The organism is Streptomyces sp. 1222.5, from assembly GCF_900105245.1.
GTDB lineage: Bacteria > Actinomycetota > Actinomycetes > Streptomycetales > Streptomycetaceae > Streptomyces > Streptomyces albidocamelliae.
Map to the genome: position 1 here is coordinate 8,569,072 of NZ_FNSZ01000001.1, position 93,092 is coordinate 8,662,163.

At 70.2% G+C, this 93,092-nt stretch carries 86 protein-coding genes and 12 pseudogenes (1 of these 98 running past the window's edge); 41 read left to right on the forward strand and 57 right to left on the reverse strand.

Annotated features, from left to right (window positions below):
• A protein-coding gene (locus BLW57_RS39035; RefSeq protein ID WP_093480349.1) for an ATP-grasp domain-containing protein crosses the window boundary here: on the forward strand, positions 1 to 1,076 show its 3' portion. 136 nt of this gene lie to the left of the window's left edge; only the last 1,076 of its 1,212 coding nucleotides appear in the window; its start codon lies off the left edge, out of view; the stop codon is at positions 1,074 to 1,076.
• 172 nt (positions 1,077 to 1,248) lie between these two features.
• On the opposite strand, the pseudogene BLW57_RS39040 reads toward BLW57_RS39035, so the two are convergent.
• From BLW57_RS39040 to BLW57_RS39050, 3 genes and pseudogenes are all read right to left on the reverse strand, one after another.
• Positions 1,249 to 1,972: pseudogene (locus BLW57_RS39040) on the reverse strand (GvpL/GvpF family gas vesicle protein).
• Positions 1,973 to 1,975: 3 nt separating this feature from the next.
• A complete protein-coding gene (locus tag BLW57_RS39045; protein WP_093480350.1) occupies positions 1,976 to 2,374 on the reverse strand; it encodes a gas vesicle structural protein GvpA in 399 nt (132 codons plus the stop codon).
• A gap of 323 nt (positions 2,375 to 2,697) precedes the next feature.
• Positions 2,698 to 4,134, reverse strand: coding sequence for an FG-GAP repeat protein (locus BLW57_RS39050; RefSeq protein WP_093480351.1), 1,437 nt, complete (start codon positions 4,132 to 4,134; stop codon positions 2,698 to 2,700).
• A gap of 340 nt (positions 4,135 to 4,474) precedes the next feature.
• Between BLW57_RS39050 and BLW57_RS39055 the strand changes: the two genes are divergently transcribed.
• The 4 genes and pseudogenes from BLW57_RS39055 to BLW57_RS39070 form a co-directional block, all read left to right on the forward strand.
• Positions 4,475 to 5,341, forward strand: coding sequence for a hypothetical protein (locus BLW57_RS39055; RefSeq protein ID WP_093480352.1), 867 nt, complete (start codon positions 4,475 to 4,477; stop codon positions 5,339 to 5,341).
• Between the two features lie 167 nt (positions 5,342 to 5,508).
• Positions 5,509 to 5,727: a hypothetical protein gene (locus BLW57_RS39060; RefSeq protein ID WP_256339763.1), complete on the forward strand. Its 219-nt coding sequence runs from the start codon at positions 5,509 to 5,511 to the stop codon at positions 5,725 to 5,727.
• A gap of 85 nt (positions 5,728 to 5,812) precedes the next feature.
• Complete coding sequence (locus BLW57_RS39065; protein WP_093480353.1) at positions 5,813 to 6,475, forward strand: hypothetical protein; 663 nt, start codon at positions 5,813 to 5,815, stop codon at positions 6,473 to 6,475.
• 354 nt (positions 6,476 to 6,829) lie between these two features.
• A pseudogene (locus BLW57_RS39070) lies at positions 6,830 to 7,482 on the forward strand (IS5 family transposase); the annotation flags it as partial.
• Positions 7,483 to 7,548: 66 nt separating this feature from the next.
• Here BLW57_RS39070 and BLW57_RS39075 read toward each other — a convergent pair.
• Positions 7,549 to 8,694 (reverse strand): FAD-dependent oxidoreductase, encoded by a 1,146-nt coding sequence (locus BLW57_RS39075; RefSeq protein WP_093480354.1) that lies wholly within the window; start codon positions 8,692 to 8,694, stop codon positions 7,549 to 7,551.
• 258 nt (positions 8,695 to 8,952) lie between these two features.
• On the opposite strand from BLW57_RS39075, the gene BLW57_RS39080 reads away from it, so the two are divergent.
• Both BLW57_RS39080 and BLW57_RS39085 read left to right on the forward strand, forming a co-directional pair.
• Positions 8,953 to 9,546 carry a TetR/AcrR family transcriptional regulator gene (locus tag BLW57_RS39080; protein WP_093480355.1) on the forward strand — a complete coding sequence of 198 codons (594 nt, stop codon included), beginning with the start codon at positions 8,953 to 8,955 and terminating at the stop codon, positions 9,544 to 9,546.
• A gap of 449 nt (positions 9,547 to 9,995) precedes the next feature.
• Positions 9,996 to 10,229: a hypothetical protein gene (locus BLW57_RS39085; protein WP_256339764.1), complete on the forward strand. Its 234-nt coding sequence runs from the start codon at positions 9,996 to 9,998 to the stop codon at positions 10,227 to 10,229.
• Here the strand turns inward: BLW57_RS39085 and BLW57_RS39090 are convergent.
• Entirely contained in the window at positions 10,157 to 10,462 is a 306-nt protein-coding gene (locus BLW57_RS39090; RefSeq protein ID WP_256339765.1) for a DUF4232 domain-containing protein, read from the reverse strand. The two genes, BLW57_RS39085 and BLW57_RS39090, sit on opposite strands and share 73 nt — an antisense overlap.
• Between BLW57_RS39090 and BLW57_RS42790 the strand changes: the two genes are divergently transcribed.
• The 5 genes from BLW57_RS42790 (at position 10,442) to BLW57_RS39115 (ending at position 15,973) form a co-directional block, all read left to right on the forward strand.
• Positions 10,442 to 10,675 carry a hypothetical protein gene (locus tag BLW57_RS42790; protein WP_256339766.1) on the forward strand — a complete coding sequence of 78 codons (234 nt, stop codon included), beginning with the start codon at positions 10,442 to 10,444 and terminating at the stop codon, positions 10,673 to 10,675. The two genes, BLW57_RS39090 and BLW57_RS42790, sit on opposite strands and share 21 nt — an antisense overlap.
• Positions 10,676 to 11,256: 581 nt before the next feature.
• Complete coding sequence (locus BLW57_RS39095) at positions 11,257 to 12,234, forward strand: GlxA family transcriptional regulator (RefSeq protein ID WP_093480356.1); 978 nt, start codon at positions 11,257 to 11,259, stop codon at positions 12,232 to 12,234.
• Positions 12,235 to 12,342: 108 nt separating this feature from the next.
• Positions 12,343 to 13,089, forward strand: a complete 747-nt coding sequence (locus BLW57_RS39100) for an MBL fold metallo-hydrolase (protein WP_093480357.1) — start codon at positions 12,343 to 12,345, stop codon at positions 13,087 to 13,089.
• A 271-nt stretch (positions 13,090 to 13,360) separates the two neighbouring features.
• Positions 13,361 to 14,422 (forward strand): LAETG motif-containing sortase-dependent surface protein, encoded by a 1,062-nt coding sequence (locus BLW57_RS39105; protein WP_093480358.1) that lies wholly within the window; start codon positions 13,361 to 13,363, stop codon positions 14,420 to 14,422.
• 1,080 nt (positions 14,423 to 15,502) lie between these two features.
• Positions 15,503 to 15,973 (forward strand): hypothetical protein, encoded by a 471-nt coding sequence (locus BLW57_RS39115; RefSeq protein ID WP_143051657.1) that lies wholly within the window; start codon positions 15,503 to 15,505, stop codon positions 15,971 to 15,973.
• Between the two features lie 211 nt (positions 15,974 to 16,184).
• Here BLW57_RS39115 and BLW57_RS41715 read toward each other — a convergent pair whose 3' ends face one another.
• Positions 16,185 to 16,361 (reverse strand): hypothetical protein, encoded by a 177-nt coding sequence (locus tag BLW57_RS41715; protein WP_176985886.1) that lies wholly within the window; start codon positions 16,359 to 16,361, stop codon positions 16,185 to 16,187.
• Between the two features lie 47 nt (positions 16,362 to 16,408).
• On the reverse strand, positions 16,409 to 16,693 hold the full coding sequence (locus tag BLW57_RS39120; protein ID WP_093480361.1) for a hypothetical protein: 285 nt from the start codon (positions 16,691 to 16,693) through the stop codon (positions 16,409 to 16,411).
• A 327-nt stretch (positions 16,694 to 17,020) separates the two neighbouring features.
• On the opposite strand from BLW57_RS39120, the gene BLW57_RS39125 reads away from it, so the two are divergent.
• Both BLW57_RS39125 and BLW57_RS43220 read left to right on the forward strand, forming a co-directional pair.
• A complete protein-coding gene (locus BLW57_RS39125; protein ID WP_059247750.1) occupies positions 17,021 to 17,191 on the forward strand; it encodes a DUF5670 family protein in 171 nt (56 codons plus the stop codon).
• Positions 17,192 to 17,332: 141 nt separating this feature from the next.
• A pseudogene (locus BLW57_RS43220) lies at positions 17,333 to 17,434 on the forward strand (IS5/IS1182 family transposase); the annotation flags it as partial.
• Between the two features lie 167 nt (positions 17,435 to 17,601).
• Here BLW57_RS43220 and BLW57_RS39130 read toward each other — a convergent pair.
• Positions 17,602 to 18,090: a GNAT family N-acetyltransferase gene (locus BLW57_RS39130; RefSeq protein WP_093480362.1), complete on the reverse strand. Its 489-nt coding sequence runs from the start codon at positions 18,088 to 18,090 to the stop codon at positions 17,602 to 17,604.
• A 244-nt stretch (positions 18,091 to 18,334) separates the two neighbouring features.
• Between BLW57_RS39130 and BLW57_RS39135 the strand changes: the two genes are divergently transcribed.
• Positions 18,335 to 18,553 carry a hypothetical protein gene (locus tag BLW57_RS39135; RefSeq protein ID WP_093480363.1) on the forward strand — a complete coding sequence of 73 codons (219 nt, stop codon included), beginning with the start codon at positions 18,335 to 18,337 and terminating at the stop codon, positions 18,551 to 18,553.
• A 121-nt stretch (positions 18,554 to 18,674) separates the two neighbouring features.
• Here the strand turns inward: BLW57_RS39135 and BLW57_RS39145 are convergent, their stop codons facing one another.
• The 5 genes from BLW57_RS39145 to BLW57_RS42795 form a co-directional block, all read right to left on the reverse strand.
• On the reverse strand, positions 18,675 to 20,084 hold the full coding sequence (locus tag BLW57_RS39145) for a sensor histidine kinase (RefSeq protein ID WP_093480364.1): 1,410 nt from the start codon (positions 20,082 to 20,084) through the stop codon (positions 18,675 to 18,677).
• Entirely contained in the window at positions 20,081 to 20,806 is a 726-nt protein-coding gene (locus tag BLW57_RS39150) for a response regulator transcription factor (protein ID WP_093480365.1), read from the reverse strand. Before BLW57_RS39150 ends, BLW57_RS39145 begins: the two co-directional genes overlap by 4 nt.
• A gap of 170 nt (positions 20,807 to 20,976) precedes the next feature.
• The gene (locus tag BLW57_RS39155) at positions 20,977 to 21,471 is read right to left on the reverse strand and encodes a hypothetical protein (protein WP_143051658.1); all 495 of its coding nucleotides are present in this window, start codon (positions 21,469 to 21,471) and stop codon (positions 20,977 to 20,979) included.
• Between the two features lie 142 nt (positions 21,472 to 21,613).
• On the reverse strand, positions 21,614 to 22,036 hold the full coding sequence (locus BLW57_RS39160) for a hypothetical protein (RefSeq protein ID WP_093480367.1): 423 nt from the start codon (positions 22,034 to 22,036) through the stop codon (positions 21,614 to 21,616).
• Positions 22,037 to 22,288: 252 nt separating this feature from the next.
• The gene (locus BLW57_RS42795) at positions 22,289 to 22,504 is read right to left on the reverse strand and encodes an ATP-binding protein (protein WP_306822910.1); all 216 of its coding nucleotides are present in this window, start codon (positions 22,502 to 22,504) and stop codon (positions 22,289 to 22,291) included.
• A gap of 432 nt (positions 22,505 to 22,936) precedes the next feature.
• On the opposite strand from BLW57_RS42795, the gene BLW57_RS39170 reads away from it, so the two are divergent.
• The 3 genes from BLW57_RS39170 to BLW57_RS43230 all read left to right on the forward strand — a co-directional run bounded on the left by BLW57_RS39170 (position 22,937) and on the right by BLW57_RS43230 (position 25,590).
• The gene (locus BLW57_RS39170; protein WP_093480368.1) at positions 22,937 to 23,782 is read left to right on the forward strand and encodes an RNA polymerase sigma factor SigF; all 846 of its coding nucleotides are present in this window, start codon (positions 22,937 to 22,939) and stop codon (positions 23,780 to 23,782) included.
• Positions 23,783 to 24,565: 783 nt separating this feature from the next.
• Entirely contained in the window at positions 24,566 to 24,862 is a 297-nt protein-coding gene (locus BLW57_RS43225; RefSeq protein WP_371127837.1) for a hypothetical protein, read from the forward strand.
• A 17-nt stretch (positions 24,863 to 24,879) separates the two neighbouring features.
• A complete protein-coding gene (locus tag BLW57_RS43230; protein WP_371127838.1) occupies positions 24,880 to 25,590 on the forward strand; it encodes a cytochrome P450 in 711 nt (236 codons plus the stop codon).
• Positions 25,591 to 25,630: 40 nt separating this feature from the next.
• Here the strand turns inward: BLW57_RS43230 and BLW57_RS39185 are convergent, their stop codons facing one another.
• Positions 25,631 to 25,990: an STAS domain-containing protein gene (locus BLW57_RS39185; protein ID WP_256339767.1), complete on the reverse strand. Its 360-nt coding sequence runs from the start codon at positions 25,988 to 25,990 to the stop codon at positions 25,631 to 25,633.
• A gap of 210 nt (positions 25,991 to 26,200) precedes the next feature.
• Here BLW57_RS39185 and BLW57_RS39190 point away from each other — a divergent pair, with 210 nt between their 5' ends.
• The gene (locus BLW57_RS39190) at positions 26,201 to 26,644 is read left to right on the forward strand and encodes an ATP-binding protein (protein WP_093480370.1); all 444 of its coding nucleotides are present in this window, start codon (positions 26,201 to 26,203) and stop codon (positions 26,642 to 26,644) included.
• Between the two features lie 2 nt (positions 26,645 to 26,646).
• Positions 26,647 to 26,769 (forward strand): annotated as a pseudogene (locus tag BLW57_RS41040) (transposase); the annotation flags it as partial.
• Between the two features lie 17 nt (positions 26,770 to 26,786).
• Here BLW57_RS41040 and BLW57_RS39195 read toward each other — a convergent pair.
• The 3 genes and pseudogenes from BLW57_RS39195 to BLW57_RS43235 form a co-directional block, all read right to left on the reverse strand.
• Positions 26,787 to 27,007 (reverse strand): annotated as a pseudogene (locus BLW57_RS39195) (pentapeptide repeat-containing protein); the annotation flags it as partial.
• 103 nt (positions 27,008 to 27,110) lie between these two features.
• Positions 27,111 to 29,516: a tetratricopeptide repeat protein gene (locus BLW57_RS39200; RefSeq protein ID WP_093480371.1), complete on the reverse strand. Its 2,406-nt coding sequence runs from the start codon at positions 29,514 to 29,516 to the stop codon at positions 27,111 to 27,113.
• Positions 29,513 to 30,013, reverse strand: a complete 501-nt coding sequence (locus BLW57_RS43235) for a helix-turn-helix domain-containing protein (RefSeq protein ID WP_371127879.1) — start codon at positions 30,011 to 30,013, stop codon at positions 29,513 to 29,515. The genes BLW57_RS39200 and BLW57_RS43235 overlap by 4 nt, the downstream gene beginning before the upstream one ends.
• 101 nt (positions 30,014 to 30,114) lie before the next feature.
• Here BLW57_RS43235 and BLW57_RS39210 point away from each other — a divergent pair, with 101 nt between their 5' ends.
• Positions 30,115 to 30,315 carry a hypothetical protein gene (locus BLW57_RS39210; RefSeq protein ID WP_093480373.1) on the forward strand — a complete coding sequence of 67 codons (201 nt, stop codon included), beginning with the start codon at positions 30,115 to 30,117 and terminating at the stop codon, positions 30,313 to 30,315.
• Positions 30,316 to 30,994: 679 nt separating this feature from the next.
• Here BLW57_RS39210 and BLW57_RS39215 read toward each other — a convergent pair.
• Positions 30,995 to 31,492: a cupin domain-containing protein gene (locus BLW57_RS39215; protein ID WP_093480374.1), complete on the reverse strand. Its 498-nt coding sequence runs from the start codon at positions 31,490 to 31,492 to the stop codon at positions 30,995 to 30,997.
• Between the two features lie 162 nt (positions 31,493 to 31,654).
• Positions 31,655 to 32,740, reverse strand: a complete 1,086-nt coding sequence (locus BLW57_RS39220) for an alpha/beta fold hydrolase (protein ID WP_093480375.1) — start codon at positions 32,738 to 32,740, stop codon at positions 31,655 to 31,657.
• A gap of 100 nt (positions 32,741 to 32,840) precedes the next feature.
• Here BLW57_RS39220 and BLW57_RS39225 point away from each other — a divergent pair, with 100 nt between their 5' ends.
• Both BLW57_RS39225 and BLW57_RS39230 read left to right on the forward strand, forming a co-directional pair.
• Entirely contained in the window at positions 32,841 to 33,575 is a 735-nt protein-coding gene (locus BLW57_RS39225; protein ID WP_093480376.1) for a TetR/AcrR family transcriptional regulator, read from the forward strand.
• 81 nt (positions 33,576 to 33,656) lie between these two features.
• A complete protein-coding gene (locus tag BLW57_RS39230) occupies positions 33,657 to 34,247 on the forward strand; it encodes a hypothetical protein (protein ID WP_093480377.1) in 591 nt (196 codons plus the stop codon).
• A 245-nt stretch (positions 34,248 to 34,492) separates the two neighbouring features.
• Here the strand turns inward: BLW57_RS39230 and BLW57_RS39235 are convergent, their stop codons facing one another.
• Genes BLW57_RS39235 through BLW57_RS39245 form a run of 3 tightly spaced genes read right to left on the reverse strand, consistent with a single transcriptional unit; the run spans position 34,493 to position 37,625 of the window.
• A complete protein-coding gene (locus BLW57_RS39235) occupies positions 34,493 to 34,888 on the reverse strand; it encodes an STAS domain-containing protein (RefSeq protein ID WP_093480378.1) in 396 nt (131 codons plus the stop codon).
• Positions 34,885 to 35,961 carry a cobalamin B12-binding domain-containing protein gene (locus tag BLW57_RS39240; protein WP_093480379.1) on the reverse strand — a complete coding sequence of 359 codons (1,077 nt, stop codon included), beginning with the start codon at positions 35,959 to 35,961 and terminating at the stop codon, positions 34,885 to 34,887. Before BLW57_RS39240 ends, BLW57_RS39235 begins: the two co-directional genes overlap by 4 nt.
• Positions 35,958 to 37,625, reverse strand: coding sequence for a PP2C family protein-serine/threonine phosphatase (locus BLW57_RS39245; RefSeq protein ID WP_371127839.1), 1,668 nt, complete (start codon positions 37,623 to 37,625; stop codon positions 35,958 to 35,960). The genes BLW57_RS39240 and BLW57_RS39245 overlap by 4 nt, the downstream gene beginning before the upstream one ends.
• Positions 37,626 to 37,885: 260 nt before the next feature.
• Here BLW57_RS39245 and BLW57_RS39250 point away from each other — a divergent pair, with 260 nt between their 5' ends.
• The 4 genes and pseudogenes from BLW57_RS39250 (at position 37,886) to BLW57_RS39265 (ending at position 39,986) form a co-directional block, all read left to right on the forward strand.
• A complete protein-coding gene (locus tag BLW57_RS39250; protein ID WP_101376904.1) occupies positions 37,886 to 38,176 on the forward strand; it encodes an STAS domain-containing protein in 291 nt (96 codons plus the stop codon).
• 105 nt (positions 38,177 to 38,281) lie between these two features.
• Positions 38,282 to 38,483 (forward strand): annotated as a pseudogene (locus tag BLW57_RS39255) (sigma factor); the annotation flags it as partial.
• Positions 38,484 to 38,758: 275 nt separating this feature from the next.
• Positions 38,759 to 39,139 carry a hypothetical protein gene (locus BLW57_RS39260; protein ID WP_093480382.1) on the forward strand — a complete coding sequence of 127 codons (381 nt, stop codon included), beginning with the start codon at positions 38,759 to 38,761 and terminating at the stop codon, positions 39,137 to 39,139.
• A gap of 307 nt (positions 39,140 to 39,446) precedes the next feature.
• Complete coding sequence (locus tag BLW57_RS39265) at positions 39,447 to 39,986, forward strand: manganese efflux pump MntP (protein WP_093480383.1); 540 nt, start codon at positions 39,447 to 39,449, stop codon at positions 39,984 to 39,986.
• A 72-nt stretch (positions 39,987 to 40,058) separates the two neighbouring features.
• On the opposite strand, the gene pqqE is transcribed toward BLW57_RS39265, so the two are convergent.
• From pqqE to BLW57_RS39335, 14 genes and pseudogenes are all read right to left on the reverse strand, one after another.
• The gene (gene pqqE / locus BLW57_RS39270) at positions 40,059 to 41,192 is read right to left on the reverse strand and encodes a pyrroloquinoline quinone biosynthesis protein PqqE (RefSeq protein ID WP_093480384.1); all 1,134 of its coding nucleotides are present in this window, start codon (positions 41,190 to 41,192) and stop codon (positions 40,059 to 40,061) included.
• Complete coding sequence (pqqD, locus tag BLW57_RS39275; protein WP_256339768.1) at positions 41,185 to 41,430, reverse strand: pyrroloquinoline quinone biosynthesis peptide chaperone PqqD; 246 nt, start codon at positions 41,428 to 41,430, stop codon at positions 41,185 to 41,187. The genes pqqE and pqqD overlap by 8 nt, the downstream gene beginning before the upstream one ends.
• 86 nt (positions 41,431 to 41,516) lie before the next feature.
• Positions 41,517 to 42,215, reverse strand: a complete 699-nt coding sequence (pqqC, locus tag BLW57_RS39280; RefSeq protein ID WP_093480386.1) for a pyrroloquinoline-quinone synthase PqqC — start codon at positions 42,213 to 42,215, stop codon at positions 41,517 to 41,519.
• A 4-nt stretch (positions 42,216 to 42,219) separates the two neighbouring features.
• A complete protein-coding gene (gene pqqB / locus BLW57_RS39285) occupies positions 42,220 to 43,107 on the reverse strand; it encodes a pyrroloquinoline quinone biosynthesis protein PqqB (RefSeq protein WP_093480387.1) in 888 nt (295 codons plus the stop codon).
• Positions 43,108 to 43,216: 109 nt separating this feature from the next.
• Positions 43,217 to 43,348, reverse strand: coding sequence for a pyrroloquinoline quinone precursor peptide PqqA (gene pqqA / locus BLW57_RS39290; protein WP_093480388.1), 132 nt, complete (start codon positions 43,346 to 43,348; stop codon positions 43,217 to 43,219).
• Positions 43,349 to 43,395: 47 nt separating this feature from the next.
• On the reverse strand, positions 43,396 to 45,105 hold the full coding sequence (locus tag BLW57_RS39295; protein ID WP_093480389.1) for a PQQ-dependent dehydrogenase, methanol/ethanol family: 1,710 nt from the start codon (positions 45,103 to 45,105) through the stop codon (positions 43,396 to 43,398).
• 22 nt (positions 45,106 to 45,127) lie between these two features.
• Complete coding sequence (locus BLW57_RS39300; protein WP_093480390.1) at positions 45,128 to 45,589, reverse strand: MSMEG_3727 family PQQ-associated protein; 462 nt, start codon at positions 45,587 to 45,589, stop codon at positions 45,128 to 45,130.
• Positions 45,590 to 45,993: 404 nt separating this feature from the next.
• Entirely contained in the window at positions 45,994 to 48,138 is a 2,145-nt protein-coding gene (gene katG / locus BLW57_RS39305) for a catalase/peroxidase HPI (protein WP_256339877.1), read from the reverse strand.
• A gap of 137 nt (positions 48,139 to 48,275) precedes the next feature.
• Positions 48,276 to 49,670 carry a DNA-binding protein gene (locus tag BLW57_RS39310; RefSeq protein WP_093480391.1) on the reverse strand — a complete coding sequence of 465 codons (1,395 nt, stop codon included), beginning with the start codon at positions 49,668 to 49,670 and terminating at the stop codon, positions 48,276 to 48,278.
• Positions 49,671 to 50,068: 398 nt separating this feature from the next.
• A pseudogene (locus BLW57_RS39315) lies at positions 50,069 to 51,150 on the reverse strand (replicative DNA helicase); the annotation flags it as partial.
• A gap of 118 nt (positions 51,151 to 51,268) precedes the next feature.
• The gene (locus BLW57_RS39320; protein ID WP_093480392.1) at positions 51,269 to 51,775 is read right to left on the reverse strand and encodes a trypco2 family protein; all 507 of its coding nucleotides are present in this window, start codon (positions 51,773 to 51,775) and stop codon (positions 51,269 to 51,271) included.
• Between the two features lie 2 nt (positions 51,776 to 51,777).
• Positions 51,778 to 54,504, reverse strand: a complete 2,727-nt coding sequence (locus tag BLW57_RS39325) for a CHAT domain-containing protein (RefSeq protein WP_093480393.1) — start codon at positions 54,502 to 54,504, stop codon at positions 51,778 to 51,780.
• Positions 54,505 to 54,940: 436 nt separating this feature from the next.
• Positions 54,941 to 55,264, reverse strand: coding sequence for a hypothetical protein (locus tag BLW57_RS39330; RefSeq protein WP_093480394.1), 324 nt, complete (start codon positions 55,262 to 55,264; stop codon positions 54,941 to 54,943).
• A 631-nt stretch (positions 55,265 to 55,895) separates the two neighbouring features.
• Positions 55,896 to 56,927: a medium chain dehydrogenase/reductase family protein gene (locus BLW57_RS39335; protein WP_093480395.1), complete on the reverse strand. Its 1,032-nt coding sequence runs from the start codon at positions 56,925 to 56,927 to the stop codon at positions 55,896 to 55,898.
• Between the two features lie 155 nt (positions 56,928 to 57,082).
• On the opposite strand from BLW57_RS39335, the gene BLW57_RS39340 reads away from it, so the two are divergent.
• Both BLW57_RS39340 and BLW57_RS42800 read left to right on the forward strand, forming a co-directional pair.
• Entirely contained in the window at positions 57,083 to 57,739 is a 657-nt protein-coding gene (locus BLW57_RS39340; RefSeq protein WP_093480396.1) for a TetR/AcrR family transcriptional regulator, read from the forward strand.
• A 39-nt stretch (positions 57,740 to 57,778) separates the two neighbouring features.
• Positions 57,779 to 58,153: pseudogene (locus tag BLW57_RS42800) on the forward strand (class I SAM-dependent methyltransferase); the annotation flags it as partial.
• Between the two features lie 366 nt (positions 58,154 to 58,519).
• Here BLW57_RS42800 and BLW57_RS39350 read toward each other — a convergent pair.
• Positions 58,520 to 58,987: a hypothetical protein gene (locus BLW57_RS39350; RefSeq protein WP_143051660.1), complete on the reverse strand. Its 468-nt coding sequence runs from the start codon at positions 58,985 to 58,987 to the stop codon at positions 58,520 to 58,522.
• Positions 58,988 to 59,604: 617 nt separating this feature from the next.
• Between BLW57_RS39350 and BLW57_RS39355 the strand changes: the two genes are divergently transcribed.
• The gene (locus BLW57_RS39355; protein ID WP_093480398.1) at positions 59,605 to 60,330 is read left to right on the forward strand and encodes a peptidylprolyl isomerase; all 726 of its coding nucleotides are present in this window, start codon (positions 59,605 to 59,607) and stop codon (positions 60,328 to 60,330) included.
• Positions 60,331 to 61,186: 856 nt separating this feature from the next.
• On the opposite strand, the gene BLW57_RS41720 is transcribed toward BLW57_RS39355, so the two are convergent.
• On the reverse strand, positions 61,187 to 61,333 hold the full coding sequence (locus BLW57_RS41720; RefSeq protein ID WP_176985887.1) for a hypothetical protein: 147 nt from the start codon (positions 61,331 to 61,333) through the stop codon (positions 61,187 to 61,189).
• 180 nt (positions 61,334 to 61,513) lie between these two features.
• Between BLW57_RS41720 and BLW57_RS42805 the strand changes: the two genes are divergently transcribed.
• Complete coding sequence (locus tag BLW57_RS42805) at positions 61,514 to 62,854, forward strand: GntR family transcriptional regulator (RefSeq protein WP_093480399.1); 1,341 nt, start codon at positions 61,514 to 61,516, stop codon at positions 62,852 to 62,854.
• Positions 62,855 to 63,496: 642 nt separating this feature from the next.
• Here the strand turns inward: BLW57_RS42805 and BLW57_RS39365 are convergent.
• From BLW57_RS39365 to BLW57_RS39415, 10 genes are all read right to left on the reverse strand, one after another.
• Complete coding sequence (locus BLW57_RS39365; protein WP_143051661.1) at positions 63,497 to 64,273, reverse strand: hypothetical protein; 777 nt, start codon at positions 64,271 to 64,273, stop codon at positions 63,497 to 63,499.
• Between the two features lie 252 nt (positions 64,274 to 64,525).
• Positions 64,526 to 65,368 carry a hypothetical protein gene (locus tag BLW57_RS39370; RefSeq protein WP_256339771.1) on the reverse strand — a complete coding sequence of 281 codons (843 nt, stop codon included), beginning with the start codon at positions 65,366 to 65,368 and terminating at the stop codon, positions 64,526 to 64,528.
• Positions 65,369 to 67,173: 1,805 nt separating this feature from the next.
• Positions 67,174 to 67,620: a MerR family transcriptional regulator gene (locus tag BLW57_RS39380; RefSeq protein WP_093480402.1), complete on the reverse strand. Its 447-nt coding sequence runs from the start codon at positions 67,618 to 67,620 to the stop codon at positions 67,174 to 67,176.
• On the reverse strand, positions 67,617 to 67,949 hold the full coding sequence (locus BLW57_RS39385; protein WP_093480403.1) for a hypothetical protein: 333 nt from the start codon (positions 67,947 to 67,949) through the stop codon (positions 67,617 to 67,619). The genes BLW57_RS39380 and BLW57_RS39385 overlap by 4 nt, the downstream gene beginning before the upstream one ends.
• Positions 67,950 to 68,145: 196 nt before the next feature.
• Positions 68,146 to 68,631: a DUF427 domain-containing protein gene (locus BLW57_RS39390; RefSeq protein WP_093480404.1), complete on the reverse strand. Its 486-nt coding sequence runs from the start codon at positions 68,629 to 68,631 to the stop codon at positions 68,146 to 68,148.
• A 206-nt stretch (positions 68,632 to 68,837) separates the two neighbouring features.
• Complete coding sequence (locus BLW57_RS39395; protein WP_093480405.1) at positions 68,838 to 69,755, reverse strand: GlxA family transcriptional regulator; 918 nt, start codon at positions 69,753 to 69,755, stop codon at positions 68,838 to 68,840.
• 10 nt (positions 69,756 to 69,765) lie between these two features.
• Positions 69,766 to 70,365 carry an isochorismatase family protein gene (locus tag BLW57_RS39400; RefSeq protein WP_093480406.1) on the reverse strand — a complete coding sequence of 200 codons (600 nt, stop codon included), beginning with the start codon at positions 70,363 to 70,365 and terminating at the stop codon, positions 69,766 to 69,768.
• Between the two features lie 586 nt (positions 70,366 to 70,951).
• Positions 70,952 to 71,725, reverse strand: coding sequence for a TIGR03084 family metal-binding protein (locus BLW57_RS39405; RefSeq protein WP_176985888.1), 774 nt, complete (start codon positions 71,723 to 71,725; stop codon positions 70,952 to 70,954).
• A gap of 251 nt (positions 71,726 to 71,976) precedes the next feature.
• Positions 71,977 to 72,336 carry a DoxX family protein gene (locus BLW57_RS39410; RefSeq protein ID WP_093480408.1) on the reverse strand — a complete coding sequence of 120 codons (360 nt, stop codon included), beginning with the start codon at positions 72,334 to 72,336 and terminating at the stop codon, positions 71,977 to 71,979.
• Positions 72,337 to 72,457: 121 nt separating this feature from the next.
• On the reverse strand, positions 72,458 to 72,952 hold the full coding sequence (locus BLW57_RS39415; protein ID WP_176985889.1) for a cupin domain-containing protein: 495 nt from the start codon (positions 72,950 to 72,952) through the stop codon (positions 72,458 to 72,460).
• An 81-nt stretch (positions 72,953 to 73,033) separates the two neighbouring features.
• Between BLW57_RS39415 and BLW57_RS39420 the strand changes: the two genes are divergently transcribed.
• The 3 genes from BLW57_RS39420 to BLW57_RS41725 all read left to right on the forward strand — a co-directional run bounded on the left by BLW57_RS39420 (position 73,034) and on the right by BLW57_RS41725 (position 76,138).
• Positions 73,034 to 73,885, forward strand: coding sequence for a LysR family transcriptional regulator (locus tag BLW57_RS39420; protein WP_256339772.1), 852 nt, complete (start codon positions 73,034 to 73,036; stop codon positions 73,883 to 73,885).
• 466 nt (positions 73,886 to 74,351) lie between these two features.
• On the forward strand, positions 74,352 to 74,729 hold the full coding sequence (locus BLW57_RS39425) for a hypothetical protein (protein WP_093480411.1): 378 nt from the start codon (positions 74,352 to 74,354) through the stop codon (positions 74,727 to 74,729).
• 224 nt (positions 74,730 to 74,953) lie between these two features.
• Complete coding sequence (locus tag BLW57_RS41725) at positions 74,954 to 76,138, forward strand: hypothetical protein (protein WP_176985890.1); 1,185 nt, start codon at positions 74,954 to 74,956, stop codon at positions 76,136 to 76,138.
• A 222-nt stretch (positions 76,139 to 76,360) separates the two neighbouring features.
• Here BLW57_RS41725 and BLW57_RS39435 read toward each other — a convergent pair whose 3' ends face one another.
• The gene (locus BLW57_RS39435; protein WP_256339878.1) at positions 76,361 to 76,729 is read right to left on the reverse strand and encodes a hypothetical protein; all 369 of its coding nucleotides are present in this window, start codon (positions 76,727 to 76,729) and stop codon (positions 76,361 to 76,363) included.
• Positions 76,730 to 77,631: 902 nt separating this feature from the next.
• Here BLW57_RS39435 and BLW57_RS42810 point away from each other — a divergent pair.
• Positions 77,632 to 77,757, forward strand: coding sequence for a hypothetical protein (locus BLW57_RS42810; RefSeq protein WP_256339773.1), 126 nt, complete (start codon positions 77,632 to 77,634; stop codon positions 77,755 to 77,757).
• A gap of 4 nt (positions 77,758 to 77,761) precedes the next feature.
• Here the strand turns inward: BLW57_RS42810 and BLW57_RS39445 are convergent, their stop codons facing one another.
• Entirely contained in the window at positions 77,762 to 78,523 is a 762-nt protein-coding gene (locus BLW57_RS39445; protein ID WP_093480415.1) for a maleylpyruvate isomerase family mycothiol-dependent enzyme, read from the reverse strand.
• Positions 78,524 to 78,643: 120 nt separating this feature from the next.
• Between BLW57_RS39445 and BLW57_RS42815 the strand changes: the two are divergent.
• A pseudogene (locus BLW57_RS42815) lies at positions 78,644 to 78,898 on the forward strand (IS5/IS1182 family transposase); the annotation flags it as partial.
• On the opposite strand, the gene BLW57_RS39450 reads toward BLW57_RS42815, so the two are convergent.
• The gene (locus BLW57_RS39450) at positions 78,882 to 79,907 is read right to left on the reverse strand and encodes a LysR family transcriptional regulator (RefSeq protein ID WP_176985891.1); all 1,026 of its coding nucleotides are present in this window, start codon (positions 79,905 to 79,907) and stop codon (positions 78,882 to 78,884) included. The pseudogene BLW57_RS42815 and the gene BLW57_RS39450 sit on opposite strands and share 17 nt — an antisense overlap.
• Before the next feature lie 95 nt (positions 79,908 to 80,002).
• Here BLW57_RS39450 and BLW57_RS39455 point away from each other — a divergent pair, with 95 nt between their 5' ends.
• Positions 80,003 to 80,923: a DMT family transporter gene (locus BLW57_RS39455; protein WP_256339774.1), complete on the forward strand. Its 921-nt coding sequence runs from the start codon at positions 80,003 to 80,005 to the stop codon at positions 80,921 to 80,923.
• A 445-nt stretch (positions 80,924 to 81,368) separates the two neighbouring features.
• Here BLW57_RS39455 and BLW57_RS39460 read toward each other — a convergent pair whose 3' ends face one another.
• On the reverse strand, positions 81,369 to 81,887 hold the full coding sequence (locus tag BLW57_RS39460; protein WP_143051557.1) for a hypothetical protein: 519 nt from the start codon (positions 81,885 to 81,887) through the stop codon (positions 81,369 to 81,371).
• A gap of 1,871 nt (positions 81,888 to 83,758) precedes the next feature.
• Between BLW57_RS39460 and BLW57_RS39465 the strand changes: the two genes are divergently transcribed.
• Both BLW57_RS39465 and BLW57_RS39470 read left to right on the forward strand, forming a co-directional pair.
• Positions 83,759 to 84,250, forward strand: a complete 492-nt coding sequence (locus BLW57_RS39465) for a DUF2975 domain-containing protein (RefSeq protein ID WP_093471427.1) — start codon at positions 83,759 to 83,761, stop codon at positions 84,248 to 84,250.
• Positions 84,250 to 84,468: pseudogene (locus BLW57_RS39470) on the forward strand (helix-turn-helix domain-containing protein); the annotation flags it as partial. The gene BLW57_RS39465 and the pseudogene BLW57_RS39470, both read left to right, overlap by 1 nt.
• A gap of 411 nt (positions 84,469 to 84,879) precedes the next feature.
• Here BLW57_RS39470 and BLW57_RS43240 read toward each other — a convergent pair.
• The 3 genes from BLW57_RS43240 to BLW57_RS41050 form a co-directional block, all read right to left on the reverse strand.
• Positions 84,880 to 85,161: an aminoglycoside phosphotransferase family protein gene (locus tag BLW57_RS43240; RefSeq protein ID WP_371127765.1), complete on the reverse strand. Its 282-nt coding sequence runs from the start codon at positions 85,159 to 85,161 to the stop codon at positions 84,880 to 84,882.
• A 154-nt stretch (positions 85,162 to 85,315) separates the two neighbouring features.
• A complete protein-coding gene (locus tag BLW57_RS43245) occupies positions 85,316 to 85,702 on the reverse strand; it encodes a hypothetical protein (protein WP_371127764.1) in 387 nt (128 codons plus the stop codon).
• A 1,180-nt stretch (positions 85,703 to 86,882) separates the two neighbouring features.
• Entirely contained in the window at positions 86,883 to 87,593 is a 711-nt protein-coding gene (locus BLW57_RS41050) for a hypothetical protein (RefSeq protein WP_093694806.1), read from the reverse strand.
• 841 nt (positions 87,594 to 88,434) lie between these two features.
• Between BLW57_RS41050 and BLW57_RS39490 the strand changes: the two are divergent.
• Positions 88,435 to 88,807, forward strand: a pseudogene (locus BLW57_RS39490) (VOC family protein).
• A 1,109-nt stretch (positions 88,808 to 89,916) separates the two neighbouring features.
• Here BLW57_RS39490 and cpt read toward each other — a convergent pair.
• Both cpt and BLW57_RS43250 read right to left on the reverse strand, forming a co-directional pair.
• On the reverse strand, positions 89,917 to 90,450 hold the full coding sequence (gene cpt, locus BLW57_RS39500) for a chloramphenicol phosphotransferase CPT (RefSeq protein WP_143051556.1): 534 nt from the start codon (positions 90,448 to 90,450) through the stop codon (positions 89,917 to 89,919).
• 265 nt (positions 90,451 to 90,715) lie between these two features.
• A pseudogene (locus BLW57_RS43250) lies at positions 90,716 to 91,365 on the reverse strand (class I SAM-dependent methyltransferase).
• 1,506 nt (positions 91,366 to 92,871) lie between these two features.
• Here BLW57_RS43250 and BLW57_RS39510 point away from each other — a divergent pair.
• Positions 92,872 to 93,054: a hypothetical protein gene (locus BLW57_RS39510; RefSeq protein ID WP_093480418.1), complete on the forward strand. Its 183-nt coding sequence runs from the start codon at positions 92,872 to 92,874 to the stop codon at positions 93,052 to 93,054.
• The last annotated feature ends 38 nt before the right edge of the window (positions 93,055 to 93,092 follow it).

Genomic DNA, 93,092 nt, shown 5'->3' on the forward strand with positions numbered 1-93,092 from the left:
CGGTGGTGGACACCACGGACGTCGCGGCGATGCGGGAAGCGGCCCGCGCGCTTCCCTGCGAAGGTGTGCTGACCTGGGACGACACCCGGGTCGTGCAGACCGCCCGGCTGGCCGCCGCCCTCGGCCTGCCGGGCACCCCGCCCGCGGCGGCCCTGCGCTGCCGCGACAAACGGGCCACCCGCGAGGCCCTGGACCGTGCCGGGGTGCCGCAGGCCGAGTCGATCCTGGTGACGTCGCTGCCGCAGGCGCGCGCCGCCGCGGCCCGGGTCGGCTATCCGCTGGTGCTCAAACCCCGTGCGCTGAACGCCAGTACCGGCGTGGTGAAGGTCGGGTCGGCCGACGCGCTGGCCCGCTCCTTCCGCCTCGCACGAGCGGCCACCGCGCCCGGGGCGGTGGAGGTGACCCCCGGAGACGTCCTGGTGGAGGAATACCTGGACGGACCCGAGATCAGCGTGGACGCGGCCTGGCAAGAGGGCCGTATGACACCGGCGTTCGTCGCCCGCAAGGAATGCGGATTCGCGCCCTACTTCGAGGAGACCGGCCACCTGGTCGACGGCTGGGACCCATTGCTGTCGGACCCCCGCCTGCTGGAGGTGGTCCAGGCGGCGCACACCGCCGTGGGCTTCACCACGGGCTGGACCCACACCGAGCTGCGGCTCACCTCGCGCGGCCCCAGGATCGTCGAGATCAACGCCCGCATCGGCGGCGACCGCATCCCCGACATCGGCCGGCTCGCACTCGGCGTCGACGCCGCACGGACCGCCGCCCAGGTGGCCTGCGGGCGGCTACCGGAGCTGACGGCGCGAGACCGCCGGGTCGCTGCCGTGCGGTTCCTGTACCCGGAGGCGGACTGTATCGCGCGCGAAGTGCGGGTCGAGCCGGGCGCGCTGCCCGGCTCGGTGGACTCGGCGGAGGCGATCGCTCTGCCGGGCCAGGAGCTCAGACTGCCCCCGAACGGGCATGTGTCCGGCCGCTACGCGCTGATCACCGTGGCGGGGGAGAGCGCACAGCAGTGCCGTGCCGATCTCGACAAGGCGGCCGAAGCCGTCGCCCTGGAGGTACTGCGGACGTTGTGAGGTCCGGAGCGGGGCGCAGCGAGGTGGTCTGAACCGGCTGGTCGGCGACGGGTCCGGGCACAGGGCCCGACCCCGGGGCCCATGGCCGGCGGGGCTCACCGAGGCAGGCCGCAGCAGGACCGAAGACGGCGTCGGGCCCGCCACATGTGTGTCCCGGAAGCTCTGCCCGGCATCATCCGTTCGGCTGGGCGGTGGTCCAAAATGCCTGTGCGGTGCGGCCTTCGGTCTGCTCGGAGGTGGGGCTGTCGACGAAGCTGTACGGCGGCAGCGGGCCGTTGACCCGCAGGTCGAGGTGCGGATGCCGTTGGCGGAATTCCTGGATGCCGGCCAGGAACCGTTCCGCTGACCGGCGGTCCACCAGGAAGGAGAGATCGGCCGGCCGGCCGGTGCTCTGCGCTCCGGCGCTGACGTGCCCGGCCAGTGGTGCGGGCGCCTGGTGCAGCGGCTCCGCGTCGGTCACTTCGCGTTCTTGCACGGCGGCGGCGATCATCTGCCCGAGCCGCATCTTCTGCTCCTGCGTGCCGCCGCCGGCCTTCGTCATGGTTGGCCCTGACGTTGTACTCCGCCGTGCCGTCCAGCGCCCGCAGACGCTCGAGGAAGTGTCCGCCCGTTCGCCTGTTCGGCGAGGACCGCAGTCACTGTGTCGTCGTCCACGGAGACGCTGCCGAACCGCATCGGCAGTGCCGTGCCCTGCGCTGCGGCTTCGTCCAGCACACGCAGGTGGGCGAGCAGATCCCGGCGCTTGGGCCGCAGCTCCTCGGGTGCGTCACTGACGATCGCGGCGAGCTCGCCCTGACGCATGATGCGTACCGGCCGCGGGGGCCCCGATGCCTTCAAGATCTTGGCGGACGGGGGGAGTGGGAAGCGCGGATGTCCCCGTAGACATAGGTGCCCATGTCTCATTCCCCTCTCCTGCGCGCGGCCCGCTCGCCCTGGCGCTCCCGGCCCTCGTCACGTGCCTGATTGAAGGCATCGGAGATCGTATCGGCGGCGCCGGAGAGTGCTCCCTTGGTCTTGCCGCCGGCGCCGGACTCGGTGAGTTTTCCGGTGAGCTCGGTGAGGCCGGCCGGTTTGCGGGGCCCTGCTTCGAGGTCGAGACGGTTGCACGCCTCGGCGAAGCGGAGGTAGGTGTCGACACTGGCGACCACGACCCTGACGTCGATCTTGAGTATCTCGATGCCGACGAGGGACACCCGGACGAACGCGTCGATCACCAGGCCGCGGTCGAGAACGAGCTCCAGCACGTCATAGAGGCCGCTGGAGCCGCCCCCGCCGCCCTGCTGCGTCACCATGGTCATCGCGACCAACCCCTTGTCATCTGCCTCTGCGGGGTCCCGCCGACGGGCACCGTCGGCAGCAGCGCGTCGATCTCGCTGTCCCTCGCTGTGACGACGCTTACGGAGGCGAGTAGCCCCACCACCCATGATCAAACGCCGGTGCGAGATGGCCGAAGGCGGTCAGGCACAACGCGTGACAGGCCGCCTCGGGCCACGGTCCTTCCGGCGATCGATCACAGAGCGTGATCCCTCCGTCTCGCACCAGATCTGCCCGCTCGGGTCAGGGGGGAGACCGCATGCAGCACGTTGCGCCGCCGGCCCTGGCGGCACGCTCGAATCGGCGTCTAAAGCCCCAGCACCTCGCCGTACTTGATGGCCCCGTGGGGCAGCGCGAAGCCGAACGGGGTCAGCGACTTGCCCAGCGGGTACGTCTCGTCGGTGCTGCTCGGCACGAACCAGACGCCACCCGACCTGGGCTCACCGGCGTTCTCCCCGGGCGCGCTCACCGCGGTGTCCCACAGACCGTCGCGGTTGTAATCGCCGACGGCCACCTGGGCGCCGAAGCGGTCGCCGGCCTCCGCAGTGCCGGGCATGTTCGGGGTGCTCTGGCTGCGTGCCAGACCGCCGTAGAGGCCGTGCTCCGTGCCGTTCACGGTGACGTACCCGCCCGCGTCCTTGACGGTGCCCACGTCCTCGCCGGGCACGCCGACCACCAGTTCCGGACGGCCATCGCCGTTCAGGTCACCCGCGGCCAGCGCGGCGCCGAAGTCGTCGCCCTCCTCGGCGGCGCCGCCGACCTCAGGGTTCGACTGCGTGATGCATTCGCCACCAGTGCCGAAGCCTGCGGTCTTCGAGCCCTTGAGCAGGAGCACAGCACCACCGAGTCGGTCCTCGCAATGCGTAGTGTCCGCCTCGGGGTTGGGCTGTACGAGGCCGACCACGAGGTCGTCCGTGCCGTCCCGGTCGAAGTCGGCGGCGGCGAGCGAGCTTCCCCGGTCGGCGTCGGCGAACCACTGAGCCGGCTTGGCCTGGTGGTCCCACCGCGTGATGAAGGTGCCGGAGTCCTCCATGCCCTGCCAGGTGGCGGCGAGGTCGTCCCGACCGTCGCCGTCGAAGTCGCCGGTGACCAGGTCGCGAGTGGCGCCGCCCATGCTGTAGCGGCGCAGGGTGGTGGCGGTCACGCGGGCCGCGGTGAGCGGGCCCGGGCGGAACCGGAGCGAACCGCTCTCCTCGCCGTTCTCGCCGTACGCCAGGTCGGTGTCGCCATCGCCGTCGTAGTCGCCCGTGGCGACGGTGCGGCCGATGCTGCTGAACGCGCCCGCGCCCCTGGCCACGACGGTGCCCTTGACGTCCCACCCCGAGCCGTCCAGGACGGTGATGGTGCCCTCGTCCTTGCCCTGGTCGGAGGTGAGTGACTCCCCGCTCGCCCCGACGACGAGTTCGAAGACGCCGTCGCCGTCCACGTCGACGGGTGCCACGGAGGACCCGAAGCGGTCGCCCGCCTCGGGCGTGCCGGGTACGCCGGCCTCAGCCTGGCTGATGACGCCGGTGGACTGGCTCGGGCTCTGCGGGCCGCCATAGATCACGCTGATGTAGCCGGCCTTGGCCTTGCCGTCCACCGTGGCGTCGGGCATGCCGACGGCGATGTCCGTGTATCCGTCGCCGTTGAAGTCGAACCGCGGAGTCGCCGCGGCCGCGGCGCTCCCGGCGAGCGGCAGGGTCAGACCGGCAGCGGTGAGGGCCGCTGCGGCGGCGGTGGCGGCCAGGGTGCGTGCACGCACGGGGGAACTCCTGTAGTCGAAGGGGGCAATGAGGGCGAGGGTTCGCGGAGATGTGACTCCCGAGGTGTACGAAGGGTTGTGTGAAGGTGGTCGTACGTCCGCAGGATGGCCACCGGCTTCGATGGCTGCCGTGCCCAAGGGATCCCGTGGAGGGAAGCGGTGGCGACGACACGTGGCCGGAAACCTGAGCGCGTCCGCGGAACTGCGCTGGGGTATCGGGCACGACTGCCTCGCTGAAACACGCCCGAGCCACTCCTAGCGGCCTGGACCGGCGCTTGCCCCATCTGACAGTGCAAAGCCGAAGCGCCTGCTGGTCCGGACAGGGAGTGCTGTCGCGGCCATGACGCTTGCGCTCATGGCCGCGCCACTGGCGGAGACCGCGCACGCCTACAGCGCGACGTGGGGAACGCTGAGCTTCAACGGCGAGCCAGGTGAGCCCATTTCGGGAGGCCGGTCGTACGAGTACACATCCGGAGCGGTCCAGATGTTCGACGTCCAGGGCAGCACGGACGAGAACAGCCTCACCGTCGCCATGGACGCGGGGCAACGCACGCTCTGGCGTCTCAACATCGCCGCGCCCGATGGCGAGCAGCTGACGGAGGGCACCACCTACACCGGGACGAGACAATGGCCCGACGCCCAACCGGCGGATCCGGAGCTCACGTTCAGCGGGACCGATGGCGGAACCGAGAAATGGTGCAATACCAGCTCCGGCTCGTTCACCATCGAACACATCGCGTTCGGCCCCTACGGCTACGTCCACGAGCTTGACGCCACCTTCGAGCAGTACTGCAACGGATCAACGGTGCCTCTGCGCGGTGCGGTTCACGCGGTCATGCCCGAGCCTCCGGTCGTACTCGCCATGGGGATGAACGTCGGCACCGAAGGCCCGGTGGCCGTCCCGGAGGGCCGAATCACCGTCGGTGGCACCGTGAACTGCAACAAGCCCGCGTCCGTCTCTGTCGTCGGCCAGGTCTTTCAGATCCAGAAGAAGGGCACACCGAGCGCAACATACGAGACAACCGTGGCCTGCACCCCGGGCTCGCCCATCCCATGGTCTGTCAGCCTCACCGGCCAGGAGCCAGGCATCTCCTTCCAACCCGGCCCCGCGACCGTGCGCAGCAGGGCCCGGGCAAACGACGGGGACTGTCCGGTGAGCGCCGACACCGGACAGCAGGACTCGGCGGTCAGACTCTCCAAGTCCTGATTCCAGCGGCATCAGCTGACTGCACTGATACGAATCCCACCCCTTGACCCGCCCGCCGTGACACGCGTCCGGCGGGCGCGTCCTTCAAGACCGCCGGTCGGGTCTTCACCGACCGCTACATCGACGGCGAGCTGGAATACCCTCCGGCCGGGAAGACCGCAGCCTTGGTGGCCACGCTTCTTGAACGGTGGTGTGACATCACCGAGGACGAGGGCGACTCCTCTCCCTGGGCGACCGGCCCGTTGATCGACGAGGCCAGTGATCCCCTCATCTACCTCGCGATGCGCTGGAGCAGGGCCGAGGAAGCATCCGACTATGCGACAGCCGTGGCGGAGTCGATGGGCCTGGTCTGCTTCGACGTGCAGCAGGACGGGCTCAGGCCCTGAGCACACCCGCCAGGCACTCCACCGAGGCCGCGAAAGGTACGGCAGAATCTCGGTCAACTGCACGGGCAACGGCGGGGGTGGGAACATGGGACTCTTTGGCTCGCGAAACCGACATAAAGGCATACCGAATGAGCCGGCACTACTTGCTGCGGCTGCCGAGAATCCCGGAGGCAGTGTCGCCGAGATCGACCCGACGTACATCGACGACCCGAACGGCTACGTACCACCCGAAGCAATCCGCGGCGCATGGCTGGTGGACGACAGCGGCAAACTGACAGGTGAGTACCAGGAGAACCCTCGTCACGGAGTGCCCCAGGACGACTTCAGCAGGCTCACCGATCCCGACCACTGGCTCGGCTGGCTCGGCGATGACCCCGCGACCGCGGTCCGGAAGGGCATCGAAGAATCCTTGCGCGCACAAGTGGCAGACGCAGTGGTCGAGTGGGTCAAGATCCTCGAAACACCCCGGTATCTCACGGGCGGACGTCGACATCGTGAGGACGAATCTCTCATGCTGGTCACCCGCGCGGCACTCGCCGCACCGTTTGCGTTGTCCGTGCGCACAACGCAGCACGGGCGTTCCGTCCTCCTGGGAGTGTTCTCCTGGGCAGCGGTGAACCTCTCGGCGCCCGAAGCCCGAAAGGATCGGCACTGGTTCGACCTGGGCGTCGGGCTGGACTGGGCCGGCGAACGGCTTCAAGGGCGCATCTACGAGATCGACGGTGAGGACGGTGCTCCCGGTCGGTAGAACGGCAATGCCTCTGCGCTGAGGGCATTGCGGCCAGCACACACGCCGCAGCATGGGGTACGGGCGGGCATTGAAGGCCGCGGCCGCCATCCCCCCATGACGGACGCCTGCGCACCTGCGGGCGTACGCGCGGGGTGTCGACTCACCTTTCCCGTGCACGCATGCGGAGCGGGCATGGCGTCGCAGGACCGGCGGACGATCGACGGCATCCACCACGCGCTGCCGCCCAGCGCACTCAGGACTAGGATCAGAATGAGGCGCTCGCCACTCGGGGATGACGGGGTGTCAGTTGACGTTGTCACCCGCCAGACAGGGGTGGGTGCGGCCGAGACGCGTGGTGGGAGCAAGCCGTGGCTGGTCGAGGGCGGTCCGTGGGAGCGGATCGAACCGCTGCTGCCGGTGGTCGAGCGGCGCTTCCGGTAGCCGGGGCGTGGGCGGATCGATGAACGCCGGGTGCTGTGCGGGATCTTGTTCGTGCTGTACTCCGGCATCCCGTGGCGGCATCTGCCACAAGAGCTCGGCTTCGGCTCGGGGATGACCTGCTGGCGGCGGCTGCGGGACTGGAACGAGGCCGGGGTCTGGCAGCGTTTGTATGAGCTGCTGCTCGCCGAACTGCGGGCGGCCGGGATGCTGGACTTCTCCCGGGCCGCCGGCGACTCCTCGCATGTGCGCGCGATGAAGGGCGGGCTGGCCACCGGACGTTCCCCAGTGGACCGCCTGGCGAGATCGGCAGCAAGCACCACGTGATTGTCGAGGCGCACGGCATCCCTCTGGCGGTGACTCTGACCGGGGGAAACCGCAATGACGTCACCGGGCTGATCCCGCTGATCCAGGCCGTTCCGTCGATCCGTGGCAGGAGCGGCCAACCGCTGTGCCGCCCGAAGCGCGTCCACGCCGACCGCGGCTACGACCACGACGTTTACGGTGACCGGGTCCGCAGGTTCGAGATCACGCCGGTCATCGCCCGGCGCGGCACCGAACACGGCTCCGGTCTCGGGGTCTACCGCCTTCGTCACCTTGGGCTGCGCCGTCATCTGCTGGCCCCGGCTGAAGACCTCGTTCTGATCCCAGTCCTAGGGCTGGGTGTCGTTGTCGCCGCCGAAGTCGGGTGCGTCGGCGGACAGCAGGTGTTCGGCGGCGTGTTCGAGGGCCTTGGCCGTCTCAGTGGAGCGGGGGAGCATGGTCTTCTCGTAGGTGCGGATGGCGTCGTCGACGGTGGCGGCGTTCGTGAGGGCGAGGGCGAGTTCGCAGGCGTCGAGCATGGCGAGGTTGACGCCGACGCCGAGCGGGGGCATGAGGTGGGCGGCGTCGCCGAGCAGGGTCACCGTCGCGTTGTGGTCCCAGCTGTGCGGGACAGGGAGAGCGAGGATCGGGCGGTGGATGTAGGGGCCGTCGTTTTCGGTGATCATCTGGCGCATGCGGGGCGACCAGTGGGCGTACTCGTCGCGTAGCACGGCGCGGATGCCGTCGGTGTCCTCGGCGGTCAGCCCCTTGATGCCGATCCAGTCGGCCGGGACGCGTTGAATGATGTAGACGCGGATGTGGTTTCCGCTGTTGCGCTGGGCGAACAGGCCGCGTTCGCCGTCGGCTGCGTGGGCGCTGCCCGAACCGACCAGCTCGGCAATCTCGGGGTGTCGGTTCTCGACGTCGGAGAACCGTGCTTCCAGGAAGCTGACCCCGGTGTACTCGGGGACGGCGGGGGACACGGCAGGGCGTACCCGGGAGAAAGCGCCGTCGGCGCCGATGACCAGATCGGTCTCGATGCTAGTGCCGTCGGCGAAGTGCAATTGCCGCGGCCCGTCGGCGGGTCCGCTGATCGTGTCGAGGGCGCGGCCCCAGTGCACGGTTCCCGGCTGCACGGAGTCGAGCAGGAGGTTGCGCAGTTGGCCGCGGTCGATTTCCGGTTTGAAGAGCTCGTCGGGCGCCGGGACTTGATGGGACGTGATCGCGCCGGTCGGGTCCAGCTGGCGCATTTCCTGCCCTTCGGGACGGGCGAGGGCGAAGAACTCGTCGAGCAGGCCGGCTTCGCGCAGGGCGACCTGGCCGTTGTCGGCGTGCAGGTCCAGGGTGCCGCCCTGGTTGCGGGCGTCGGGGCCCGGGTCGCGATCGTAGACGGTGACCGCGATGCCGCGCTGCTGGAGGATGCGAGCGCAGGTCAGTCCGCCGGGTCCGGCACCGATGATGCTGATGCTGGCGTCGGCGGGCTCTGGGGAGTTCATGGTTGTTCCTTCCGGTCGGCGAACAGGAGTCATCGGGCGAACAGAGCGGGGCAGGGCATTCCGGCGTCGCCCTCGGTCATGGACGTGCCTCGAGCGCCCCCTGATGGACGGGACGGCGACGGGCAGGGCGGTGCAGACGATGACCATGCCGGTCAGGACGTGCCGCTCAGCTGCCAACAACCCCATAAAAACAGAACAAGCATAAAAGTGCAACGACTCTACTTAGTGAGGGGTTCGACTATCGGATACGCTCCAGTCATGACCGTGCCCCCCGTCAGCCGCCGCGACCGCAAGAAAGCGGCCACCCGGCAGGCGATCGCCGACGCCGCACTGCAGCTCTTTCTGGAACGTGGCTACGATCAAGTAGGCATCCGTGACATCGCCGACGCCGCCGACGTATCGACCGCCACGGTGTTCAAGCACTTCAGCGGCAAGGAAGCGCTGGTGTTCGACCAGGACCAGGACCGGGAGTCAGAGCTGATCGCCGCGGTGCGGGAGCGACCCTCCGGTCAGAGCATCCTCGACGCCCTCCGACAGCACGTCCTCGACACCTGGCCCTCGATCGAGGCACATCCTCAGGCGGCCGAGTTCACCCACCTGGTGGACTCCACGCCGGTGCTGCGCGCGTACGCCGAACGCATGTGGACGAGGTACACCGACAGCCTCAGCGCAGCCATCGCCGACGAGGTCGGTGTGGACCACGACGACCTCGCATGTGTGGCTCTTGCTCGATTCGTACTCGACATCCCGGCCCTCGCTCGCGGTCGGCAGGACCGCCGAGCCGCCGTCGAGGCAATCTTCGACATCCTCACACACGGCTGGGAACCGCCCGGCAAGCCGTCTGCGCCGTAGCCCCCACCACGCGTTGCGGCCAGCAGCCACCCCTCGGCCCGGCAATGAGAACTGACATCCCCTCATTCCCGAGCAGGGAGCACCTCATTGGTCGTGACGGGGACCAGAAGCGGCTGGACGACCGCAGGATTCTGAGCGGGATCGTGTGCACGTTCCGTACGGGACGGCCCGGCCGGAGGTGCCTCTGTGTTACGGGTCGTGAGCCGCGCCGCCCACGCGTTTCCGCACGTGGGCGGCGGACGGTACGGGGCGAAAGCGGAGGGTGACATCGAGTGGCTGGTGCCGGTCGGCTCCACCGTCGATGGCGCCATGGGGTCGCGTACGCGGCGGGACCGCCGGCGACCCGTTCTGCGGGAGGGTGGGAGCGCCCCGTCGCGTTCCCTGTTCCGCAGCAGCTGGAGGCCCTGGGGGAGGTGTCGCCTCCTGGCAGACCATGGGGGAGCTTCATCATGAACGCGCATCGTGCCCGTCGTACCGCCCGTTCCGCCGCTCTGGCCGCCGCCACCGCCGCGCTCGCGCTGGGCCTGACCGCCTGCGGCGGCGCCGACCACGGCTCGAAGGCGGCGGGCGGCGACGACGCCGCTGGTACCGCGCAGAGCCGGTCCGCGCTTCACGGAGGCGGCACGGGCAGCGCGGAGCAGGCCGGCAGCCGCGGCGCCACCAAGCAGGGGGCGCGCGCGTAGTCGAAGAGGTTCACCGCGCTGTACACCTTGCCTCCGGGCAGGAGCGTGATGCGCTTGTCGCCGCCCGGGTTGTCCTTCTTCGAGTGCGGCAGTGCGGGGCCGTCGACGTCGTCGCCGAGCTTCATGGCCGGGTACGAGGTGACCCACCAGGGCTTGGTGCCCTCGTTCGACGCGGTGACCAGCAGGTGGTCGCCCGGCTGTCCGGCGAACCGGTGCACCGCGGTGACCAGCATCTCGTCTCCTCGGCACTGCTGGGCGCCGACCGTCGTGCTCTTGCTCACGATCCGAACCACCACACGGCGCAGTCGTTCGCCGTCGCGCTGCGTGGCTCGGACGGCCGCACCGGCCCCTTCTGCTCCGTCGACACCAAGGGTCAGAAGCCGCAGTTCAGCTGGAATGAGCCCGACGTGCTGAACTGGAACACCGAGAAGCCGTACGACTTCTGACGGCTGGTCGGCCGGTGATGCGACACCCTCTCCAGCACATCGACTGACTGCGCATAAACGGAGACACAGCACTGCCCGCATGGCTTCCGTACCGATGGATGGGCAGTGCTGTGACTCGCATGGTCCGGCCCGTGGTCGAGGGTCCAGCAGCGGCGATGGTCGGCGCACCGGTGCCGCCGCCTGGCGCGACTCAGCTCGACGGGCTGTCGGAGCAGGAGCACCTGTCACGTTTCTGGGGGATCCTCGGCGCCGCTGTGGCGTACGGACGATCGGACTCGCCGTCCGTTCGTGTAGCGCCGCAGCGGCGCCGGGCGGGCCGTGGGTCGAGACCGCAACGAAGATCACGGGACGAAGGACCGACGCCCGCGACTTGAATTCCCGTGACACCCTCCGCGCCCCCGACGGCACCGGCGTGCGGATCGACAAGGTCACGCACTGGAAGGCACCTCAGGAGTCGCCGGACCGGGTCTCACCGGTGGGGAGACGCGGCGCTGGTGGGGCGGGGCGTCCTCTCGTCCATGGCCTGATGTGACAGATCCTGGTCATTGCGGCCATGTCCAGCCGGGCGGAATGATCAGGTCATGCCCCCACCGCACCGCGTTGTGATCGTCGCCTTCCCCGGGACCGAGCTACTGGATGTCACCGGCCCGGCCGAGGTGTTCTCCGTCGCCTCCCGGGTCGCTGAAGCCGACGGGGCCGCCTACCTCGTGCAGATCGCGACGGCCGACGGCGGCCCGGTGGTCACGTCCAGCGGCGTCCGGTTGATGGCTGATCTGACCCTCGACGACGTGGCCGGTCCGGTGGACACCCTGCTGGTGGCGGGGGCGATCGAGTTGGCCGACGACGGCGGTGTGGAGCCGGTGACAGACCGCGCGGTCACGCACTGGCTTCGCCACGGGGCTTTCCGGGCCCGGCGGATCGGATCGATCTGCGCGGGAGCGCACCTGCTGGCCGCCGCCGGGCTGCTGGAGGGCCGGCCGGCCACGACGCACTGGCTCACCGCGGCGAGACTGGCCGCCGAGCACCCCGGTGTGCGGGTCGACCCCGATCCGATCTTCATCCGGGACGGGCAGGTGTGGACATGCGCCGGCGTCACCTCCGGAATGGACATGGCGCTGGCCATGGTCGCCGAGGACCACGGCCAGGACCTAGCGCTCGCGACCGCCCGAATGATGGTGATGTACGTCAAACGCTCCGGCGGCCAGAGCCAGTTCAGCGTGCCACTGTCCGTCCAGAACTCAGAGGACGACCGGATCGACGAACTGCGGATGTGGATCGCCGAACACCTCACCGACGACCTCTCCCTCGAAGCGCTGGCGGCGCGCACGCATCTGAGCGTGCGCCACTTCAGCCGGCTGTTCCAGCAGCGGACCTCGACGACACCGGCCGCATACGTGGAAGCGGTCAGGTTGGAGGCCGCCCGCCGACTGCTGGAGGACAGCGACCGGAGCCTGCCGGAGGTCGCCGCCGCCAGCGGCCTCGGCTCCGTGGAGACGCTGCACCGCGTCTTCCGACGGCGGCTGGGCACCACCCCAGCCGAGTACCGCCGCCGCTTCTGATCCACCCCCACACCACCCACCTGCCGGCCGGGGCCTCGTCAGCGCACCGGCCGAGCTTCACCATGCCCGTACGGCAGGGCATCGACCAGCCCACTTCGGAGGAAAGCCATGTCCCGCACGAAGGTCGTCCCCATCCCGGTCATGGGCCGCCACAACATCAACGCCTACCTGCTGCTCGGCCGCAGGCCCGTCATCGTCGACGCCGGCACCCCCGGCAGCGGTCGGAAGATCCTGGACCAGATCACCGCTCACGGCGTCGATCCCGCCGACGTCACGCTGATCGTCATCACCCACGGCCACATCGACCACTTCGGCTCCGCGGCCGAACTGCACCGGCTCACCGGCGCACCCGTCGCCGGACATGTCGCCGACCTCGGGCCGTACCGCTCCGGCCGGGCCCGCGAACCGTACCTGCCCACCGGCCCGATGGGCCGCCTCATGGCACGCAACCGGAAGCTCCACGTTCGGGCCGAGCCCGTCGACCCCGCCGTGCTCATCCGCGGCGAGACGGATCTGGAGGACTTCGGGCTCGCAGCGCGCATCATGCCCACCCCCGGCCACACCGCCGGATCGGTCTCCGTCCTCACCGACGACGGAGACCTCGTCGCCGGTGACCTGATCGCAGGCTCCTTCATGGGCCTCATCCCCGGCAGGCCCGCCAACCCGCCCTTCCACGACGACCCCCGGCAGAACCTCGCCAGCCTCCACGAGATGCTCGCCCTCAACCCCATCAGCCTGCACGTCGGCCACGGCACCCCGCTCGACCCCGGCCGGGTCCGGCGGTGGGCCGAGAAAGAACTCGGCCGCCTCGCACGACTCGACGCCGCAGAACGCCTCCCTACCCGCGGCGAGTAACGCCCCCATGGCGTCCCCGCACTCGAACGGGCCCCCGGCGGCCGACAGCCGCGCGAGCCGCCTGTGGCGCGCCCACACAGAGAGGGGAGAGGCGGAGGTCGTGCCGGTCGTCAGCCTCGGGCGTGAGGGTCCATGTCCGGGCTCCGTCGCCCTGGCATCAGTCGATGTGATGCACACCACATATTTGTGGTGTGCATTTCAGACAACCATCTCCGGCCATGGCTGGTCGTCAATGCGTACTCTTTCAGCCACTCACGTTCATGAGGTTCGCATGAAGCTTCGCCGGTCTCTGGCTCTCGCCGCCGCGACAGCCGCTCTGGCTCCGGCTGTCCTGTTGACGGCCTCGGCCGCCTATGCCGCGGACGACGACACCGCTTCCCCGGCCGTCAGTGAGACGGCTCCCACGGAAGAGCAGTCCACGCCCGCCGCCGAGGACACCACCCCGGCTGCCGAGGACACCACTGCGGCCGGCGAGGAGACGACTCCCGCCTCCGAGGACACCCCGCCGACGGCCGACGAGAACCTTCCCGCTGCCGCGCAGTCCTCGTCCAGCGCACCCGCATCCGCATCCGCGTCCGCTTCCGTGTCCGCCACTCCCTCGGCGTCCGCGTCGGGTGGCCCGTTCGAGTGCAACGAGGGCGAGGACAAGGTCCAGATCGACAAGGATCTGCACACCGGTCTCTCCGGCCTGCCGTCGAAGATCGTCGCGGGCAGCGGCTTCCACGCATTCCAGCTGAACGTGAACAACACCGGTGGTCGGGCCTACCAGCGCGTCGACCTGGGCGTGTTCGCCGCCCAGATGAACGAGAAGGACTACTTCATCGACACCAGCCACCTCACGCTGCAGTACAAGGACCCGTCCTCGGGCCACTGGGTCGGCATCTCCCTGGACGAGAACGACGAGGGCGCCGGCTACCTCGGCTACACCGACGTGAAGGCTCACGAGTCCTTCTCCATCGACATGCGCCTGGCCGTCGACGTCAAAGCGCCGGCCGGCCTGGGCTACGCCATCAGCATCGGTATGTACGCCGATGACGAGGGCAACTGCGTCTTCTCCGGTGACGACAGCTTCTACGAGTTCGACATCCTCAAGGCCGGCGCGACGCCCGGTGACCCCGGTGACGCCAAGCCGCAGGGCGGCAAGAAGCCACTGCCCAAGCACCAGCCTTCCGGCAACACCAAGATCGAGCCCCAGGGACACCTCGCCCAGACCGGCTCCAGCTCTGTACTGCCCGTGATCGCTCTGGCCGGAGGCGCCGCCGTCGTCCTCGGAGGGGGTGCGGTGTTCGCGGTGCGCCGACGCAAGTCCGCAGACCAGGGCGCCGTAGCCTGACATGGAGTGGCTCACCGGCTGAACGCGTAGGCTGTGTTCGCCGCCAACAGGCCGCGCGGACTCGGCGCTGTGCTGTGTCTGCGTGGAGGCTTGTTACTCACCGTTGGGTGAACACCTCCGCGGTGGTGGGATGGCGGGTCCTGGCGGCTGGTTGCCCCAGGCCCGTGATCCCGCGGCGGTCGAGCCTGATGGATCGTCAACTGCGCGCACTGGCCGCATAGATGGTCGTCGCAAGTGTGTGTCATGGAGATCGCCGGGCGTTTCACGTCCACGTCCACACCGGCATCGGCTGGGGCCCGCACTGGTGTGTTCCAGAATCGGCGTGTGGCGCCGGCCGGTGAGCCGCCTTCCACTGGGCCTTGGCGCGCACTCGCGCCGACGTCCGGCTTCCCGCGCTGCATGGGGTGAACGGCTTCCGCCCGGACGAGTGTCGCCTATCGACGCGCTGGTCAGGAGTGCCTGCTGGTTGCGGGGTGCTGAACCCATCAGTCGGTGGGACGCCGCCGAGCCGGCCGCGGTGGGGGAGGGGCTGGCAGGGCGATGGTGGCGAGACGCGGGTGACCGCTCAGGACAGCTGCCCGCTCTCGAACGCCTGCCGGAAGGCCAGGTCCAGTCCTAAGTGCTCACCGATGGTCTGGAGCGTCTTGCGCTGGACCTCGAACGGCGACAGTGCCTGGTCGTCGCAGAGCAGGTCATTGGGAGCCGCAAGGGCCCCTCGCCTCTCTACTGGCGCTGGGCCGGCTCGAGACACCATCTGGCCGACGGGCACGTGGAGTTGACCGAGGTCAAGCGACTCGACTTCGGCCCTGTAGCCACAGGCAGGTGATTTCGTCCGGTCGACCCTGTGTGCCTGAGCGGCACAGTTGACCGTGGCGCGTTGCGTTTCGCCGTGATGTTCCCCAACGCGCTCTGCTTCGCCCCCAAGGGGCGGCCACCCCGCGCACTCACCGTGGTCAGAGCCTCAGCGCCATACGCCCAGGTGGTTTGACCGGTGCACCCCCCGATCGACCTCATGCCCGCCGTATCTTCGGAGCGTAGTCGGATGACTACTTTGAGTGAGAGGAGACAGGGATGCGTCCGATGTCCATTGGTCGACCGGTGGCCCTCGCCTCGACCGCCCTGCTGCTGGCCAGTGTGGTGAGTGCCGGATCGGCTCAGGCCCAGTCCGCTGCTCAGGCACAGTATCCCGGGGGGCTCGTCACCTACTCGATCGAGTTCTCCAATCCCCAGGAGAAGGACGACAACGATCTTCCCGAGCCTTACGGCAAGGTCTACGTGACCGATGACGGCCTCCGGCAGACCACCCTGTGGGAGCACCCGGACCTGGACATCAACACCCCCACCGTCCCGCGCTACCCCGAGGCCGGCTTCACGCACCGCTACGCCGATCACCTCATCACCGAGGTATGCGCCTTCGTGGGCGAGGACGACACCGGCATCAACGCCGACGACGTCCTGGCCCAGGGCTGCGAGCCCTTCCACGGCCCCGGCGCGTACAACATCCCCGGTCCGGACGGTGACGTGACCATCACCATCTACCACATCGGCTGACCCCCTCGCCGTATGGTGCCCTGCCGCCTCGTGGGGCAGGGCACCATGCAGTGGCAGCCTGCAACACGTGGTGCGCAGTGGACAGCGGGGGCGGCAATCGTGCCCATGGCCGGCGGGGCCGCTTGCCATGGGCATCCCTCCGGTATGAGGCCGGCCGGCCTCGCAGGGCGTTCTCAGAGAGCGTCGGCCTTTTTGCAGATGCCGCAGGCGTTCACGCGGCCCTGTGAGCGGTAAGGAGGGCATCAGTTCGGGGCTGGTACTCGGTGATCGCGGCCTCGATGTCATCGGGCTGCGCGGCGAGATCCTGGCCGAGTTCGGCGCCGTCGGGGACTTCGGCGATGGTGCGCGGGCTGACGTCCAGGCGCTGGGCGGGTGCGGGGCGGGCCATTCGGCGCGTGCCAAGTCGGCCGGCACGGGAGGCTTCGGTGACCTCGGTCAGGCCGGGTGCGCCGGTACGCGGCGGGTGGGGAGGAGGATGCCGAGGACGGCGTCGACGGTGGTGTGGGCGATGCCCCGGGCCGTCTGGCCTTGTGGCGGGGTGCGGAGCAGGCGGCTGACCGGGGTTACGGACAAGCCGGCTCGGTCGGCGATGTCCTTCCCGGACATGACCTGTTCGCGCAGACGGACGGCCCACCGGGCGGCGGGATAGGGCGGAAGGCGTGCGGTAGGACCGCGCAGACGGTCCAGGTTGCGCTGGCGGCGGCCCCGGACGGCTGCCATGCGGCACTCGGCGCGGGTGCAGCTGTGGTCGGCGAATCGATGTCTGGGCGTGACGGAGGGCCAACTGCCGCAGCTGACGCTGCCGCGCCGTCGGCACGGCGATGGAAGCGGGCTGCTCTGCGATGAGTGGCAGGGCGATTCCTGCTGCGAGTTCGACTGGCCCACGCTACGCGCCCCCATGGACACAGCAATCCTGCTGCTCACCGCGATTGGTGTGCATGGCGCGCGGCGCCCGCGCATATGCCCCGTTCCCCGCGGAAGTAACTCGCATCTTGTGGGCTTGTCAGTCAGAGGTAGGGGCATCTGGTGGCCAGGAGGTTGATAACGATGGTTCCCCTGCTTCTGGTTCTTCTGCTGGCTCTGATCCTGTTCGGTGCGGGTTTCGCATTGAAGGCGCTGTGGTGGATCGCGGTGATCGTGCTCGTCGTGTGGCTGCTGGGCTTCGTCGTCCGTTCCGCGGACAGTGGCGGCCGTAAGGGCCGCTGGTACCGCTGGTAGGCGACGGACACATCCGGCGCGAGGAACGCGTCACGCGCGAGCAGTGATTGGGGCCCGGCCGGACACGGCCGGGCCCCCGCTCGCGTAACAGGACTCTCTGGGGTATGTGTGTGATGCACCGGCCGCCTCACCCGTGGCGGCCGCATCCGCAGAGACGATGAACGGCTCATCCAGCACTCCGAGACACTGATCACCTGGGCCGCGATCACCCGCATGACCCGCCGCCTCACTACCACCGCCCCTGGCAGGTCCTGAACAGGAAAAACATCTCCGGCGCCACCTGAGCCAGAGCGACAATCTCTCGAGGCCTCATCGGGCCCTGGTCCCGCAGGCGCCACGTCGCGGCGCCGCCTGGACCTGGCCGGCGGCGCCGGCGGCCATCCGGTACCAGCGCTGGCCACGCCGCCGGCCTACGCGAGGTCCTTCCGCATCAATGTGCACATGGTCTCGTAGCGGCGCAATGTTCCACCGGGGGCCTGCTCGTGCCATGAGTCCGGCTGACGGTCGTACGCGACATATCCCAGTCGTTCGTACAGGGCACGTGCCCGGGGGTTGCTCTCCTCTACGGCCAGCTCGGCATGCCGCAGACCTCGCTTCCTGATCCTTAGTTCTGCGGCTTCGACAAGGAAGGTGCCGATTCCGCACGATTGCAGCGCGGGGTGGACTGCCAGCTGCCACAACGTGCCGACACCCTCCTTGACTTGGTAGTCGACGCCGCCCTTCGCCAGAGGGATGTCGGTTGCAGCGCAGACCGCGAGGTAGTCGACCTCACCGATCAGGGCGCGTTCCAACTGCTCGGCGACGTTGGCCAGGTGGTGGTACGAACCTGCCCACCCGCACGAGGCCAGGTCCGCATGCACGAAGTCACGGGCTGACAGCTTCAACACAACGTTGATCACCTTCGGCACCTCCGGCGAGCCAGCATGCACGCCGATCGCATGAGTGACAAAACTGTTTCTCCAGCCCGCGCTCCGGGCCGCCGAGGCCGCCGCCCTCAGCTCGGATCGGCCGGTACGAGACGATGGTGCGAACCACAAGGATGTTTCGCGTGAGGAGAGTTGGCATGGCGGGCGAGTTGTGGGTGTCGGCCCTCTCGCTCGGGGGTGTGGTGCTCGGCGGTGTGCTGCCGACGAGGACGGCTGGATGACTAGGACACAGGCCGTCATGACCAAGCTCCGGACGGCAGATCGTGGTGCCGCCCTCCTCTGTGACGCGGCCCTCGAGGCCCCTGCCCGCGCCTACGGACGTGCTCTCGACCAAGCGGTCTGGCGAGGGATCGGTGACCTGGCAGTCAACGAGCACCTGGAAGAGCACAAGAACGCCTTCATGATCGCCGCCCGGGCGAGCCTCGCCCGCACGTGACGTGCACCGTGTGGCGGCCTTCCGGCGGGCCGGGATCGAGACCGTGCGGGCTCACTGGCCCGGCACCGAGGACGGGTTCACCGCCCTCGCCCGTCTGGCCGGACTCCAGCGGGCCGCCGGGTCACGGCACTGGTGCAGCCGCCTGTGCCGATTTGGACGATCCGATTCCCGCGCCCCCTGACCGCCCGCCGGTCACCGGGCGCAGGCGTACGGCGGCGTCCAGGCCGGTGCCGGGGGCCGGGTGCAGGGTGATGTCGCCGCCGGAGGCGTGGACGAGGTGGCGGACGATGGGCAGGCCGAGGCCGGTTCCGTCGTGATGGGAGTCGGAGGAGCGCCAGAAGCGGTCGAAGGCGCGGGCGCGGTCTGCTTCGGGCATGCCCGGGCCTTGGTCGATGACGTGGAGTTCGGTGCCCGGGGCGCGGTGGAGGGCGATGGTGGTGCGGGGTGGGGAGACGCGTAGGGCATTGGCGACCAGGTTGTCGATGATCTGCTCCAGGGCGCCCGGGATCGCCCATACCCTGCCGGCCGTGCGGCCGGTGATGGCGAGAGCGACGTACTGCTCGGCGGCGAGCGGCTCCCACATGGCGGCCCGGTCGGCGATGACGGTGTCGAGGTCGACCGGTTCGGGCGTGGTGGCGCTGTTCTCCAGGCGGGCCAGGGCGAGCAGTCCCTGCACCATCCGGCTGAGGCGTTCCACCTCGCCGACGGCTTCTTCCAGGCTGCCGTGGGCGCGGGGGTCGAGGTGGGGCTCGAAATTCTCCAAGCGCAGACGGAGGGCGGTGAGCGGTGTCTTCAGCTGGTGGGAGGCTTCGGAGGCGAACGCCTGCTGAGCGTTGAGGAGTTGTTGCAGGCGGGTGGCCGTGTGGGTGAAGGAGACGGCGAGGCTGCGCAGTTCGGGCGGGCCGGTGGCGGTGTCCGGCGGGTTGGTGAGCCGGCCGTCGGCCAGCTGGGCGGTGGCGGCTTCCAGGGTGCGCAGGGGCCGGGTGATCCAGCGGGCGAGGGTGAAGGCGGCCAGCGCAACTGCGGCCAGGATGCAGGCGCCGGCCAGGGCGAGGGCGCCCCAGATGCGGTGGACGCGGGTGTGGACCTCGGCCATCGGGTGGGTCAGGCGCAGGGCACCGCGGACGGTGGTGCCGGAGGAGCCGGGCATCGTGGCCGACAGCACCTCGTCCCCGGTGACGACCGTCGGCTCGTTGCGCAGGGCGCGGGCGATGTCCGGCTGGGTGCTGATGCCGATGCCCGTCCGGCCCGAGGGGTCGGAGTCGGCCAGGACGATGCCCTGCCGGTCGGTGACGACGACGCGGCCGCCCGTGCGGGTGGCGTAGTCGCCCACGACGTCGGGCAGGGCGTCGAGGTTGCCCTCTTCGATGTTCTCCTCGGTGACCTCGGCGAGCATCGAGGCGTCGCGTTCGACGCTCTGGGAGGCGCGGGAGACTTCGGCGCGGGCGTAGATCCAGCCGAGGGGGATCTCCAGTCCGGCCAGGACGAGGATCGCCAGGCCGAGGTAGCTGAGCAGCAGGCGTCGGGTCATTCTGCCGTCTCGCCTTGCGCGTTGTCGCCGGGGACGGTGAGGCGGAAGCCGACACCGCGAGCCGTGGTGATCCATACCGGGTCGCCGAGTTTGCGGCGCAGGGCGGCGACATGGGCGTCGAGGGTTTTGGTGGGGCCGAAGAAGTGGGGGTCCCAGACCGTGTCCATGATCTGCTGCCGCGAGTGGACCGTGCCGGGGTCCTCGGCGAGGAAGGCGAGGAGGTCGAATTCGCGGGGGGTGAGAGGTATCTCCCGGCCGCCGAGGCGAACTTGCCGGGTGCGGCGGTTGATGTCCAGGGCGCCGAGCGGTTGTGGTCCGGGAGTCTCGGGGGCCGCCGGATGGGCCGGTGCGGGGTAGGTCAGCGCGCCGCTGGTGCGCCGGGTGACCGCGCGGATGCGGGCCACGAGCTCCCGTACGCCGAAGGGCTTGGCGAGGTAGTCGTCGGCGCCGAGTTCCAGGCCGACGATGCGGTCGGCTTCCTCTCCCCTCGCGGTGATCATGATGATGGGTACGGCGGAGCGGGCGCGCAGGCTGCGGCAGACGTCCAGGCCGTCCATGTCGGGCAGGCCGAGGTCGAGCAGGACCAGGTCCGGGGCGCCCTCGGTGCCGGCCAGTCCGGCGGCACCGGTGCGGGCGTGGTTCACGGTGAATCCGTAGCGCCCGAGCCCTTCGGTGAGGGGGCCGGCGATTCGGTCGTCGTCTTCGATGAGCAGGAGCCGCATGGCGCAAGGTTCGCACAGCTGTGCCAGGGGAGTTGTGGTGTTCACGGGAAGCCGCCTGGGGCCTGGGAGATGTAGGGGCGGGGAAGGGGTCCACCCGGCCGATCGGCGCCGCGGGAGTGTGATCGGCCGGGCGGCGGGAGCGGGACAGTGACGACGTCGGCTCTGGGGAGTCAGTCGTCGGCGTGGTCCGCGTCCTCGCGTCCCCGTTCCTTCTCTCCCTGGTCGTCGTCAGCGCGGTCGTCGGTGACGGGCGGTACGACCGTCTGCGTCGGTGGGGTCACCGCGTTCGCTCCACCACCGGGCGGTTCGGCGGGGAGCGTCGCGTTCGGCGGGAGGGTTTGTGTGCCTGGCGACTTGGGAGTCGAGACCGGGGCGTTGCCGCCCGGGTCCTGGGCGGAGGTGACAGTGTCGCTGATGGTGGACAGGGCGATGCCGAAGCCACCGAGAAGGACGAGCGCGGCGACGGCCCCGAGGTCCGACCGGTGCCGGGTGGCCATGTGCTGCCGCCCGCTGTGGTTCCTCGCCCGGGTGGGCAGACGCGCGCCGGTCTCGGTCCTCAGCTGCGACTCGGCAGCCGCTGTCGTGCCGGGGCCGGCCGCGCTGTCGTCCGAGGACCAGGCGTGGGCGGGGGAAGGCGATGGGTAGTCGAAGGCTTCCTCCGCCAAGCGGTCCCCTTGGCCTCCCCGTGGGGAGTCAGGGATCGCAGGCCCCAGGACCGCTGTCACCTCGGAGTCCGACAGTGACAGGGTGGTCTTCTCGTGCTTGCTCGGCACCTGCTGCCCCCTTCCGGCCGGCCGGCCCCTGGTTTCAGCCGTCCTTCTCGGTCTCCTCGGTGCCTTCCTGCTTGGTGTCGGTGACCTTGAAGGACTTGTCCAGGTACACCTCGACCGAGGTGCCGTCCTCCTTCTTCACCTCCACCGCGTACATGCCGGGCTTCTCCGCGTCCTCCTCGGACTTAAGCACTGTGCCCGGGTAGGCGGCGAGTGCGGCGGCCTCGGCCTTCTGCTTGATGTCGCCCGTGAGCGGCGGCTCCTTCTTGTCGTCGGTGTCCCCGGCGGCCTCGCCCGCCGCATCGGCACCGCCCGTGCTCTGTGCGGCCTGCTGGGTGTCCGACTTGGAACTGCCGGAGTCGGAGCCGGAGTCGGAAGAACCGCCACCGCAGGCGGCGAGGGAGAACATCAGCACGGCTGCGGGAGCGGCGAGGAGGGCACGGCGAGGCAGGGAACGCATGAACGGTCTCCAGGTGTCAGGGACTCGGTGATCCGGGAGCCGGACCACCGGGGGACGGCAACGACGCTAGGAAGACGCTGTAAAGAGCCGGCCCAGCAAACGACGAGCACGAGCCCAGCAGATCTCCAAAGTTTCGCCACCAATGCCAGGAGAGGGATCTGCCGTGGCCCATGCCGGTGGCTGAGCGCGCCGCCGTTCAGTGCGCGCCGGGCAGTCTGACCTCGAAGACCGCTCCGCCGCCGGCGGCGTCCTTCATGTCCGGCGTTTCATGTCCAGCGTTTCACCATGGAGCCGGACGACATCGCGGGCGATGGCCGGACCGAGGCCGGTCCCGCCGTCGTCGCGGCTGCGCGCCTCGTCCAGGCGGACGGATCGTTCGAAGATCCGCTCGCGATCTTGTGGGGCGACGCCGTGGCCGTCGTCTGCGACGCCAAGGATCACCGCGTCCGCGGTTCCGCGTACGTTCACGGTGATGCCGGTGGCGGCGGGCCAGCTGCCCGAACACCAGCAGAGTGCTGCGGACGAGGCACTCGCGCAGCGGACCAGGTAAAGAGCAGAGTCGAGCCGGAAGCGTAAGGGTGCGTGCTTACCCGGTAAGCACTCCTGCGACGCTCGCTCCCAAAAGCCCGGACGGCGGGCTCGCCTCCGTTGCCGGCGGGCACGAGCACGCCGGCGAGGGCCGCACGTCGGTTGCGGCGCCTGCGGCGACTCCATACAGCCGATTCTCCACCGGTACACGGAAGGCCGTGGGGAATGATGGTGGTCCTGTCGACCCTTCGCGGCGGTCGCCCGGACGGCACGGCCGGTAGACCGGCATAGCTCAAGGTTGCGAGGGTACTCCGCGTGTCGTCGGCTCATATCGGGCTGGCGACGCACGGGGGATGATGGGGAGGAAGCTTCATGGCGACAATGACTGCTGCCGGTACCGACACGCGGATGGGGAGTCTGCCGGAGGTTGCCGATCCTTCCCGGGTGGCCCCGAAGGATGCTCGTGGGTTGTCGCGGCTGTTCTTCGACCGGCTGGCGGTTCTGGAGGAGGGTACGCCCGAGTACAGCGATGCCCGCAACACACTGATCGAGATGAACATGTCCCTGGTCCGCTACGCGGCCGGCCGGTTCCGCAGTCGGGGCGCGGAGGAGATGGAGGACATCGTCCAGGTCGGCATGGTCGGTCTGATCAAGGCGATCGACCGGTTCGAGCTGACCCGGGAAGTGGAGTTCACCTCGTTCGCCATCCCCTACATCGTGGGTGAGATCAAGCGGTTCTTCCGCGACACGACCTGGGCGGTGCACGTGCCGCGCCGACTGCAGGAGGCCCGCGTCCAGCTCGCCCGCGCCGGTGAAGAGCTGCGCAGCCGGCTCGGAAGGACGCCGACGGACAAGGAGCTGGCGGAGCTGATGAGCCTGTCCGAGGACGAGGTGCGCGAAGCCCGCCTCGCCTCCAACGGCTACAACTCCACCTCCCTCGACGCCGCATTGAGCAGCAGCGAGGACGGTGAGACGGCGCTCGCGGACTTCATCGGCACCGACGACCCCGCCCTGGAACTCGTCGAGGACTTCCATGCCCTGGCCCCGATGATCGCCGCGCTCGACGAACGCGATCGGAGGATCATCCACATGCGGTTCGTCGACGAGCTCACCCAGGCCCAGATCGGCGAGCATCTCGGCGTCTCCCAGATGCACGTCTCCCGTCTCCTGTCCCGCTGCCTGGCACGCCTGCGCGAGGGCATGCTGACCACTCGCTGACATGTCCGCGGGCGCCCGCATGCCGTCGGGAAGGGCGGCAGCAGCCCCTCACAAACGGCTGCCGGCAGGCGGCCCGGGTAGAGCCCGATACCCCCGGGCGTGCGCGTGGCCGTCTGCCGGCGGAGGCCCGCTACCGTTGCAGCGAGGGTGCCCGTGGTGAAGGAGCGCGAGGAATGCCCGTGAGATTCCCGGGCGGGGTGCGCGAGGACGGCCTGTCGGCAGCGCTGTCGGATCCTGTGCGTCTGGCGGCGGTGGCCGCGACCGGACTGCTCGATACGGGACCGGAGCCGGAGTTCCACAGCCTGGCACAGGTGGCGGCGAACGTGACGGGCTGGCGGGTACCGGCGCGCGTCAGAACCGATCTCGGAGAGCTTCTGCTACTTCCTCGTCGGCCTGGCGGGTGAGCGCTTCACGGTCCAGGACGCGGCCGTCGACCAGCGCACCCGGATCACCCGTCGGTCGGCCCGATGAAGATCGGCGCGTGGGCGGCTGTCCGGTCCTCGGCCCGGACGGCGAGGTGCTGGACAGCATGTGCGTGATCGGCGAGAACCCGCGCACCTGGCAGGCGGACGAACTTGCCGTGCTGGAGACGATGGCCCGCTCGGCCGGCAACGAAATCAATCTGCGCACCTCGCCGGCCGCTTCACAAGAGGCTCTGGCGGCATCCATGGAGCTCGCCCGCAGTCTGCAGGACAGCCTGCTGCCGCCCGTCCTACGGCCGATCCCCGGTCTGGACAGCGGCAGCCTCCTACCTTCCCGCAGCCGGCGGCACGGAGGTCGTCGGTGCTTCTCTACGACCTCTTCCAATCGAAGGGGCCGTGGTGGTGCACCGTGATGGGCGACGTGTGCGGCAAGGGCACCGAAGCGGCGGCGAAGGTCACCGCGCCGGCCCGCTACACCCTGCGCATGCGGGCCAGTCGTGCCCGCAGCCGTCAGAAAGCGCGGATCGCCGAGCTCATCGAGGCAACCCGCCGCGGAACGCATACGGCCCCCGACGGATCGGTGCTGCAGACGGTGGCGGCCCACCGCGACACCTCTGGCCACCCCTCGATCCCCATACAGCAGCAGTCGAGGTTCTGAACGTCATCCGCCCGACCGTGACGGTCACCTGGTTCCTGACCTTCGCAGCGCACGCCCTCCACCGGCGGCCCGAACACCGCAAACAGCTCGCCGACGGTGACGCCTCCTACGCTCGCGCCTACGGCCACGAGGTCCGCCGGTCCTACCCGTTCGCGCCGTTCGTCGGCGGCCTCGCCGCAACTGATCTGCACTGGGACGGTCAGGACATCCCCGCGGGCAGCATGGTCCTGCTCGACCTGTACGGACAAAACCACGACCCGCGTCTATGGCCCGACCCGTACGCCTTCGACCCCAGCCGCTTCCTGGACCGGGAGCCCGACCGCGACACCCTGGTGCCGCAAGGAGGGGGCGACCCCGCGGCCCACCACCGCTGCCCCGGCGAGGACGTCACCCTGACCGTCCTCGAAACCCTCGCCTCCCCGCCTGGCCACACTGCGCGGCGGCCGCCGGCCGTTTGGGGTCACCTGGTCGGCGGGGGACAGGTGGCCGGTGGTTCTGCCGCCCAGGTGATGACGGCTTCGGCGACGGTGTGCAGTTTGGTGGTGGAGAGCCGGGAGGCCGTGCGCAGCACGGTGAATCCGGTGTCGGGGGTGAGCTGGTGGAGGCAGATCAGGACGCGTCGCGGGGGTTCTCAGGCGGTGGACCGAAGTTCGGCGGCTACTTCCTGCCTGCCCCTGGGGACACCGAACACCCGTGCCACGCCCCGTAGTTGCTGCAAGCGGCTCTGACCCGGCGTTCGCTGACGCGGCACCGCGCCCGCCGGTTGTGTCAGGCGGCGAGGGCGTCGGTGAGGCTGGGGTAGCAAGGGATGACGCTGTCGACGCCGACGAGCTCCAGGGTGCGCATGACGGAGTTCTGCGCGCCGGCCAGGCGCAGCCAGCCTGCGGGGGTGAGGTCGCGGTGAGCGGTGAGCAGGACGTTGATGCCGCTGGAGTCCATGAAGGTCACGTCTCGCATGTCGATGACCACGCGGGGCGGCGAGCCGAGTTCGCCGAGGTCCAAGGCCTGGATCAGGGGGCCGGCGCTGTTGTGGTCGATCTCGCCGGACACGGCCACGACGGTGGTGCCGTCGGTGGTGGTGGAGGTGACCGTCAGCGGTTCCGGCTGGTACACGTTCTCGGTCTCCACGACAAAGTCCTCAGCATTCTCGACAACACTACGACCTGGCATTTTGCCCGAAGCGATGCCCGGCATCGTACGAGAGGATGCTGCTGTGTGGCATACGCAACAGTACGTTCACAGCTGGATTGCCCGAGCCGATCACGGGTATCCGTGTGTGAATATATGCGGCAGTGGAGGCGGCAACGGATGGAACGAGTCTTGTTGGGCGAGGAGAGCATGACGCCCCACTCACATGAGGCCCCTCTGGGCGCCGCGGTGGCTCTGGACGGGCAGGGCGCCTGCATCGCCGAGGCTCGCCACCTGGCCGCCGGCTTCCTGACCCGTATGCGCGTCGAGCACGAGATCGCCGTTTCCGAGCGCGCGGTGGAGGTGACGCAGCTGGTGGTGAGCGAGCTGGTCACCAACGCGCAGAAGTACGCCGCCGGCCCGATCCTGCTGGACCTGCGGATCGCCGGGGACCTGGTGGAGGTCCAGGTCTGGGACTCCGACCCGGTCCTGCCGGTAGCGCGCGCCGCCGACGCGGGGCGGGTGGGTCAGCACGGCCTGGAGATCGTCATGGCTCTCTGCCAGAGTTTCGAAGCCATGCGGGAGCCGGTCGGCAAACGCCTCACCGCCCGCCTGGCCCTGACAGACGACCCGTTCCGCGACGGCACCCGGTAGGTGTCCGCATCGCCCGCAAGGGCGTCGAGTCATCGCAACGGCTCGGACGGCGCCGGTGGGTGATCGAGAGGACGATGTCCTGGCTGACCGCCTACCGCCGACTCAGCCACCGCTACGAACGCCGTCCCGGCTTCGGGGATGTAGGGCAGCGGAGGTAGGCGCACAGGACGTCGATGCAGGTCTGTCGTAGTTCGCGGGTGGGGCGTCGTCGGCGAGTTCGGCCAGTGCGTGTACGCCGCCGAGGCGGATGGCCGCGGATTCCTCACAGAGCTGGGAGACGGCGGTGGTGAAGCGCTCGGTGTGCCGGCGGGTGGCGTCGCGCAGGGCGCAGTCCTCGTCGACGCGGTGGCTGCGGTAGGCCACGCAGGTGCGCGAACCTCCACCCTCTGACGGACGCCTCACCGGGCCGGGGCGCCACAAGCCCCCCGGCCTCCGCGGCTGCGACCCGCCGGCCCGCGTCGTATGGTCAGGCCTGGTCGCGGTCAATCCCCGCCACCTGCTGGCGCACCTCCTCGGCCTCCCGCGTGCGGTGGAGCAACTCCAGCACACGCGCCCACTGTTCGAGCACCTGTCGTAGCGAGGGGGTGAACGCCTCGGGGTGCGCCTCGGCGAGCCGGGTGAACAGCGCGGCCGCTTCGATCGCCGCCGACAGGCTCCCGGGCAGGTCCTGCTGCTCCTCCTCGCGCAGCCGTGCCAGCAGCATGAGGGAGTGGGCCAGGACATGCGTGTACACGACAGATCCGTCCGCGACCACGCGCCGGTTGTGCTCCAGCGCCGTGTCCGCCGCCGACAGTGCCTCCCCGGTTCTGCCCGCCCGTAGCAGTGCATCCGCGCGGTTGGTCAGCGCCCAGCCCCTGGCAGGGGCGTCATCGGCGCGTTCGAAGGCCGTGGCGGCCCGCGCGTAGTCGGCGGCGGCCTCGTCCGGGAGGTCCGCCGCTTCCAGGGCGGCAGCCGAACTCAGCAGGGACATGCCTTCATGGCTGTGGTCGCCCGACGCGCGGCAGAGCACGGCCGCCCGGGAGAAGGCGGTGACAGCCTCCTCGGCCCTGTCGAGCGCCACCAGTACCTCCCCGAGGGCCTGGGACGCCTGAGCCTCATAGCCGTCGGCCCGGAAACCCTGGAAGATCCGGGCGGCTCGGGTGAGGATGCCGACGGCCTCAGCGCTGCGGTCCGTCTGCCGCAGCGCATTGCCGAGGTTGATCAGGGCAGAGGCTTCGCCGTACCGGTCGCCGACTGTCGGGAACAGCTCGGCGGCCCGGGTAAGGGCGTAGACGGCCTCCTTCGTCCTCCCCGTCAAGTGCAAGGTGGCGCCCAGGTTGTTCAGAGCCCCGGCTTCGCGCTGCGGGTCGTCGAGGCGCGCGTGGATCTTGACGGCGCGGCTGTGGACCGCGATGGCCTCGTCGTATTTGCCCACGTGCTGGAGGGCTCCCCCGAGGCTGCTCAAGGCCGCCCCCTCCTCGCTCCGGTCGCGGATCCGGCGAAAGGTCTTGGCGGCCCGGGTATGGGCCTTGATGGCCTCGTCGTCCCGGCCCGCTTCCCCCAGCGCCGCGCCGAGGTTGCCCTCGACCGAGGCCGTCAGGTGCAGCTTTTCGGGGATGAGGGCGAGCAACCTCTTGGCCTCCATGTAGGTGGTGACGGCCTCTTCCGCCCGTCCCGCCCCGCTCAGCGCGATACCGACGTGGTTCAGCGCGAGCGCCTCCTGACCCCGGTCCTTCAGTTGCCGGAAGATCGCGGCGGCCTCGGTGTGCGCGGCGACGGCCTCCTCGAACCGACGCAGGTGGCGCAGGCCGAGCCCGAGGTTGTCGACCATGGTGCCTTCGACCGCGCGATCGCCGTCTTCGCGGCTGATGTCGCGGGCAGCGGTGCTCAGGGTGATCAAGTCGTCGAAGTGGCGGCGGTGTTCGAGGTAGCGGGCAAGAGAGCAGGCCAGCGCCTTCGCCACGCCGGGATGGCCGAGCCGCGGGGCGGCTGTAGCAGCGGCCACCAAGTTCGTCTGTTCGGCGTCCAGCCATTCCAGGGCCTGGCGACGCCCGTCGAAGCGGGGCGACTTGTAGCCCGCGATGGCAATCAAGTGGGTGTCCGCCGCAACGGAGTTCGTCAGGTAGTGCTCAAGCAGCCGGGTGAGGGCGGCATCCCGCTGGTCGCCGTCCGAGTGCGCCTCGCCCTGCTCCTCGGCGTACAGGCGGATGAGATCGTGCATCGACCAGCGGCCGCGCGATTCTGTCACCAGGTGGGCGCGGGACAGGTCGGCCAGCAGCCGCTGGGTGCCGGGCTCGCCGAGCAGGGCCTCGGCTGCGGCGGTCGAGACGTTCGGCCCCGGAGCGACGGACAGCAGGCGGAACGCGAGTGCCTGAGACTGCGTCAGGTGACGGTAGGACAGATCGAAAGAGGCCCGCACCGCCATGGGACGGCTCTCCGCGTCGGTCTCCTCGATCGCGATCAGGCTCAGCCGGTTCCTCGCGTCAGTCAACTCCTGTACCTGGCTTGCCAGGCTCCGGTCCGGTTCACTGCGTAGCAGGGCGGCGACGATCTCCAGCGCCAGGGGAAGGTACCCGCACAGTTTTGCCAGGCGCTCTGCTGCCTCGGGCTCGGCGGAGACCCGCTCGTCGCGGGTGCCGTCGGCGCACAGAACCTGCTGGACGAGGTCCACGGCCTCGCGGGGGGTGAGGGGCGCCAGATCCACACGGTGGCCCCGCAACGCGGCCAGGGACTGCCGCGAGGTCACCAAGCCGCGGTGCGGAGGCTGCGGAAGGAGCGCGGAGACCTGTCCCACGCTGCGCACATTGTCCAGGACCACGAGCAAGGGGCGGCCTTCGGCCGTCAGACGGTCGAGAGCGATCCGCCATGTGTCCAGCTTGCCCTGGGTGGTCACTGGGATGTCCGCTCTTCTGACGCCCAGGGCGCCCAGGAACTGGTCCGCGACCTCGCCCGGTGTCCGCTCCTGCTGGGGGCTGTAGCCGTACAGGTCGGCGAAGAGGACGCCGCCGGTGAACCAGCCGCGTGCCCGGTGGGCGGCCTGCAGGGCGAGGGCGGTCTTGCCGACGGCCTCGACGATCGGGGCTCGTCCGGCGCGCCCTGTTCAGCGGCGGCCTGGCGGCGCAGTTCCAGTAAATCGTCCCGGTCAAGACCCAGATTGCTGGCGATGGCGGCGACGGTCCGCGCTGACGGAACCTTCGGCTGGTTGAGGGCATTGCTCACCGTCGTGCGCCCCACCTTGATCCGTCTGGCCAACTGTGTCGTGCTCAGTCCGGACTTCGCGAGACCATCCGCGAGGCGTGCCTGGAGTGTGGCCAGCGCCGTCCGTGGCTCACCCGTTTCACCCCGGTCTTCCGACTTGTCACCCAATTCGTCCCCCCGGTCTGCGTGCACGCCGCTGTTCAGCAATGTTCATCTTCGTCGCGCTGAACCATGCCAAACACCGAATCCGGGACCTTCGAGGAGTCCAATTCCGACGCCCTTGGGAGCGTGAAGTGTCCGATCTCGCCGCTGTGTTGTTCACCATCGCCTTCGTACTGATCGCCGCGTTCCTTGCTGCGGCGGTCGCTGGCAAGATCGCCCGTCTCGACGGCGCGACCTACCCCGCCGCCCTGCTACGCGCGGCGACCGCCTTCGCCGCCGTGCTCACCCTCGCCACCGCCGTCACCACGGCCCTTGCCGACATCCTCGGGTGACCGGCGAGGAGCGGACCGTGCCCGGAGAATGGCGTAACCCGACTCCACCACGCCGCTCCCCGGCCCCCGCTCCTCCTGCTCACCGGCGCCGGAACCAGCACTGGTACCGGCGATGATGCGCCCGTCTGCGTCCCGCCGGACGTGTACCTTCCGCGCCCGCGGGGCAGGGCCCGGCCGGGAGCTGCTCGGTGAATTGCTCGGAGTGGGAGCGCAGGCCCGGGAGGACGGCGATGAGGCCCGCGCAGGTGCTCTGCCTTGCGGCTGAGCATGGTGCAGGCCGGGGACTGAAGCGAACGACGGTCGTCGCGGCGGGCGGCGCGCCGCCGGGGCGTCGCGGAGCGGGCGGTGCGTCGGCGGACGGCGGCCAGAGCGGCTGCCACGTACAGCCCTTCGCGGGCGGCGATGGCTTCCGCGGTGTCGGCCGGTGCGCCGGTGTCGGCAGCGGCCAGGCAGTCGTAGGCGGCCCGCAGCGCGGGGTCGGTTAACCGAGGACGGGCCATGGGGGAGCTCCTCAAGGGGTGTGGGCATGCCGAAGGCCCCGGTACCGAGGGGCACCAGGGCCTTCGGGGAATGCCGCTGCAGCGGTGAGGTGGACAGTTCGTGCGCGCTGCTTTCAGCGGAGCAAGCAGGAGGTGAGCGGACGGTCGGCGGCGTCGGGGTCTTGGTCGCGGAGCCGGGTCTACTCGGCCGCCGCCTCCAGGGTGGCGCGCCAGAGCGGGCTGTCGACGTAGTGGTTGTCGTACAGCTCGGAGGAGTCCTTGATCTCCTGGGGGCTCGCCTCGCCGCGCATGACGCGGCCGAGCAGGCGCAGGTAGTCGAAGCGCGGCATGCCGGGCGTGAAGGTGAACAGCACGTCGGCCGTGGAGCCGGGGGCCGCGGCGAAGGCGTGCGGGGTGTGCGGCGGGACAAGCAGGAAGTCGCCCTCGTTCAGCGTCGTCACCTCGTCGTCCACCAAGACCTGGAGCGCGCCGCCTATCACGAAGAACAGCTCCGAGGCCCGCGTGTGGAAGTGCGCCGGGGCCCCGACCGCGCCCTTCGCGAACGTCGAACGGTAGCTGGTGATCGGGCTGCCGTCGGTGCCGCAGTCGGCCAGCAGCGTCATCGTGCTGCTCGGGTCACTGGTCGTCTCCGCCTCGCCGGCACGGGTCAGGACGGGCTTCAGCGTGTTGGTGCTCATGGTGGTATCTCCCCTGGTCAGCGGCCGTTCCGGTGTTCCCTCCCGGCCTTGTGTTCACAACTCTATGACGGGAAAAGACCCATGAACTGGTTCATTTCTGATGAGTAATCATGGGTCAATTGGCCGATGCCGGAGGGGCCCTGGCCGTCGGAATGGGCTCCCTCACGTGGCCGCGACCTGCTCCTGGTTCGCAACCAGGGGACGGACCTTGGTCAGCATGAGGCGCAGGAACTGCTCGGGGTGGCGGAAGGACGCGAAGTGGCTCGCGTCCTCGATCAGCGCGAACTCCTTGTGCGGGGCCTGCACGTCGTCGAAGAACCGCTTGGCCCGCTCGGTGGGGGTGAGGACGTCCCGGTCGCCCTGGAAGATGAAGAACGGCATGTCGAAGGCAGTGCCGTCGGCCCAGTCGTCGAAGCCGGCAGTGGCGGGGAGGACCTGCTCGGAGAGTCTCATGCCCTTGCCGAGGGCGCCGAGCTCGGCGAGCGAGTGCAACGGGGAGAACCAGAGCGACTTCATGACCACGGACTTGATGGTGGAGAAGGTCAGTGGGTCGCTGGTGGCCGCGATCTTGGCGTAGGCGCCGAACTGCTCGGCGGTCCAGGTCCGCGTGTCGGCGCCCGCCTCCTCGAGGGCGGCGAGTTCCTTGCGCTTGCCGGCGGTGTGCAGCCGGCCGAGCAGCGCGCGGTGGGCGGTGTCGTCGCGGCCGGCGTCGTGGATGTTCTGGTCGGTGCCGACGTAGGCGGAGTACAGGTCGGGGTATTGGCGGGCCAGGCGCAGTCCGAAGGTGCTGCCGAAGGAGTTGGCCACCAGGACGACCCGGTCGACGCCCAGCCTGGCGCGCACGTGGTGGGTGACCTCGACGGCGTCCTCGTACATCCGGGCGAAGCTCAGCTCGCCCTGGCGGTCGGCTCCGGAGCGGCGAAGGGTCTTTCCGGTGCCGCGCATGTCCCAGCGGACGATGGTGAAGTGCTTCTCCCAGACTCGGGTCCGCGGTCCGTAGATGGCGTTGGAGGCGCCGGGTCCACCATGGATCTCCAGCACGACCGGGTTGTCGTGGGCCTCGCCGCGGACCGAGATCCACTGCTCGATTCCCCCGATGCGCACGAACCCCTGCTCGTCGATGCCGCTGGGCGTGTCGATCCGCATCAGCCGTGCGCCCGCGGCCTGCTTGAGCCGGCGGTGGCCGAGGGTCCCGGCGACGGGCGCGGCGAGAGCGGTGGCGGATGCGATGAGAACGGCGCTGATCACGGTTACTCCCCGAAACTGTGTATCGAATACGCAATTGAGTGTATGTTATACACAGTTACGGCGGAGCGTCAATCATCAGCCCGAACAGACCGAGGAGGGCATGGCTGTGAGCAAGGCGAGCAGGGAGAAGAAGCGCGACCCGAAGGCGAGCCTGGCGCTGCTGTGGGGAGAGCAGGAGCAGCCGCGGCGCGGCCCGAAGCCCTCGCTGACCGCCGATCGCATCGTCGCCGGTGCCATCGCGATCGCCGACGCGGAAAGCCTGGACGCGGTCTCCATGCAGCGCGTCGCCGCCGACCTGGGCGTCACCACCATGGCGCTGTACCGGTACTTCCCCGGCAAGGCCGAACTGACCGACCTGATGGTCGACTCCGCCCTCGGCGTCCCCTCCGAGGCCGTCGCCGAGGCGCACGGCTGGCGCGCAGGGCTCACCGAGTGGGCCCGTCAGTGCTGGGCGCTCTACCGCCGCCACCCCTGGATCCTGACCGCCACCGCCATGCGCCGACAGCTCATGGGTCCCAACCAGCTCGCTTGGCTCGACGCTGCGCTGGACGCCCTCGCCCCGGCCGGGCTCACGGCCGCTCAGCAGCACGACACCGTCCTGCTGATCATCGGCCACATCCGCAGCCTCGCCCAGCAGCTCGTCCACGCGGACGAGGAAGGCAGCGAGGAGTGGAACCGGCTCGCCGGCGAAGTACTGGAGCGCCACGGACACCGTTTCCCCGCGCTCGCCGCGGCCATCGCCGCCGGCGCCTTCGACCCCCACGGCGGCGACCCACTCGACTTCGGCCTCGACCGGATCCTCGACGGCATCGCCCACCTGATCGACCACCCCTGAACGGCGGGGCCGACACCTGCCGCCACCCCCCACCCGGGTCCTCAGCCGCGCCTGTTCCGCCGCCGATGAGGAGATCTGCCGATGCCCACCCCTGCGCACGTTCTCGCTGCGCCCGTCGACGAGGGCGGGGAGTTCGTCTTCGCGCACGCCTTCGACAGGGGGATCCGTGTCAGGATGCGGGGCCTGACCTGTCGCGTCGACGAACGGCCCCGCCGACTCCGTGGTGTCGTTGCCCCGCTGTACGGCGGAATCATCCGCGGCATGGAGCCCCTGCAGGACTTCGTGGCCGACTTCGTGGAGCACGCAGTCGACGACCCGCACAAGCCGCTGCCTCCGGGCCGCATCCGCGACACTCGGCCCGTGGTCGCACGGACCGGCTCCGACACCCTGTCCAGCCGCATGCACTTCTCCTACAGCGCCCTGTCGCCGCTGCCCACCGTCGGCCCGTGGGACGGCGCCGCGGCCGAGCTGCTCCTCAGCCAACGTCCGCTGCCAGCAGCACCGGCATATGGGGTTCTTCGCCACGGGCCTGCCGGAGCTCCCCGCCGGCGCCGCGCCGGACACCTGCCCGCGGCCGTCATCAGCCGGGAGCGGGCCGAACACATCGCCGCGTACCTGCAAGCTCGGGCGGGCCAGGTCCTCCACCGCCTGGGGCAGGCTGCGCGGCGGTAAGGGGGTGTGTGCGCGAAGGCGGCGGTGCAGCTGCACCTACCAGCGCCTGATGCCGCTGGAGAAGGGGATGGCGGGCGAATGGCGGACTGTCGGCGGTGGACAAGTGGGGTGGGCTGCCGTGCGCCTGCCCAGAGCGCGGCGGAACATCCCGGCCGCCCACGGGCCTGCCTCTCGACGGGGTGTCGCGCCGTGCACAGGAGGCTGTCGTGTGGCTTGTACCCGCCTGCTGCCAGCCCCTTTTCTGGTCAGGGGACGCCGATTTCGGTGTAGTCACCGTCGTTGCGGCTGTGCTGCGTGGGCGGGTTGGCTGCGGGGGTGGTGAGGTGGTCCAGGACATTGGTGATGTGGAGCATGCGGTCGAGGAAGCCCGGCCGGCAGTCCAGGTGGAGGGTGGCACCGGTGGTGCTGGTGCGGCGGTGGATCATCAGCAGGGCGGAGAGGCCTGAGGAGTCGATGGCGGTCAGCTCCCCGAAATCGAGATGCACGTCGCGCAGCGCAAGATCGTGGGTGAGCTGGGTGGTTACCGCGTCGAGCAATTCGTCGCTGGTGTCGTAGTCGAGGTCGCCTGTGAGCCGCACGGTCAGGACGGGCGGTGCGCAGTGCACGGTGGCGGTGAATTCGGTGGAGGGCAGGTTGCTCATGCGTGTGTGGTGGGGCCGGGAGCGGGGCGGGTGACGTGCTCGGTCAGCGCGGTTGTGCCCTGCTGGATGAGCGCCAGGGCGCGCGGGAAGTCGCGAAGCTGCTCCGCGAGGAGGCCGAGCCCGGTGATGAGGGAGTGGGCGGGCACGTTGCGCGCTTCGAGGATTCCCGCTGTCCACGTCAGAAAGCTGCTGAATATCTCCGCATCGTTGACGTAGAGGGCGGTGGCGAGGAAGTCGACTATGTGGGCGAGGTCCTCGGCGGTGTGCTCGCGCTGGGCATCCGTGTAGGAGCGCATCGCGGGGAAGCGGTTCTCGAGGTCGACGAGGGTCTGCTTGACCAGCTGGGAACGCGTCCGGACGACCAGGGTGTATTCCTGGTCGGCCAGGTGCGGCAGGTCGTCGACGACCTGACGGACGGCGGTCGCGCGGGGCCGGGAGATGCCCGCTTCCAGAGCGGTGGCCGCGCCCCGGGCGTCGGCCGCCCACTGATCGGTGCCCAGACAGCGGGCGTAGCGGCCGTCGAAGCCGAAGGCGCGCCCACCGGCCATGACAGGTACGCCTATGGCCTGGCAGGCGGTGATGGCCGCATGGGCGGCGGGCAAACGGGTTGAGATCGATCCCGACAACAGGACCGCGTCCGCGTTGGTCTGGTGCAGGTGAGCGATCAGGTGCGGGCTGGGTGTCTGGGCGCCCAGATAGTCGACCTGCCAGCCACGCAACCGCAGCGTCTCGCCGAGCAGCCGGGCAGGAAAGGTGTGCCACTCGCCGTCCACGCAGCTCACCGTCACCCGGCCGCGCCGCGAAGCGGCGCGCGGGCGATCGGGGCTGCGGTGGGAAAGGACGGCCATGGCGCGTTCGTTGATGGCGGTGGCCGCGTGCTCCTGGGCGACGGTGATGCGGTCGGCGGCCCACTCGGTGCCGACCTTCTCCTGGACCAGGGCGATGACGTCGAGGAGGAGAGCCTCGTCGCCGAGGCCGTCTGCCCGCGCGTCGCGCAGGACCTCGACGGCGAGGTACTCATCCCCTTCGGCCACCGCCTCCCACAGCAGGTCCTGCACCTTCGCCGGTATCACCCGTTAGTCCCTTCGCTTGTGCCGGCACGCCCGTCGACCACGGACAGGGTGCCTGTCCTGGGCGCACTGATCGCGACGACGGCCATGTCGTCGTGCCGGCCCGCTCCCAGCCACTGAGCGGCCAGCATCTGAACCCGTTCCACCACCGCTTCAGCGGGCATCCCCGCGCACCCGGCCAGAGCCCGCCTCAGTCGCTGCTCTTCGAACAGTTCATCGCCCAGCGGGCCGCCGCGGGCCTCGGTGATGCCGTCGGTGTACAGCAGGCACGTCTCGCCCGGGTTCAGCACCGCCGTCACAGTCCGGGCGGACACGTGCGGCAGGGCACCGACCAATGTGCCCCGAGTGGGTACCTCTTCCACGGTCCCGTCGGCGCGGACGATGAGCGGCGGCAGATGCCCGGCGCTGGTCAGCCGCAGATGAGCCTTGCCTGCGCGGCGGCGTACCGAGGCCAGGACGAGTGTGGCGAAGCGGGTGTGGTGGGAGGTGAGCAGGGCGCCGTTGAGCAGGTCGAGGAGGCGCTGGTGGTCGTCGGCCAGGGGGAGCAGGGCGTGCAGGGTGTTGCGGATCTTGCCGGTCAGCACGGCTGCGTCCAGGCCCTTTCCCGCGACGTCGCCGAGAACGACGACGGTCTCCTCGGAGGGAGCGCTGCCGGGGTGGACGTCGTAGAAATCACCGCCTACCCGTTCATGGTCCTTGGCCGCACGATAGCTGCCGGCGTAGTCGACGCCGTGCACCCGGCTCAGGCTGGGCGGCAGCAGCTCCTGCATCAACGTCGTGGTGATGACGGCCTGTTCGGCGTAGAGGCGGGCGGCCGACAATGCGGCGCCGGCCCGGGCGGCGAAGAGCCGGGCGAAGACCTCCTCGCCTTCGGTGAACACCTGCTCGGTGCTGGAGCGCAGGAGGATGAGGACGCCGGCGGGCACGCCGTGTCCGGGCAGAGGGGCGACGATCACGGAGCCGACCGGCCCGGCGAATCCCTCCGGGATGACCCAGTCGGGAATCGCGCGGGGGTCTATCCAACGGGCGGGCACCGGGGGGAAGCCCTGCAGGGCCTCGGTCAGGCCGGGCACGCTGCTCGGGTCGATCTGGTGAGTGGTCTGGGTGACCGGTCCGCCCCGGCGGGCGTAGGTGAGGGGGTAACGCCGCCCCTGGGCGGGAGCCACGAGGACGGCGGCCTCGGAGAGATGTTCCGCGGCCATGGAAGCGGCCACCTCCATGCAGCGTGGCACGTTCAATGTCGACAGCAGCGTCGACGAGGCCTCGGAGAGAATCGCGGATCGTTCCTGCGCACCTCGCAGGGCGGTTTCGGCCAGGCGGCGATCCGTGTAGTCGACCAGCCACCACACCACGTCACCGTCGGTGGAGGCGGTGGGATGCGCTTCGAAGAAGCGATCGCCGATGTGCCCGGCCAGAGGGCCGGCGTCGCCGTCGCGCAGTCCGTCGACGACGCACTGGTGTGCGTCGGTCAGCCAGGAAGGTGCTGCCTCGCGCAGCGCAGCGCCGTGTATCGCGTCTGGAAGGAGGGCCGAGGCGGCCTCGTTGAGGTGTACGAGGCCGCCATGTTGGTCGATGACCAGCACGGGATAGGGGGCATTACCCCACGTGGCACCGACTTTGTCGTCGGCGCTGCGCGGGCGGGCGGGCGAACCGCGGGAAGCACTCACAAGCGGAGGCACGCATCGTGCGTACCTCACCACCTTCCTCTTCCGGAAAATAGATGTCGTCCGGCAACCGTCCCGTACTCACCCCACCGATGCAAGCCGCCCCGAGAACCCTCATAGGGCCATCACATCTGGCGCACAAACTTAGCGTTACGGCCAACACCGGAACAGTGGGCGCAGCAGGGGCATTCCGAAGCCAACCTGGTCACCCATACCAGCGGACCATCGCTGAGATGTTCGCTTCGGCGAGGTGGAGGACCTTTGTGCTGCACGTCACTGCACGCACAGGCGACCACGTCACCGCGCGGCTGTCGGAAGACGTCGACCTCTGTTCGACACCCGGGCTGCGGGCAGTGGGCGACCGCATCATCGATGAGGGCTGTCGGCACCACACCCTGGACGCGCACGACACCCACCGTATGGACGACACCGGCATCACCCTGCTCATCACCTGGTACTCACGCCTGGAACCGCACGGCGGCACGCTGAGGGTGATTGAAGTCCAAGCCCCGTCCGCACTCTGCTCCTGCGGCTCGGCCTGGACACAGTCATGACCGTCACACCCCGCACCGCCACTCCGGGCCACCCCGGCGGCGGCTGACGACGCCAGCTCATCCAGCCGACGGCCGCATGAGGCCCGACTCCGCAACCAGACTGCGGGCGTCGGCACGATCGGTCTGATCAAGGCCATCGACCGGTTCGAGCTGACCCGAGAGGGTCGAGTTCACCTCGTTCGCCGTCCCCTGCCTCGTGGGCGAGATCAAGCGGATCTTCCGCGACACCACCTGGGCCGTGCATGTGCCGCGCCGACTGCAGGAGGCCCGCGTCCAACTCGCCCGCGCCGGTGAAGTGCTGCGGGCGGAGTATCTGGTGCATCTGCACTTCGAGTGCGTCGGCTACGCCGACGGGCCTGCCCGGCTGCCTGCGGCGCGGCCGGGCGACCTGGGTCGCGATGCCGCGAAGCTATGCGGGCTGTGGTGCGTGGGATAGGAGCGGGCCGGCGGGCAGTTCACGCAAAATCTGCGCGCAAGGGCGTCGGTGAGAGTCTGGGAGCTCCTCGGACGCGACGGCCCGAGGAGCCCTGGGGCTGTGTTCTCAACCCCATTGCAGGGTGGGTAACCGAGCGATGGGAGTTCATGCGCGGCTACAGGCTCGTCTGCCCGGGGTTCCGGCACCAGGGTGCAAGCGACGGCGGCACGGTCGTCGCCACACCGTGCCGCCTGGATTCGCTTGCGTACATGGGCGGGCGGCTGCTCAGCCGGTTCGGCCTGGGCCAGGGGGCCAAGCGGCGCGAGGCGGCCCGGGTCGAGAGTCGGCAGGCGGCGCACCGCGCGGTCCGCGCCTACTTCGCCGATGTCGGTGCCCGGGTGATCTACCACGGGGAGCGGCGCATCACGCCGCGATCCTGGATGCGGCTCGCCCTTGGTCGCGGAGGCGCTGTCCGCGCGGCGGATCTCGGCGGACGCGGCCCGGGACTCAGGTCTCCTCCGGTGCGCGGCCGGGGCGCTGTCGGATAGCCGCGAACCGGCCGCCGTCCTGGACGCCCTTACCTACTCGGGTAACACCGCGAACCTTGGCCCGGCCGCCAAGAAAGCGTCCAGCGTCCGGTTCTCCTATTCGGCGTGCTCATCGCACTCGGCTAATGAGGCGTGCAGGCTCCAACAGTGAGTCTTTGTAAGCGCTGGTCGTCGTCGGGCGAGTAGCGTCGATTCCCTCCTCGGTTTATCGGTCGAACCGGCTGAGATAGCCTGGGAACATGATGGAGGTGAGCCGAGGTAGAGTCGCTTTCGCCGACGCCGGTCGTCATCGGGCAGCGGCGTCGCCATGATCTGGGAAATGCTGGTCCTGGGTTTCGTACTCAGTCTCGACAATTTCCGAGTATCGATCGCGCTCGGTATGGTCCCATTCGGGTTGAAGCGCGCGATGCAGGTCGCGCTGACCTTCGGACTATGGGACGCCGTCATGCCCTTGGTCGGGCTGTTGATCGGTCACCAGATCGGGGAATCCGTAGGGGACGTCGCCGATGTGGTGGGCGCGGCCGCGCTCGGCGGGTACGGTCTCTACCTCGTCATCTCGTCCCTTCGGAACCCGGAGCCGGAGGAGTTGGACCACCCGTGGGCGTTGTTCGGCATTCCGTTGACGCTGAGCCTGGACAATTTGTTCGCCGGGGCGAGCCTGGGAGTTCTTGGTCTCTCGCCGTGGTTCTCGGCCGCCACCTTCGGCACGATGACGGCAGTGTTGTCGCTGGTCGGTCTGCAGCTCGGGCGGGCCGCGGCGCGCCTCATCCGGATCCGCTCGGACCTGCTGAGCGGAGTCACCTTGATCATCGCCGCTGCGGCGCTGCCGTTGTGGTTCGGCAACTGACCCGCTCCGCCGCGAGGCGGCAGGCCTGCGGGCAAGGGGGGCAACGGAAGGTCGCCGACTTGCGAGTCAGCGTCAGCGCCCTCGATCGCCTTGCCGACCATGTGGACGGGTGACAGATGGCAGGCCGGGTCGGTGCGGGCGGGGGATCAGCGGAGGATCGTCGGCCCGCGAGTCGGCGTTGGCGGCCTCGACCGCCCGGACGACGATGTCGTGGTCGGGTGACAGGTAGCAGACCGGGTCGGTGCGGGCGGCGTCACCGGTGAGCAGGAACGCCTGGCAGCGGCACCCACCGAAGTCCAACTCCCGCCGGTAGCAGCTCCGGCAGGGCTCCGGCATCCAGTCGGTCCCCCGGAACGCGGTCATTATCGGGGACTCGGCCCAGATCCGCTCCAGCGGGTCGTCCCGCACGCTGGCCCGCGGCAGCGGCAGGGGCTGGGCGGCCGGACAGGGCAGGACGTCGCCGTTCGGCGTTACGGTCAGTTGCCGGGAGGCCCAGCCGCCCATGCAGGGCTTGGGGAAGCGGCTGTAGTAGTCGGGGATGACGTAGATGACGTCCATGCGGTCCCGCAGCCGCTCGCGTGCCGCCCGCACGACGACTTCGGCCGCCTCGAGCTGGGCCCGGCTCGGCAGCAGCGCGTCACGGTTTCGCCAGGCCCATCCGTAGTACTGGGTGTTGGCCAGCTCCAGCCGGTCGGCGCCCACCTCCTCGGCCAGTCGGAGCACGTCGGCGACGCGGTCGATGTTGTGCCGGTGCAGCACCACGTTCATGGTGAGCGGCCAGCCCAGTTCTTTGACGATGCCCATCGCCTCGATCTTGCGTTGGAAGGAGGGGGTGCCGGCGATCCGGTCGGATACGGTCGGCTCGTCGGCCTGGATGCTGATCTGCACGTGGTCCAGGCCGGCGGCCCGTAGCTCCTCGGCCCTCGATCGCGAGAGCCCGAGGGCGCTGGTCACGAGGTTGGTGTAGAGGCCCTGGTCGTGGGCGTGCGCCACGATCTCCACGAGGTCGCGTCGCAGCAGTGGTTCCCCTCCCGACAGGTGGCACTGGAGGACGCCCAGGTCGTTTGCCTCGGTCAGCACGCGCCGCCACTCGTCGGTGGTCAGCTCGTCCTGGTAACCGGCCATGTTCAGCGGGTTGGAGCAGTACGGGCAGGCAAGCGGGCACCGGTAGGTGAGCTCGGCGAGCAATCCGAACGGGCTATCCATCGGTGAGCTCCAGCCAGCGCCGGGAGACGAGCCGGGTCAAGAACTGTCGCACCTCGTCCTCGGAGACGGTCTCATAGCGCGCGCCCAGCTCGGTGACGATCTCGGCCACGGTGTGCCGCCCGTCGCACAACTCGATGACAGCCGCGCCGCTGCCGTTCAGTACCACCACCGTCTCGGGGTGCAGCAGAATCCGGCGCCTCCTGGTCCGGCAGAAGGTCAGCCGGACGTGGCGCGCCAACCGGGGCCGGTCAACGGCCGATACTCCGACGGCGGGTCGGCTACTGGTACCGGTCTGGGTCGTTCCGGTGTGGGTCGGGTCCATGGTCACTCCGGGTAGGCCTGGTCGATGGCGTCCATCAGGCTCCACAGGACGTCGCACTTGAACGACAGCGCGTCGACGGCACGCGCCTGGGACTCGGCGGAGAGGCAGTGCGCGGTGACCACCTGGAGGGCGTGTTCACAGTCGCGGGGGGCCTGCTCCAGGCGGGAGCGGAAGTAGGCAAGGCCCTCGGGGTCGATCCACGGGTACCAGCGTTCGAATGCCTGCAGCCGCGCCGCCATCAGGTCGGGCGCGAACAGCTCCGTGAGCGAGGACGCCACTGCCTCTACCCACGGGCGGGTCCGGGTGAAGTTCACGTAGGCGTCGACGGCGAACCGCGCAGCGGGTACCAGGTGCCGGTGGTCGCGGACCTCCTCGCGGGTCAGCCCCGTGGCCTCGCCGAGTCGGAGCCATGCCTCGATGCCGCCCTCGCCGTCGGCGGTACCGTCGTGGTCGATGATCCGTCGGATCCAGCGGCGGCGGACATCGAGGTCGGGGCAGTTGGAGAGGATCGCGGCGTCTTTGCGGGGGATGTTCTCCTGGTAGTAGAAGCGGTTGGCGACCCAGCCACGGATCTGCCGGCGGCTGAGCCTGCCGGCGTTCATCCGGACGTGGAACGGGTGCTGGTCGTGGTATTGCCGCGAGTGGGCCCGCAGCGTCTCGACGAAGTCGTCGGCGCCGGTTCGCGTGGTTGTTGTCGTCACGGCTCTACACCTGGACCTCGAGGCCGTCCATGGCCACTTCCATGCCGCTCTCCTCCACGGTACGCCGTTCGGGTGTGTCCTCCAGGAGGATGGGGTTGGTGTTGTTCATGTGCACGAAGATCGTCCGTCCCGCGCCCAGCGAGGGGAGTTGCGCCAGGCTGCCGTTCGGGCCGTCCATGGGCAGGTGGCCCATCTCCCGGGACGTCTTGCCGGACAGGCCGAGTCGGACGAGTTCGTTGTCGCGCCAGCAGGTCCCGTCGATCAACAGGCATGTGCAGTCCTCGATCTCCACACGCAGCGCCGGCGTCAGCGATTGCACTCCGGGCAGGTACACCAGCGTTCCCCCGCTGCTCTGGTCGGTCAGCCGGTAGCCCACGACGCGACCATGGTCGACCCCGGCTCCGAACCGGGCGCGTTTGGTGGTGGGTACGTCGAAAACCCGGCAGGACAGCCCGTCCGCCAAGGCGAGGTCGGCGCCGGGGGTCGCTGCACGCCACTCGACCGGGCAGTAGCGCTCGAGCGTGCGCAGAATTCCCGAGCCGTCACGCAGTGTCTTGCGCGTGGCCGGTGTGGTGTACAGCCGCAGGGCGCGGGCCTCGCGCAACAAAAGCAGGCCGAGCGTGTGGTCCAGCTCGGCGTCGGTGAGCAGCGCCGCCTCCAGCGGCGTTGTCCGGTCGCCGCGCGGGTGCAGGGCGGGGAAGGCCTCGATCTGGGTGCGGACGTCGGGTGAGGCGTTGATGAGGAACCACCGGCGCCGGTCGGCGCTGACCGCGACCGACGACTGGGTGCGCGCGAGGCCGGCCCGGGAGCGGACCGCGGCGCACACCGGGCAGCTGCAGTTCCATTGCGGGGAGCCGCCGCCCGCTGCCGAGCCCAGTACGCGCAGCAACACGCCAGCACTCCGTTCGCCGAAGATCCGGGTCCGTGGCCGGCACGGCCGTCCGCGGCCGTGCCGGGCTGTCCGGGGGCGCCGGACCAGGTCAGGCGCCGCCCCGGATCCGCTACTCCTCCAACCGATCGAGGTACATGGTCACCTCGGCCGCGACGGCGATCTCGTCGAACTCGGGCGTCTCCCACGCGGCGAGTTGAGATTCCGTCTCGGCGGTCTCCCACACGGTGAGCTGAGATTCCATGGATTCACCTCCTCTCTGCCCGGACTGCGGCAGGCTCCGGTCATGCGCTACGACGATTCAGGGAGGGCGAAGACGAGCAGGGCGCTTCCGTGCCCCGCGCCGAGCATGCCGGGGAGGAATCCCTCGGCCCAACCGCCCCAACCGACCGGCACGGCGATGTACTGCCTGTCGTCCACCATGTAGGTGCTCGGGCTGCTGTGGTGGCCGCTTCCGCACTGGAACTGCCACAACAGCTCGCCGGTGCGGGCGTCGAGCGCGTTGAACTCCCCGGAGGCTTCACCGGCGAACACCAGGTCGCCGCCGGTGGCCAGCACCGAGGCGCACATCGGGAGTTCGTTGCGCCAGCGCCACTTCTCCTCACCGCCTGCGTCGAACGCGCTGATGGACCCTGCCATGTCCTCGATGTCCACCTGAACGCCCGCACCCCAGTACGGAATGCTCTCCTTGAACTCCCGGCGTCGCCGCGTGGCCGTGGCGCCGGTGTCCTGGACCGGGACGTAGAAGAGCTGGGTCTTCGGGCTGTAGGCCGCATGGGTCCATTCCTTGGCGCCGGCCGGACCGGGGTAGAAGTGGACCGGTTCTCCCTCCTTGTCCGGGTACAGCTTGGCCGTCACCTGGCCGTCCCTCGTGATCGCCCCCCAGGTGATCCGGTCCACGAACGGGGTGATCTGTACTCTCTCGCCGTTCGTCCGATCGAGTACGAAGAAGTAGCCGTTCTTGTCGAAGTGCCCGAGCAGTTTGCGCCCGTCGTGCTCGAACAGGATGCACTCGGCGATGCTGTCGTAGTCCCACAAGTCGTGCGGAGTGCACTGGTAGTGCCAGCGGATCTGACCGCTGTCCACGTCGACGGCGATGATGCTGTCCGTGAAGAGGTTGTCGCCCTCGCGGACACCTCCGTCGAAGTCGGGCGCCGGGTTGCCGGTGCCGACGTACAGGAGGTTCGTCTCCGGGTCGAAGGTGCCGGTGACCCAGCAGTTCGCCCCGCCCCGTGCCCAGGCCTCGCCGTCGGCGGGCCAGGTCTCCGAGCCGGGTTCCCCGGGCTTCGGCACGGTGTAGCTGCGCCATTGGTGCTCGCCGGTCTCGAGGTCGAACGCGTCGAGGTGGCCGCGCACGCCGAACTCACCGCCAGAACTTCCCACGATGACCATGTTCTTCACGATCAGCGGGGCGACCGTGGCGCTCTCCCCGGCTCGGACGTCTCCGTAGGTCTTGTCCCAGACCCGCTTGCCGGTGGTGGCGTCGAGCGCGAGCACACGGGCGTTCGCCGTGACGAAGAAGACCTTCCCCTGAGCCACGGCGACCCCGCGGTTCACGTTCCCGCAGCACAAGGACACGTCGAAGGGGACCGCATGCTTGTACCGCCAGATCTCCACACCCGTCTTCGCGTCAAGGGCCCAGACCCAGCCGTCCCAGCCGGAGAGGAACATGACCCCGTCGACGACGATCGGGGTTGCCTCGAACGAATAGGTCGACGCGCCCGCGATCAGGCCGGTCGTGCCGGCCTGGAAGACCCAAGCGGGGACCATGCGCTTGACGTTCTCCGTGTTGATCTGATCCAGCGGGCTGTACCGCTGCCCGTTGTAGGCGCCGTAGTAGGTAAGCCAGTTCTGGGGTTCCTCGCGGGCGTTGAGTATGCGTTCGTAGTCGACGCCGGCCACTACCGGCGGCGCGACCTCCCCGCCCGCGACTTTGCCGCTCAGGGCTCCCTGATCGACAGCCTCACCTGCGTCGACGTAGTCGGCGTAGTCGACGGTCATTTCCTCCACCTCCTACTTGTTCCTACGGCCGCGGCTGTTCGGGACGGTCGAGGCGAGCCTCTGGCGGAGCGTCCCCCAGGACGACGATGGCCCCGGTCAGCCCCCGCCCCTCGTCGTTGCCGGTGGGCGAGGCGTACCAGTAGTAGCCCGGCCCGTCGAGGTTGAGGTGCGCGTGTCCGTGCGAATGGTTCACCAACCAGATGAACTTCCGGTCGCCATTGCTCGGCAGGAGCGCGCAGTGCGTGTTCTGGTCGTCGTTGACGAGCTCCAGCTCGATATCGCCTCCGTGAGGCATGACCAGAATGGAGGGATCAAAGGTCAGCTCATCCGGGTGGATGCGAATGGTGGCCTCCATGTGGCCATCCGATTTCTCGGTGGCCTGCCCGATGCTTCCGGTTCCCAGCACTTGCCCCAGCGCTGCTTTGTTCTGCGCGGCCAACCCGATCTTGTCCAGCAGGTCGGCTCGCTCCTGCGCGTTCGTCATAAGGGCTTCACTCCCCTCATCCCGAATCTCTGCGTCCAATTCGCATAAGTCGCGCTGACGGAGTCACCTCGCTGACCGGGCGTAATCACTCGGCAGGAATATTCCCTCCGAATTGCAAGCCCGCTACGCCGAATGAATCGGACCGAGAAGGGTGGGAAATTTGTACTCAAAAAGTACGCTACGCCGGATGAATAACACCGACAAGGGTGAGCGCCAGTTCGGGCGACTCGTGCCGCTCGTCCGCGACCAGCTACCGTTCGCACCCGAATAGCCGCCGTTGGGAGGAGCCGACCACACTGCACCGCGTCGCGCCGGGGCCGGCCGCAGACTCACACAGCCGTCGCCGATCAACACGCGTTGACCGGTCTCCAAGGCTCTCCTGGTGTCTCGACCTCGATGGAGGATCATACGAGGTCGTACCGATCAAGGTTCATGACCTTGTCCCATGCGGCGATGAAGTCCCGCACGAACTTCTCCCGTGCATCGTCGCTCGCATAGACCTCCGCGACAGCGCGCAGCTCGGAATTCGAGCCGAAGACGAGGTCGACCCGGCTAGCGGCCCACTTGACCTCGCCGGTGGCGCGGTCGCGCCCCTCGAAGGTTTCTCCGGTCGCGGATGTCTGCTGCCATTCCGTGCCCGTGTCGAGCAGATTCACGAAGAAGTCGTTGGTGAGCGACCCGGGCACAGAGGTGAAGACACCCAGCGGCGACCCCTGATAATTGGCGCCCAGTACCCGCAGGCCACCCACAAGGACGGTCATCTGGGGCACGCTCAGGTTCAGCAGGTCCGCGCGGTCGACCAGCAGGTGCTCCGACGGCAGCCGGTTGCCCTTGCCCCGGTAGTTGCGGAACCCGTCCGCTTTCGGTTCGAGCGGGGCGAAGGACTCCGCATCGGTCCACTCCTGCGTGGCGTCCGTGCGTCCCGGGATGAACGGGACCTGAACGTCGTAGCCGGCGGTCTTGGCTGCATGTTCCACGGCGGCGGCTCCGCCGAGCACGATGAGGTCGGCCAGCGAGACCTTCTTGTCCCCGGTCTGGGAGCTGTTGAAGGACTCCTGAATCCCCTCCAGGGTGCGCAGCACCTGTGCCAGCGTGTCGGGGTCATTGACCTCCCAGCTGCGCTGCGGCTCGAGGCGGATGCGCGCGCCGTTCACCCCGCCACGCTTGTCGCTGACGCGGAACGTCGAGGCCGACGCCCACGCGGTCGAAACGAGCTGGGAGACCGACAGCCCGGAGGCGAGTACGCGGCCCTTGAGCGTGGCGATGTCCGCCGCCCCGACGAGTTCGTGGTCGACCACGGGGACCGGGTCCTGCCAGCGCAGCGTCTCCCGGGGGACCAGCGGTCCGAGGTAGCGCTGGATCGGGCCCATGTCGAGGTGCGTCAGCTTGAACCACACCCGGGCGAACGCATCCGCGAGCTGGTCCGGGTTCTCCAGGAAGCGCCGAGAGATCGGCTCGTAGACCGGGTCCGATCGCAGCGCGAGGTCCGTCGTCAGAATCGTCGGGGCGTGTGCCGTCGACGGGTCGTGGGCGTCCGGCACGGTGCCGGCCCCGCCGCCGTCTCTCGGGATCCACTGCCACAGACCGGCGGGGCTCAGCTCCAGGTCCCACTCGTAGCCGAACAGGGTCTCGAAGAAGCTGTTGTCCCATCTCGTCGGGGTGGGTGTCCACGTACCCTCAAGCCCGCTGGAGATGGCGTCCCTGCCCGTTCCGGTGCGGTAGCTGCTCTTCCAGCCCAGGCCCTGCTCCTCAAGGGGGGCGCCCTCGGGTTCGGGGCCGAGGTAGGCGTCCGGGTCGGCCGCGCCGTGGGTCTTGCCGAACGTATGGCCGCCCGCGATCAGCGCGACGGTCTCCTCGTCGTTCATCCCCATGCGCCGGAACGTCTCACGGATGTCCCGGGCCGCGGTGAGCGGGTCCGGGACGGTGTTCGGTCCCTCCGGGTTGACGTAGATGAGGCCCATCTGGACCGCGGCGAGAGGGTTCTCCAGCTCCCGGACGCCGCCGTGGCGTTCGTCTCCGAGCCAGGCGCGTTCGGGACCCCAGAAGATCCCCTCGTCGGGCCCCCAGACCTCCGCCCGGCCACCGGCGAAGCCGAAGGTCCTGAAGCCCATCGTCTCCAGGGCACGGTTGCCTGCGAAGATCATCAGGTCAGCCCACGAAATCTTGCGGCCGTACTTCTTCTTTATGGGCCAGAGCAGTCGGCGCGCCTTGTCGAGGTTGCGATTGTCCGGCCAGCTGTTCAGCGGCGCGAAACGCTGCATACCGGTGCTCGCGCCACCTCGGCCGTCGTCGATGCGGTACGTCCCGGCGCAATGCCACACCATGCGGATCACGAGCGGCCCGTAGTGGCCGAAGTCGGCCGGCCACCACTCCTGCGACGTCGTCAGCGCCTCGTCGACGTCCCGCGCCAGGGCGTCGAGGTCGAGGGTCCGGAACTCCGCGGCGTAGTCGAAGTCCTCGCCCATGGGGTCGGCCATGGCGGGGTGTTTCCGGAGAATCGTCAGGTCGAGCTGGTTCGGCCACCAGTCGCGGTTGCTCGCACCCCCGATCGGACGACTGCGGTGCTCGGCCGAGACGGAGAGGCCGAGGCCGCCCGCGCTCCCAGGGTTCATCTCGCCGCTCACTGCATCCGGACTGTCAGACACGGGAACTTCCTTCCGGGCCGATAGGCCGTGCCGCGGCCTACTCAGATGTCCAGCGCGCGACGCACGGCCGGCGCGTTCCGCCGGGAGACCGGCACCCTCTCGTTCACCTGGCCGTCCATGATCAGAATCAGGTCGCCCTTGAGCCCCCGCTCGATCTCCCGGACGCGGCCGAGGTTGACCACATACCGGCGGTGCACCCGCAGGAAGCCGAAATCCGCCAGCTCATTGTCGAGCTTGTCCAGGCTCAGAGAGGCGGCTCGCAATCGCCCCTGTTCGGTGGAGAGCCACACGTCGTTTCCCATCGATTCAGCGAAGGAGACTTCCGGCAGCCGCAGCAGCACCATCCGGTTGCCGCGTATCGCGATCAGTCGGCGCGGCTGCACCGACGGGTGCGTGGAACCCTCCGCCTGGGGCAACTGTGCCCCGTCGGAGGCACCGAACGAGACCAGGTTCCCGATGGGGTGTCCGGACGAGAAGACGGGTCGGAAACTGATCGATGTCGGCTCGTCGGCGAGATGGGCAAATATCTGCGTCGAGCCGACCCAGTCAGGGTTGTGAGCCGCCTGGCCGGCGGCATACCGGGCGGCCGCGATCAATTCTGGCAGCCCGGGGTTCCATCGCAGTGTGGGGTCGACCGCCGGGGTACATGCCGGGACGCCCAGGAGCACGCTTGCCATGTCGTCGGCGATCACCACCTTGCCCCCGGTGTCCAGCGCGGCGAGCGCCGCACTGGAGCGTCCCCTGGCCTGGTTGTAGGCAGCGACCAGCTCGGCGCCGCTACCCCTGGCGCGCCTCTTCAGCGGGCGCTGGGTCATGGTGACCGCCTTCGCCAGCCAGCTTTCCGCGGACGCAGGAAGCTCGCTGCGCCAGCAGCAGATGTTCAGGACCGCGATCGGTTCCGTGGTCACCACGTCACGCACCGCGATGCCCGCGCAGAACCAGTCGTGGAACGCCCGGCACCAGTGCTCCGCACCCCGGATCGCTACCGGGCCGTGCGCCTCGAGCGCCGTACCCATGCCGTTCGTACCGACCGCGCACTCGGACCAGCAGAACCAGGGCGCCAGATTGCAGGCGCCGGCTCTGGCGAGCGTGGCTTGATCACCCCACTCGGCCAGTATGCGGCCGGCGGCGTCAGTGACGGTGACGACGCAACCGAGGTTGCCCACTTCATGCGCCACGGAGGCGGCACGGAAACCCAGCTCAGCGAACACGACATCGTGCTCGGGGGTATGGTCGAACTCCGGGACGGCTACCGGAGCCTCTGTGAGGTGAGGATCGACCCGGTACCGCTCTCGGCAGCGGTGCCAGGAGATCGCCACTAGAGGCCGGACAGCCGGGATGTGATCCTCGCCCTGCACGAACCGCTCCCACGCCGCGAGCACGCTGCCGCCGCCGGGGTCCGCCGACGTGGTCTCAAGCCGATGTACGTTCCTCATGGTTCAGAACCGCCTCTGGTCCATCCCCAACGCCCGACGACGTGCGCGCGGTCCGCGCCTCTCCGCTGCCGGGCCTCCAACTGACTGGGCGCTGCGCCGGGCGCGCCCTACTGCTTCGTTACTCGTTCCAGGCTGTCACAGACCTGCACCTCCCACCCTAGGTACGGTTGTCGGGCCGCGCACGTCCCCTCCGGGCCGCGCGTGCGCACTCAACCCCGTGCGAACCGACCGTGGGTGCTCGGCATCGTCCCGGAGCTGCGGTGGTACGTCGAAGAGGACGGCTGGAGCCTTCTGGCGACCATGATCCGGCTGGCTGAGGTACCTGCGCCGGCTTTCGAGCCGAAGATGACGCCGCACCGGCTGCGAAGCTATGTGGACGACCCGGCGGATCTATCCTGGCTGCGGTGCTTGCCGACGATCAGGTCGGCCTCGCCCGCGCGAGGGGATTCCTTTTCGTACTGGTGAATCACCACGTCTGCGTCCTGCTCCAGCGAGCCGGACTCGCGCAGGTCGGAGACCTGCGGCCCCTTGTCGGTGCGCTGTTCTGGTCCTCGGTGGACCTGCGAGAGGACGATGACCGGGATCTCCAGTTCCTTGGCCATCAGCTTGAGCTGGCGGGAGATGCCGGAGACCTCCTGCTGGCGGGACTCGGGGCGGCGGCCGCCGCCGTACTGGAGGAGCTGGAGGTAGTCGATGACAACCGGGCCGAGGTGGCCGCGCTGCTTGAGCCGACTGGAGCAGGTTGCCGGCGTCGATCCTGGCTTTGGTTTTGGCCATGCGGGTCCAGGCCGCGTCGTCGAGGTCGCCGGAGCGGATGTGGTGAGGGCGACGGGGCCCTCGACGGAGAGCAGCCGCATGTGGAGCTCCTTGCAGCTCATCCCCAGGGAAAAGAGCCCGCTGGTGAGCTGGTGCTTGAGGCTCGCGGCGCGGGCGATGTCCAGGCCGAGGGCGAGGTCGTCGAGATCGGTACAGCCGGTCGGCACGCCGGTCAGCTCGCCCTTCTTGCACTTGCCGGCGGTTTCGATGTCATCGAGAGTGCCGTCGCCGCGGTGGCGGACCACGCCGTACAGGCACTCCTGGGCACGCTCGACCAGTTCGTCGGTGTCGCGTCGCGGGCGTAGCCGCTGGCGGCGATGGCCGTCCCGGCGGCGACGCGGTTCCGGGCGACGGCGGCGTAGACGATCTCGGCGCAGTGCTCGGCGGCCGCAGCGGTGGGCACCTGCTGGAGGAGCGAGTGCAGGTAGGCCGCACCGCCGATCTTCTTCAGCTCTCCGGTCCTGGTCAGGTGTGCCGCGACCGTGATCGCGTCGGGCTCGCCCTTGTGGTGGATGTCGAGGATCGCTCGGTGCACGGTCCAGTGCGCCGGCTTGTAGAAGTCCTGGCCCCGCAGGATGTCAGCGACGTCGCCGATGGCGTCCTTCGACAACAGCATGCCGCCGAGGACGGACTGCTCGGCCTCCCGGTCCTGGGGCGGGATGCGGCTCGAAGTCGCCCGGGTCGATGTCTCTTCGGCTCGGGCCGGTGTCCTCGCCGGATGCAAGGGGGGAGGGGAGGGCTACGAGGCCGGCCGTCCTGGCCGGTCGAAGCCCAGTTGGGGTTCAGTCCGCCGGGGGAGCGACCGTGACGAGCAGGGTGTGTGTCACCTCCTCGTGCAGGGCGCCGTCCAGGCCGAGGGACACGGACCCGTCCGCCGTGATCGCGAACTCCAGCCGCACCGAGCCTTCCTGGAGGTGGAAGGGATCGTCTCCGGTCCGCGCCGACGCGGTCACGCGGCGGATCATCGCGATCGCGTCGACCAGGACGGCGTCCACCGTGCCGTACCGCAGCTCGTGCTGTTGAGCCACGTCGGGAGGTACGAGGGTCATCTCGATGACATGGGTGTCCCGGCGGGACACCGTGCGCCCGATTCTGAGTTTCATGCCGATGAACGGGAGCCGGAAGGTCAGGGAACCGCCGGCCGTCGCAGTGGCGAGGGCGTGCAAGGTGAGCCGCACCGAGGTGACACGCAGATCCCGCCCGGCCGCGGTGGCCGACATGTTCGACTCCGTGACCGCCCGCTTGACGGCGGTCACCAGGTCCTCGACGGGCACGCCGTCGTCGGTCACGTTCACGCTTCCTCGCATCGGACGGGGGTGGGGACGACTCGGGCGGGACTGAGGACGGCAGAGGCGGCGGCGGGGACGGTGGCGGAGACCATCGCGGCGGGATCGCCGTAGACCGTGTACGCCAGCCAGGTGGGGTCGCTCTCGTCGTGCCCGGCGTGGGAGCGGGCTCGGTGCACCGCCGTGCCCAGCGGCTCACCCGCGGAGAGGGAGGCGTAGAAGGCTTCCGCGAACCGCTGGGCGCTGTCGCTGCGCACCGCCCACAGCGTGCCCACGAAGGCGCCGGCGCCCGCGCCCATGAACTGCTGCGCCCAGCCGAGTATCCGGGTGTACTGCGGGACGGCTCCGGCTGCCCGGCAGGCGTTGATGAAGATGAGCGGGCGGCCGCCCTGCAGGGCGCGGCGGGCGACGGCGCTGTTCAGGAGAGCGGGGACGAAGGGGCCGTCCGCGAGAAGGATCGACGAACCGCCGCCGGGGTCGAAGGTGTTGTGGCAGGTGAAGTGGAGGGGTCCCGTCGTGCCCGCGTCGATGACGGTGAGGACGTCGTCCAGCGTGTCGACGACGGTTCCGGTGCCGAGGATCCGGCGGATCGACTCGATCTCGCTGTCGCCGTTGACCGGAGCCCGTGCGGAGACGACGTAGTGCGGCTCACCGATCGGCAGCGTGGACGAGCGGGGCTGGCCCAGGCTGTTGCGCAGGACCGGGAACTGCTGGACCAGGAACCCCTCGTCACGGCCCGGCGCGACGGGGTAGAGAAGTTCCCACGGGAGGACGTCGTGTTCGGACGCGACGCTGAACGCCGTGATGTGGTCGCGCAATTGCCAGAACTGCTCCTTGATCGGGTCCGGCACCATCTCCGTCCACAGACCCACCCCCGTCTCCTTCATCCAGCGTCGGGCGTGGGCGCCGGAGTACTCCCCGCGGCCCGCCGCCAGTCTCTGCAGCATGGCGTACGTGCGCTCCGCGGCCGCTTCCGGGGCGGCGGTGAGGGCCTGTGCGAGGACGGCGCCGTAGATGCACCGGTCGGAGATGAGACGGAACGTGTACTGGTCGCCGACCCGGTCCACGAGCAGCGTGACCTCGCCGGGGTGGGCGCGCATCTCGCCCAGGTCGGCGGCGCTGGGCGGCTCCACCGCGTAGGGGCCGTCGCGCTCCACCGACACCTCCAGGCTGATCTCGGTGAGGAACGTCCCCCCGGCCCAGGCGCTGACCCGGACGCGGTGCAGGCCCGCTTCCCGGGTCAGGAACGCGAACCGCACCGGCGCCGGGGCACCGAAGGGCGGCACCAGCAGGGTGTGCTCCAGCGGGCCCTGGGGGGCCAGTCCGGCGGGCGCCCGCACGATGAGTGTCAACGGGGAGCCGTCGCGCGCCGGCCGGAACCCGGCCAGCGGGGCCGAGACCCCGCCATCGTCGTGGTCCGCCCCGAACGGCACCCGCACGACCAGGCTGACCGGTTCGGACAGCCCGGCGTGGGAGGGCATCTGGGCCGACAGGTGGTGCGTGGCCGTCGCGGGAGCGGTGTCGGGTTCCCGTACGGTCCCGGCCGGGGTCTCCTCGAACGCGGAGTCCGCGGGCGAGGCGTCGGCCACCATGCCGTCCCTCGAGGCGCTGACCGGACCGCCGTGAGTCGTCACCCTGTCCGAGGTGCCGCCAAGGGCGTGCTGCGCGAGAGCACCGCCCCAGCGGCGCCGATCGTCCGCGGCGTCAGCGCGCGTCCACAGTCGCACGGCCTCGGCCGTCCTGCCGGTCCGCGCGAGACGACCCGCCAGCACCCGCGTCGCCGTCACGTCGTCGGTGGCGGCCATCTCCCGCAACTGCCACTCCACACCGGCGTCCGGGGCCCCGGGCGCCGGAGCCGGCCGGGCGGCCAGGCGCGCGGCGGGGGAGGAGAGGACGCCGTCGTCGAGCGCGTCCGCCGCCGCCCACCAGCGGACGGCCTCCTCCTGCAGACCGAGACGGGCGAGGACGGCCGCGACCCGGCGGATGTGATCCACGGCCCTGTCCCGAGCGGGCCCGTCCAGCTCCCGTCGGGACACCTGCGTACGCCTGTTCTCGGGGGCGCGCCGCACCAGCGTCGCCACGGCCTCGGCGTCATGGCGGTCGGCCAGCCGCCGCAGCCGCGCCTCGGCCTCGTCCGCGCGCCCGGCGCGGTCGAGGACGGCGACGAGGTCCCACTCCCACGGCTCACCGGCCGCGACGCCCCGGGTCAGCCAGACGACCGCTTCGTCGAGCCGCTCGGCGTCGTCGCCCGCGCGCAGCCGCCCGACGAGGTCGCGCAGGGCATGGAGATCACCGGCTGCGGCCATGTGCCGGAGGCGGTCCTCCGCCTCGGCCGGCCGTCCGGCGCTGTCGAGGGCGGCGACGAGTTCTCGCTCGAGGTTGGCGCCCGCGTGCACGGCGAGCGTCAGCCAGTGGACGGCTTCGGCCGGCCGTTGGCCGCCGCTGTTGCGCACGAGGCGTTTCGCCAGGTTGCCCATGGCGGTCACGTCACCGCTCTCGGCCCGTCGGCGCAGCTGTCGTTCCAGTCTCCTGGCGCCCACGTGGTCCGCGAGTTGGTGCAGCGCGGTCTCGTCTCCGGCCGCGATCGCCTTCTCCCACCAGGCGACGGCCTCGTCGTGACGCCCGTCCTCGGCCAGCGCGGTGGCCAGCACCCGCATGGCGAAGGCGTCGCCCGCCGCGGCCAGCCGCCAGCGCCAGTCCTGTCCCTCTTGACCGGCCTTGCCGCCTGACACCCACCCTCACCCCGCGCCGCATCGTCCCAACGGTTGACGGGACATCACAGTAGGGCGGTCCCGGGCGAAGCACCGCCGATTCCCCCGGAAGGGCGTCGATCACCGGCGCATTGCGGTTCCGAGGGGACGGGTCGAGAAGGCGCGGCGGCCACGCAACCACGCGAACCGGCCACACGTCGACCATGCGGCTGCTGGAGGTGAACAGGTGGGTGGCCGCCCGCTTCAGCTCACTGCCGCTGAGCCTGGCCCCACTGCGGCGGTCGTGGACCCGCAATCCGTGAAGGCGGACGCCACCGTCACCCACCTCGCGGGGATACGACGCGGGCGCCAGGCGACACCGGCCGGGCTGTGCACTGCGGCCGCGCTGCCCCTGAAGTGGAGGCGCCCCACGGCCGCGGCTCCCGCCGGTTTCGGGAGGCCACCGTGGTGAAGGCGGCTAGAACCCTGGACCCGGGTCGCCGCCGCTTTTGAGACATTCGTTCGCGGTATCGAGCCAGTCACCTGCCGGGTCGATGGCCTCCTCGCGCTCGATGCCGGAGTCCACCTTCCCGTCAGGCGGGCGGGCTTCGTCGGCGATGTCGCGGGCCCGCCGGCACGGATCCGCTGACGGGCCGGACAGCTCGGCGACAGCCCCACCGACGCCGAACGCCAGTGCGGCGGCTGCCGCCCCGGCCATCATCAGGCCCGCGCTCCGGTCTTGCAGGAGACGCGGCAAGTGGCGCTGCCAGCGGAAGTACGGGATGCGGTTCCGGCTGTTCACGGTGCTCCCTTCGGGTGGCAGGTGACGAAGGCGTGGAGACGGCCGAAACTGCCTGCCGGGTCCACGCTGCCAGCGTTGCACGGATAGTGACGACTTTTCACGTCGTTGTTCACGGCCTCCGGTGACGGCGCCGCCTGCGATCGAACACGCGCCCCGAGACGGTGAGGTGAGGCCGGAGCGGACGGCTCACTGCGAGGCGTCGCGCGAGGAAGCGGGTTCGGGCGCGAAGTGGCTCCTGGCCGCGCCGCAACTCGACGGCTACATCACCCGTGAGGCCCTCCAGCACGGCCACGGCCTCACCGGTGCTGCGCCCCGAGGCGACCTGCGGAGCCGGTCGGACCGTCGTCGGACGGTACATCGCCGGACGGCGGCTGACGGCCCCCGCCGGGCAGCTCGGCCAGGCAAGTCGCCCTCGCGGGTCCCGCGGGGCGCTGCTTCGACGGGTCGTTGCCGGACATCGGGTTCCCCTCGTCGTAGCTGGAGCGGGCCGACCACCCGGGACTGGTCGTGCTGAGTCGGGGAGCGTCGTGCGTCTGGTGTGCCCTGGTGGCGGGTCGAGGCACGGTGCGGCGGTCTGCGATGCGGGTGTGGCGATCGGACCCGGTTCCGTGGGGTGTTCGCCAATCGCGGCTCACGGTTTGAGGACGACCTTTCCGGCAACGGTGCCGGACTCGGCGAGCCGCAGAGCTTCTGCGACGCGGGTGAGCGGGAGTTCCGCGGCGATCTGGGCGGTGACCTCTCCGCGTCGGAGGGCGTCGAAGACCTCGGTGAGGTCCGCGCGGAGTTGGGCGCGGAACCGGTTCTTGGACAGAGCCCGGCCGGCCCAGACGTTGAAGAAGTAGGCGCTGCGGCGATTGGGCAGCGCGTTCCACAGCCACACCCGCAGGAGCAGCTTGAGGACGGGCCACTGCTTGGACCCCTCGTCGTCACGGGTGGAGGCGCTGCCGTAGGAGACGAGCGTGCCGCCGGGGGCGAGGAGGCTCCAGGAGTCGACGATGCCCCGGCCGCCCACATGGTCGAAGACGGCGTCCACGCCGCCGGGGGCGAGTGCCCGGATCCGTGCGGCGAGGTCGTCGCAGCGGTAGTCGACGGGGACGACGCCCCGTTCGCGTAGCGCGTCGTGGTGGCGTGCGGACGCCGTGCCGATCACGCGCGCTCCCGCCGCCTGGGCGAGCTGGACCAGGACCGAGCCGACGCCACCGTTGGCGCCGTGCACCACGACGGTGTGCCCCGCGCGGACGCGGGCCTTGCGGTGCAGCATCTGCCAGGCGGTGATGCCGTTGACGACGAGGGTCTCCGCCTCCGCGGCACCGATCCCGAAGGGCACCGGCACCGCGTCCGCCGCGTCCACGAGCACGTGGCTGGCCCAGCCGCCGACCTTGACCAGCGCGGCGATCCGGGTGCCGGCCAGGCCCGGATCGACTCCCTCGCCGGTCGCCAGCACCGTGCCGACGAGGTCGTACCCGGGCACGAAGGGGAAGGGCGGCTGGTCGTAGTAGCGGCCGCGCCGCATCTGCTGTTCGGCGAAGGAGACGCCGGTGGCCTCCACCCGGACGACGACCTGGCCCGGGCCCGCTGCGGGTACCGCTCCGTGCCGGATCTCCAGTCCCTCGGGCTCGACCTTGCCCGGCAGTACGACCTCGACGAGTCCTTCGGTGTTCATGGTGACCTCCGCACGTCCGTTCCCGGATCGGTTACTTGGCTTCGCGTTCGTTAGAAGTTGTAACGCACCAGCGGCCGGAGAGTCAATAGCTTCAGTGATAACCTCTAACTCAAGCTTGCGGGTGCTGCCGCAACGGAGTGGAAGGTGGCAGGGCAGTGGCGGAACACGACACGAAGACCCCCCGCGAGCGCTACCGGGCCCAGGTGCGTGCGGAGATCAAAGAACGCGCGTGGGAGCAGATCGCCACCGCGGGCGCGTCCGCGCTCTCCCTCAATGCGATCGCCAAGCAGATGGGCATGAGCGGACCTGCGCTGTACCGGTACTTCGGAGGCCGCGACGAGCTGATCACCGAGCTGGTCAGGGACGCCTATCTGAGCCTCGCCGGCACCTTCCGCGCGGCCGCGGAGGCCGGCCCCGACGTGCACGCGCTGTCACACGCCCTGCGCGGGTGGGCACTGGAGGACCCGCAGCGCTACTTCCTCATCTACGGCACGCCGGTCCCCGGCTACCATGCCCCGGACGACATCACCGCGATCGCGTCCGAGATCATGACGCCCCTCCTGGACGCCTGTGCCGCACTGCCGTCGGACGGCCCGGCGACGCCGCTCCACGCGCACCTCGAGGAGCACCGGGACTGGGCGGACGGACATCCCGCCACGCCTGCGGTCCTGCACCGGGCCCTGGCCTTCTGGACCCGGCTGCACGGAGTGCTGTCCCTGGAACTCGCCGGGCACTTCGCGGGGATGGGCTTCGACCCCGAGAGGTTCTTCGCCGCAGAGGTGGACGCCCTGGCCGGCCCGCCGACGGGCTGAGCGCCCGCCCCTCCCGACCGCGGAACCCGGCGCGCCCCGGAGTTGGGCGGCCCGTACGACCTGGTCGTCGACTCAGGCTGCTTTCACCACCTACCCCCGCACCGGCGCGTCAGCTACCTGGCCCTCCTCGACCGGGTCCCTCGCCCCGGGCGGCTGTCTCGCCTTGACCAGCTTCGCCGCCGGCGCGGCGGGAATGGGGTCGGAACTGACCGATGCGGACCTCTACCGAGCACGCGAACTGCAAGACGGCCTCGCCTACACCACGGAATCGCTGCGCTGGGTCTTCTCCGACCTGGAAGAGGTCGAGCTGCGCCGGATGCGGGAGGAGCCCCTGAGTCACCGCTGTTCGGCGCGACGTTCCTGTGGACCGCGTTGTTCCGCGGGAGTGCGGCTGACAGGAGCGGATCCCGCTGATCTCTCGCGTGCGCGGACTCCGGCCAGGCGATGGACGGAGTTCGTTGCAGCGGCCGGGAGGAGGTAAGCCACGATCAGCAGGTGGGAGCACGCTGCTGGAGCGCGACTGTCACCCTTGGCGAGGGAGGGATCCGCCCGTCGGCGGTGACGCCGCCACTGCCTGCCGGACGTCGTGCAACCCTTCGACCGGCGAAGGGCCGGTCTGGCTCCCTGTGTGTTACACCCCAGGTCACCGAGGAGACTTGGGGCATGCCGCCTGTCGTGCATATCCCGGTCGCCGTGCTGCACATCTTCACAGGTCTTTCGACAGGGTCAGCGCCCGCGTGGGGCACAGACCAATGCTGCTTGTCTCACAGCAGCAGGGCGTCAGTTGCCCAGGCGGGCGCAGAGGGTGGTCACCTTGTCGTGTGCCGCCACTGCCCCGGGGCCCTTCACGGTGAGGGTCTGCAGGCGTCCGGTGACGTCCTGGAAGGCCTTGTCCAGGGCGTCGTAGCGGTGGCCGAGCTGGGCCGCGGACTGGGCCAGCGCGGCAGCCCCGCCGACGCGGGCGAAGTAGGCCCTGGAGGTCTTGTCGTTGCTGTAGATCTTGCTCAACGCCGGCACTCGATCCCAGGCCTGGCACGCGCCCGCGGCATCCGCCGCCGCGTTCTCCGGGCCGGTTCCGGACGCCGCGTCGTGCGGACCGCCCCACAGGAGCCAGCCGATGCCGATGCCCGCAACGGCGGCGAGGACCGCGGCCACCCACAGCGCGATCCACCGGGAGGGAGCACGACGTTCGGCGGCAGGCTGCGGCAGGGTGGAGGGAGGAGGTGGTATCGGAGCAGAGGCAGTCATCGCAAGGGCTTCCTTCGGTAGACAGGGAGGCAACACCGACACGGCAACCGGCAGCAAGTGAACCACTTTTGTGGCCGGCCGTGCTGCCGGAACCTGCCAGTACGAGGGGACTTCAAGAGGCCGACTGCCGTTCGGTTCAGCGGCGCGCGGCCGGCTCACCTACCGTGCGCAGCCGGACGGGATCGGCGTAGGGCATCAGCGAGTGCTCGTCGACGAAGGGCACGAGGACTGGCCACAGACACTCGGCGACGGGGGACAGGTCGCCTGTGTGGCGTCACGGACGCGGCCGGTCGCCCCGCACGCGGAGCTTGTCCGACCCTTCCGACGTGCGGTCGCCTGCCGGTGAGGCAGGTCGAGATGAAGCCAGGACGATCCGTGACGGTCGGCGGCTGCCGGTGCCCTGTTCGGGGCATGCCTGCACGCCCTGGAAGACCGTTTCCTCGGCGTCCCCTCACTCTCGGGGGACCATGGGCGGCCCGGCTCCGAACGAAGTGGCCTGCCGCCGCGGGCCGAAGCCTGGGAGGCGGATGTGGCTTGCGGGCGGCTTCTCGCCCGCAGGGCCGCCCCCTAGACTGCGACCGCTCCGAAACCTGGCGATCTTCTGGAGGGTGTGCAGGATGAACCGAGCTCTCATGACCGCATTGGCGGCGACAGCGTTGGTCGTGTCCGGGGGCAGCACCACCGCCTCCGCTTCCGATGCCCCGCCGCGCACCACGCACGGTCCCTGCCAGTACACCCAGACCCCGGACGAGCCGGCGGCGCGGCCGGTTCCCCTGCCGCCCGATCCGCGACGCACCCCCAGCCGCGGCACGGTCGATGTGGCTGTCCGGACCAGCCAGGGCCCGCTCCCGCTAAGTCTGGACCGGGCGAAGGCGCCGTGCACCGCCCAGAGCTTCGTGCACCTGGCGAGGCACCGGTTCTACGACCGTACGGTGTGCCATCGGCTGACGGCGTATCCGACGCTGAAGGTCCTGCAGTGTGGCGACCCGACCAGCACCGGCGAAGGCGGGCCGGGGTACAAGTACAAGGACGAATTGCCGGTGGACCTGCCGCCGGCACCGAGCGATCCGACCGGCGTCCGTCGCCTTTACGGGCGCGGTTTGCTGGCGATGGCCAACGCCGGGCCGGACACGAACGGTTCGCAGTTCTTCGTCGTCTACGGCGACTCCGCGCTGCGACCGAACTACACGGTGTTCGGCACGGTCGGTACCGCCGGCCTGAAGACGCTCGACAAGATCGCCGCTGGCGGCATCGAACCGACTGCGCAGGACCCGGCGCCCGTCGACGGCACACCCGCGCTGCGGACCGAGCTGCTCACCGTCCGGCCCTCCTGCCGACCCTGACGCATTGTGGCGCGGCCGGCGCGGTCCACCTCCGCGACTGGCCGCGCCTGGCAGCTGTGGTGGGACCTGAGCGCCTGACGACGCCCGGGCTGTCCCGCAGACGCGACAGTCTGCCCCTGTGGTGCTGCTCAGGCGTCTGCTGACTCACGGGCGCCGCGCGTCCAAGCGGATCTCGTGCACGGTGGACCCCGCGGGACGCCTGCTGCTTGGGCAGCCGGTAGGCCATGGACCGGATCCGCTGGGCGAGGCCGGCCCCCCGCTCGGTGCATGTTCTGGTGCGGCGGGAGTACGCGGGAACCCGGCCCCGTCGCAGTACGGCGTCCACGGCCGGTCCGCGCTCACGGACCGCGCGCGCCAGGTGGTGGAACTCGCCGTGACCGTGGTGGCGGGCCCGGAGCGGCTCTCTGTCCACGAGCACATTCACACGGCCATCCGCGGTGTCCGCGAACGGTCCGAACTTCTGCCCGGCGGCCTCCGGACCGAGTTCGCGGCATTCGACGGTGCGCGGGGCGCGCCTCAGCACGGGCGCGCACTGGTCGGCGTCGGACGTCGGCCTCAACCGGCAGCGGCGCCTTCACGCGGCCCATGGGGCCTAAGAGCGCTGTCGGGTCCGTGAGTTGAGCGCTCATCGTGCGGTTGCTCCTTCTTCGGGAAGTCGTTGGGATTCGTGGGATTCAAGCCTGGTCGAGGTGGGTGTGCGGACCAGGCGGTCAGCTGGGCGGGGTCTTGTGGGAGGGAGTTGACCAGGCTGAGGAGCCGCTCGCCGACGGGGCGTATCTCGGTGCGTGCCAGGCGGACAGGTCGGTGGTGCGCAGGGCGGCCGGAGCCGGCGAGGTGCCGCTCTTTCGCGCCATGGCTACTTCCCGAGCACGTCGTGGAGGAGAGCCATGACGATCACCCCCACGCCGATCGCCACTCCCAGAGCGGGGTGGTGAAAGGCGACGTACGTGGTGAGTGCGCCCACTCCCAGCAGGACGAGCATGCGGGTGCTGATCTGGTCCATCGCGTCCTCCCGACGGTCGACTGCTCCTGCCGATCAGCGTCGACGGCGTCGTCGGGTCGCGAACGAATCCTGATGAACACTCACAACCTTCGACACCTGCTGACGGAACGTGCCGATGGCTGCATCATGAGCCGTGAACGACCGCTGACAGTCTCTGACAGTGCGGGGGGGAGTCGCCCGATGTCACGCTGGAAGGCGCCCGACCTGCCGGACGGTCCCCTGCGCGAACTGAACCGAGCGCTCCACGCGCTCCACGGCCGCGCCGGCTGGCCGTCGTCCCGGGAGCTTCAGAAGGCGGTGGGCGGACGTGACGTCGTCAGCTACACGACGATCCACCAGGCCCTGACCAAGCCGGGGCTCCCCCGCTGGGGCGTAATCGAGCTCCTCGTCGAGGAGTTGGCGAAGACGGCCGGCGGGCGTCGCCTCCCCACCGACACCGTCGAGCACTTCAAGGAGTTGTACGACCGGGCGTACGACGACGGCGAGGACGATGCCTCCGGGCCGCAGGCTACCTCCGACGCACCTGCCCCGTCGTCGGAGACGACCGGGGCGCCGCCTCCGGTCGATCGGGTCGACGAGGTGACCGATCCGGCCGACGCGGTGGCCACTCGGGCCGGCAGAGTGACCAATTGGACCGGATCCGCGCCACAGGTCGACGGGAGCGGTGACAACGGACGGCTCGTGAGCGCCCAGGCCGAGCTGCGGCGTCGTATCACCGACGGCAGCTATCCGCTCGGCTTCACGCTCCCGCCGCAGCGCGCGTTGGCGACCGAGTTGGGAGTCTCACGCCTCACGGTGCGGCGGGCGCTCCAGGCTCTGCAGGACGAGGGCTGGGTCATGTCGCGGCAGGGCAGCGGATCCCGTGTGATCAAGAACGGCCGGGTCGAGCGGGCGACGAGCCCGGGGCGTTCCGGCCGCACCGTCTCACTGGGCCCGTACATCGGTCGGGCCTTCGAGCAGGACGACGTGAGTCTCGACGTCTTCACCCTGACGTCGGAGTCCCTGACCGCCCACATCCAACTGCAGGCGGAGCGCATCCACGCCCTGCAGATCAGCCCCCGGAGCATCACGGTGCGGGTGATGGTGCCCGACATGTCGCTCGCGTTCCCCTACTGGCGCTCTCGGGAGGCCGCGCGGGAGGACGCCCTCAAGGAGCGTGCCGCGGACATCGCACACCGTCATCTCACCACGCTGCACAACACGCTGAGCAACGTGTACACGTCGATGCTCGTCCCCACCGTGCGGTTCTCCGTCCGCCAGGTTCCTCTGGTGCCGTCCTTCAAGCTCTACCTGATCAACGAGGTGATGGCCCTGCACGGGTTCTACGAGGTCGTCGAACGCCCCATCGACCTCAACGGGGAGACGGTCGCGGCCCTGGACGCGCTGGGCCTGGGCGCCGCGCTCACGCGCCACGTCAAGGACGACGACCCCCACTCACAGGGGTCGGTGTTCGTGGAGAACGCCCGAAGCTGGTTCGAATCCGTCTGGGAGCGCCTCGCCGCTCAGGACGTGGACGGGTGATGTCGAGAACGTCCCCTCACACCGTGGCCGTCGGCACGGCAAGTCGCCCAGGGCCGCGCCGCCTTCAGGGCCATTCGCAGCAGCAGTCGGTCTTCGCCGGCAGCCAGGGCAGGGCCCGTCAGTCGATGCGCGTGCGATGGATCCGGAGCAGACCGTCGAGTGCGCGCGTCGTCAGTGTGCTCGCGCATCGCCGGCTGTACGTCTTGGACGGTTCGCTACAGCGCGCATCGCAGACGCGGGGCAGCCCGACACACCGCGGCATGCAGACCCGCGGAGCGAGGACCGGGCCCGAGAGGCTGTTCAGGCGTACGCCCCGAAGCTGCTCGCCCGATGGGCAGCGAGTGTCCGGCGGTGCGGCTGGCACTCGCCGGCCCTGCCATGGCATCTCCTACTGCCCGCACTCTGCCCGCCCCGCTTCCACGACCTCACGGCTTCGTCGAGCGACACCCGCGGGGCACCGACATCGGCGACCACGTGCCGTTCGTCCTGGTCCGGGCGGCAGGGGACCGCGATCAGACCCTCGCCTGCTGGACCGGGTCGGTACGGGTCTTCGACGGCGGTCACACCCTGGTCGTTGACGTGACCGTGCGCGGGAGCCTGAGACCCGGAACGACCAGCGGCAATGACAAACTACCCGTCCTCCTAGGACGCGTTCGACGGCAGGCTGCTCAGGTCCAGGACGTCGGCCGCCGCCGGGGGCTGGATGTCCAAGCGGTCGTTGAAACCGCTGAACCTCCTGACGGTGCGATGGTGAGGATCTCGGTAGTCGATCCGCAGCAGGTACGGTTTGCCCTCGGCGGCTATGTAGAAGGTGTAGACGCCTCCTTCGGCCACCCCCTCTGTCACGTTCACAGAAACAACGGGCTTGCCGTCGAGCTCGGTCACGTCGCCCGTCGTGGCCTTGCCCTCGGCGAACGACGAGAACGGCCACGCGCAGTCGACGAGGTCGTCCGCTCCCTTCGCCGCGCTCGCGGGGCTCTTCAGCCAGGGCTTGTGCCGCATCGCGGGGACCGTCGTCCGCCCCCACAACTCGAGGTAAGCGCCGTTGGGATGGATGTAGTCCGTCTCACCGATCCGGATCTGCTCCATCGTGGCACCCTGGGACCAGGCCGCCTTCATCCTGCACCTGTGCGCAAGATCGGTCGTCACGCGGCTCGCATAGCGTCTGCTGCCGTCAGTGGAGGAGACGTCCGTGGTGAAGGTCACCGACGTGAGCGTCTTCATGGTGCGGTCTGTCTCGTTGAGCAACTGGTCGGCGGAGCGTATCTCGGCGGTGCGTGTGTGCGCGCTGCTGCCGGCGTCCGCACAGCCGACCGCGACTGCACCTACGAACAGGCACAGCGCAGCAGTGCTCGCTTTCGTTCCCACAATCCCCCCACTCAGGCGTCGAGCGGCACACGGTACTGCAATGACGATCACTTCCCACCCCCCCGATGTCCCCGCTGACGCGCCGCCGGTGCCTGCGCGGCCACCATGAGCAAAAGTCCGAGCACTTCGCCCGGCCCAGACCGGTATCGCCGCCGTCCTCATCGGTCGCCGGCGGCTATGCCCCCGCAAGCGGCTATGGATCCACGCACGGAGCACGGGCGTCTGGCCGCCCGAACGCCAACACCGGCCACCCACCCGCTGACAACCAACTGCCTCGTCACCGACAGGGCAGCGGCGCCTGCGTCATCCGAGCTTCCGCAGTGCCTCGGCGGTGTTGGCCCGGTACGTCCGCAGCGCCTGCAGCCCGGCGGCGTAACGGTGGCGGTGCCGCGTGATGTCCGCAGCCTGCTTCTGCGCCCGTACGGAGTGCCAGAGCTCCGCTGTGTGGTGGCGGCGCTTGCACGTGACGTCCGCCACGGCGGTGGCCCGCTCCCGCTGAGTGTGCCGGGTGTTGCCGTCGCTGCCCCGGTGCCAGGCGTCGTCCGTGTACGCCGCGATGGGGTCGCGATAGCGGGTGAATCCTTGTTCTGCCACACAGCGGGACCATTCGTCCCAGGCCGCGCGGAGGCGCGGGTCACGCTTCACCGCCTTGTCGACCTCGATCGCCCGTGTGCTGGCGTAGAGCCAGTCCCGCGTGACGTCGATGCCACGCATCAGCCGCCGGCTCGCCTCGTCGTTGCAGGCGGGAAGGTCCGCATACTCGGCGTTGGTCATCCGGCGGCCTTTCGGCCGGGGGACCAGGGGCTTCGCCGGGTCCCAGCCGTAGCCCCAGCGGCGGGCGGCGGCGAGATCCAGGGCGCCGTAGTCGGTGCTGACCGCGGTGGCGACGACGGGGTCGCTGGGGTAGCGGGGGTCGAGCGGGAAGTCCTGGTGGCCGCGTTCCGCCATGCACCGCTGGGTCAGCAACGCCGACGCCCGCTGCGATTGCTGGTAGTCCTGCGGCGTGAAGTCGTATTGGTCGGCCGGGAGGGGGCCCAGGTCCGACGCAGAGTCGATGTTCTCCGGGCGTTCCGGACCGGAGGCGCAGATCCCCGCCAGCACCGCCACCGCTGCCACGGCACCCCGCCGCCACCCCCGTCTCGTCATGCGACGGAATGCTAGCGGGCGGGGTGCGGCGGTCGACCGGGGCCCTGCGGCACATCGACACTCGCCGCAAGTCCCAGGGGCATTCCCACTCTTTGTGCCGTCTCAAGCCAACTCATGGCAATAAAGGGCTCGTCCGCCGGTGAGCTGCTGTGTCTCGCTGCCACGTGGGCAGCGGGGCCGAAGTGAGATCGGGGCGCGAGCAGCACGGCTCCTGTCCTGAACCCCTCAGGTCTGGCGACAGTGGCCATTCGGCCACTCCAGGCGGGCCGGACCGGGCTTGAGCGCTGTGGCCACGCCGGACAGGGCGCGCCACAGCCACTCGGCACCGGCTGTGTCGGGGTGCTGACGGATCTCTCCAACGCCCCTGAGGAGGGCTCCTACGGCGCTGTTACTGCTGTGGCGGACCACTACCCACGAGCCGTCCTGGGCCGGTAATCGGAGGAGGGGGAAGGCGCCGTCGCGTGTGCGCACAGCAGCCACGCTGGGGTGCCCGCGAACGGTCGATCGCGCCCTCGACCGGGTGGACCAGGACAGAAGCCTCCGGCCCAGGCGGACATCACTCGCGCACCTCACCGCACCGCAGCCCTCGGCCCGCAGAGTGTGACGCGGGATGCCGAGGATAACCTCCCTGGTGGTGCGGTCATATCCCGGGCCGTGGTGTCCTGTGCGGTGGTGCGCAGCAGGCGGCGGACCAAGGTCATGGACTGGCGGGCTCGGTCGGCAATGTCCTCCGCGGACATGCCGTGCTCGCGCAGCCGGACAGCCCACGGCGCGGCCACATGGGGTGGAACGGCGTGCGAACAGACCGCGGGCGGTCTTGATCGCGCCGGCGGCGGGCACGCAGCGCTGCCTGACGGCACTTCCGCGGCTCGGCCGGGCCGGCTGTGCACAAAACCCGCTGACCGAGGTGACCCGATCGGATCGTTCTCGCCGCCCAGGAGTATCCCGATGTCGACGGCACCATCACTAGGCTCTGCCGCTGGCTCGCCCAGGGACTCCCAGGCCGCGCTTTACCTTTGCTGCCTGGGCACGTCTGTGATGGTCCCTTCATGGGCCACTTCTGAGGCAGACGGTGAGGTCGCGGGGAACAGGTGGTCTTCGAAGGCTTCCAGGCCGAACAGCATGAGCAGGACTGCTACCGGTAGGAGCAGGGCTATGACGACCATGACGCCTCCCGATGCTTGATGATCACAGGCAGGTGACGGCAGGCTCTTCGATCCAGACTGGGCCGAACGGGGGAATACCGCACGTCCGACCGACGGTGCGTAGGCCGTTCGGGTGAATGACGGCGCAGGCTGCGACGCGTCGGGGCTCGTGTCAGTGGAGCCGGGGTCCGACGGCGGTATGCGAGGTCTTCGCTATTGCCGTGGGGTGGATCGCCAGTCGGGGATGTCCTCGAGCTGGACGTCGTACCGGTCCTGCACGGGGAGGAGCGAGGTGAACTGGACTCCCTCGATCGGGCAGAGCGCCCTCTCTGGACATGTTCGAACGGGCAGTCGATGCGGACATCGAGTACGGCGTCCTGCGTCCGTGATCCTCAACGGTTCCCGGGTGCCGTGCAGCCGCACCTGTCCTCACCTGAGCGCTTCGGGCCGCAGGAACAGGAACTGCGGCGGCGGCCGAGCCACCAAGTCCCCGCCGCGAGCGCGGCGAGGACGACGGCGACGCCGGGCAGCCAGCCCACCATCGCCCCCGCGCCCGCCGCGACGACGCCCGCCGCGATCAGGACCGGCAACGCGCAGCACGCAACGCAGGCCAGAGCGGCCAAGCCGCCCAGGGCTTTCGGCGCCCGGTGGTGGCGAAGGTCAGCAGCAGGGTCCGGCATGACGGTTCTCCTCGGCGAGGTCGGTGAAGGGGATGGGACAGCAGGAACTTTCGGCGCAGAGAGTCAGGTCGTCGCAGCCTGCTTCGACGGCCGCGGCCAGGGCGGCGCGGATGGTGGTGAGGTCGGCGATCTTCGCGTCGACCTCGGCGATCTTCGCCTGCGCACCCTCCTGGAGCCCCACGACGAGACGGCCGTGCCGGTGACGGCCCGCCTCCAGCAGCTCGGAGACCTCCTCCAGCGTGAACCCGAGCCGCTGCGCCGCCTTGATCACCCGCAGCGCCGTCACCGCCTCCTCGCCGTAGAGGCGGTGGCCCCCGGTGCTGCGTTCCGGCTCGGCCAGCAGGCCGCGCCGCTCGTAGTAGCGCAGGGTCTGGATGTTCACCCCGGCCGCCTCGGCGACCTGCCCGCTGCGCAGCCCCGCGCTCACCGCTGCTCTCCGGCGGCGGTTCGCACAGCCAGGGCCTGAAGGGCCGCGACGTGCTCCTGGTCCACCGCGATGTCCAGGCCGATCAGGTTGTCTCCCGAGGCGACGGTGAAGGCGAAGAACGAGCAGCAGCCGCCCTCCCGCTCCACCAGGTCCCGCACCCGCTCCTCGATGCCGGGTCCGCCCGTCAGGTCCAGGTGCAGCCGTAGCGGTCCGGGCCGCGACAGCGAGATCAGCCGCTCGGCGAACAGTTCGTCCCACTCCGCGACCCGCAGGGACCGTTCCTCGGTGGGCAGCGTGCAGGACTGCGGCACCCACGCCAGATCGCTCATCGTGCTCACTCCCGTCGTCATGTCCCCAGGAGGGGACGCCTCCGACGGTAAACCTGTACCTAGGTACCGATTGCAAGTCCCGGTCAAACGGAGAACGCCGAGGACCTCGTCACCGGCCGGCCCTCCGGCGGCAAACCATCGAACGATGGCAGATGGCAGGACGGAGTGCTTCCCTCGGCACATGGACGGCTGGTCCTCACCAGAAGTGAGTGCCTGCCCCTCCCTTGAAGGGCCCCTGCACCTCGCCCGTGATCCAGCCACCGTAGAAGTCGCCTTCCTGAGCCCGCACCGCTTCCCCTGCGACCGTGCACGAGTCGACGCGGCTCGGATAGAACGCGAAGCGCCCACTGAGGACGCCGTACGGGGCACGGGGCTGCGGGTAGCTCCACACCGCCCGAGTACGGACCTGGTCCTCCAGAATGAGATCCCAGTACACGGCCGTCCCCTTCCATTCGCACAGGGTCCGCCCGGAAGCAGCCTTCAGCAGATCCGTACGCACATCAGCGGCGGGTATGTAGAAGACGGGCGGATGGCTGGTCTCCAGCACCCGCACCGCTCGACCGGTGTCAGCCACCCTCTCGCCCCAGCACTCGACGGTGACACGTCGGTCGTCCTCCTGGATCGCGGGCGGGCGCGGGTAGTCCCAGACGGACTCGGAGGGCCGCGAACGCGGACTGGACATCTTGCCACCTCGGCATCTTGGAGGCAGGCGCCGACCGCACGGATGTCCCCGCGGTCGACGGCGGCAACGGGCCGGCCGGCTGTTGCATCTGTTTCCGATGGTGGCGGGACGACGGTTGCACGGCCGCATAAATAGGGCGGCGCACGGCGCACGACATCAGGGCGGTGACCAGCACGACTGGGCCGCCTTCCCCGCTGGAGATGCGACTACAGGTTGGCTCTCGCGGCTCGCAGTCGGCGCAGCATGCGCGGGTCCTCGAAGCCGACTGCACGGGCGGCAGCGGTGACCGTCGCGCCGTGACTGATGAGGTGCTCGGCACGCTCGAGACGGAGGGCCTGCTGATAGCGCAGGGGAGTGAGGCCGCCGGTGGCACGGGTGAAGAGGCGGGTGAGGGTCCGTTCGCTCACGCCCACGGCCACCGCCAGAGCAGGCAGCCGCAACGGCTGATCGAAGTGGGCGTCCAGAAGGTCCTGGACGCGGTGCACCGTGTCGTCGAGGTGGGACCGGTACCGCAGCATGGCGCTGGCCTGCGGTTCGTGGCCGTTGCGCCGCGCGTAGACGACCATGTCCCGGGCCACCTTGGCGGCGACGGCGGGACCGTGCCAGGTGGCGATCAGGTGGAGCGCCAGGTCGATGCCGCTGGCGATGCCGGCCGAGGTGACCACCCGGTCGTCAGCGGTGTACAGGACATCGCGGATGACCATCGCCCTGGGGTAGCGGCGCGCGAGTTCGTCCTGCACATCGTGGTGGGTGGTGCAGCGTCGGCCGTCGAGCAGGCCGGCGCGGCCGAGCGCTTCGGCTCCCGCACAGACGCTGGCAACGGTCCCGCCCCGCGCATGGTGGTCCCGGAGCAACTGCAGGGCGGCCGCCCCGACTACAGGACTGTCGGCCAGGGCGAGCGCCCGCCAGCCCGGCACCACGATCAGGTCCTCGGGGCCGAGGTCGGGCCAGTCGACCCGGGCCACCAGAGGCAGGCCCTGAGCCGTGGGGATCAGCGGCTGCTCGGCGACGTAGCTGATGGTGTGGGGGTGCCCGAAGTCGGCGGCCGTGGAGAAGGCCTGCGCGGGGCCTGCAAGGTCCAGCAGGTGGACTCCGGGCACCAGAAGAAAGGCAATGTGGCTCACGATCCGGTCATCATGCCCGAAGCTCGCTCGCCGCCTCCAGCTGCCCGACGGTGGCGATGGTGGCAAAGCGACCGGCAAGGGCGTACTCGGTGCGCCTGATGATCTCCTCGGCGCTGAGGGTGCGGGGGTCCGACAGTAGTTCGGTGACGCTCTGATCGGCGGCAGCATCGGGGTGCGCAAGGGGATTGGTCGCGGTGGCATCGATGACGAAGGTGACCTGGTGTCCGAGATCACTCGCCACGCGGGTGGTGGTCTCCACACACTGTTCGGTGCGGATCCCGCAGACAGTGAGCTCGCGGATGCCACGCGCGGTCAGAAGTTGCTGCAGGTTGGTGGTGGTGAAGGCGTTGTGCGAAGTCTTGTGGATCAACGGTTCCGTGTCCCGGCGCTCCAGCTCTTCCATCAGCCGGACGTGGCCCAGGGCAGGGTCGAAGACGTCGCCGCTGCCGGGCTCGGAATGCAGCACCCACACGATCAGGTCTCCGGCGTCGCGAGCGAGCCGGACCAGTCGGTTCACCTGGTCGGCGATCTTCGGGTTGGAGATGGTCTCCCACAGCGGGCGGGCGCGGAAGGACTCCTGGACATCGATGACGATCAGTGCTCGGGTCATGCCCCCAAGCCTGACCGGCACAGCCGCAGCGGCAACAGGCCTCATCGGGTCCGAGAGCGGACCGATCCGGTCACCGCTGGAACCGACGCAGCACCGTGCAAGTCGCCCCGGCGGCGCTCCGGCCCTTCACCGTCGGGCGCAGGGGGCGCGCGATCACAGGTGGTTCACTGCAACCGATCGTGATTCCCGCGCAGAACGACTTTTGGGCGCGAGTGGGCTCCAGTGAAGGCGGCGCCGCGGCCGGCGACTCGCCGTGGCTGTGGCACCCGTGGCGCCGGCAGTGCGGTCCGGGCCCTCGTGGGGATGGGGGCAGTGAGTAGGCGGTTCCCATCTCCGCAAGAGCCAAGGCAGGGCTAGGGCCCCGGACCGCATGTGTGGCCGGGGCCCTCGTGGTTTCCTTCGTCAGGCGGTGCTGCCTGTCTGAGCCCGGCGGGTGGCCGGTTGATGACGAGGGGCATGGGCCGCTGACCGCCTCGGAGTTGACGCACTGGTACACACCACGTGATCATGCCGGGGCCGTCGCCATGCGCGGAGGGTGAATCGCATCCATCACGCGTCCCGGATGGGCAGGCACTCCGACACGCTTTCAGAGGAAGACGCGCGCCACCTCCAGCCACTTCTGAGCATCCTCGCCGGTCGCCGTCATGTCGGTCTCGGACCAGGGGCGACGCCGGGTGAGACACAGGCAGAAGTCGTTGGCGCCGCCCTGTACCCGTTGCGCGGCATCCTCGGGGCCCCATACCCAGGTCTCTCCGTCAGGTGCTGTCAGCTCGACGCGGAAGGGGTCCGCCGGCTCAGGCAGACCGACGGCGGCGAAGGACAGCGCCCGTCCCAACACCCCCAGCGACGCCACGTGCTGCAGTCGATCCGTCGGGCGGTGCGCCACGCCCACAGCATCGAAGACGTCCTGCCCGTGTGCCCAGGTTTCCATCAGACGAAGGGGCGTCATCAGAGCCGGGGTCACCTTCGACATGTACCAGGGGAATGCGTGGTCCCATGGCGTCTCGCGCAGGGCTGCCGCCAGTTCCGCTCGACCGGTCCGCCACTCGTCCAGGAGCACCGGCCGCGGTTTGGCCGCTCCCGCGGCGGCGGCCTTGTCTGCGTAGCCGCTGCCTTCGTCTTCCGCCCGCTTGAGCTCGGCGCCGAACGCGTCCGGGGTGCGTAAGGCGCTGAGTGTGTTCGCGTCCGACCACGCGAGGTGGGCTATCTGGTGGGCGATCGTCCAGCCCGGCGCCGGTGTCGGTACGGACCAGTCGTCCACGGCCCTGACCAGGGCGTCGAGCTCATCGCCCTCAGCCACCAGCGCGGACAGGACACCAGCGTCATCTCCATCGGGGACGGCGAGGTTGTAGTTCAACATGGGCGCCATGGTGCCGCTCCTTCCTGACCGCCGGCGGAGACGAAGTGCGCGGCAGACGCCGATGTCGCCGACCGACAGGCTTTCAGCCAGGTGGTGCTCACTGTCAGTTTCCGGTTGGTGGTTGGGCGGGCGGGGGAGTGCCGCGGTCCTGCGAACCGTCGAAGACCGGCGGTGGAGGGGAGGGGCAAGCGCGCCGCTCACCATCCATGCCCCGCCCTGCAGTCGCTCCACCGGTCGAGGACTGGACTGGATCACAGCCGGGTGGCCAGCCATATGGTCACGGCCGCGGCAACGGTGAGCCCGGCGTTGAGTGCGATCCGGCGGTCCTCGCCAATCAGATGGACGGTGATCGCGCCGGCCTGCAGAAGCACGAAGCCGATGGCCGCGGCCGGCGCCAGCAAGGGAGCGATGCCGGTCAGCGGCGGCAGGATCAGGCCGGTCGCACCGAGTATCTCGACCGTCCCCAGCGCCCTGACGGCTGGCAGGGGTATGTGGTCGACCCAGGCCATCATCGGTCGGAGTTGATCGCGGCTGCGGATCACCTTCAGCGTGCCTGCGTAGAGGTAGAAGAGGGCGAGCAGCCCGGCGACGATCCAGTAGGCGATGTTCATCGTTCCCGTTCATGGGCCACCGGTTCGCGGGGACCCGTGTCGATTGCGTCTGCTAGCCGATCAGCAGACGAGCCCTGGTGGGTGGGCAGAAGAGTGGCCGTGCCGTGGCGTGCCGTCGGCTTCAGGCGGGGTCGGTGGCGGGCTCGGTCGCGTAGCGGCTCATCGCGGCGATGTTGGCCTGCGGCGTCAGCGGCCGGCCGCCGGAAAGTACTTCCTGGAGGTCCCGGAAGTACTGCACGTACAGGTCAGGGGTGAAGGTGCTGAGCATGACGGCGGGTTGGTCGGTCAGGTTGGCGAAGGTGTGCGGGGCACCGGGCGGAACCATGACCAGCGTGCCCGTGCCGGCGTCGTACTCCTCGTCCCCGACGGTGAACCGCACGGTGCCGGAGATGACGTAGAAGCCCTCGTCGTGTCGGCCGTGGCGATGCTGCGGCGGTCCCTGAGTGTGCGGGGCGAGGACGGACTCGGCGATCGCGAGGCGGTGCCCGGTGTGGCTGCCGTCCTCCAGAACCCGCATGCGCGTGGCACCGAGAACGATCATCTCGCCGTCGCCGGGACCCACCACCGATACGGCGGGGTCGGCCTGCGGCTCGCTGGTCTTCGCTTCATCGGTCATGCTCACGAGTTCACCGCCGGGTCCCCAGGACTGTCCAGGACCTGTCTCGCAGCGCCGATACCTCGTGGGTATCGTTGCAGCGTGGAGCTACGGACCTTGCGCTACTTCGTGACGGTCGCCGAAGAACTCCACTTCGGCCGGGCCGCTACGCGACTGCATATGAGTCAGCCGCCGCTGAGCCGGGCGATCAAGCAGTTGGAGGCCGAGGTCGGGGCCCTGCTCTTCGCTCGCTCGCCCACCGGCGTCACGCTCACTCCGGTGGGCTCCGTGTTGCTCGACGAGGCGCGGGCCCTCCTCGACCATGCCGACCGCGTCCGTGTGCGCGTGAGCGCGGCGGCCGGCGTCGCGCCCCTCACCGTCGGCATCCTGGGTGACGGCACCGACCGGGGAGTGGCCAGGCTGGCCGCCGCCTACCGCCGAGACCACCCCGGCATCGACGTCCGCATCCGCGACACCGATCTGACCGATCCGACGTGCGGGCTGCGTGCCGGACTGGTCGACGTCGCGCTGACCAGGGCGCCGTTCGACGAGACTGCCCTGACGGTGCGTGTGCTGCGGACCGACCCGGTCGGCGTGGTCCTGCGCGCCGACGATCCGCTGGCGCGCCGCGACGAGCTGCGGCTGGCCGAGTTGAGCGACCGCCGCTGGTTCCAGTTCCCGCAGGGCACCGACCCCATCTGGCAGTCGTACTGGAACGGTGGGAGGCCGCGCGAGGGCCCAGTGGTGCGCGCCGTTCAGGAATGCCTGCAGGCCGTGCTGTGGAACGGCACGGTCGGCCTGGCCCCGCTCGGACACGACCTGCCCACAGAGCTGGCCGTGGTGCCGCTGATCGACATGCCGCCGAGCCGAGTGGTGGCGGTGTGGAACGAGGGGGACACGAACCCGTTGATCCGATCCTTCATCGAGAGCGCGACAACCGCGTACCGTCACTGAGTACGGGCGATCGGCGCTGCCACAACTCGTGAATCGAATGCGGCGGCTCCCGGAACCGCCTCCCAATGCGGTGAACAGCTGCTGTTTCTTCTCGGGCTCTGGCCCAACTTCGTTGAAGCGGCCGCGTTGAGTGACCGATGGGGCGCTGCGTGACCCTGAGTCAGAACGGTGGGTCTTCGGAATAGCCGTCTGTCCCGTCGGCCGCCCCCAGGAGTTACGTTCCGTCGGGGACTGCCGTGAAGGCCACCTGTGCCCAGGAGCCCTGAACGGTGCCGGCATGCAGACTGTGGTCGGGGCCGTGGCAAGTCCTTTGCAGCGTGCAGTCGCTGCGACCGGTGCCTCGAAGAGCGAAACTACGCAGAGATCATCTTTTGGCCACGGCTTGGCCGACTCCCCGCTAGCCTGCTCCACCTGATCTCAGTGAGAGCAGCATGCATCTGACCGCCGACAAAGGGAGTGCCACCGGATGTCCTACACGCCTGCAGGCCGGTACACGCATGTCGCAGTGCCCGCCGACATCCTGGCCACGGCCCTGTACGCCCTCGGCCGTCACGAGGCGGCCGAGATCGAGAGCAGAGCGGACGGACTCCGTCCCGGCGCCGCTGTATGCGCGGCAGTGGCGTGGCTGTGGGAGAACGGGCAGTACGACCAGGTTGCCAACCTGGTCGGCACGCTCTGTGCTGTTCTGCGTGGGCAGCGAATACCCGGGGGCGTCGGACAGATCACGCATGACGCGGTGATTACAGCGTTCGGTGCAGAGCTCGCCCAGCTCGCCCTCACGCCCGAGGGCGGGTGGGCGCCCCTCGCCGCGTTTCTCCATGAGGAGATTCCGCGCGGCTTCTGACTGTGACTGCGGGCGGGGCGGTGCCGTGGTGGGCGTCGAGGAGGTCGGTGCGGCTTCCTGCCGGAGTCTCGCGCTGCTCGGTGGCATGTTGTGCTGGGGTTCGGGGTCTTGGCCGCTCTCTCACGGGTGTCGACGGAGGGTAGGCTTCCGGCTCGTTGGGGAGGGACAGGGGGGCGGGCGTGCGTGGTTTTGAGGAATGCCGGCGCAGGGCTGTGGTGGCAGTCGTGGTGCTGGCCACCGCGTTCTCGGCGGCCGGGTGCGGCACGGGCTCCGAGCCGGACGGTCCTCGGAGCACCGGCATGGCCGGCACCCGCCTCCCGTCGGAGGGCCATCAGGACGATCTCACCTGGGAGTTCGCGCACATCGCGGACTTCGACGGTGACCTCACCGATGTCGCCGCCCTGGCCGAGGACGACATCTGGGCCGTCGGTTTCGAGAGGGACAACGCGGTCGACCCCCAACTGCTGCACTACGACGGGAAGCGGTGGCAACGCGAGCCGCTTCCCGATGCTCTCGGCCCCACCGACTACTCACCCGTGATCGACGAGGTCGGCGAGGACGTCCTGTGGATGCGCCCGCGCACCGACCGAGTGGGCACCGGTGTGAACCGCTGGGCACAGTGGGACGGCACCCGCTGGTCCGCGGTGCCGAACCCGCCTCCGGGCAAGCCAGGGCCTCTTGACGCAGCGGACCCGGACAACATCTGGGCCCTCGTCGACGAGCAGACCGCGTTGCATTGGGACGGATCCCGCTGGACGACGACCCGGCTGCCGTACCGCGCGTCCGACCTCGCGGTGGCCGGGCCGGACGACGTCTGGGCGGTCGGCGGCCGATCCACCGGGCCGGGCACCCGGCTGAACTACGGCGAACGGTACGGCCAGCCCGCCTCGATGCACTGGGACGGCACTTCCTGGAAGCCGGTCATGACCCCGCAGGTGCGGTTCGAGGACCCTGTACCGCCGGAGCCGAGCGCCGGACTGGGCCAGGTCTTCGTCCTCGACAGCGGTGAGGTACGCGCCTACGGCGTCAACAGCTTCAACCACGGCGAGGTCGACCCCGAACCCGTGGACGAACCCATCCGGCTGCGCTGGAACGGCTCGAAGTGGGTGGATCAGGAGCCGGCTCCCGGTGGTTGCGCTCTACGCACCCCGGTGGGCCAGGACGACAAGGGCCTGTTCCTGAACGGCAACTGGTACCTGACCGACGACAGCCGGTGCCTCAAGATCAAACGCCATCGCCTGCCCCTGTCGACCGGTGCGGGCAAGGGTTCGCACCAGTCGCTGTGGTTGACGGAGATCCACCGGATTCCAGGCACCGACGAGTGGCTGGGCGCCGGACAGGTCGAGGTCAACCAGAGCGGAAACCCCTTCGACGCCCCCGTGGTCGTACGTCTGAAGCGCGGCGGGTGACCGCTCTTGCCTCATGGGAGCAAGGCGCGTTCCGCTCCGTCCCGGCGTCTACGCTGACTCACGGGGAGGTGGGCAGGGGTATCAAACCTCATCGAAAGGATCGGCGCAGCATGCTCAGCACACGGCTGGAGGGGTAGCCGGCGGGACGAGGGCCGCGGGCCTGCAACCCGGGCTGGGGTGTGCCCCGCCGGCCCAATACTCCGGTACGACTCCGTGATGCAACTAGGCGTCGAGGTAGTGGTAGTCCCCATCCGGGAGGCCGATCACCAGGCCGCCGTTGTGGACCCTCCACTCGCTCATGCCGTCGACGTCATGGCTGACCAGAAACAGGCCCCGGGGCCTCTCGTCGTACTCGTCATCCAGGTAGGAGGCCGGGATCTGGGCGATCTGACGCAGCCTCTCCTCGAACCAGTCGAGGGATACGGCGCGTATGTCGCCCCCGTAGAAGGCCCACCTGACGGCGTTGTACTGCCGAGCGGCGAAGGCCCAGCCCCCGCTGTAGGTACGTTCCGGATCGTCAGCTTCCACGATCTCCTTGATCCGGGTCAGCTGTTCGTCGTCACACTGCAGCCAGCCCCTGACCGAGACCATGGTTCCCACGGCGGTTGCTCCTCATTCCTTCGGCGCGCTGCCCTGGCGCATGGTTCCTGTGCGCTTGCACGCCAGGGGCGATCTGCTCGATCGCACAAAGGGATTGACGGGTGGATCAGTTGGCCGCCGCTGTGTAGCTACCGCCACTCGCGATAGGAGCTAGCACGGCATGGGGCGTCTGCCGACGCCTCTAGTGCCGTACGGGGAGCGTGATCACATAAGTTGTGGCTCCTCGATGATGCACGAGAAGGAGCGCCAGTGGGCGACAACTCTCAGGTGGCAGCGCTCGCAAAGGTTCTGCCGACGACGCACGGCGTCGGCGCAGACATCTACTGTTGACTGACCACGGCCGACGATCCCGACGGATGGCCCGTGCTCGTCTGCGGTCGGCACACGAATCCCACCTTCCAGGTCCACCCTTTCGGGATGGTGGGATTCTTACGCAGATTGCTCACCGACGATGACTTCCAGGAAGAGACGATCAGTGTCGTCCTTCCGGAGGGGCACTCTTTTGTCAACTGGCGTGAGGAGAAGCGTCGCTTGGAGGCGGGCCTGAGCCCTTCCACGGGCGAACCCTGGGCTTAGTCGCCTCAGAGGTCTCGACGGAGCGGCGGGCGGCGGCAATCGCTCGCACCGGCAAAGATCACTCGGGTAGTGACGCCAACAGCGGCGCCTGCCGGATCGACGAGGTGACGGGCGGCCTCCTCGACGTCGCAAGCGGCCAGGACACCCATTCCCGGCGCCGCGGGCGGTCAGCGGGGTTCGCAGTCTCGGCGCTTCCGCCGAACAGCGACCCCACGTACGGGGACCACGAAGTGCTGACGAAGACCAAGGTGCGGCCCTTAAGAGCACCTAACAGAAAGCCTGGTCGTAGCCATATCCCCTTCCCGGCTGAGTCTGCGGTGCTGCGGGAGGCGCTCGGGCCCGAGCTGTACGAGGCCGTACTGGCCGTCCGCCGCGCGGAGGCGGAGCTGTTCGCGATGTTCACCGACGCGGACGTCATCGAGGCCGTCCGCCGGCGGTGTTGACTGGCTACTCCTCGGGCTCCCAGGCGATCAGCTGCTCGAACACCTGCTGGTCGCCCTGGATCTTCAGGTCGCTCAGCGTGAGGCGGCCCCAGACGAAGAGGAGCAGCTGCTCGGCCGTGCCCGTGGCGGAAGCGGAGGCGGGCGCGGCGTCGTCCGTGAGGGGTGCGGGCCAGGCGCCTGTGCCGTCCAGCGCGAGGAGCCAGGAGCGGCCCTCGGTGGCGTGGTAATGGATGGTGGCAGCCTCGTGCGGCCAGGCCGCCGGGGTGGAGTTGCAGGTGTCGAGAAACTCGGCCACGCCGTCGATCGCGACGTCCGCCGGCATCGGCTGCACGGCGCCTGCGGCGAGCTGGGCGTCGTAGGTGTGCACCAGCACCTCGTGCACCCGGCGCCGGGCAACGCCCCAGGCATTCGCCGGCGACACGCCGGCGCTCCACCACGCCCAGCACTCGCGCTCCGGGCCAGCCTCGCGTAGCGCACTCAGCAGCAGCTCGTTCGACTCGGCGTACCAGGCCAGCAGCGCCTCGAGCTCGCGCGGCGCCTCCGCGGCATCCTTGGCCGGCGGAGCCTGGGCCGGGCCCGCGGTGACGATCGCGGCCCACCAGCGCTGGCCCGTACCCAGGTGCTGCACCAGATCGAACAGCGTCCACTCGGGGCAGGACGGCACCGGCGCGTCAAGGCTGGGCGCGGCGGCAACCGCACTCCGGAACGCGGCCGACCGCTCGTCGATCAGTTGCAGCAGGACGGAATACTCAAGACTCTCTGTCACATCGCTTACCTATCACCCCAGCTCAGCCGACCGCACCCTATTTTCCAGGCCGTCAGGTGCGGGAGTTGAGCACCTAATGGAAAGCCTGGTCGGAGGCATATCCCCTTCCTGGCCGGCTCGTTGAACGAGTCGTGGGGGAGGGGGAACGGTCCTCCGTGGAGGGTGCCGGATGACCTGCGGGGCCGGATCGAGCCGTTGCTGCCGGTCAGGCAGCGGCGTCCGCGCCGTCCCGGCCTGCTGCCACTGGACGACCAAGGCCGGTCGGGGCGGCCCAAAACCGGGCCGAGCCCGGTCGACCGTGCCCGGCCCGGCTCGAAGCACCACGTCATCACCGACGCAGGCAGCACCCCGCTCGCCATCACCCTGACCGGTGGCGGCCTGACACGGGCAGATGGTCGCCGACGGCCCCGACCACCGCCGGACCTGGCCGTTTCCGTCGCCGTTGTCGGCCTCCGTCTTTCGCACGGTCGGCGGGGCGCATGCCGGCCGGTGCGGTGGTTGCGGCGTGCTTGAGTGCGTCGATGAAGGCGTCGAGTGCGGGTTGTGGGGGTGTAGTTTCTCGGGTGGCTGCTTCGATGGTGCGTGTGGGCGCGGGGTCGTGTACCGGTCGTACGACGACGTCGGGGTGTGGGCTGCCGAGGCCGAGGCGGGGGATGAGGCTTACGCCGAGGCCCGCGGCGACGAATCCCTGGGCGGTGACGTAGTCCTCGCTGTGGACGGCGAAGCGGGGGCGGAAGCCGGCTGCCGCGCATGCGTCGAGCTGGGCGTCGAGGCAGGGGCCGGGCCATTCGCTTCCTACGAACGTTTCGTCGGCCAGGTCCTTCAATCGCACGCTGCGCCGCCCGGCGAGGCGGTGTCCGCGTGGCAGGACGGCGAGGTAGGGGTCGTCGAGCAGGTGCAGCAGCCGGAGATCGCTGTCCGGCCGCCCGGCTCTTGTCACCAGCAGGGCCAGGTCGGCCTGTCCTTGGCGTACTTCGGTCAGTGCGTCCTCGGGGTCGGCGGTGAGTTTGAGGTCGATGCGGACGCCGGAATGGGCGGTGCGCAGGCGTGCCACGGCCGGTGCCACCAGGTGTGCGCCCGCGGTGGCGAAGTAGCGCACTGCGAGCTGCCCGGTCCGTCCGGCGAGCAGGTCGGCGAGTGCCGCCTCGGCCTCGGCGACCTGTCGTGCGAGGGTGTCCGCGTGCTCGGCGAGCAGGACGGCGGCCGGCGTGGGCCGCACGCCCCGTCCGACCCGCTCGAGCAGTACGGTTCCGGCTTCCTTCTCCAGGGTGGCGATCTGCTGGCTGACGGCGGACGGCGTGTATCCCAGCACCGCGGCCGCGCCCGTCACGGAGCCGTTGTGGACGACCGCCCGCAGTACCTGCATCCGTCGCACATCAAGCATGCAGCCCAGCTTAACGAACCATCAAAAACATTTCACTTGTCCTCATTGGTCGGGTGGGTGACCGTAGTTGCATGCCCCTCGCCTCCACGCTCCGTATGGCCGCGCTCGCCCTTTTCTGGGGTTCCGGCTTCCTCTGGATCAAGCTGGCCCTGACCCACGGCCTGACTCCCGCTCAGATCACCATCGCCCGGTGTGTCCTGGGCACGGCCGTCCTGCTGTTGTTGGCCCGCCGGGCAGGTCAGCGCCTGCCTGGGTCCGGGGCCCAGTGGCGGCGTCTGGTGGTGGCTGCGTTGTTCTGTAACGCGCTGCCTTTCGCTCTGTTCGCTCTGGGGGAGCGGCACCTCGAGTCGGGCATCGCGGGTGTTCTGAACGCTACGACGCCTTTGTGGTCCTTCCTCATCGGGATTGCTGTGGGTACGGATCGGGCGGTGCCTTTTGCACGTCTGGTGGGTCTCGTATTGGGGTTCGCGGGTACGGTCGTGATTTTCGCGCCCTGGCGTCACGCGGGTCTGGTGAGCTGGCCTGCCCTGTATCTGTTGGCGGCGGCGGCCAGTTACGCGGTGGCGTTCGCCTATATGGCCCGGTATCTGACGGCTGGGAAGTCGCCCATGGCCATGGCGGCGGCGCAGATGCTCACCGCCACGGCCTGGAGTGCGCTGGCTCTTCCGGTGGCCGGCCCCCTGAGGCCGGATGTCACCGGGCTGTTGGCGGTCGCCGCGTTGGGTGTTCTTGGCACGGGCGTGACGTTCTACCTCAATTGCCGGCTGATCGCGGACGAGGGCCCTACAGCGGCGGCGACTGTGGGCTATCTGCTTCCGGTCGTGTCGGTCGCGCTGGGCGCGGTGGTCCTGGACGAGCACATCGGCGCACGGGTGCTCGCGGGTATGGCGGTGGTGTTGGTGGGGGTGGGGCTGACCCGGCGCAGGCGGGCCTCGTCTGTTGAGGCGTTGGGGGGTGTGCGGGTTTGTGGGGGTGGGGGTGTGGGGCCGGCCTCGGTGTCCCGGTGTGTGGGGTAGGGGTTGTCGTTGGGGTCTGCTGCCGGGGGTGTGCGGTGTGTGCGGTGTGTGGGCACGGTGAGGTGGCCTGGTGTCTGTCGTTGCTTGGTTGTTGTGGGGGTGGTTCTCGGCCGTCCGTGTGACCGTGGGGATCGGCGTGTGCCGGGGCCGGGGCCGGGGGGTGTCCGGTCGGGCGGCCGTGTGGTGTCCGAGGGGGGGGCACTGGCTGTTTTGGGTGCGGGCGGGTGCTGGGGTTTGCCTGTTCGGCTGGGTTGTGGTGAGGGCGGTTTTGGGTCGGTGCCGGGCGTGGTCGCGGGCCGGTGCGGTCTTTTGGGTCTGCGGGGTGGTGCGGTGCCGGCCGGTGGCGGTGCGGTGGTGGTGGGTGGGGGCTGGGGCTGGGGTGGGGGGGCGGGTGGGTGCCCCGCGGAGGGTGTCTCCGCGGGGCTGGGTGGGTTTGTTGTGCTGGTCAGCCCTGGGTGCCGCCCTGGGTGTTGCCGTTACCGCCGCCCTGGGTGCCTCCCTGGGTGTTGCCGTTGCCGCCGCCCTGGGTGCCGCCCTGGGTGTTGCCGTTGCCGCCGCCCTGGGTGCCTCCCTGCGTGTTCCCGTTTCCGTTGCCCTGGGTGCCGCCCTGGGTGTTGCCGTTTCCGCCGCCCTGCGTACCGCCCTGGGTGTTGCCTCGGCCGTTGCCCTGGGTGCCTCCCTGGGTGTTGCCGTTGCCGCCGCCCTGGGTGCCGCCCTGGGTGTTGCCGTTGCCGCCGCCCTGCGTACCGCCCTGGGTGTTGCCTCGGCCGTTGCCCTGGGTGCCGCCTTGGGTGTTTCCGCCCTTCATGTTGTTGTTCTGGTGGTGGCTGGATGAGTGTGCGGCCGCGTGGTGCTGCATCATGGGTGCGGCTTCGGCGCTGGCCACGCCGATCGTTCCGGCGGCGAGGGCGGCGATGCAGGAGATGCCGGCGATGCGGGCCATGTGACGTCGAGCGTTGAGCATGAGAGATCCTCGTGTTTTCTGTGTTTTTGGGTGGATGCAGTTCCTGTCCGGCGACTGCGTGTCTTCATTTCAGCTTTTGGGGTGGCTGGTGTTCGTCCGCTGGTCGGTGGACCGGCCGGTTGACGCCGGCTGTCGGCTCACCGTTTGAGCGCACCGTCATCCGGGACCTGTCCGCCTCGCTGGGCAGCCTCGATGTCCCGTGAGGGAGCACTCCTGCACCCCTGGTCCGGCCCTGGCCGGGGTCGCTGCGGGCCCGTCCTGGCGGTTGGGTCGCCGTGGTGTTCTGCGGCAGGCTGTGGTGTCCCGGCCCGTCGCGGGCTGCCCGCGCGTTCCTGCCGCTCTGTGTGTTCACCGGTGTCCGTGGGCTTGAGGCTCCCGCTTTGCCGTCCCGCCCTCGTGTCGCCGTACGGGTCCGGTTGCCTGGCGTTTGCGGCGGGCTGCGGCGCCTCGCCCGTCCCCGGCTGCCGTGTGCCCCTCACTTGCCGCGCTGACCGGCCTTCACAGCCCACAGTCCCGCACAGCCCGCAGTCCCGCACAGCCTGCAGTCCCGCACAGCCCGCAGTCCCGCACAGCCTGCAGTCCCGCACAGCCCGCAGTCCCGCACAGCCCGCAGTCCCGCACAGCCTGCAGTCCCGCACAGCCTGCAGTCCCGCACAGCCTGCAGTCCCGCACAGCCTGCAGTCCCGCACAGCCTGCAGTCCCGCACAGCCTGCAGTCCCGCGGAGCCTGCAGTCCGGCGGAGCCTGCAGTCCGGCGGAGCCTGCAGTCCGGCGGAGCCTGCAGTCCGGCGGAGCCCGTGCTTTTGCACTCTCCGGCTTCGTCTGCGGTCGTGTCGTCCTGCTGGTCTGGTCGCCGTGTGTGCGGCGGGCTGTGGCGCCCCGTGCCTTACGTGTCCCGGGCTGTTCGGGGTGGCTGCTTTCCCGGTATGCCCGGTGCCGTCGGCCTGTGAGTGTGTGTTTTGGTGCCTGCGGCTGTGCTGTGGCCGCCTTCGCTGTTCGCGTCGTCCGGCCTGGTGGGGTCACTGCGTGTTCTTGGCAGGCTGTGGTGCTTCCTGCCCGTCGGGTCGGCCCGCGTACTCCTGGTGCTCGCTGTGCTTGCTGGCGGTGACGGCTCGCGAGGCGGCATGTGGCCGGCCCTGGCCCCGGTCCCGGGCTGCGGTCGCTGCGGCCCCGTCCTGCCGCTGGTGTCGGCCCCGTGGGGGGGGCAGGCCGCGGACGTTCCCTGTGCGCGGGGGGGGGGCTGGTCGGCCCGGCTGCTTGCCGTGCTGCCGTGCTGCCGTCTCGCCGGCCGTTGAGGGACCCGCGCGCCCGGGCTCGTGGGGGCCTGGTGCCGGCGGCATGGTTCTCCTGCGTTGTCCTGCTGTGCGGGTGCTGCCGTCGTGCCTTCTCCGCGGTCTGCGCCCCCGGTGGTCTGCGCCCCCGGTGGTCTGCGCCCCCGGTGGTCTGCGCCCCCGGTGGTCTGCGCCCCCGGTGGTCTGCGGCCCCGGTGGTCTGCGCCTCCCGTGGGGGGATCCGGCTGTCCGGGCGCGTCATGTGCCGGGGGAGGGGGTGACGCGTCCGCCCGGTGGCGAGAGGGTCCCCGGGGGTCCCTGCCCGTGGTGCGGGGCCGTCTCCTGGCGTCCGCCGTGGTGCGGGACCTGTGCGATCAGCAGACGTGCGCAGCTCGAACTTGGTGCTTTGGGCACGGCGTCGAAATGGTGTCTGTCGGGCCCGGTGCCCGATGTCCGTCTTTGGGGTCCGTCCATGGTGGGGGATCGTTCCCGGCTGTGGCGGCTGTGGTGGTGCACCTGGGGGTGGCGGGGGATGCCGCGGCTTGCCCGTCCTATCGAGTTTCGATAGATTTCGGTTGTCATTCGTGAGGAGGGTGGGGTTGTGGGCAGGCTGATGGTGGGGGCGTTGCGGGCTGTGCTGGTGGTGGTGTTCGCGGGCACGGTGTTCGTGCAGGTGTCGATGGTGTGGGTGGTGGCCAGTGGGAGTGATCCGGAGGGCGGGTCGCCGGCGCTGGCCTGGCTGCGGGTGTTCACGGCCGTGGGCATGGTGGCGGTGCAGGTTGCTGTGGTCTGTGTGGGGCGGCTGGTGGGGATGGTGCGGCGGGAGACGGTGTTCTCTCACGCCGCGTTCCGGTATGTGGACGCGTTGACCGGTGCGATCGTGGCGGCTGCTGTGGTGTGGTTCGCGGTGACGGCCGTGAACGCGCCGGGGCAGCGGGACGATCCGGGGGTCACTGTCATCATGGGCGGCGTGGGGGTGGCTGTGCTGGGGGTGGCGCTGATCGTGCGTGTGCTGCGGATGCTCCTCGTGCAGGCTGTTGCCCGTGATGGGGAAGCGGCGCGGATGCAGGCGGAGTTGGACGAGGTGATCTGATGCCGATCGCCGTGGACATCGATGTGATGCTGGCCCGGCGGAAGATGTCGGTGGGCGAGCTCGCGGAGCGTGTGGGGATCACGCCGGCGAATCTGGCGGTGCTGAAGAACGGCCGGGCCAGGGCGGTGCGTTTCACCACGCTCGCCGCGCTGTGTGAGGTGCTGCAGTGCCAGCCGGGCGATCTGCTGCGCTGGGAGGCCGAGGACACCGCGGACCCCGCGGGCACCGAGCGCACCGTGGGCGCCGTGGGCGCCGTGGGCGCCGTGGGCGCCGCGGGCGCCGTGGGCACCGAGGGCGCCGTGGGCACCGAGGGCGCCGCGGGCGCCGAGGAGGCAGCAGGGGCTGTGGGGGGATGATGCGTGCCTGCGGGCGCGTTTTCGCCGTGTCGTGCCCGCCGTCGGCGTGCCTGGTGCGTGTGCGGGGGCGGTATCCGGCGACGGTGGCCGTATACCGGTGCGTGCACCGGTTGCGGCCGGGCCGGCACGGTCACGCATGAGGGGTGTGGGGTGAGCAACGGGGCCGGGCGGTCGGCGCATGCGGTGAGCCGGTCCAGCTGTGGTCCGCTGCGGGCCCCACGGGACCTGTGACGGCGGCCCCGGAACGCGGCCTGGGGCGGCAGGCAACCGGGCTCACCGCCGGACGCGTTCACGGTCGAGTTCCGCGGCCTCGGCGAGGACGTCCACGATGCGGTGGGCGGCCTTGCCCAGGTCATCGGCTTGAAGGGGTGTCAGCGCACGGGACTTCACCAGGGTGGCGCCGTCGTAGGCGGGATCTCCCGTATGCCCCTGGGGGTTGACGGCCGGCCATGGCTCCCGGCCGGCGCGCAGGTTGTTGCGGGCATGGAGGTCGCCATGCACGAGGGTGTCCGGCTGGGCCCGGCCCGGCTCCCGGGCGGTCCCCCGCGGCGGCATCGAGCAGCTGCTGCGGCAGTGCGTGCGGCAGCTGTGCGGCGTTCTTGCCCAGGTGCTCCTGCCAGGCATCGACCCTGCTCACGCAGCAGGGGCCGGGGCAGGCTGTGCGGTGCGGGGACGGCCAGGCGGCGGTTGAGCCGTCCGGCGGCCCTCATCACCTCGTCGCCGTCCTGAACGCCGGCCGTCGAGGACTGGACCCGGCCGTCGAGGACTGGACCCGCTCCAGCAGCATCGCGAACCGTTCGTCGTCGCGCTCGTGCAGCAGGACGGCACCGCACCCGCCCCATGCGACGAACGCGTCGGGCTCGTGGACGTTGCCGGGTTGCGGGAACGACACCGTCAGCGCGGCGCTGTCCTCCAAGCGCCGCCGTACCGGGACGATGACCCCCACGCCCCCGTGCATGACCCCGCCCCGCGGCACGCATTCCCGGCGCGCCAGTAGTTCCTGCACGATTCCGGGCAGTTCGGCGAGCCACGCGGCCCCGGCCTGCTGCTCGCGGGCGACGGTGCTCTGTGCGAACTCCTTATGAATCGGGATCATCCCGGCACCCCAGGGCCGAAGGCTGTGTCCGGCGCAGCCCTGGATGCCCAGGTGTGCGGGCGCCCTGCGTGGCCAGTGCCGGTGGGTTTCACGGGGGCGTCATGGAGCTCACGCACGCGAGTGTGGATGATCTGCCGGCCCGGCTCCGGCTCCGGCTCCGGGGGCGGTCATCTGTCTCTGCCCGCCGGCCTTGAGCCGCAGGCGCTGACCGGGCTGCTCGCCGGCCGGTTCGGTGTTGCGCGCACCCTTGTCCTGGACGGTTTCACCGATCCGACGGCCGGGGGAGTGTGCCGGTGCGGGCGGCTGTCCTGGATCCCTCTGCCGGGGCGGGTGGTGAAGAGGGGGGTGTGGGCGTGCGGGGACCGGGCGGGTCGCCACGGGGACGGCACACGATGCTGCTGGGGTTCTACGGCCGGTGCTGGTGGCCGCGCACCGGCAGGTGCCGGAGATGCCGGCGGCCGCCCTTAAGGAGAACGAGAACGAGGGCGGGGCCGGGGCCGGCTGGGTGCAGCGGCTGAGGGAGATCACCGGCTGGTCGCGGCCGTGCCCGGCGGCCGGAGGTGGCTGGGGCCCGGTTCAGCCGCGGGCGGGTACCCAACTGCCGGGTGACTGCCGGCGCATGGCCGGGACGTTCGGCGTGGGTGGCTTCGACGGATTGCCTGGACCTGAACCAGGAGCCGTGGACGGACCGTCGGGAAGACGGGCTGCTGATCTGGGCGGTCACGGAACACAAAGGATCTGTACTGCTGGCGGATGCAGGGCGAGGACCTTGACGGCTGGCCCGTGGCGGTCCGCTCCTTCGACACCCATGGACACCGCCTTGGCCTGCCCGGCCGCGCAGTTCGTCTGCCGCATCCTCCTCGATGCGCACCACCCGGACACGCCGGCCCACCACGTCGGCACCCACTGGTTCATGACCTACGACGACGGCCGCGATCCGCACCCGGCGCCCCCGGGCCCGCCGGACACGCCCCCGCCCCGGCGCCGCCCACGCCCCCCGTGGGGGGCTGGTGGAGATGCCGGGTCGTCTCGGGTGCCGTCCGGTGAGGGCCCCGGATCCGCGGCTGCGGATCGCGGCTGCGGCTGCCGGGGGGGGCGGTGCTGCCGTCACGTGATGCGGCGGCAGCGGGGCCCGCGCCGGGGGCGTCAGGGGGCAGGGGGGTCAGGGAGGGCAGGGGGGTCAGGGGGTGGCGAGGTGGGAGGCCATCGCGAAGGAGTCGGCGATGATCCGGTCGGTGGCCTTGTCGATGTCCTCGTCGCTGGCCAGCGTCGCGCCCTGGGTGGCGCCGCCCTGGAGGTTGTGGGTGCCGCCCTGGGTGGCGCCCTGGGTGTTGTTGTTCCCGGCGCCCTGGGTGGCGCCCTGGGTGTTGCCGGTGCCGCCCTGGGAGCCGCCGAGGGTGTTGCGGGTGCCGCTGACGGTGCCGCCCTGGACGTTGTTGGTGCCGCCCTGCGCGCCGCCCTGGGTGTTGGTCCGGCCGGTCTGGGTGCCGCCCTGGACGTTGTGGGTGCCGCCCTGGACGCCGCCCTGGGTGTTTTTCTTCCCGCCGACCTGGGTACCGCCCAGCACGTTGCCCGTGCCGCCCTGGGTGCCGTTCTGGATGTTGTGGGTGCCGCCCTGCGCCGCGGTCTGGGTGTTGCCGGTGCCGCCCTGGGTGTTGCCGGTGCCGCCCTGGGTGCCGCCCTGAAGGTTGCCGACCTGGACGTTGTTGCTGTTGCCGTCCCCGGTGTTGGAGATGTCGCCAATCCAGCCGCCGTTGTTGAAGATCACGTTGATCTTCGCGGGGGGTACGGGGTCGGTGCGCAGTGCCGCGGACGCCTGGCTCGCGGTGGTGCCCGTCCACGCCATGGCAGCGGCGAGGGACAGGGTCGCGTAGATGCCTACCTTCTTCACGGCAGCCCTTTCGTGCGGTAGGTAGAGAATCGGACTCTCTGCCGCTCCAACCTGTCGCACCCGCCGACCGCGCATCCACCGCGACACGGGCGAAGTCACCCGGACAGCGCCCCGCCCGACTCCCCAGCAACAGCGGTGACCGACCGCGCACCTGGTCCACCGTGAGACGCCGACGCCTTGCGCGACACCCGCCCGCCGGCTGTGAAGTACCGTGCGAACGACCGGAGATGGCCCCCGCCGTACGCGGCCGTCCTGTCCGGCCGCGCAGTCCGCCCGGAGCGTCCCGGGGCGCCCGTCCCTGCATGGGGTCGGATCAACTCGGTTGCCTCTCGCCCGGTTGCGGGTCTTGCGGGGCCCCCGGGGGCGTGTGCGCCGGCGCCGCCCGGGGGAGGCGGCCACCGGGCCCGCGCCCGGTGGTCACGGCCGCGTGCCGGTCCGCGTGCCCGCCGGCCCGGTGTGCTGGTCATACGGTCATGAGGGGTGCGGCGGAGGTTGCCGGCGGACGACGTCGAGGGCGAGCAGGGCGAAGAAGCCGTGAGGCGCGGCGGCGTTCGGCGGCCGGGCCCGGGGGCGCGCGGCGTTGTGGCCCCTGGGCGGCCGCGACCGGCCACGGCTGCTTTTGCGCAGGGCGATGATCAGGGCGAGACGAGTCCTTCGCACGGATCGCCGGCGAAGGGAACGCAGCCGTCCACGCCTCGAAGAGCAGGTGCCGGCCGCCCTGGCGGCAGCGCTGCCGGCCTCGGGCCCGGTTGAAGCCCTCGCCTGACGCCCTCGCCCCGGTACTCCTTCCGCGCGGCCAGGGTGGGAGGTCGCGAGAGCCACCGACCGGTCCGGAGCTGCCATGCCATCGCAGATGAAGCTGTCCGCGATCACACTCGACTGCCCCGACCCGCCGGCGCTCGCGGCGTTCTACCAGCGGGCCACCGGTCTCGAGCCGCATCCGAAGTCCGACGCCCACTTTGCCGCTCTCCGCGACGGGGACGGACTCTTCCTCGGTTTTCCAGCGGGTCGACGACTACCGGGCTCCCCGCCGGCCGGAGCAGACCGTTCCTCAGCAGTTCCACCTCGACTTCGACGTCGACGACCTCGACGAGGCCGAGGCATGGCTGCTCGATCTCGGCGCGAGCAGGCCGCAGTACCAGCCCCAGCAGGATCGCTGGCGGGTCCTCCTCGACCCGGCCGGGCACCCCTTCTGTCTGGTGGCCAAGGGCTGAACCCGCTTTGAGGAGCCCGCCGGACCCGGATGCCGAGGCGTCGTCTCCTTCTGCCGATCCGCCGGTCTCACAGGCTGGTGGGAGCCCGGTTGTTCAGCCGCCGCGCATCAGCGTGCCGCACGACGCGGTCGAGCACCACACCGTAAGGGGGGTGCACCGATGTGCTCCGTCATCGACGACGCCGGCACAGCGCGGCGGGACTGTGTCGGCGTCCAGGACCGTGGGCCCGCTCCGGTCCGCCATGAGCATCGAGGAAGTGGCCACGACGATGGGGGCGCAGGGCTTCACCCGCACTCCTTGCATCCATGACCGGCCGCACGGTGCTCTGGTACGGCGGGCCGGATGTCCTTTCCCCACCGCGCCGCCGTACGAGGAGGCCCTCACGGTCTGCTGCCGCACCTTTGGGGAACTGGCCGCTGTCGCGGTGGACGCCTGGTGCGGTCCGCAGGCCTGCATCGAGGAGCTTGGCCTGGTCGGACAAGTTCCCACCGAAGGGACCGCACAGCTCCAGGAAGATGCCCGGGACCGTGGCATGCCGCCTGCGGTCTGTGCGGAGGGCGATGGCCGTAGCGGAGGAACTCGGGCTGCCGGTACGGGCCCAGCGGGCCGGGGACATCCTGCTGTCGAGGCCTTCTTCGTCGCCGGCTTCCACAACTGGGCGTGCACGGTGCCTGACTGCGTTTTGGCGGACGAGTGGGACATGCGCTGACCCCAGCCGGCGCCGGTGGCTGCCGCGTCAACGGGCCGGTCCGCGGCAGTCGGGGCAACGAACACGACGCGGGTGGCGCCGGTTTCGTCGCCACCCGCCGGTCCGCGGCAGTCGGCCAGGATCCGGTCTGGACGCCCGGAGGAGATCGATCGTGCAGCACACGAAGTGGGGGGCGCGCAGCAAGCGCGGTGTGAGAGCGGATGCCGGACAAGCGCAGCGGCCGGACCGGCCAGGGGGGGCATGCCGACGTCGTGTGCGTTCGTGCCGCACCACGCCGGCCAGGCGCCCGCGTCCGCGGCGAGAGGAGGGGGGCATCGGCCGGGCGGACGCCCGCGCACGACCGCTGCCCGAGGTGTCCCGGTGCCCCCGGCCGGGCGGCAGAACGCCGGGGGGCGTCCGCTCATGTGACCTGGGCGGCGATGGTCCGTGCGCACGCCATCGCTTCCGCGCCGGTGGTGTCGACCTCCAGGTCGTAGGTCACACCGCGGTGCACCACGTCGGCCTGCAACGCGGCCATCCCGATGGTCCGATCACCCCGTGCGACCTCACGGCCCGCGGCGACGGCCGCGTCACACCTGACGCCGACCCACAGCACCCCCAGGCCACCCAGGGCATGGCGCCAGCGCTGCTGCGAGGCCGACCCGCCCAGGAACACCTCATCGACGAGGACGCGGGCACCGGCCCGGGCCATCGCTGCGACCCCCTCGATCCACGCCGCTTCCAGCGCCCGGAACGTGGCCCCGACGCTCACACTTCCGTCCGCGGCGAACTCGATCCCGCCCTGCGACGCCCGCAGGGACGCCGGCATCGCCTCGATGAGCGTGTCCGTCCCCAAGGCCAGCCACGGACCCGGCAGGACGGCCTGCAGACACCGCACGACGGCGGACTTCCCCGAGCTGGAACCACCGTTGACCACGATCACCTGAGTCGTCACCGCGCCACCGTAAAGACGCCGGGGCAACAGCCGAAACACATTTTTCCGTGCCCGCGCACCCCCGTACCGCCTCCCGGGGAAACGCAATTCCGCGCTCCCCGTACCGCCTCCCGCGACCCGGCGGACCTTCCCGGCCGCAGCGCCGGGCGGCGCGCGCGGCTTTTCCTTCCGCGGTCGCGAAGGAGGCTCGGCTGCCTGCCCAGGCCCCCCGGGGGGAGGCGGCGGGCCCCGGCCCGGACCTGGTGCCGTCTGCGCGGGCGGAGCGTCAGCCGGGGCGCCTGGCCATGACGACCACACCCGGCCCGCTGTACTCCTCGGCGGGCAGCCGGAGTTCGGCGACCGTGCGCAGGCCCGCCTGCTCGATCAGGGCGATGAGTTGTTCCGGCCGCCATGGGTAGCTCGTCCAGCGAACGGGCACGCCCCCGTAGTCCTCGGTCCGCACCGCGTCCTCGTCACCGACGTGGGTGGCGGTGATGAAGTGCCCGCCCGGCTTCAACGCGCGCGCGAACACGGCGAGAACCTGAGGAAGCACGTCACGGGGGAGGTTGAATAACGACCACCACCCGAGCACGCCCCCGACAGACGCTTCACCGAGGTCGAGGTCGGTGGCGGAGGCGACACGGAAACGGCAGTGCGGATGAAGACGGCGCGCATGGTCGATCATGCGGGCGGACAGATCCACCCCGGACACCTCGATAGTCCGCGGCCGGCGAGGTAGGCGGTCACCGTTCCGGGGCCGCAGCCGACGTCGAGGACAGGCCCGAGCCCGTCCACGGTGTCGGCGAAGGCGTCGATCGACGCCTTGTCACCGACTCCCGTCGTCATCACCATACGGGCGTAGTTGTCGGCCACGCGGTCATAGGACTCCCGCACCACGTCGAGATCGGCCGGCCGGCCGACAGGATGCGCGCGCATCGCTCAACCATAGTCCCGGGCAGCGGACTTGGGGCGGGTGAAGCGGTCGACGCCAAGCCGTCGATCACAGGCCGGCAGCGCGCACGCATGGCCGGATATCGCCCCCGCCTGTCCTCGGACAGGGGCGTGCCGGCCCTGGTGGGGCCCGGCCCGACGGGCGGCACCCTCCCCGCTGCGCGGGGCGCCGCCGGGTGGCCGGGCCACGGACCCGGCCGCGCCCCGCCCGTGCCGGGTGCGGTGCGGTGCCCGGTCCAGGCAGGCGGCGGTCCGCTGCCCCGCACGCCGCCACCTGATGGCTGCCGCGGCATGCCGCCCGTGCTCCCTCACGCCCCGCGCGGCCACCGGGGCGCGGCACGCCGGCCGCACCGGAGGCGCGGGAGGGGGGCCAAAATCAGCAAACGGTAAGCGTTACCGGCCGGTTCACCGAACGCCGGCCGGTCCTTCCGGACGTTGTCGGGGGAACGCTTGTGCCTGCCGGGGCGGTTTTTCTAGGCTCGCACTCCAACACGGCGGCGCCCCCACGGCGTTGCCGTGCCGTCCACCCCCCACCACCCTCCTCGCTGAGCCCGACACCCCACCCCCACCCCCACCCCCTGTCCGGGGCGGCTGCCCGCGCCCGCGGCATGCCGGCCCGGCCTTCGCTGTCGCCTTCCGGCCCGCGCCCCGGCCCGGCCCGGCCCGGCACCGACCACGACGGGCCGCCATGCCGGCGTGAGGGGCGGACCGGCCTGTCCCGTAGCGGTATTTCGGCCACAAGCCCCCACCCCCGCTGCGCGCGGCCGCGGCTGCCCGCCCTGGACCTTTGGGGGAGCAGAACGGCCCATGACCCCGCCCGCAGCCCCCCGAGCGGGGCGTGAACCGGGTGGGATGGTGCGGGGGCGTGGTCCGGCTCACGCAGGGACTTCGCACCAGGAAGAGACCTGCCGATGACCCGTCGCAAAGCCCGCCTGTACGCGCTGACCGCAGCCACCGTGAGTCTCGGTGCCGTGGGCGCCGGGACCGCGTTCGCCGAGACGCCCACCTCCTGCCGGGCCAGGTACGTCTGCCTGGCCGACGGCACCGTCTTCGGCGGCCCCGCCGATTCCTACCCGGACACGCCGACGGACAGCCAGATCACCGCCCGGCAGATAGTCGAGGACTGCGCGGTGGACCGGCAGGCCGACGCGCCCGGCGTGGCGTGCGGCTTCTACCCCTACGGCGAGCCGGAGACGAAGGGGTTCGGCCCCTGGGAGCCGCTGACGGCCGACTACGCCAACTGCCGGGGCGGCAACGAGCAGAACAACATCACCTACAGCGACCACAGCGAGTACACCACCTCCAACAGCGTGACGGTCGGCGCGAGCGTCGAGATCGGGCTCAGCGAGCTCGTCAAGGCGTCCCTGCGCACGGACTTCCAGTACACGTGGGGCTCGTCGCGGGGGACGACGCAGAGTTTCAGCGCGTTCGTGCCCCAAGGGCCACAAGGCGCACCTGCAGCACCGCTACCAGCGGCAGCAGGTCAGCGGGGTGCTGTGGATCGACTACGAGCACACCGGCACCGGCCCGCTGCAGGGGCACGGCCACCACTACTGGGCCCTCACCGACTTCACGGCGACGTCCCCGGTGAAGGACCCCGACGACCAGACGGTCAAGGACCAGGTGTCGCTGTCGAAGCCCCAGCCGGTGGCGGCGGACGACTGCGCCGGCTGAACCGGCCGCCACCCCCGGTGAGGCGGCGGCCTTCCCCC

What these genes read in the sequence shown, in the direction of transcription:
- BLW57_RS39045 (WP_093480350.1), bottom strand. Translation starts at nt 2,374, where the DNA reads ATGACCATGGTGACGCAGCAGGGCGGCGGGGGCGGCTCCAGCGGCCTC.
- BLW57_RS39055 (WP_093480352.1), top strand. Translation starts at nt 4,475, where the DNA reads ATGACGCTTGCGCTCATGGCCGCGCCACTGGCGGAGACCGCGCACGCC.
- BLW57_RS39065 (WP_093480353.1), top strand. Translation starts at nt 5,813, where the DNA reads ATGGGACTCTTTGGCTCGCGAAACCGACATAAAGGCATACCGAATGAG.
- BLW57_RS39075 (WP_093480354.1), bottom strand. Translation starts at nt 8,694, where the DNA reads ATGAACTCCCCAGAGCCCGCCGACGCCAGCATCAGCATCATCGGTGCC.
- BLW57_RS39080 (WP_093480355.1), top strand. Translation starts at nt 8,953, where the DNA reads ATGACCGTGCCCCCCGTCAGCCGCCGCGACCGCAAGAAAGCGGCCACC.
- BLW57_RS39085 (WP_256339764.1), top strand. Translation starts at nt 9,996, where the DNA reads ATGAACGCGCATCGTGCCCGTCGTACCGCCCGTTCCGCCGCTCTGGCC.
- BLW57_RS39090 (WP_256339765.1), bottom strand. Translation starts at nt 10,462, where the DNA reads ATGCTGGTCACCGCGGTGCACCGGTTCGCCGGACAGCCGGGCGACCAC.
- BLW57_RS39095 (WP_093480356.1), top strand. Translation starts at nt 11,257, where the DNA reads ATGCCCCCACCGCACCGCGTTGTGATCGTCGCCTTCCCCGGGACCGAG.
- BLW57_RS39100 (WP_093480357.1), top strand. Translation starts at nt 12,343, where the DNA reads ATGTCCCGCACGAAGGTCGTCCCCATCCCGGTCATGGGCCGCCACAAC.
- BLW57_RS39105 (WP_093480358.1), top strand. Translation starts at nt 13,361, where the DNA reads ATGAAGCTTCGCCGGTCTCTGGCTCTCGCCGCCGCGACAGCCGCTCTG.
- BLW57_RS39115 (WP_143051657.1), top strand. Translation starts at nt 15,503, where the DNA reads ATGTCCATTGGTCGACCGGTGGCCCTCGCCTCGACCGCCCTGCTGCTG.
- BLW57_RS41715 (WP_176985886.1), bottom strand. Translation starts at nt 16,361, where the DNA reads ATGGCCCGCCCCGCACCCGCCCAGCGCCTGGACGTCAGCCCGCGCACC.
- BLW57_RS39120 (WP_093480361.1), bottom strand. Translation starts at nt 16,693, where the DNA reads ATGGCAGCCGTCCGGGGCCGCCGCCAGCGCAACCTGGACCGTCTGCGC.
- BLW57_RS39125 (WP_059247750.1), top strand. Translation starts at nt 17,021, where the DNA reads ATGGTTCCCCTGCTTCTGGTTCTTCTGCTGGCTCTGATCCTGTTCGGT.
- BLW57_RS39135 (WP_093480363.1), top strand. Translation starts at nt 18,335, where the DNA reads ATGACTAGGACACAGGCCGTCATGACCAAGCTCCGGACGGCAGATCGT.
- BLW57_RS39145 (WP_093480364.1), bottom strand. Translation starts at nt 20,084, where the DNA reads ATGACCCGACGCCTGCTGCTCAGCTACCTCGGCCTGGCGATCCTCGTC.
- BLW57_RS39150 (WP_093480365.1), bottom strand. Translation starts at nt 20,806, where the DNA reads ATGCGGCTCCTGCTCATCGAAGACGACGACCGAATCGCCGGCCCCCTC.
- BLW57_RS39160 (WP_093480367.1), bottom strand. Translation starts at nt 22,036, where the DNA reads ATGCGTTCCCTGCCTCGCCGTGCCCTCCTCGCCGCTCCCGCAGCCGTG.
- BLW57_RS39170 (WP_093480368.1), top strand. Translation starts at nt 22,937, where the DNA reads ATGGCGACAATGACTGCTGCCGGTACCGACACGCGGATGGGGAGTCTG.
- BLW57_RS39190 (WP_093480370.1), top strand. Translation starts at nt 26,201, where the DNA reads ATGACGCCCCACTCACATGAGGCCCCTCTGGGCGCCGCGGTGGCTCTG.
- BLW57_RS39215 (WP_093480374.1), bottom strand. Translation starts at nt 31,492, where the DNA reads ATGAGCACCAACACGCTGAAGCCCGTCCTGACCCGTGCCGGCGAGGCG.
- BLW57_RS39225 (WP_093480376.1), top strand. Translation starts at nt 32,841, where the DNA reads ATGGCTGTGAGCAAGGCGAGCAGGGAGAAGAAGCGCGACCCGAAGGCG.
- BLW57_RS39230 (WP_093480377.1), top strand. Translation starts at nt 33,657, where the DNA reads ATGCCCACCCCTGCGCACGTTCTCGCTGCGCCCGTCGACGAGGGCGGG.
- BLW57_RS39235 (WP_093480378.1), bottom strand. Translation starts at nt 34,888, where the DNA reads ATGAGCAACCTGCCCTCCACCGAATTCACCGCCACCGTGCACTGCGCA.
- BLW57_RS39260 (WP_093480382.1), top strand. Translation starts at nt 38,759, where the DNA reads ATGCGCGGCTACAGGCTCGTCTGCCCGGGGTTCCGGCACCAGGGTGCA.
- BLW57_RS39265 (WP_093480383.1), top strand. Translation starts at nt 39,447, where the DNA reads ATGATCTGGGAAATGCTGGTCCTGGGTTTCGTACTCAGTCTCGACAAT.
- pqqE (WP_093480384.1), bottom strand. Translation starts at nt 41,192, where the DNA reads ATGGATAGCCCGTTCGGATTGCTCGCCGAGCTCACCTACCGGTGCCCG.
- pqqA (WP_093480388.1), bottom strand. Translation starts at nt 43,348, where the DNA reads ATGGAATCTCAGCTCACCGTGTGGGAGACCGCCGAGACGGAATCTCAA.
- BLW57_RS39295 (WP_093480389.1), bottom strand. Translation starts at nt 45,105, where the DNA reads ATGACCGTCGACTACGCCGACTACGTCGACGCAGGTGAGGCTGTCGAT.
- BLW57_RS39300 (WP_093480390.1), bottom strand. Translation starts at nt 45,589, where the DNA reads ATGACGAACGCGCAGGAGCGAGCCGACCTGCTGGACAAGATCGGGTTG.
- BLW57_RS39310 (WP_093480391.1), bottom strand. Translation starts at nt 49,670, where the DNA reads ATGAGGAACGTACATCGGCTTGAGACCACGTCGGCGGACCCCGGCGGC.
- BLW57_RS39335 (WP_093480395.1), bottom strand. Translation starts at nt 56,927, where the DNA reads ATGAACACCGAAGGACTCGTCGAGGTCGTACTGCCGGGCAAGGTCGAG.
- BLW57_RS39350 (WP_143051660.1), bottom strand. Translation starts at nt 58,987, where the DNA reads ATGACTGCCTCTGCTCCGATACCACCTCCTCCCTCCACCCTGCCGCAG.
- BLW57_RS39355 (WP_093480398.1), top strand. Translation starts at nt 59,605, where the DNA reads ATGAACCGAGCTCTCATGACCGCATTGGCGGCGACAGCGTTGGTCGTG.
- BLW57_RS41720 (WP_176985887.1), bottom strand. Translation starts at nt 61,333, where the DNA reads ATGGACCAGATCAGCACCCGCATGCTCGTCCTGCTGGGAGTGGGCGCA.
- BLW57_RS42805 (WP_093480399.1), top strand. Translation starts at nt 61,514, where the DNA reads ATGTCACGCTGGAAGGCGCCCGACCTGCCGGACGGTCCCCTGCGCGAA.
- BLW57_RS39370 (WP_256339771.1), bottom strand. Translation starts at nt 65,368, where the DNA reads ATGACGAGACGGGGGTGGCGGCGGGGTGCCGTGGCAGCGGTGGCGGTG.
- BLW57_RS39385 (WP_093480403.1), bottom strand. Translation starts at nt 67,949, where the DNA reads ATGAGCGATCTGGCGTGGGTGCCGCAGTCCTGCACGCTGCCCACCGAG.
- BLW57_RS39390 (WP_093480404.1), bottom strand. Translation starts at nt 68,631, where the DNA reads ATGTCCAGTCCGCGTTCGCGGCCCTCCGAGTCCGTCTGGGACTACCCG.
- BLW57_RS39400 (WP_093480406.1), bottom strand. Translation starts at nt 70,365, where the DNA reads ATGACCCGAGCACTGATCGTCATCGATGTCCAGGAGTCCTTCCGCGCC.
- BLW57_RS39405 (WP_176985888.1), bottom strand. Translation starts at nt 71,725, where the DNA reads ATGTTGAACTACAACCTCGCCGTCCCCGATGGAGATGACGCTGGTGTC.
- BLW57_RS39410 (WP_093480408.1), bottom strand. Translation starts at nt 72,336, where the DNA reads ATGAACATCGCCTACTGGATCGTCGCCGGGCTGCTCGCCCTCTTCTAC.
- BLW57_RS39415 (WP_176985889.1), bottom strand. Translation starts at nt 72,952, where the DNA reads ATGACCGATGAAGCGAAGACCAGCGAGCCGCAGGCCGACCCCGCCGTA.
- BLW57_RS39425 (WP_093480411.1), top strand. Translation starts at nt 74,352, where the DNA reads ATGTCCTACACGCCTGCAGGCCGGTACACGCATGTCGCAGTGCCCGCC.
- BLW57_RS39435 (WP_256339878.1), bottom strand. Translation starts at nt 76,729, where the DNA reads ATGGTCTCGGTCAGGGGCTGGCTGCAGTGTGACGACGAACAGCTGACC.
- BLW57_RS39450 (WP_176985891.1), bottom strand. Translation starts at nt 79,907, where the DNA reads ATGCTTGATGTGCGACGGATGCAGGTACTGCGGGCGGTCGTCCACAAC.
- BLW57_RS39455 (WP_256339774.1), top strand. Translation starts at nt 80,003, where the DNA reads ATGGCCGCGCTCGCCCTTTTCTGGGGTTCCGGCTTCCTCTGGATCAAG.
- BLW57_RS39460 (WP_143051557.1), bottom strand. Translation starts at nt 81,887, where the DNA reads ATGCTCAACGCTCGACGTCACATGGCCCGCATCGCCGGCATCTCCTGC.
- BLW57_RS43240 (WP_371127765.1), bottom strand. Translation starts at nt 85,161, where the DNA reads ATGCCGCCGCGGGGGACCGCCCGGGAGCCGGGCCGGGCCCAGCCGGAC.
- BLW57_RS43245 (WP_371127764.1), bottom strand. Translation starts at nt 85,702, where the DNA reads ATGATCCCGATTCATAAGGAGTTCGCACAGAGCACCGTCGCCCGCGAG.